At 67.0% G+C, this 81,358-nt stretch carries 72 protein-coding genes, 2 tRNA genes, 1 pseudogene and 1 riboswitch; of the genes and pseudogenes, 17 read left to right on the plus strand and 58 right to left on the minus strand.

Annotation, left to right across the window (positions count from 1 at the left end):
* The 6 genes from ACTHQX_RS00005 to fabF all read left to right on the plus strand — a co-directional run.
* Positions 1-246, plus strand: a 246-nt coding sequence (locus ACTHQX_RS00005; protein ID WP_440155036.1) for a hypothetical protein, incomplete at its 5' end; no start/stop codon positions are given.
* Between the two features lie 249 nt (positions 247-495).
* Positions 496-1,740 carry a PucR family transcriptional regulator gene (locus ACTHQX_RS00010; protein ID WP_272912716.1) on the plus strand — a complete coding sequence of 415 codons (1,245 nt, stop codon included), beginning with the start codon at positions 496-498 and terminating at the stop codon, positions 1,738-1,740.
* Between the two features lie 88 nt (positions 1,741-1,828).
* A complete protein-coding gene (locus ACTHQX_RS00015; RefSeq protein ID WP_440155038.1) occupies positions 1,829-2,758 on the plus strand; it encodes an ACP S-malonyltransferase in 930 nt (309 codons plus the stop codon).
* On the plus strand, positions 2,755-3,816 hold the full coding sequence (locus ACTHQX_RS00020) for a beta-ketoacyl-ACP synthase III (protein WP_236803748.1): 1,062 nt from the start codon (positions 2,755-2,757) through the stop codon (positions 3,814-3,816). The genes ACTHQX_RS00015 and ACTHQX_RS00020 overlap by 4 nt, the downstream gene beginning before the upstream one ends.
* An 82-nt stretch (positions 3,817-3,898) precedes the next feature.
* Positions 3,899-4,144, plus strand: a complete 246-nt coding sequence (locus tag ACTHQX_RS00025; protein ID WP_190602322.1) for an acyl carrier protein — start codon at positions 3,899-3,901, stop codon at positions 4,142-4,144.
* Between the two features lie 206 nt (positions 4,145-4,350).
* Positions 4,351-5,586 carry a beta-ketoacyl-ACP synthase II gene (gene fabF / locus ACTHQX_RS00030; protein ID WP_236803750.1) on the plus strand — a complete coding sequence of 412 codons (1,236 nt, stop codon included), beginning with the start codon at positions 4,351-4,353 and terminating at the stop codon, positions 5,584-5,586.
* Between the two features lie 122 nt (positions 5,587-5,708).
* Here the strand turns inward: fabF and ACTHQX_RS00035 are convergent, their stop codons facing one another.
* From ACTHQX_RS00035 to ACTHQX_RS00115, 17 genes are all read right to left on the minus strand, one after another.
* The gene (locus ACTHQX_RS00035) at positions 5,709-6,212 is read right to left on the minus strand and encodes a DUF3145 domain-containing protein (protein ID WP_003806074.1); all 504 of its coding nucleotides are present in this window, start codon (positions 6,210-6,212) and stop codon (positions 5,709-5,711) included.
* Between the two features lie 256 nt (positions 6,213-6,468).
* Positions 6,469-7,395, minus strand: coding sequence for a tyrosine recombinase XerC (locus tag ACTHQX_RS00040; protein WP_440155040.1), 927 nt, complete (start codon positions 7,393-7,395; stop codon positions 6,469-6,471).
* A 117-nt stretch (positions 7,396-7,512) separates the two neighbouring features.
* The gene (dprA, locus tag ACTHQX_RS00045; RefSeq protein ID WP_440155042.1) at positions 7,513-8,697 is read right to left on the minus strand and encodes a DNA-processing protein DprA; all 1,185 of its coding nucleotides are present in this window, start codon (positions 8,695-8,697) and stop codon (positions 7,513-7,515) included.
* A gap of 12 nt (positions 8,698-8,709) precedes the next feature.
* A complete protein-coding gene (locus ACTHQX_RS00050) occupies positions 8,710-10,254 on the minus strand; it encodes a YifB family Mg chelatase-like AAA ATPase (protein WP_440155044.1) in 1,545 nt (514 codons plus the stop codon).
* Complete coding sequence (locus ACTHQX_RS00055) at positions 10,254-10,610, minus strand: YraN family protein (protein ID WP_236803756.1); 357 nt, start codon at positions 10,608-10,610, stop codon at positions 10,254-10,256. Before ACTHQX_RS00055 ends, ACTHQX_RS00050 begins: the two co-directional genes overlap by 1 nt.
* Before the next feature lie 179 nt (positions 10,611-10,789).
* Positions 10,790-11,116, minus strand: a complete 327-nt coding sequence (locus ACTHQX_RS00060) for a DUF2469 domain-containing protein (protein ID WP_003806068.1) — start codon at positions 11,114-11,116, stop codon at positions 10,790-10,792.
* Positions 11,117-11,177: 61 nt separating this feature from the next.
* Entirely contained in the window at positions 11,178-11,849 is a 672-nt protein-coding gene (locus ACTHQX_RS00065; RefSeq protein WP_440155045.1) for a ribonuclease HII, read from the minus strand.
* A gap of 2 nt (positions 11,850-11,851) precedes the next feature.
* On the minus strand, positions 11,852-12,682 hold the full coding sequence (gene lepB / locus ACTHQX_RS00070; protein WP_236803759.1) for a signal peptidase I: 831 nt from the start codon (positions 12,680-12,682) through the stop codon (positions 11,852-11,854).
* Entirely contained in the window at positions 12,683-13,363 is a 681-nt protein-coding gene (gene lepB, locus ACTHQX_RS00075) for a signal peptidase I (RefSeq protein ID WP_440155047.1), read from the minus strand. It abuts the gene before it with no gap.
* Positions 13,364-13,447: 84 nt separating this feature from the next.
* The gene (rplS, locus tag ACTHQX_RS00080; protein ID WP_111905994.1) at positions 13,448-13,807 is read right to left on the minus strand and encodes a 50S ribosomal protein L19; all 360 of its coding nucleotides are present in this window, start codon (positions 13,805-13,807) and stop codon (positions 13,448-13,450) included.
* A gap of 267 nt (positions 13,808-14,074) precedes the next feature.
* Positions 14,075-14,869 carry a tRNA (guanosine(37)-N1)-methyltransferase TrmD gene (trmD, locus tag ACTHQX_RS00085; RefSeq protein WP_440155048.1) on the minus strand — a complete coding sequence of 265 codons (795 nt, stop codon included), beginning with the start codon at positions 14,867-14,869 and terminating at the stop codon, positions 14,075-14,077.
* Positions 14,870-15,475, minus strand: a complete 606-nt coding sequence (rimM, locus tag ACTHQX_RS00090) for a ribosome maturation factor RimM (RefSeq protein WP_440155050.1) — start codon at positions 15,473-15,475, stop codon at positions 14,870-14,872.
* Between the two features lie 138 nt (positions 15,476-15,613).
* Positions 15,614-15,856: an RNA-binding protein gene (locus ACTHQX_RS00095; RefSeq protein WP_076802241.1), complete on the minus strand. Its 243-nt coding sequence runs from the start codon at positions 15,854-15,856 to the stop codon at positions 15,614-15,616.
* Position 15,857: 1 nt separating this feature from the next.
* The gene (gene rpsP, locus ACTHQX_RS00100; protein ID WP_102972220.1) at positions 15,858-16,271 is read right to left on the minus strand and encodes a 30S ribosomal protein S16; all 414 of its coding nucleotides are present in this window, start codon (positions 16,269-16,271) and stop codon (positions 15,858-15,860) included.
* 193 nt (positions 16,272-16,464) lie between these two features.
* Entirely contained in the window at positions 16,465-16,899 is a 435-nt protein-coding gene (locus ACTHQX_RS00105) for a hypothetical protein (RefSeq protein ID WP_440155052.1), read from the minus strand.
* A gap of 97 nt (positions 16,900-16,996) precedes the next feature.
* The gene (locus ACTHQX_RS00110) at positions 16,997-17,872 is read right to left on the minus strand and encodes a VOC family protein (RefSeq protein WP_440155053.1); all 876 of its coding nucleotides are present in this window, start codon (positions 17,870-17,872) and stop codon (positions 16,997-16,999) included.
* A gap of 78 nt (positions 17,873-17,950) precedes the next feature.
* Positions 17,951-19,033 (minus strand): amidohydrolase family protein, encoded by a 1,083-nt coding sequence (locus tag ACTHQX_RS00115; RefSeq protein ID WP_440155055.1) that lies wholly within the window; start codon positions 19,031-19,033, stop codon positions 17,951-17,953.
* A gap of 35 nt (positions 19,034-19,068) precedes the next feature.
* A riboswitch (TPP riboswitch) is annotated at positions 19,069-19,176 on the plus strand.
* On the opposite strand from ACTHQX_RS00115, the gene thiC reads away from it, so the two are divergent.
* On the plus strand, positions 19,172-20,971 hold the full coding sequence (gene thiC / locus ACTHQX_RS00120) for a phosphomethylpyrimidine synthase ThiC (RefSeq protein WP_440155057.1): 1,800 nt from the start codon (positions 19,172-19,174) through the stop codon (positions 20,969-20,971). Its footprint overlaps the riboswitch before it by 5 nt.
* An 81-nt stretch (positions 20,972-21,052) precedes the next feature.
* Here thiC and ACTHQX_RS00125 read toward each other — a convergent pair whose 3' ends face one another.
* Together ACTHQX_RS00125 and ffh are read right to left on the minus strand one after the other, a co-directional pair.
* On the minus strand, positions 21,053-21,787 hold the full coding sequence (locus ACTHQX_RS00125; protein ID WP_236803771.1) for an alpha/beta fold hydrolase: 735 nt from the start codon (positions 21,785-21,787) through the stop codon (positions 21,053-21,055).
* Between the two features lie 56 nt (positions 21,788-21,843).
* Positions 21,844-23,427: a signal recognition particle protein gene (gene ffh, locus ACTHQX_RS00130; RefSeq protein ID WP_440155058.1), complete on the minus strand. Its 1,584-nt coding sequence runs from the start codon at positions 23,425-23,427 to the stop codon at positions 21,844-21,846.
* A gap of 84 nt (positions 23,428-23,511) precedes the next feature.
* Between ffh and ACTHQX_RS00135 the strand changes: the two genes are divergently transcribed.
* Positions 23,512-24,900, plus strand: coding sequence for a glucose-6-phosphate dehydrogenase (locus ACTHQX_RS00135; protein WP_440155059.1), 1,389 nt, complete (start codon positions 23,512-23,514; stop codon positions 24,898-24,900).
* Positions 24,901-24,997: 97 nt separating this feature from the next.
* Here the strand turns inward: ACTHQX_RS00135 and ACTHQX_RS00140 are convergent, their stop codons facing one another.
* Together ACTHQX_RS00140 and ACTHQX_RS00145 are read right to left on the minus strand one after the other, a co-directional pair.
* A complete protein-coding gene (locus tag ACTHQX_RS00140) occupies positions 24,998-25,336 on the minus strand; it encodes a P-II family nitrogen regulator (protein ID WP_003806050.1) in 339 nt (112 codons plus the stop codon).
* Entirely contained in the window at positions 25,333-26,691 is a 1,359-nt protein-coding gene (locus tag ACTHQX_RS00145) for an ammonium transporter (protein ID WP_236803777.1), read from the minus strand. The genes ACTHQX_RS00140 and ACTHQX_RS00145 overlap by 4 nt, the downstream gene beginning before the upstream one ends.
* Positions 26,692-26,918: 227 nt before the next feature.
* Between ACTHQX_RS00145 and ACTHQX_RS00150 the strand changes: the two genes are divergently transcribed.
* Positions 26,919-28,169 carry an MFS transporter gene (locus ACTHQX_RS00150; RefSeq protein ID WP_440155060.1) on the plus strand — a complete coding sequence of 417 codons (1,251 nt, stop codon included), beginning with the start codon at positions 26,919-26,921 and terminating at the stop codon, positions 28,167-28,169.
* A 74-nt stretch (positions 28,170-28,243) separates the two neighbouring features.
* Here the strand turns inward: ACTHQX_RS00150 and ftsY are convergent, their stop codons facing one another.
* The 7 genes from ftsY to coaD form a co-directional block, all read right to left on the minus strand.
* On the minus strand, positions 28,244-29,452 hold the full coding sequence (gene ftsY / locus ACTHQX_RS00155) for a signal recognition particle-docking protein FtsY (protein WP_440155062.1): 1,209 nt from the start codon (positions 29,450-29,452) through the stop codon (positions 28,244-28,246).
* A gap of 29 nt (positions 29,453-29,481) precedes the next feature.
* Complete coding sequence (gene smc, locus ACTHQX_RS00160) at positions 29,482-33,090, minus strand: chromosome segregation protein SMC (protein WP_440155063.1); 3,609 nt, start codon at positions 33,088-33,090, stop codon at positions 29,482-29,484.
* 121 nt (positions 33,091-33,211) lie between these two features.
* On the minus strand, positions 33,212-34,183 hold the full coding sequence (mutM, locus tag ACTHQX_RS00165; protein ID WP_440155065.1) for a bifunctional DNA-formamidopyrimidine glycosylase/DNA-(apurinic or apyrimidinic site) lyase: 972 nt from the start codon (positions 34,181-34,183) through the stop codon (positions 33,212-33,214).
* A 6-nt stretch (positions 34,184-34,189) separates the two neighbouring features.
* The gene (rnc, locus tag ACTHQX_RS00170; protein WP_440155066.1) at positions 34,190-34,945 is read right to left on the minus strand and encodes a ribonuclease III; all 756 of its coding nucleotides are present in this window, start codon (positions 34,943-34,945) and stop codon (positions 34,190-34,192) included.
* Between the two features lie 21 nt (positions 34,946-34,966).
* Positions 34,967-35,170 (minus strand): 50S ribosomal protein L32, encoded by a 204-nt coding sequence (gene rpmF, locus ACTHQX_RS00175; protein WP_009356569.1) that lies wholly within the window; start codon positions 35,168-35,170, stop codon positions 34,967-34,969.
* Positions 35,171-35,206: 36 nt separating this feature from the next.
* Positions 35,207-35,731 carry a YceD family protein gene (locus tag ACTHQX_RS00180; RefSeq protein ID WP_236803788.1) on the minus strand — a complete coding sequence of 175 codons (525 nt, stop codon included), beginning with the start codon at positions 35,729-35,731 and terminating at the stop codon, positions 35,207-35,209.
* Between the two features lie 168 nt (positions 35,732-35,899).
* The gene (gene coaD, locus ACTHQX_RS00185) at positions 35,900-36,379 is read right to left on the minus strand and encodes a pantetheine-phosphate adenylyltransferase (RefSeq protein WP_236803789.1); all 480 of its coding nucleotides are present in this window, start codon (positions 36,377-36,379) and stop codon (positions 35,900-35,902) included.
* A gap of 103 nt (positions 36,380-36,482) precedes the next feature.
* On the opposite strand from coaD, the gene ACTHQX_RS00190 reads away from it, so the two are divergent.
* Positions 36,483-37,691, plus strand: a complete 1,209-nt coding sequence (locus ACTHQX_RS00190; RefSeq protein ID WP_236803791.1) for an aminotransferase class I/II-fold pyridoxal phosphate-dependent enzyme — start codon at positions 36,483-36,485, stop codon at positions 37,689-37,691.
* A gap of 2 nt (positions 37,692-37,693) precedes the next feature.
* Positions 37,694-38,476, plus strand: a complete 783-nt coding sequence (locus ACTHQX_RS00195; protein WP_236803793.1) for a spermidine synthase — start codon at positions 37,694-37,696, stop codon at positions 38,474-38,476.
* Between the two features lie 3 nt (positions 38,477-38,479).
* On the opposite strand, the gene rsmD is transcribed toward ACTHQX_RS00195, so the two are convergent.
* From rsmD to thiL, 4 genes are read right to left on the minus strand one after another with little or no spacing between them, the layout of a single operon-like run.
* A complete protein-coding gene (gene rsmD, locus ACTHQX_RS00200) occupies positions 38,480-39,085 on the minus strand; it encodes a 16S rRNA (guanine(966)-N(2))-methyltransferase RsmD (RefSeq protein WP_236803795.1) in 606 nt (201 codons plus the stop codon).
* Between the two features lie 57 nt (positions 39,086-39,142).
* Positions 39,143-41,362, minus strand: coding sequence for an ATP-dependent DNA helicase RecG (locus ACTHQX_RS00205; protein WP_236803797.1), 2,220 nt, complete (start codon positions 41,360-41,362; stop codon positions 39,143-39,145).
* Complete coding sequence (locus ACTHQX_RS00210; RefSeq protein ID WP_236803799.1) at positions 41,359-42,390, minus strand: DAK2 domain-containing protein; 1,032 nt, start codon at positions 42,388-42,390, stop codon at positions 41,359-41,361. The genes ACTHQX_RS00205 and ACTHQX_RS00210 overlap by 4 nt, the downstream gene beginning before the upstream one ends.
* Positions 42,391-42,412: 22 nt before the next feature.
* Positions 42,413-43,438, minus strand: a complete 1,026-nt coding sequence (gene thiL / locus ACTHQX_RS00215) for a thiamine-phosphate kinase (protein ID WP_236803800.1) — start codon at positions 43,436-43,438, stop codon at positions 42,413-42,415.
* Between the two features lie 124 nt (positions 43,439-43,562).
* Between thiL and ACTHQX_RS00220 the strand changes: the two genes are divergently transcribed.
* On the plus strand, positions 43,563-44,078 hold the full coding sequence (locus tag ACTHQX_RS00220) for a DUF3515 family protein (RefSeq protein ID WP_236803802.1): 516 nt from the start codon (positions 43,563-43,565) through the stop codon (positions 44,076-44,078).
* A gap of 18 nt (positions 44,079-44,096) precedes the next feature.
* Here ACTHQX_RS00220 and ACTHQX_RS00225 read toward each other — a convergent pair whose 3' ends face one another.
* The 6 genes from ACTHQX_RS00225 to leuC form a co-directional block, all read right to left on the minus strand.
* Positions 44,097-45,254, minus strand: coding sequence for a D-alanine--D-alanine ligase family protein (locus tag ACTHQX_RS00225; protein WP_440155478.1), 1,158 nt, complete (start codon positions 45,252-45,254; stop codon positions 44,097-44,099).
* A 17-nt stretch (positions 45,255-45,271) separates the two neighbouring features.
* Positions 45,272-46,324 carry an NAD(P)H-dependent glycerol-3-phosphate dehydrogenase gene (locus tag ACTHQX_RS00230; RefSeq protein WP_236803804.1) on the minus strand — a complete coding sequence of 351 codons (1,053 nt, stop codon included), beginning with the start codon at positions 46,322-46,324 and terminating at the stop codon, positions 45,272-45,274.
* The gene (locus ACTHQX_RS00235) at positions 46,321-47,067 is read right to left on the minus strand and encodes a lysophospholipid acyltransferase family protein (RefSeq protein ID WP_236803806.1); all 747 of its coding nucleotides are present in this window, start codon (positions 47,065-47,067) and stop codon (positions 46,321-46,323) included. The genes ACTHQX_RS00230 and ACTHQX_RS00235 overlap by 4 nt, the downstream gene beginning before the upstream one ends.
* A 10-nt stretch (positions 47,068-47,077) precedes the next feature.
* Positions 47,078-48,403: a UDP-N-acetylglucosamine 1-carboxyvinyltransferase gene (murA, locus tag ACTHQX_RS00240; protein ID WP_236803808.1), complete on the minus strand. Its 1,326-nt coding sequence runs from the start codon at positions 48,401-48,403 to the stop codon at positions 47,078-47,080.
* A 183-nt stretch (positions 48,404-48,586) separates the two neighbouring features.
* Positions 48,587-49,189 (minus strand): 3-isopropylmalate dehydratase small subunit, encoded by a 603-nt coding sequence (leuD, locus tag ACTHQX_RS00245; RefSeq protein WP_236803810.1) that lies wholly within the window; start codon positions 49,187-49,189, stop codon positions 48,587-48,589.
* A gap of 9 nt (positions 49,190-49,198) precedes the next feature.
* The gene (gene leuC / locus ACTHQX_RS00250) at positions 49,199-50,653 is read right to left on the minus strand and encodes a 3-isopropylmalate dehydratase large subunit (RefSeq protein ID WP_440155071.1); all 1,455 of its coding nucleotides are present in this window, start codon (positions 50,651-50,653) and stop codon (positions 49,199-49,201) included.
* A 111-nt stretch (positions 50,654-50,764) separates the two neighbouring features.
* Here leuC and ACTHQX_RS00255 point away from each other — a divergent pair, with 111 nt between their 5' ends.
* From ACTHQX_RS00255 to ACTHQX_RS00265, 3 genes and pseudogenes are all read left to right on the plus strand, one after another.
* Positions 50,765-51,484 carry an IclR family transcriptional regulator gene (locus ACTHQX_RS00255; RefSeq protein WP_043420062.1) on the plus strand — a complete coding sequence of 240 codons (720 nt, stop codon included), beginning with the start codon at positions 50,765-50,767 and terminating at the stop codon, positions 51,482-51,484.
* A gap of 345 nt (positions 51,485-51,829) precedes the next feature.
* Positions 51,830-53,137 (plus strand): annotated as a pseudogene (locus ACTHQX_RS00260) (HNH endonuclease).
* Positions 53,138-53,156: 19 nt separating this feature from the next.
* On the plus strand, positions 53,157-53,708 hold the full coding sequence (locus tag ACTHQX_RS00265; protein WP_440155072.1) for a DUF1697 domain-containing protein: 552 nt from the start codon (positions 53,157-53,159) through the stop codon (positions 53,706-53,708).
* Between the two features lie 6 nt (positions 53,709-53,714).
* Here ACTHQX_RS00265 and ACTHQX_RS00270 read toward each other — a convergent pair whose 3' ends face one another.
* The 20 genes from ACTHQX_RS00270 to ilvD all read right to left on the minus strand — a co-directional run bounded on the left by ACTHQX_RS00270 (position 53,715) and on the right by ilvD (position 78,709).
* The gene (locus tag ACTHQX_RS00270; protein WP_440155074.1) at positions 53,715-55,328 is read right to left on the minus strand and encodes a GTPase; all 1,614 of its coding nucleotides are present in this window, start codon (positions 55,326-55,328) and stop codon (positions 53,715-53,717) included.
* Positions 55,325-57,082 carry a dynamin family protein gene (locus ACTHQX_RS00275; RefSeq protein ID WP_440155479.1) on the minus strand — a complete coding sequence of 586 codons (1,758 nt, stop codon included), beginning with the start codon at positions 57,080-57,082 and terminating at the stop codon, positions 55,325-55,327. Before ACTHQX_RS00275 ends, ACTHQX_RS00270 begins: the two co-directional genes overlap by 4 nt.
* Positions 57,083-57,255: 173 nt before the next feature.
* Positions 57,256-57,328: transfer RNA gene (locus ACTHQX_RS00280), tRNA-Glu, on the minus strand.
* A gap of 130 nt (positions 57,329-57,458) precedes the next feature.
* Positions 57,459-57,530 (minus strand) — tRNA-Gln (locus tag ACTHQX_RS00285).
* A gap of 162 nt (positions 57,531-57,692) precedes the next feature.
* Positions 57,693-58,436, minus strand: a complete 744-nt coding sequence (locus tag ACTHQX_RS00290; protein ID WP_440155076.1) for an HAD family hydrolase — start codon at positions 58,434-58,436, stop codon at positions 57,693-57,695.
* On the minus strand, positions 58,436-59,947 hold the full coding sequence (gltX, locus tag ACTHQX_RS00295) for a glutamate--tRNA ligase (protein WP_236803824.1): 1,512 nt from the start codon (positions 59,945-59,947) through the stop codon (positions 58,436-58,438). The genes ACTHQX_RS00290 and gltX overlap by 1 nt, the downstream gene beginning before the upstream one ends.
* An 81-nt stretch (positions 59,948-60,028) precedes the next feature.
* Positions 60,029-60,805 (minus strand): fumarylacetoacetate hydrolase family protein, encoded by a 777-nt coding sequence (locus tag ACTHQX_RS00300; RefSeq protein ID WP_236803826.1) that lies wholly within the window; start codon positions 60,803-60,805, stop codon positions 60,029-60,031.
* Positions 60,806-60,823: 18 nt separating this feature from the next.
* Positions 60,824-61,630 carry an MBL fold metallo-hydrolase gene (locus ACTHQX_RS00305; RefSeq protein WP_440155078.1) on the minus strand — a complete coding sequence of 269 codons (807 nt, stop codon included), beginning with the start codon at positions 61,628-61,630 and terminating at the stop codon, positions 60,824-60,826.
* A gap of 141 nt (positions 61,631-61,771) precedes the next feature.
* The gene (locus ACTHQX_RS00310) at positions 61,772-62,884 is read right to left on the minus strand and encodes a branched-chain amino acid aminotransferase (protein ID WP_440155079.1); all 1,113 of its coding nucleotides are present in this window, start codon (positions 62,882-62,884) and stop codon (positions 61,772-61,774) included.
* Positions 62,885-62,984: 100 nt separating this feature from the next.
* Complete coding sequence (locus ACTHQX_RS00315; protein ID WP_236803832.1) at positions 62,985-64,037, minus strand: 3-isopropylmalate dehydrogenase; 1,053 nt, start codon at positions 64,035-64,037, stop codon at positions 62,985-62,987.
* Positions 64,038-64,106: 69 nt separating this feature from the next.
* Positions 64,107-64,898, minus strand: coding sequence for a class F sortase (locus ACTHQX_RS00320; RefSeq protein WP_440155082.1), 792 nt, complete (start codon positions 64,896-64,898; stop codon positions 64,107-64,109).
* A gap of 104 nt (positions 64,899-65,002) precedes the next feature.
* Positions 65,003-65,560 carry a hypothetical protein gene (locus tag ACTHQX_RS00325; RefSeq protein ID WP_440155083.1) on the minus strand — a complete coding sequence of 186 codons (558 nt, stop codon included), beginning with the start codon at positions 65,558-65,560 and terminating at the stop codon, positions 65,003-65,005.
* A 398-nt stretch (positions 65,561-65,958) separates the two neighbouring features.
* Entirely contained in the window at positions 65,959-67,518 is a 1,560-nt protein-coding gene (gene metG / locus ACTHQX_RS00330) for a methionine--tRNA ligase (protein WP_440155084.1), read from the minus strand.
* Positions 67,519-67,552: 34 nt separating this feature from the next.
* A complete protein-coding gene (locus ACTHQX_RS00335; RefSeq protein ID WP_111905958.1) occupies positions 67,553-68,308 on the minus strand; it encodes an ABC transporter ATP-binding protein in 756 nt (251 codons plus the stop codon).
* The gene (locus tag ACTHQX_RS00340) at positions 68,305-71,100 is read right to left on the minus strand and encodes an ABC transporter permease (RefSeq protein WP_440155086.1); all 2,796 of its coding nucleotides are present in this window, start codon (positions 71,098-71,100) and stop codon (positions 68,305-68,307) included. Before ACTHQX_RS00340 ends, ACTHQX_RS00335 begins: the two co-directional genes overlap by 4 nt.
* 232 nt (positions 71,101-71,332) lie before the next feature.
* Positions 71,333-72,922, minus strand: coding sequence for a phosphoglycerate dehydrogenase (serA, locus tag ACTHQX_RS00345; protein WP_236803841.1), 1,590 nt, complete (start codon positions 72,920-72,922; stop codon positions 71,333-71,335).
* A gap of 117 nt (positions 72,923-73,039) precedes the next feature.
* Entirely contained in the window at positions 73,040-74,065 is a 1,026-nt protein-coding gene (ilvC, locus tag ACTHQX_RS00350) for a ketol-acid reductoisomerase (protein ID WP_236803844.1), read from the minus strand.
* A 111-nt stretch (positions 74,066-74,176) separates the two neighbouring features.
* Positions 74,177-74,689 (minus strand): acetolactate synthase small subunit, encoded by a 513-nt coding sequence (gene ilvN, locus ACTHQX_RS00355; protein ID WP_050054685.1) that lies wholly within the window; start codon positions 74,687-74,689, stop codon positions 74,177-74,179.
* Positions 74,690-74,691: 2 nt separating this feature from the next.
* Entirely contained in the window at positions 74,692-76,593 is a 1,902-nt protein-coding gene (locus tag ACTHQX_RS00360; protein WP_236803846.1) for an acetolactate synthase large subunit, read from the minus strand.
* Between the two features lie 394 nt (positions 76,594-76,987).
* The gene (gene ilvD / locus ACTHQX_RS00365) at positions 76,988-78,709 is read right to left on the minus strand and encodes a dihydroxy-acid dehydratase (protein ID WP_440155090.1); all 1,722 of its coding nucleotides are present in this window, start codon (positions 78,707-78,709) and stop codon (positions 76,988-76,990) included.
* A 225-nt stretch (positions 78,710-78,934) separates the two neighbouring features.
* Between ilvD and ACTHQX_RS00370 the strand changes: the two genes are divergently transcribed.
* Both ACTHQX_RS00370 and ACTHQX_RS00375 read left to right on the plus strand, forming a co-directional pair.
* Positions 78,935-79,990 carry a sunset domain-containing protein gene (locus ACTHQX_RS00370; RefSeq protein ID WP_440155091.1) on the plus strand — a complete coding sequence of 352 codons (1,056 nt, stop codon included), beginning with the start codon at positions 78,935-78,937 and terminating at the stop codon, positions 79,988-79,990.
* A gap of 39 nt (positions 79,991-80,029) precedes the next feature.
* Entirely contained in the window at positions 80,030-81,244 is a 1,215-nt protein-coding gene (locus ACTHQX_RS00375; RefSeq protein ID WP_440155093.1) for a PQQ-dependent sugar dehydrogenase, read from the plus strand.
* Positions 81,245-81,358 lie beyond the last annotated feature (114 nt).

Raw genomic sequence — 81,358 nt, forward strand, 5'->3', positions numbered from 1 at the left:
CAGATCCGGCAGTTCATCCCGAACGAGTTCGCCACCCTCGGCGCCGACGGCTTCGGCTTCTCCGACACCCGCGCCGCAGCCCGCCGCTTCTTCAAGAACGACATCCACTCCGTCGTTGTAAAGACCCTGCAGCTGCTCGCAGCCAGGGGCGAGGTTGACGGACAGGCACCCGCGCAGGCAATCGAGAAGTACCGCCTGCTCAACGTGAATGCGGGCACCACGGGCAACGCCGGAGGCGAATCCTAATCCCCACCGCGCGGGAGTTTTTGTCCAGATAATCCCCACCCGCACCCTCGCCTCGCAAGCTCGGCCAGGGAACCCTGCGGGCGTGGCCCCAGCCTAAAATGAACGACGGCGGTCCCCACCCACGGTGGGGGCCGCCGTCGTCCGTTTGGGGTGCTTCCCCAGCGCCGGAGGGGTTGTGATGCAGCACAAGCGAAGTTGTAGCCTTTGCACAAAATGGAGCTTGTCCCGCAGGCACCGTATGCTCGGATTATGCCCGAGCCGTCCCCTGCCCCTGCACCGCGCAAACCGTCCTCCCGCACCATGTCTCCGGAGAAGACGGAGACCCTGAAAAAGCTCAGGGCCAGCGTCGGCCAGTTGTCCACCACCACCATGCGCCAGCTGGAGAAATCGCTGCCGTGGTACAGCCGGCTCAGTTCGGACGAGCGCTCCGCGCTGGGACTCGTGGCGCAGAACGGCATCGCCGCATTCGTCACTTGGTACGAGCGCCCCAGTTCCCCGTCCTGGATTCTTTCCGACGTTTTCGGTACTGCCCCGACGGAACTGACCCGGTCCATCAGCCTGCAGAAGGCGCTTCAGCTCATCCGGATCGTCGTGGAAGTGGTGGAGGACCAGGTCCCGGTAATCGCTCCCGAAGCGGACCAGCCCTCCCTTCGCGAAGCAGTCCTCCGGTACTCGCGCGAAGTGGCATTTGCCGCCGCCGACGTGTACGCCCGGGCCGCGGAATCCAGGGGATCCTGGGACACGCGGCTCGAAGCCCTGATCGTGGACGCCATCCTGCGCGGCGAAAACACCGACGCGCTGCGTTCCAGGATCGCCGCGCTCGGCTGGAAAGCACAGGAACGCTTCACCGTGATGGTGGGAAACTCGCCGTCGGAACCCAGCGCCAGCTACGTGAGCGAACTGCGGCGCATGGCGGGCCGGTACGCGGAGGATGCCCTCGTGGGGATCCAGGGCGACCGCCTCATCCTGATCCTGGGCGGCGTGCACGACCGGGAGACCGCGTATGTGAAGCTCAGCGAGATGTTCGCGCCCGGTCCGGTGGTTTACGGCGCGGAGGCCAGCTCCCTGCTCGAAGCCAGCGGCTCTGCGCAGTCAGCCTTCGCCGGGCTCACCGCCGCCCGGGCGTGGCCTGCCGCCCCGCGGCCGGTGGCGGCCGACGATCTCCTGCCGGAACGGGTCATTTCCGGGGATGATGCTGCCCGGCGGTCGCTGGTGAAGAACATCTACCGGCCGCTCCTCGCGGCGTCGAACGGGCTGGTGGAAACGCTCGGCACCTACCTGGAGCTGGGGCATTCACTCGAGGCGACAGCGCGTGAACTCTTCGTCCACGCCAACACCGTGCGGTACCGGCTCAAGCGGGTTTGTGACGTGACAGGCTGGGATCCGCTGCTCCCCCGGGAAGCTTTCGTGCTGCAGGCGGCCCTTGTGGTGGGGCGGCTTTCCACTCCCCCGAAGCCCGCCGTCGAGCGTGTTGCCGTGCGGAACACGAACTGAACCGTTGTAGACTTCCTACAATCTGACCCCGTGAGGTTGGTGTACGCAAACACCAATGAATCACCCGGTAATTTGGAAAGCTGGATACGTGCTTGCAATCGTCTGCCCTGGACAGGGCTCACAGACCCCCGGTTTCCTGGCCCCGTGGCTGGAACTGCCTTCCGTAGCAGGCCATCTGGCCTCCCTGAGCGAAATTGCAGGCATCGACCTCACGGCGCACGGGACCACCTCTGACGAGGAAACCATCAAGGACACTGCCGTCGCGCAGCCGCTTATCGTGGCGGCCGGACTGGTGGCCGCCAAGTCGCTGTTCGACGTCGAACTCAGCACGCTGCCGGTCATCCTGGCCGGGCACTCGGTGGGCGAGATCACAGCGTCGGCGCTGGCCGGCGTGCTCACCGAGAAGGAAGCCATGACGTTTGTGCGCGAACGCGCCAACAGCATGGCCGCGGCCGCCGCCGTTACCCCCACCGGCATGAGCGCCGTGGTGGGTGGCGACCCCGCCGAGGTCCTCGCCGCCATTGAGGCCGCCGGCGCGACGCCCGCAAACGTCAACGGCGCGGGCCAGACCGTCGCCGCGGGCACCTTCGAACAGCTCAAGGCCCTGGCCGAGAATCCGCCCGCCAAGGCGCGCGTGATTCCGCTGAAGGTCGCCGGCGCATTCCACACCTCGCACATGGCTCCCGCGGTGAGCGCCCTCGAGGCGCTCCGCCCGGAACTGCAGCCGCAGGCACCTGCCGTGCCGCTGCTGTCCAACTTCGACGGCCAGGAGGTCACCGCGGGCAACGCCGCCGTCGACAGCCTGATCGCCCAGGTCTCGCGCCCGGTCCGCTGGGACCTGTGCATGGAGAACCTCGTGAACCGCGGTGTCACTGGCGTGATCGAACTCGCTCCGGCGGGCACCCTGGCCGGACTGGCAAAGCGGGGCATGCCGGGGGTCAAGACCGTTGCTGTCAAAACGCCGGACCACCTGTCCGCGGCCCTTGCACTCTTCGCAGAACTGGAAGGACAGGCATGAGCACGCCGGTACTGAAGCAGACCCCGGTCAACGAGCACACCCGGATCCTGGGCATCGGCGCGTACCGCCCCGACGTCCTGGTCACCAATGAGGACGTGTGCCAGTGGATCGATTCCTCCGATGAGTGGATCCGCCAGCGCACCGGCATCGTCACCCGCCACCGCGCACCCGCCGACGTCAGCGTGATCGACATGGCCGAGGGCGCGGCCCGTGAGGCCATGGAGAAGGCAGGGATCGAGGCATCCCAGCTTGGCGCCGTCATCGTCTCCACGGTGACCCACCCGTACGCCACGCCGTCGGCTGCCGCGAGCCTCGCCGACCGGCTGGGCGCCACGCCTGCCCCCGCCTTCGACATCTCCGCTGCCTGTGCCGGCTACTGCTACGGCATAGCACAGGGCGATGCGCTGGTCCGTTCGGGGGCCGCCAACTACGTCCTCGTAGTGGGCGCCGAAAAGCTCTCCGACGTCATCGACAACCGCGAACGCACCATCTCGTTCCTGCTGGGTGACGGCGCCGGAGCCGTTGTCATCGGCCCGTCGGACACCCCCGGCATCGCTCCCTCGGTGTGGGGTTCGGACGGCAGCAAGTGGGATGCCATCGGCATGACCCGCTCCATGCTGGACGTCCGCGACCTTGGCATGGCGGCACGCCGGTCTGACTCCACCGGTGACCTCGCGCTCCTCGAAGAGGCGCAGGAGCTCTACCCGACCCTCCGCCAGGACGGCCAGACGGTGTTCCGCTGGGCGGTCTGGGAGATGGCCAAGGTGGCCCAGCAGGCGCTGGAAGCCGCCGGCGTCCAGGCCGAGGACCTGGTGGCCTTCATTCCGCACCAGGCCAACATGCGGATCATCGATGAGATGGTAAAGAAGCTCAAGCTGCCCGAGACCGTTACGGTCGCGCGGGACATCGCCGATGCCGGCAACACCTCGGCGGCATCGATCCCCCTGGCGACGCACCGCCTGCTCCAGGAAAACCCCGCACTCAGCGGTGGACTGGCCCTGCAGATTGGCTTCGGCGCCGGACTGGTCTTCGGCGCCCAGGTAGTTGTCCTTCCGTAGCAATTCCGATAACCAAGCCGCAACCGCGGTTTGCCCCATTTCCGGCATCCCCTGCCGGCAATAACAAGAAAAGGAGCCATCAATGGCTAGCAACGAAGAAATCCTGGCCGGACTGGCTGAAATCGTCAACGAAGAGACCGGCCTGGCCCCCGAGGCTGTCGAGCTGGACAAGTCCTTCACCGAGGACCTGGACATCGACTCCATCTCCATGATGACCATCGTCGTCAACGCCGAAGAGAAGTTCGGCGTCCGCATCCCCGACGAAGAGGTCAAGAACCTCAAGACCGTCGGCGACGCCGTGGACTTCATCTCCGGCGCCCAGGCGTAAGCAGGACACGCCTTCGTTGGCGTCAGCCTCTACAGGCTCCAGCCCTCGCGGCTGAACCCGGCTGGCCGGACCGGACGCACGTATTCCGGACCGGCCAGCCGATGCACCACCCCTAAATTTTCTTGCAGAATTCCCCGCACGCCACCCACTCAGGCCTCCGGCCAGCAGCACAGGACACGGCAGGCGCACCGACAGAGAGTGATCCCATGACACGCAAAGTAGTCATTACAGGTCTGGGTGCCACCACGCCCATCGGCGGCGACGTACCCACTATGTGGCAGAACGCGCTGAAGGGGGTTTCCGGAGCCCGCACCCTCGAGGATGAGTGGGTCGCCAAGTACGAACTGCCGGTCCACTTCGCTGCCCGGTGCACCACGCCCGCCCTTGACGTCCTGTCCCGCGTTGAAGCCAAGCGCATGGACCCCTCAACGCAGTTCGGGGTCATCGCCGCCCGCGAGGCCTGGGCCGACTCCGGCATCACCGAAATCGACCCCGACCGCCTGGCCGTCGCGTTCGCCACCGGCATCGGCGGCGTCTGGACGCTCCTGGACGCGTGGGACACGCTGAAGGAGAAGGGCCCCCGCCGCGTCCTGCCCATGACGGTTCCGATGCTCATGCCCAACGGTGTGGCCGCCGCTGTCAGCCTGGACCTGGGCGCCCGCGCCGGTGCGCACACCCCTGTCTCCGCCTGCGCATCCGGTACGGAAGCCATGCACCTCGGACTGGACCTGATCCGCTCCGGCAAGGCCGACGTCGTGATGTGCGGTGGCGCCGAAGCGGCCATCCACCCGATGCCGCTGGCGGCGTTCTCCTCGATGCAGGCACTCTCCCGCCGCAACGACGATCCCGAGCACGCCTCGCGTCCGTACGACCTTGACCGTGACGGCTTCGTCATGGGCGAAGGCGCCGGCGCGCTGGTGCTTGAAGCCGAGGAGCACGCCCTCGCCCGCGGCGCACGCATCTACGGCGAACTCGCCGGCACGTCCGTGACCGCCGACGCTTACCACATCACGGCACCGGACCCCGAAGGCCTGGGCGCCACCCGCGCACTCAAGGCAGCCATGTTCGATGGCCGCATCCAGGCGGAGGACGTGGTCCACGTCAACGCCCACGCAACGTCCACGCCGGTCGGTGACAAGCCGGAGTACACGGCCCTGAAGGCAGCGCTCGGCAGCCACGTCGAGAACGTTGCCGTCTCGGCTACCAAGTCGCAGATGGGCCACCTGCTCGGAGCCTCCGGCGCCGTCGAGGCCGTCCTCACCGTCCTGGCGGTGCATGAACGCAAGGCCCCTGTCACGATCAACCTCGAGAACCAGGACCCGGAGATCCCGCTCGACGTCGTGACTTCCGTCCGCGCCCTGCCGGCCGGCGACATCGTTGCGCTCAGCAACTCCTTCGGCTTCGGCGGGCACAACGCCGTCGTTGCCATCCGCAGCGTGTGATGTGACCTGATTGGACGCTGAAGCAGCCCCCGCCAGTTAACTGGCGGGGGCTGCTTCGTTGCTATGGGGGATTGCTGCTGGCTGTCGCGTCAGCCTGCTCAGCAGTGTTAGCCGAGCTGCCCTCAGCCGACCTGGTGCAGCCAGCGCACCGGCGCGCCTTCGGCGGCGTGCCTGAAGGGTTCCAGCTCCTCGTCCCACGCCTCGCCGAGGGCAAGCGACAGCTCGTGGTAGACGGCGGAGGGATCGCCGGCGCCGGCCTCGTAGGCGTAGCGGATCCGGTCCTCGGACACCATGATGTTGCCGTGCACATCGGTCACGGCATGGAAAATGCCCAGTTCAGGTGTGTGGGACCAGCGTCCGCCGTCCACGCCCTGGCTGGGTTCTTCGGTGACCTCGAAGCGCAGATGCGCCCAGCCCCGGAGGGCAGACGCGAGCTGCGCACCTGTCCCCTGCGCGCCGGTCCAGGACAGCTCCGAGCGGAACATGCCGGGCGCGGCGGGCTGAGGGGTCCATTCCAGGTCCGTTCGCTTGTCCACGACGGATCCAATGGCCCACTCAACATGAGGGCACAGTGCGGTAGGGGCCGAGTGAATAAACAGCACACCGCGGGTCATTGCAACAGACATTCCATCCTCCATAGCTGTAGGTACGTCTTCCCCAACGACCTGCATGGACGGGATACTTGCTGCTTTGGGCGCCGCGTGGTGCCGGTGATTCCTGCCAATCTATGAAATTACCTGCCGGGCTGACAAGAGGCGCTTGGAGACAAGTGCTTCAAGCACAACTTGAAAGTTGCCGAACTTGGATCTTATTGTGCCGTACACCGTCTAATTACGCCAGTGCAATTCGGCGTGGTGTAGAAGACGCGCCGGTGTAAAGCGCCTAGGCGCGCGGATGGGCCTGCTGATAGCTCTTGCGCAGCCGGTCCACCGACACGTGGGTGTAGATCTGGGTGGTGGCAAGGCTGCTGTGACCGAGGATTTCCTGGACCGCCCGGAGGTCGGCTCCGCCATCGAGCAGATGCGTGGCGGCGGCGTGCCGCAGGGCGTGCGGGCCGGTAGCCGATGTATCGCCCAGCGCCTCGAACAGTCCCTTCACCACGCTCCGGACCTGGCGCTGGTCCACGCGGCGGCCGCGCATCCCGAGGAACAGGGCCGGGCCGCTGTCCGGGACTGCTAGGTTTCCCCGCCCGCGGCGGAGCCAGTCGTCGACGGCGAGCGCAGCCGGGAGCCCGTACGGCACCGTCCGTTCCTTGTTGCCTTTGCCGAGCACACGGAGGGTTCTGCGGTCGGGGTCGAGGTCATCGACGTCCAGACCCGCCAGCTCACCGACCCGGACACCCGTGGCGTAGAGCAGCTCGACCATGGCCCGGTTGCGGAGGGCCACGGGATCACCGTCTTTCGCTGCTTCATTGAGGTCGTCCAGCAGCCGGGCGAGCTGCTGCTGCTGCAATACCCCCGGCAGTGAGCCGTCGCGCTTGGGGGCCTGCAGGCGCAGGGCAGGATCAGTTTGGATAAGTTCTTCCCGCAACGCCCAAGCGGTGAAGCTCCGCGCCGTCGCGGCGCGGCGCGCAAGGGTGGAACGTGACGCTCCAGCCTCGCTCTGGCTGCCCAGCCAGCGCCGCAGGGTTCCCAGCTCGAGCCCCGCGGGATCTGTGACGCCTTCGCCTGCCGCATAGCCCAGCAGACTGGAGACATCGGACAGGTACGCACGCACCGTGTGCTCGGACCGGGCCCGCTCACCCGTCAGGTACCGTCCGAACCCCGTGACGGCCTGGGCGAGGGCCGCCGGCAGTTCTTGTTTCTCCACTCCCTTACTGTCCCAGCATTTGGCATGGAACCAAGGAACGGCACGCCAATCATGAAACCGCAGCATTCATGTAACGGCGCACCGCCCGGCGAGGGGGACGTCGCCGGGCGGCAGGCGCTATGTTGATTGCTTGGTGCGCTTCCAGCCTCCCTTCTCGGATTTGGCCAGCCCCAGCAGCGACAGCCTGCCAAGGCCCGCGCGCACCGATTCAGCACCCAGTCCGGCCACACTGCAGAGTTTTTCGACGGAGCTGGCGGACCGCAGCGGGAGCGCGTCCAGCAAGATCAGGTCCTCGAGCGTCAGGCCGTCGTGATCGGCGGACTGCCCGCTCTTCTCATCAGGCAGGGACTGGCCGCTGGGCGCCGCAAGCTCGGCGATCTCCCCCGCATCGGTGACACAGACAGCGCCGCCCTCGCGCAGGATCCGGTGGCAGCCGGCCGAGTTGGCGCTGTGGACAGATCCGGGGACAGCTCCGACCGCACGGCCCAGGGTTTCCGCGTGATGGGCGGTATTCAGGGCCCCGGACCGCCACCTGGCCTCCACCACAACCGTGACGGACGCAAGGGCAGCGATCAGCCGGTTCCGCTGAAGAAACCGGTAGCGGGTGGGGGCGGAGCCGGGCGGAACTTCGGCGAGCACGGCGCCCTGGTTGGCTACAGCACGCAGCAGATCCTCGTTGCCGGAGGGATAGAACCGGTCCACACCCCCAGCCATCACGGCTATGGTCGGCATGGCATCCGAGCCCCCTGCCAGTGCTGCCCGGTGCGCGTGGGCGTCAATTCCGTATGCGCCGCCGGACACCACAGTGAAGCCACGCTGCGCCAGCGAGTAGGCAAGGTCACCGGTGACTGACGCGCCGTAGCTGGTACTGTCGCGCGAGCCAACCAGGGCCACCGCCTTGGCTGCCGGGGGAAGTTCGAGCTCCACGCCCCGCCACCACAGGCAGATCGGCTGGTGCAGGCCAAGGTCGTCAAGTTGCCGCGGCCAGAGCCCGTCGGCCGGGATGATCATTCGGCCGCCCAGTCGCTGCATGGTTGCCAGGTCGCGCTCCGGGGCGAGGTCAGGAATTCTCGGCGCCCAGCGTTTCAGCGCCGCACCGAGGCCTGCCCATGAATTCACGGAACTGTGCTCTGCCAGCAACCCGGTGATGTCCTGTTCCAGCCCGGGCCCGTAGCTGACCTGGCCGGTGGCGATCCGCAGGGCGTCCTCGGCCCCGGCGACATGCACCAGGGCCAAACCCGCCACGTCCTGCGGCTCCATCAGCCTGGACAGCGCTGCCCGGGCAAGTCTCTCGTTGTGCATGTGGCTTTCCTTTCACGCCGCCGCTGAGGCGGTCTGGCGGAGGCTGAGGGCCTGTCCGATGTCGTTCCCGTCCGGCTGCTCCCGGCCGGCGAGGTCAGCCAAAGTCCATGCGAGCCGGAGGACACGGTCGTAGCCCCTGGCTGTGAGGACGCCCCGTTCCAATGCATGGTCGAGGATCCGGGTTGTGGCGGCCGGGAGTCGCAGCTCGCCACGCAGGATGCGTCCGGGCACCTGGGAGTTGGTTTCCATGCCCCAGGGCTGAAGCCGCTGCAGCTGGCTTGCCCGGGCAGTCAGGACGCGGGCACCGACAGTTGCGCTGTCCTCCGCTCCCCCGGACTGGCCAAAGTCCGCCAGTGACACCCGGTCCACCTGCAGCTGGATGTCCACGCGGTCCAGGAGCGGGCCGGACATGCGCGACATGTACCGGCGCCGCGTGAAGGGGGTGCAGGTGCATTCAATGCCCTTCCCCGAGGCCTTGCCGCACGGGCACGGATTGGCTGCCAGCACCAGCTGGAACCGCGCCGGGTAGGCCGCTGCTCCCGCCGAGCGGTGGATGACGAGCTCGCCGCTCTCCAGAGGCTGCCTGAGTGCATCGAGGACCCTGCGTTCGTACTCTGGCGCCTCGTCCAGGAACAGGATTCCGCGGTGCGCCCGCGACGCCGCGCCGGGGCGGGGAAGCCCCGACCCGCCGCCGATGATCGCCGCCGCTGTGGCCGAGTGGTGGGGATTCTCGAACGGCGGCCGCCGGACCAGCTGCACCCCGGCTGAGGGGAGCTGGCACAGGGAATGGATCGCCGTCACCTCCATCGCCTCGGTATCGCGCAGATCGGGCAGAAGCCCGGGAAGCCGCTCGGCCAGCATGGTCTTGCCAGCTCCGGGCGGGCCGGTCAGCAGCAGGTGGTGCGCACCGGCGGCGGCTACCTCAAGGGCACGCCGCGCCTCTGCCTGGCCGGACACGTCACACATGTCCGGGACATGCGCATCCACGGACACCGGCTCAGTCCCGGCTGGTTCATCCTCGGGTGCAAAGTCGAGGACAAGTTCCTGTGGGTCAGCCCCGAAATCGAACACCAGCCGCGCCAGGGTCCGGTAGCCGCGGACCCTGGCACCCGGGACGAGTTCGGCCTCGGCTGCGTTCGCATGAGCCACCACGATGTCATGGAACCCGGCCTGCACCGCGGACATCACGGCCGGCAGTATGCCGCGGACAGGCCTGAGGCGTCCGTCCAGTCCCAACTCGGCGATGAAGACGGTGCGCCCGGTGGGCCTGATGTCCTCCGCGGCACGCAGCACAGACATCGCGATGGCAAGGTCGAAGCCGGAACCGCGCTTGGGCAGGGACGCCGGAATGAGGTTGGCGGTGATCTTGCGCCGGCTCAGCGGAATACCGGAGTTCTGCGCCGCCGAGCGGATGCGGTCACGGGCTTCGTTGAGGGAAGCGTCCGGCAGGCCGAGGAGCACAAAGGCCGGCAGTGTCTGGCCGATGTCAGCCTCGACCTCCACGATGTAGCCGTTCAGGCCGACGAGGGCCACCGAATAGGCTCGCCCCAGCGCCATCACAGCACCTCCCTGAGGTGCTCAACCGTGGGTTTGCCCACGCCGTCGTCCAGCACGGCAATGACGTCCACCCGGCGCAGCGGCAACCGCAGTCCATGGTCCCGGCACCAGGCGGAACCCAGGCGGTGCAGCCGGGCGAGCTTGTCTGCACCGACTGCTTCAAAGGGGTGACCGTAGGCGAGCGAACGCCGCGTCTTCACCTCGGCAATGACAAGGGCATCGCCGTCCAGGGCGACGATGTCGATTTCGCCGTCCGGGCAGCGCCAGTTGCGCTCCACGATCAGCATCCCCACCGATTCCAGATACTCCGCCGCGAGCTCTTCCCCGCGCCGGCCCAGCAGATCCTTGGCTTTCATATCCACCTCCGCATCAAGACTGCGGGGGCGGGATCACACGGAACAGGGCAGGGTCACGCTATGTGGGAAAGGTCGCGGGGATCATGGGAAAGGCGGCCGGAATGCCGGAGAAACACCGGCTGTGGAGGAGCAGTGCCCCCCGGGCAGTGACCCGGGGAAGCCCAGGAGGGTCAGGAACCTCAGTTGCCGAGGTCGACGTCCTTGGGCAGCGCGAGCTCCTCGTTGCGGGGCAGTTCCTCGACGTTGACATCCTTGAACGTGATGACCCGGACACTCTTCACAAACCGCGCTGAACGGTAGACGTCCCAGACCCAGGCGTCCTGGAGCGTGAGGTCGAAGTAGACCTCGCCGTCGGCGCTGCGGGCCTGCAGGTCCACGTGGTTGGCGAGGTAGAAGCGCCGCTCGGTCTCGACCACATAGCTGAACAGACCCACGACGTCGCGGTACTCACGGTAGAGCTGGAGCTCCATGTCGGTCTCATAGTTCTCAAGGTCTTCGGCACTCATGGTTCCATCTTGCACTATGCAGCGGGAACCCGCGCACCGCGCTGCCCGCAGAGCAGGTTCGCTACTCGGACAGCAGGTTCCAGCTGACCCGGTGGTAGGGGCTCGGGCCGCGGGCGCGGATCGCTTCCCGGTGCAGCGCGGTGCCGTAGCCCTTGTTGACGTCCCAGCCGAAGTCCGGGTACTCGAGGTGGAGCTGCTGCATGTGCTGGTCGCGCTCGACCTTGGCCAGGACACTCGCAGCAGCAACGCTGAGGCATTGCATGTCCGCCTTGACGAGGGTGTGGACGGGCGCGTCGCAGCCGGGGTCAGTGATGACTTCGTCGAACAGCGAGGGCTGGACGGCGGGTGAGAGCCAGTTGTGGCTGCCGTCCAGCAGGACGACGTCGGGCGTGATGCCGGCTCCGAGGATCTCGAACCAGGCCCTGTTTCCGGCGGCCCGCAGGGCGCCCATGATGCCGAGGTCGTCGATTTCGCGGGCAGTGGCATGTCCGACGGCGGAGGCGACGCTCCAGGCCCGCACCAGCGGATCGAGCCGTTCGCGGTCTGCCGCCTTGAGCAGCTTGCTGTCCCGGACATCGGCCAGCAGTTCCATGTGCTGCAGGTCCACGACGGCGATTCCCACGCTTACCGGCCCGGCGAGGGCGCCGCGGCCTACTTCGTCGACGCCGGCCAGGAACCGCGCCCCGCGGGGAAGGAAGCGCTTCTCGTAGTCAAGGGTGGGTGCAACGGACATGGCTAACCTGCCGACGGCACATTCTTGAAGACGTCAGGATAGTTGTTCAGGGCGGCCCAGCGGTTCATCGGCCAGGCGATGACCGCTGCCTTGCCTTCGATGTCGGCGATGTCCACGAAGCCCCCGTTGGTGTCGGTGTGGGCACGGGAGTCCGCCGAGTGGTTGCGGTTGTCCCCCATCACCCAGACTTTGCCCTGCGGCACCACGACGTCGAAGGTGCGCACTGCGGGAACTTCGGCTGGATTGACGTACGCCTCGTCCAGCCCGGCGCCGTTGACGGTGATCTTCCCTCCGGCGTTACAGCAGACGACGTGGTCGCCAGGCAGCCCGATAACCCGCTTCACCAGATGCTGCTCGGAGTTGTCCGGCAGCAGGCCAACGAAGGTCAGCCCGTCCTCAACAACGCTGAACGGCCCGTCCGCCTTCTGCGGTGTGGGCGGCAGCCAGCCCTTGGTGTCCCTGAAGACAACGACGTCGCCGCGCTCGAGGGCAAACGGTTCCGGCACGAGGAGGTTCACGAAGATGCGGTCGTTGATGTCCAGCGTGTTCACCATCGACTCGGACGGTATGTAGAAGGCCCGGAACAGGAAGGTTTTGATGAGGAAGGACAGCACGACGGCGATCACCACCACCGTGGCGATTTCCTTCAGCCACAGCAGGAAGGGGTTGCGGGGACTGCCCTTTTCCTGACGGCGGGCACCCGCGGGAGCGGGTGACCCGGGTCCGGTTCCGCCGGGAGCGGGTACATCCGAAACAGGCTCGTGGGCGGCATGCCGTCCCGGCCCCGCAGAAGTCTGCTGCGGCTCGGAGCTCCCGGGATCGATTTCCGGCATCTACTGTCCGTCCTTTGTTGTTGTTATGGCCGCCACCGGCGGCCGCGCCACTGACGCAAATCTATCAAGCGGCCAGAGAATCTGTACCGGCCTGCCGATCACCCTGTCCAGCCGCACCATGCCGCCGCCCGGCGCCCCCAGGAGGCTGCGGGAGTCCGCGGACACCGACCGGTGGTCCCCGAGCAGCCACAGCCGGCCCTCGGGAACAACGACGTCGAACTTCTGGCTGCTCGCCGCATCACCGTCATAGAGGTAGGGTTCCACGAGCGGCTGACCGTTGACTGTGAGGCGCTTGCCGGCGTCGCAGCACGCCACGTGGTCGCCGGGAAGCCCGATGACCCGCTTTACGTATGTGGTATCACTGCCGGACAGACCCAGCCAGTGTCCTGCCGCGGCGGCCGCTTCCTGCAGCGGACCGGCCCCGCTGTTGAGCGGGGCGAACGAGCCCCGGCCGTCGAACACGACGACGTCGCCGCGGCGGATCGGTTCCGACTGGAAGGCCGTGCGGGACACCAGGATCCTGTCACCCGCGCCGAACAGCGGCTCCATCGAGGCGGACGGAATGTAATAAACATCCAGCCACAGGGAGCGGATCAGCCCGCTGACCAGGACGGCAGCCAGCACTGCCAGCAACGCAAAACGCCAGCCCGGTTTCCCTGGCTGGCGTTTTGTCTGGTCCATGATCCGTATCCTGTGGCGCTGTTGCGGATGACTCCGGCGTTGGCCGGACACGGGTCGGGGACCCGCCGTGAAAGTCCGTTGGACTTACTTGGCGGTGCTGAAGTCGCGCTTTTCCTTGATCTTCGCAGCCTTACCGCGCAGTGCACGCATGTAGTAAAGCTTGGCGCGGCGGACGTCACCCTTGGTGACAACCTCGATCTTTTCGATGATCGGGGAGTGCACCGGGAAGGTACGCTCAACGCCGACACCGAAGGAAACCTTGCGGACGGTGAAGGTCTCGCGAATGCCGTCGCCCTGGCGGCCCAGGACGAAGCCCTGGAATACCTGGACACGGGAGTTCTTGCCTTCGATGATGTTCACGTGAACCTTGAGGGTGTCACCCGCGCGGAACTCGGGAACGTCAGTGCGCAGCGAGGCTGCATCTACAGAATCGAGGATATGCATTGATCCACTCCTGGTGAACGCCACAGGTCATCCACTTTGGGTCACGGCGGCCAAGCCCGGATATTTCCGGGAATCGCTGCCGAAGTGTTGAGGTCCGGTCCCGCCACCCTTTGGCGGTACCGGGGTGTCTTGCTGTTGGTTACGCTCCCCCTGTGGCAGGCGCGGACCCAGCAGACACAAGGACTAATTTTGCCACATATGGCACGAATTGGTTAATTATGGAACGTTCCGCGCTGTACGGCTCCGCGGCTGGGCAGCGGGAGCAGCTCAGGCTTCCGGCCGGAGCCTGAGGTGACCGTCGACGACGTCGTACCCCAGGTCCGCGAGGGCGGTGCGGTCCGCGCGGGGCAGGGTGCCGGCGTCGAACGTCTGCAGCAGGTCAGGACGGCGTTCCGCCGTCCTGCGGTACTGCTCGTGACGGCGCCACTGCGCGATCTTGCCGTGGTTGCCGCTGAGCAGGACGGCCGGGACCTCCCGGTCGCGCCAGACCGACGGCTTGGTGTAAACCGGGTACTCAAGCAGGCCGTCCGAATGCGACTCTTCAACGAGCGACTCGGGGTTTCCCACCACGCCGGGGAGCAGCCGGCCGATGGCTTCCACCATGGCCAGTACAGCCACTTCGCCGCCGTTGAGGACGTAGTCGCCGAGGCTGACCGGGCGGACAATGAAGTGCTCCTCGGCCCACTCGATGACGCGCTCGTCAATGCCCTCGTACCGCCCACAGGCGAACACCAGCTGCTCCTCTTCGGCAAGCTCGTAGGCCAGCGCCTGGTTGAAGCGCTCCCCCGCCGGCGACGGGACGATCAGCACGGGTTTGGCCGCACCGGCCGGCCGGGCAGCGGCCACGGATTCGAGCGCCTGGGCCCACGGCTCGGCCTTCATCACCATGCCGGCGCCGCCGCCGTACGGGGTGTCGTCGACGGTGCGGTGGCGGTCGGTGGTGAAGGTGCGGAGGTCGTGCACGTTCAGGTCCAGCAGCCCGTCCTGGCGGGCCTTGCCGATGAGCGACAGTTCCAGCGGTGCCAGGTACTCGGGGAAGATACTGACGACGTCGATTCTCATCTAGGCTTTGGCCTCCGGCTCAGCCTCTTCCCCGGCGGAGTCCTCGGCAGAGTCCTCGGCGGAGTCCGAGCCACTGGTCTCCGGGTCCTCAGCGCTCTCCTCGTTGACCTCGAACAGGCCCGCCGGCGGAGTGAGCAGGACGTAGCCCTCCTCGGTGTTTACCTCGGGGACGATCTGTTCCACGAACGGGATGAGGATTTCCTTGCCGTCGGCCGTTTCGATGACGAGCAGGTCCTGCACCGGCATGGTGTTGAGGGCGGTGACTTTACCCACAGCCTGGGAACCGACGCGGGCCTCGAGGCCCACGAGCTCGTGCTCGTACCAGCCCTCGTCGTCGTCCTCGTCGAGCTCTTCGGTCTCGATGAACAGCTTGGCGCCGCGCAGGGTCTCGGCGCGGTTCCGGTCGGCCACCTCGTCAAAGCCGAGCAGGAGGATGTCCTTGTTCCAGCGGGCACTGCGCAGGGTGAGCGGCCCGGCTGAGGCGGGTTCCACCACAAACTCGGTGCCGGGGACGAACCGGTCCTCGGGCGCGTCGGTGAGCACCTGTACTGTCACCTCGCCGCGGATTCCGTGGGGCTTGCCGATACGGGCCACCTGAAGCTGCATGTGTTCCTCTGTTTTGGGCTGCGTGTTGATGTACGACTTTTGGCGGGCGTCCTGAAGACGTTCAGGGCGCAAAGCAGTCCGGCCCCTCCACCGTTACTGGTGGAGGGGCCGGACGTTAAGGCAAGTGTTGCAGGCGCGTTACCGGCGGCGGTCGGTGTCGACGACGTCGACCCTGACCTGCTCGCCATCTGCCAGCGCCGCCACGACCGTGCGCAGTGCACGCGCGGTGCGGCCCTGGCGTCCGATTACCCGTCCCAGGTCTTCCTGGTGGACGCGCACCTCGAGGGTATCCCCGCGGCGGTTGTTCTTGGCACTGACTTTGACATCCTCAGGGGAGTCGACAATGCCGCGGACAAGGTGTTCGAGCGCTTCTGCCAGCAACTTACTCAGCCTCGGTGGTCTCTGCTTCAGCCTCGGCGGGGGCTTCCGATGCCTTGGCCTTCTTGGTGATGGCTTCCGGGATGATCACGGAACCCTTTTCCGGAGCAACGAATGCTTCCTTGTCGGCCTTGGTCTTCAGGGTGCCTTCCTGGCCCGGCAGACCCTTGAACTTCTGCCAGTCACCGGTGATCTTCAGGATCGCGGCGACCTGCTCCGACGGCTGGGCGCCGACGGAGAGCCAGTACTGTGCACGCTCGGAGTTGACCTCGATGTATGAGGGCTCTTCGGTGGGGTGGTACTTGCCGATCTCTTCGATGGCACGGCCATCACGCTTGGTGCGTGAATCGGCGACAACGATGCGGTAGTACGGTGCGCGCATCTTGCCGAAGCGCTTAAGGCGAATCTTTACGGCCACTTTTGTGGTCACTCCTGTTTCTGAAACGGGGTTGAACCCGCGTTCTGCACCCGTGGGGCGGGCCGTACTGGGGGGTTCGAAAAGGACAGGATCCGGACGCGGAGAGAGGGGCCACGCGGATCGAGTACCTGTTTATTGTGCCAGATCGTCCGCGTTATTTCGACTTGACATGCGGACGGGGTCTTTTTGCGTGCTAGGAAGACCAGACATAGAGGCCGGTCCGGCTGCCTTCGTCCACGGTGCCGGCGAGTTCTGCCAGCTGCTGGACGTAGTTCCTGGCTTCCCCGGCACCAAAGGGCATGTCATCCTCGGCGGCCCAGCGCTCGGCCACCTCATCCAAAACGTTGCCCTCACCCTCGGATTCGTAAGTGAGGAGCTCGGCCAGCGCCCGGACCATCGCCGCCGGTACGCCCAGAAGCGAATCGCTGGCCACGTCAACCATGGCCAGCTCGTAGTCCGCGCCCGCGGCGTGCACCGCGGCACCCGCAAAGTCGCCGAGCTGTTCGATCTCAAAATCACTGATGCCGGCAATCCGGATGCCGTCTCCGGCGGCGGCACCGCCCTCCAGCGCCTCTGCACGCTTGAGGGCGTCATTGTGGGTGGCGACAAACACTTCGGTGAAGCCCATGGATGCGTCCTCATTCCGTCGGCGGTGCATGCCCCGGCAGCGGCAGTACCGGCCGGGGCTCTTCGAAATCAGCCTAACCCAACTGCGTTCACACGACTTAGCGCACGGCGACGCGGAGGCGGTTGCGCCACGGATCCTCAAACCGGAGCTCGGCGCCGGTGTGGTGCGATTCGACTCCGGCGACCCTGAGGCGGTCGGCGAGGGCGCCGACGTCGTCACCGGACGGCACCTCGATGAGCACCTCACCCAGGCCCAGCGTGTCCCGGCGCGGGCCGGCACCCCGGCTGTTCCAGACGTTCATGGCCATGTGGTGGTGGTAGCCGCCGGCCGACACAAAGAGGGCCTGGCCGTGCCAGCCCGCCGTTTTTTCGAATCCCAGGGTGCCGACGTAGAAGTCGTGGGCCGACTGGACGTCACCCACCTGCAGGTGGACGTGCCCCACCTCCGCGTCGGTGCCGCGCTGGCCTTCCATGGACTGCTGCGTGAGGTGGTCCTGCAGGTACTTCTGCGGCGGCAGCGCCAGGCTGTCCATGACCACGTTCCCGCCGTCCCAGGACCATGCCTCGCGCGGGCGGTCCCAGTAGAGTTCGATCCCGTTTCCTTCCGGATCGGTGAAGTAGAACGCCTCGCTCACGAGGTGGTCCGCGCTGCCCGCGAAAGACTGCGGCTCGTACTGGGCCGCGCTGGCAATGGTGGCGGCCAGCGAGGACTGGTCTTCGAACAGAAGCGCCGTGTGGAAGAGGCCGGCCTCACCGCGGCCGGGGATGTTGAGGCCCGGAGCGGGAGCGAGGTGCACCAGCGGCGTCTTGAGCCGGCCGAGGTAGAGGCCGCCGTCCTGCTCGGCGACGACGTCGAGGCCGAGGGCGCGCTGGTAGTAGTCGGTCATGAGCTTCATGTCGCCCACCTTGAGCATGACGGTGCCCATGGTGAGGTCGGCAGGAAGCAAGTCCTGGCTGCTGTCTGCTGCTGTCATTGAATACTCCCGGATGTCCGGGCCACCGGATTTCGGCGACCTCTACATCTCTAAATTACTTGAAGCTTCAATTTATTCCTAATGCACGATTGTGCCCCGGAGCACCACATTCGTGAGGCTCCGGATGGTCTCCGGCACGGCTCGCGGGTCTTCCCGGCACAGCACCACGTCAGCGTCCGCGCCTTCCGCCAGGCCCTCGGCCCCCAGCCAGCGGCGGGCACGCCAGCAGGCCGCGTCCAGCGCCGCACGTGCCGGAAGCCCGGTGGCGTGGAGTTCGAGGATTTCGTCCGCGACGCGGCCGTGGCGGATCACGCTGCCGGCATCCGTTCCCGCATAGATTTCGACGCCGGCCTCGTAGGCTTCCAGGACACGCTCGCGACGGCGGGCCCACAGTGCGCGCATGTGCTCCGCATACCGCGGGAACTTCTCCTCAGCCTGGCTGGCGATGTCCGGGAAGGTGGCGATGTTGATGAGTGTCGGCACGATCGGCACCTGCTGCTCAACGAACCGGGGGATGTGCCTGGGCAGCAGGCCCGTGGCGTGCTCGATGCAGTCGATGCCGGCGTCCAGCATGTCGTCCAGGGTGTCCTCGCCGAAGCAGTGCGCCGTGACCCTGGCCCCCTCGTCGTGGGCGGCCCGGACGGCGTCCCGCACGGCAGCGGCCGGGAACGACGGCGCGAGGTCGCCCGCGGTCCGGTCGATCCAGTCCCCCACCAGCTTGACCCAGCCGTCCCCCTCCCTCGCCTGCTTGCGCACCGCTTCCACGAGGCCCTCCGGCTCGACTTCCACCGCAAAGTTCCTCAGGTACCGGCGGGACCGGGCCACATGCCGGCCGGCCCTGATGATCCGCGGCGTGTCGGCCCGCTGCTGCAGCCATCTGGTGTCGCTGGCCGCTCCCGCGTCCCGGACCAGCAGCGTGCCGGCGTTGCGGTCCGTCATGGCCTGGTCATACGCCACGTCGTCGTCCACGGCACCGCCCGGACCCAGCCCGATGTGGCAGTGGGCGTCGACGAAGCCGGGCAGGACCCAGCCGTCCAGCACGGCGTCCGGGCGCTGGCCGGGAGCATTGAACGTCAGCTTCCCGTCCACCGCCCAGAGCCCGCGGCGTTCCTCATCCGCCGCAGTGAGCACGGGTCCGCTGAATTCGATGATGTGCGCCATGACCCTAGCCTAAGGCGCAGCTGTGGTAGCTTCGTCTACGACCACACGGGTGCCCCTGCAGGGGCTGAGATCAGGCTGGTGCAGCCTGCGACCGTTGAACCTGTCCGGGTAATGCCGGCGAAGGAAGTGAGCAGTAAATTGAGCACCCAGAAATCACAGCAGACCCCTGCCCAAAATGGTTCCGCCGCCGTAACGCAGTCGCTGAAATCCCATTCACTGGCTTATCTGGAGGGGGACGGCCTGCGGGTTCCGGTAACGGAAATCGCGCTGGAGCCTTCACCGAACGGTGAGCAGAACGAGCCGCTGCGCGTTTACCGCACGGCGGGTCCGGGCAGCGACCCGGTGGTGGGCCTTGCGCCGTTCCGCGCGGAATGGATTGCGGCACGGGCGGACACGGAGCCGTACGACGGCCGTGGACGGAACCTGCTCGACGACGGCAGATCAGCCGTGCGCCGCGGCGCGGCTTCTGCCGAATGGAAAGGCGCCCGGCCGGTGCCCCGCCGTGCGGCGGACGGGAAGACTGTGACGCAGATGCACTATGCGCGGCAGGGAACCATCACCCCCGAGATGCGCTTCGTGGCCCTCCGCGAGAACTGCGATGTGGAACTGGTCCGCAGCGAACTCGCCGCCGGACGGGCCATCATCCCCACCAACATCAACCACCCGGAATCCGAGCCGATGATTATCGGCAAGGCGTTCCTTGTGAAGATCAACGCCAACATCGGCAACTCGGCGGTCACCAGCTCCATCGCCGAGGAGGTAGACAAGCTGCAGTGGGCCACCCAGTGGGGCGCGGACACGGTGATGGACCTGTCCACGGGCGATGACATCCACACCACCCGTGAGTGGCTCATCCGCAACTCCCCCGTCCCCATCGGCACGGTCCCGATCTACCAGGCCCTGGAAAAGGTCAACGGCGAGGCGAACGCCCTGACCTGGGAAATCTTCCGCGACACCGTCATCGAGCAGTGCGAACAGGGTGTGGACTACATGACCATCCACGCCGGCGTGCTGCTGCGGTACGTCCCGCTCACGGCGAACCGTGTCACCGGCATCGTCTCCCGCGGCGGCTCGATCATGGCCGGCTGGTGCCTGGCCCATCACCAGGAAAACTTCCTGTACACCCACTTCGACGAGCTGTGCGAGATCTTCGCGAAGTACGATGTCGCCTTCTCATTGGGCGACGGCCTCCGGCCGGGCGCGACGGCGGACGCCAACGACGCCGCGCAGTTCGCCGAACTGGACACCCTGGCTGAGCTGACCCAGCGGGCCTGGGAGTACGACGTGCAGGTGATGGTGGAAGGGCCCGGGCACATCCCGTTCCACCTGGTGCGTGAGAACGTTGAGCGCCAGCAGGAGCTCTGCAAGGGTGCGCCCTTCTACACATTGGGCCCGCTGGTCACGGACGTGGCCCCCGGCTACGACCACATCACCTCGGCCATCGGCGCCACCGAAATCGCCCGGTACGGCACGGCCATGCTGTGCTACGTCACGCCCAAGGAACACCTGGGCCTGCCGAACAAGGACGATGTGAAGACCGGCGTCATTACCTACAAGATCGCCGCCCACGCGGCCGACCTTGCGAAGGGTCACCCCGGCGCGAACGAGCGGGACGATGCGCTGTCCAAGGCCCGGTTCGAGTTCCGCTGGCGCGACCAGTTCGCGCTGTCCCTGGACCCGGTGACGGCCGAGTCCTTCCATGACGAGACACTGCCTGCCGAGCCCGCCAAGACGGCGCACTTCTGCTCCATGTGCGGTCCCAAGTTCTGCTCCATGCGGATCAGCCAGGACATCCGGAACGAGTACGGCTCCGCCGAGGCGCAGGCCGCCCTCGCGGAGATGGCGGAGGGCATGCGCGAGAAGAGCCAGGAGTTCCTGGCTGCAGGCGGAAAGGTATATCTGCCGGAGCTGCGGCTTCCGGAGTCCGCGAGCAACTAGCCGGCGGTCGTGACCACGTCCGGCTGGCATTGGGGGCCGGCCGGATGTGGGCGCCGGAACGTTGCCCAGGAGGCCGGGCCTTTAGGAGGCTTGGGGCTGCTCCCGGCGGCTGACCGCGGCGATGAATGACCGAATGTAGCGGTCACCCTCGGGTGAATCGTGGGGCCGGTGCCCTCCGGCAGCGATGCGGTGCAGGGCACCGGTCTCGCGCAGGTAGCCGGCGATTTCCTCGTACAGCGGCTCCCAGCCGCCGGTGAGGACCAGGGTGGGAACACCAGGCACGATCTGCAGCGGCGCCTGCCACGGCGGTGCCTGCAGCCGCAGTCTCCTGGCCGCGCGCCTAGCCTCGGGGGTACTGGGCTCCGGCGTGTCCGCGGCGAAGGCCCGCCGCAGGAACTCACGCTCGTAGTCGTCGTCGCCAAGCTGGTGCCGGACTTCGAACAGCGGCTCCATCAGGGCACGGTGCGCGGCGGTGGCCGGCAATTCAGCGGTAAGCGACAGGCATGCCGGCTCGACGAGCGTCAGCGAGAAGACAAGGTCAGGGCGTTCGACGGCGGCCATCATCGCTGCGATGGCCCCCTGCGAATGCGCCACCACGTGGCCCCCGGCGGCCCCGCGGCCGTCGTCAGCCAGGGACCGCAGCACGATGCGGGCGTCCTCGGCGAAGTCGGTTTCCAGCGGCTCTGCCTCGGCGTCAAAGCCGTGGCGCCGCAGAAACAGGGCGTCATACTGCAGGGCCATGCCGTGCTGGCGCGGCCACGCTACGGAGCCGAAGTTACCGGCACCGTGGACGAACACTACCCGCTGCTTAAACATGACCCAACCTTATGGCAGCAGTCTGACATCGGCGCCGGCCGACATGACCGTGCTCCCTATTTGCCGCCCATGAACTTGTCGAAGCCCTTGGGGAGGTTCAGCTGGGACGGATCAAAGTCGCCCGACTGCTGGCCGAAGGCGGCTCCGGTGGGCACCGCCTTGGCCCCGGCGGCCCGCCTGGCCTCGGCCTCGCGAAGCTCCTGCGCCGCCTTGGCCGGGTTGCCGGAACGCGCCTTCTTCTTGGGCGCGTTCTTGCCGCCGCCCTTCCGGGCGCCGCCTGCCCCCATCCCGGGCATCCCGGGCATTCCCGGCATGCCGCCGCCCTGGGCCATCTTCTTCATCATCTTCTGGGCCTGGGCGAAGCGCTCCAGCAGCCCGTTGACCTCGGATACGTGCACGCCGGAGCCCCGGGCGATGCGGGCCCTGCGCGATCCGTTGATGATCTTGGGGGCCACACGCTCGTGCGGGGTCATGGAGCGGACAATGGCCTCCACCCGGTCGATTTCGCGCTCGTCGAACTGCTCCAGCTGCTGCCGGATGTTCTGCGCACCGGGCATCATCATGAGCATCTTCTTCATGGAGCCCATTTTGCGGATCTGCTGCATCTGGGCGAGGAAGTCGTCGAGGGTGAAGTCCTCCTGGTCGGCGAACTTCTTCGCCATCCGGGCGGCTTCGTCCTTGTCCCAGGACTTTTCAGCCTGCTCAATGAGGGACAGGACGTCACCCATGTCCAGGATGCGCGAGGCCATCCGGTCCGGGTGGAACAGTTCGAAGTCGTCCAGGCTTTCACCGGTCGAGGCGAACATCACGGGCTTGCCGGTGACCGACGAAACGGACAGCGCGGCACCGCCGCGGGCGTCGCCGTCGAGCTTTGACAGCACGATGCCGGTGAAGTTCACGCCTTCGTCGAAGGCGGTCGCCGTGTTAACGGCGTCCTGGCCGATCATGGAGTCGATCACGAAGAGGACTTCGTTGGGCACAATGGCGCGGCGGATCTGGCGCGCCTGCTCCATCATGTCGGCGTCGACGCCGAGACGGCCGGCGGTGTCCACGATGACGACGTCGTGCAGCTTCTGGCGTGCTTCCTCGACGCCGGCCCGTGCCACGGCGACGGGATCGCCGGCCGGGTGCGCCAGTTCGGAGGTGGCGCCCGGGTGCGGAGCGAAGACGGGAGCTCCCGCGCGCTTGCCCACTACCTGCAGCTGCGTGACGGCATTGGGGCGCTGGAGGTCACAGGCGACGAGCAGGGGGCTGTGGCCCTGCGCCTTCATCCACTTGGCGAGCTTTCCGGCCAGGGTGGTCTTGCCGGCACCCTGGAGGCCGGCGAGCATGATGATGGTGGGGCCGGTCTTGGCCATCCGGATGCGCCGCGTCTCGCCGCCGAGGATCTCAACAAGTTCCTCGTTGACGATCTTCACGATCTGCTGGCTGGGATTCAGTGCCCCGGAGACCTCGGCGCCAAGCGCGCGTTCACGGACCTGCCCGGTGAACTCGCGGACCACGGGCACGGCAACATCCGCGTCCAGCAGGGCGCGCCGGATCTCGCGGACTGTGGCGTCGACATCTGCCTCGGTGAGGCGGCCCTTGCCGCGAAGGTTCTTGAAGGTTGCTGTCAACCGGTCAGAGAGTGAATTGAACACGCGCCGTGCACTTCTTTCAGTGGATGTACGAGACTCGACTATCTAGGGTATCAAGACACGCCTGCAAGGTGGCATGCTGGCAGGGTGACGAGCCAAACGACTGTGAAAACCCTGCTCATCCTCGGTGCCTCCGGCGATCTCACCGGACGGCTCCTCCTTCCCGGCCTGGCCAGGCTGGTGGCCACAGGACGTGCCGCCGGCCTGTTGCTCGTGGGGGCCGGCTCGGACCCGTGGTCACCTGAACAGTGGCAGGAACGTGTGCACACCGCCTTTGACGCTGCCGCCGAAACGGCGACGGACGCCGGCAGGGACGCGCTGGCGGCCATGGCAAAGTCCACGCAATACCACCAGGCCGACGTCACCGCGGACGGCCCGCTCGCAGAACTCCTGGCAGGCCTTGAGGGGCCCATTGCCGTCTACTTCGCCTTGCCGCCGCAGGTGAGCCAGAAGGCCTGCGAAATCCTGCGCCCGGAACAGGTCCCCGCCGGAACCCGTCTGGTCATGGAGAAGCCCTTCGGCGCCGGGGAGGAGTCGGCCCGCGAACTCAACCGGACACTCCTGTCCCTTGTCCCGGAGGACCACATCCACCGGGTGGACCATTTCCTGGGCAAGGCCACTGTCCTGAACATCCTTGGCCTGCGGTTCGCCAACAATTTCCTGGAGCCGGTCTGGAGCCGCGACCACATCGCCAAAGTGGAAATCATCTTCGACGAGGACCTGGCCCTGGAGGGCCGTGCGCGCTATTACGACGGTGCGGGCGCGCTGCGCGACATGATCCAGAGCCACCTGCTGCAGATCATGGCGCTGCTGGCCATCGAGCCGCCGGCCACCATCGGCGAGCGCGACCTCCGCGACGCCGTCGCCGCCGTCCTGCGGGCCAGCAGCATCAAGCCGCCCTACACGGACAGCACCCGGCGGGCGCGCTACCTGGCGGGACGCCTCGGCGGCAAGGACGTCCCCGATTACGCAGGGGAAGAGGGCGTGGACCCGGACCGGAACACCGAGACCCTGGCGGAGGTGCACGTGCACATCGACAACTGGCGCTGGAAGGACGTGCCTTTCATCCTTCGTTCCGGCAAGGCCCTCGGGACCAAGCGCAAGGAGGCTGTGGTCACCTTCCGGCCGGTTCCGCACCTGCCCGCCGGATTCACCGGCAGGGACACGCCCAACACGCTCCGGATCGGCTTCGGCCCGGACACCTTGGAGCTCGACGTCGACGTCAACGGCCCCGGGGACATTTTCAGCCTGGACCGCGCCGCACTCGTGGCCGAGCTCAACGCCTCCGAGCTGCTCCCGTACGGCGAAGTGCTGGAAGGCGTCCTGACCGGCGATCCCCTGCTGTCCGTCAGGGGCGACACCGCCGAGGAATGCTGGCGGATCGTGGAGCCGGTACTGGCTGCCTGGGCAGCAGGCAAGGTGCCGCTGGAGGAATACCGGGCCGGCTCAGGCGGGCCCGCGCCCAAACAGGCTTAAGCGCCCAAACAGCCTAAGCGCCCCAAGGCTTAACGCGGAGAGGGCCGGTCACCGTTGTGGTGACCGGCCCTCTCGCTGCGTTGGGCTGCTGCCGGTGCTAGATGGCGGCTACGCCGCGTTCACCCGTCCGCACCCGCACTGCTTCGAACACGTCGACCGTCCAGACCTTGCCGTCGCCGGCCCGGCCCGTGTTGGAGCTGGCGATGATGACATCCAGGATGTCGTCAGCCTGTTCGTCCGTGGCGAGCACCTCCACGCGGATCTTGGGCAGCAGGTCCACGTTGTACTCGGCGCCGCGGTAGACCTCGGTGTAGCCGCGCTGCCGGCCGTAGCCGCTGGCCGCACTGACCGTCAGGCCCTGGACCCCGTAGGCCTCCAGGCCTTCGCGGATCGATTCGAGCTTCTCCGGACGAACGATTGCTGTGATCAGTTTCATGCCCCCACGCTTTCCTTACCTGTTGCTGCTGCTGTGTTCTTGCCGTCGCTGCCTGCGGGAACAGCGTCGGTGCCGCTGGTCTGCCCGCCGGTGATCAGCTCGTGCAGGGGCTGGAAGCTGCCGCCGTGGCCGCCGACGCCGAACTCGTAGGCGGTTTCTGCGTGCAGGCTGAGGTCCACGCCCACGGCTTCCTGCTCCTGGGAGACCCGGAAGCCCATCGTCTTGTGGATGGCCACTGCGATAATCGCGGTCAGGACAGCCGAGTAGGCGATGGCGATGCCGGCTGCGGCCAGCTGGGCCCAGAGCTGGGCGAAGCCGCCGCCATAGAAGAGGCCGCCGCCGACGCCGTCGGCCGGAAGGGCGATGAAGCCGAGGGCAACGGTGCCGATGATGCCGGAGACGAGGTGGACGCCGACGACGTCCAGTGAGTCATCGAAGCCCCAGCGGAACTTGAGGCCGACAGCGAGGGCCGAGGCCACACCGGCGACAACGCCGAGTCCAAGGGCACCGACCGGGCTGACGTTTGCGCAGGCCGGGGTGATGGCGACCAGACCGGCGACCACACCGGAGGCAGCACCCAGCGAGGTGGGGTGGCCATCACGGACGCGTTCGGTGACCAGCCAGCCGAGCATGGCCGCAGCCGGAGCAGCCAGGGTGTTGACCCAGATCAGGCCGCCCTGTTCCGCGGTGGTGGCGGCGCCGCCGTTGAAGCCAAACCAGCCGAACCACAGAATGGCCGCGCCGAGCATGACGAAGGGGATGTTGTGCGGGCGGTGGTTCGGGTCCTTGCCGAAGCCCTTGCGGTTGCCGATGATGAGGACCAGGATCAGCGCGGCCACACCGGCGTTGATGTGTACCACGGTGCCGCCGGCGAAGTCGATCGCGGGGCCGAGAGCCTTGCCGATGGCGCCCTCGGGTCCGAAGAGGCCGCCGCCCCAGACCATGTAGGCGAGGGGGCAGTACACCAGCGTGACCCAGACGGGCACGAAGACGCTCCAGGCGCCGAACTTGGCGCGGTCCGCGATGGCGCCGCTGATGAGGGCGACAGTGATGATTGCGAAGGTGGCCGCGTAGCCGACCTTGATGAGGCCGTCAGGGGTGGTGATGCCCTCGAGGCCGAACGTGGCGAACGGGTTCCCGACAATCTGCAGGAATCCCTCGCCGGAGCTCATCGATGCGCCCCAGAGTACCCACACCACGCCGACCATGCCGATGGAGATGAAGCTCATCATCATCATGTTCAGTGCTGCCTTGGCGCGCGTCATGCCGCCGTAGAAAAATGCCAGACCTGGTGTCATGAACAGCACGAGTGCCGCCGCCACCATGAGCCATACGTGACCTGCGGTAAGTTCCATGGTGCACGTCCTCTCTTGATCGAATGCTGCGGAGTGATCCGCCTGCCCAACGCCTTTTGCGTCCTGGATCAAGTTTTGCCCCGGTGTGTTTCGCTGGCGGAGGATTTAGATTGCCGGTCTGTTACAACAACCTCCCTGACGTAAATGGTGCATATCCTGCTTGTTACGGTTATGTTTCATCGCCCCCAAACGTCCGCCGTGCCTGTTCAGCAAGGATTCGCCGCTTCATGAGCCCACTCCCCCGTAATGCCGCGGGCAAACTTCGTTTCACCGCGGTCCGCCGCGCCGACGGCGCTCCGCTGCCCCGTGACATCAAGGTGATGCTTGTCGCAGCCTTCCTGATTGCGCTGGGCTTTGGCCTGGTGGCGCCGGTGCTGCCGCAATTCGCCACCACGTTCGACGTCGGCGCGACAGCCGCCGCTGTCATCGTCAGTATCTTTGCGCTCATGCGGCTGCTGTTCGCGCCCGCCGGCGGCGCCCTTATCGGCAGGCTCGGCGAGCGTCCGGTCTACGTCGCTGGACTGCTCATCGTGGCGGCGTCCACGGCGGCCTGCGCCTTCGCCCAGAGCTACTGGCAGCTGCTGGTGTTCCGCGGGCTGGGCGGTGCCGGATCGGTCATGTTCACGGTGGCATCGATGGCGCTGGTCATCAGGCTGGCCCCGCCGGAGAGCCGCGGCCGGGTGTCCGGCGCGTACGCGTCGGCGTTCCTGATCGGCAACGTCTGCGGGCCTATCGTCGGCGGCCTGCTCGCCGGCTTCGGCCTGCGCATCCCGTTCCTGGCGTACGCCGGCGCGCTCGTCCTGGCTGCCCTGGTGGTGCAGACGCAGCTCAGCCATGTTCCCGGCTCTGCCCGCGGCCAGGCAGCGGCTTCGCCGGCCATGAAACTCGGCGAGGCCTTCGGCGACAGCGCCTACCGGGCCGCCATGCTCTCCAGCTTCGCCAACGGCTGGGCTACTTTTGGTGTCCGCATGGCCACGGTGCCGCTGTTTGCCGTTACGGCCCTGAACTCCGGGCCCGGGGCGGCGGGCTGGGCGCTGGCAGTCTTCGCCGCCGGGAATGCCCTCGCCCTGACCGTGTCGGGCCGGCTTGCCGACAGCCTGGGCAGGAAGCCGATGATGGTGGCGGGGCTCGTGGTCACGGGCGCGGCGACGGCCGGGATTGGCCTGACGCAGGGGCTGGGGTGGTTCCTGGCCGCCTCGATGCTGGCGGGAGTGGGAGCGGGAATGCTCAATCCCGCGCAACAGGCGGCGGTTGCCGATGTGATTGGCCGCGAACGTTCCGGCGGACCTGTACTGGCGGCCTACCAGATGACCTCGGACATCGGTGCCATCCTTGGGCCGGTGCTCGTCGGTTTGCTGGCCGACCGGCTGGGTTACAGCTGGGCCTTCGCAGCCACGGGCGCGGTGCTCCTGGTCGCCGCGGCAGGCTGGCTGGCCGCGCGGGAGACGGTGCACCGCGAGCCTGCAGACGCCCCTTAAACGCATGTAGGTAGCAGCAGGGGGCGTTCCCAAGACTGGGAACGCCCCCTGCTGCTACCCAGTTGGGAGAGCGACTAGTTCAGGAGGGCGTCGACGAAACCCTCGGTCTCGAACGGTGCGAGGTCATCCGCGCCCTCGCCGAGGCCGATGAGCTTCACGGGTACTCCGAGGCTCTTCTGGATGGCGACGACGATGCCGCCCTTCGCGGTTCCGTCCAGCTTGGTCAGCACGATGCCGGTGATGTTGACCACATCGGCGAAGACCCGTGCCTGGTTGAGCCCGTTCTGGCCGGTGGTGGCGTCCAGCACCAGGAGGACCTCGTCCACCTCGGCCAGCTTCTCCACGACGCGCTTGACCTTTCCGAGCTCGTCCATCAGGCCGACCTTGTTCTGCAGGCGGCCGGCGGTGTCGATCATGACGACGTCGACTTCCTGGTCGATGCCGGCCTTGACGGCCTCGTACGCCACGGACGCCGGGTCCGCGCCGTCGATATCGGATTTCACGGTGGGAACGCCCACACGCTGTCCCCAGGTGGCCAGCTGTTCTGCCGCGGCCGCGCGGAAGGTGTCCGCCGCGCCGAGGATGACGTCCTTGTCCTCCGCCACGAGCACCCGGGCCAGCTTGCCCACCGTGGTGGTCTTGCCGACGCCGTTGACGCCCACCACCATCATGACGGCCGGCCTGTCCGCGTGCCGGTCCACCCGCAGGCTCCGGTCCATGGACGGGTCCACGATCTTGATGAGCTCTTCGCGCAGCAGCGCCTTAACGTGCTCGGGGTCGCGCGTGCCCAGGACCTTCACGCGTTCGCGGAGCGCATCCACAAGCTGCATGGTCGGTTCGGTGCCAAGGTCGGCCAGGAGCAGGGTTTCCTCCACCTCATCCCAGACGTTCTCGTCGATCTTGTCGCTGGAGAGCAGCGCCAGCAGGCCCTTGCCGAGCACGTTGTTGGACTTGACCAGGCGCTCCCGGAGGCGGTTGAGCCGCCCCGCCACGGGCAGCGGCGTCTCCACGGGAATGGTTTCCAGGCCGGCCGCGTCATCCGGGACCTCGGTTTCCAGGCCTTCCAGGTCGACGGCGTCCGGCGCCTGACGGTCAGCAGGTGCAGCCGGGCGGTCCTCCAGGAGCGTTCCTCCGCCGCCGAGCGGCTCAACGGGGTCGTTGGCGTCCCGGGTGCCGAGGTATTGCGTGCGGGATTTCCGGGCCTTCATCAGCACCGGGACCAGCCCGCCGATAACTACCAGGGCAGCCAGAATGGGCAGAAGAATGGGGATAATGTCATTCACACCCCTAGCTTCTCACAAGCCACAGGTCCCTAAACGTCCGCTCCCAGCCGCTGGCTGATGACCGTGGACACGCCGTCGCCCCGCATGGTCACACCGTAGAGGGCGTCGGCCACTTCCATGGTCCGCTTCTGGTGGGTGATCACGATCAGCTGGCTGGATTCGCGGAGTTCTTCGAAGATCGTAATGAGCCGGCCCAGGTTGGTGTCATCCAGCGCCGCTTCGACCTCGTCCATGACGTAGAACGGCGAGGGCCGGGCTTTGAAGATAGCCACAAGCAGCGCCACCGCGGTGAGCGACCTTTCGCCGCCGGAGAGCAGCGACAGCCGCTTGATTTTCTTGCCCGCGGGCCTGGCTTCGACCTCGATGCCGGTGGTGAGCATGTCCGTGGGGTCGGTCAGGACCAGCTTTCCCTCCCCGCCCGGGAAGAGCCGGCCGAAGACCCGCACGAACTGGGCCGAGGTGTCCGCAAATGCCTCAGAGAAGACCTTCTGCACGCGGTCATCGACTTCCTTAATGATGTCCAGCAGGTCCTTGCGGCTGGCTTTGAGGTCCTCCAGCTGGGTGCTGAGGAACTGGTGGCGTTCCTCCAGTGCTGCGAACTCCTCCAGCGCCAGGGGGTTGACCTTGCCCAGGGATGACAGGTCACGTTCCGCCTTGCGGAGCCGCTTTTCCTGCTCCTCACGGACGAACGGCACGCCCTCCACCACGGGCTGGCCCTCGGTATCGACCGGCGCCCGCAGCGCCGCCCACTTGTCCGTGGATGCGGCGGCGGGCAGGGGCACGGGCTGGTCCGGCCCGTAGTCCGCCACGAGCTGGTCCGTCGTCAGCCCCAGTTCCTCCACCGACTTCGTTTCCAGCGCCTCGATCCGGAGCCGCTGCTGGGCACGCGCCAGCTCGTCGCGGTGCACCGAGTCGGTCAGTTCCGCCAGTTCGCGGGCCAGCGCGTCGTTGGCCGTGCGGATAGCGGAGAGTTCCCGGTCCCGCTGCTCCCGGACCTGCTCGGCAAGGTCGCGCTCCCGGCCGGCCAGCTCAACGGAAACGTCGCTGAATCGGATCAGGTGCTCCGCCGCAGCCGAGACGGCCGCCGCCCGCTTGGCCTGGATCCTTCGGCGGCGGGCCCGTTCGGCGGCCTGTTCACGCGCCCGGCGTTCCGAGGCCGCCGCGCGTTCCAGCGAGGCGGCCCGGTTGCTGATGGCCGTGAGCTGCTCCTCCCGGCTGCGCAGGGACAGCCGGGCTTCCATTTCGGCCGACCGTGCCTGGGATGCGGCCAGGGCCAGCGCGTCCCTGTGTTCCGTGGATGGTTCCTCCTCGGCGGGCGCGTCCTGGGCGGCCGCCAGCCGGGCTGTCACCGCCGTCAGCGCCTCCTGCTCGGCCACGATGTTTGCCTCCGCACGGGCCAGCGACGCTGCCAGCCGTTCGCTTTCACCGACGGCGCTGCGCAGGACCGAGTTGAGGTGGCCCAGCCGTTCGGCCACCGCTGCCAGCCGGGCATCCGATTCATGCAGGCGCTCCAGCGCGGCGTCCGCGCGTTCCTGCGCCTCGGCGCGCCTTGCCTCGGCGGCAGCCAGGGCAAAGCGGCCCTGTTCCAGCCCGGCGGTGACCGCCGTCAGGCGGGACGCGGCGTCGTCGACGGCGGCCTGCACCTCAAGCAGCGAGGGCGCCTTCGCGGAACCGCCGGTGACGGTCCAAGCGGTGAAGACGTCGCCGGCGAGCGTCACGGCGGTAAGGTCGGGACGCCCGGCGACCAGCTCGGCCGCCGTGTCATGGTCGTCGACGACGGCGGTGGCAGCGAGCAGCGTACGCACGGCCGCCGCCGTGGTTCCCGAGGCCGTTACCAGGTCCGCCGCCGGGCGGGCCCCGGCTGGCAGGGCACCGCTTCCTTTAGCGGTTTTTCCCGCGGCAGCGGGCGCTCCTGCCGGAGGTGCTGCGGCCTCGAGCAGCAGCGTGGCACGGCCGGCGTCGTCCTCCCTGAGCAGGCGCACCAGTTCTGCTGCCGTTCCGGCGTCCCGCACCACGATGGCGTCCGAAGCGCTGCCCAGTGCTGCAGCCACGGCGGCCTCATAGCCCGGTTCAACGGTCAGTGCAGTCGCCAGCGGGCCGACGGTGCCGGCCACCCCGGCATTGAGGACATGCTCAGAGCCGTCCTTGCGGTTGAGGCCCAGCTGGAGGGCCTCGTGCCGTGCCTTCAGCGCGTCCCGTTCGCGGACGGCGTCCCGCTCGGTGCTTTTCAGCGAATCAATTTCCGCCAGGATGCCGTCAAGGGCGGCGCTGGCGTCCTCGTATTCGGCATCAAGGGTTTCCTCGCCGTCCTCGACCCCCGCTACCTGCGATTCCAGCGCGGTGAACTCGGATTGGGCATGCCGGCGGCGCTCATCGCCTGCTGCCAGAGATTCGCGCAGCCTGCCCACTTCAGCCTGGGCAGATTCCACCTTTGACCGCGCCGCGCCCACCTGGCCGGCGAGCCGCGCCAAGCCCTCACGCCGGTCTGCGGCTGCGCGCAGCGCGGCAGTTAGCCGCTTCTCCTCGGCCGCGGCTGCATCCTCAGCCGCTGATTTGGCGGCGGTGGCAGCCTCCAGCGCGGCGCGCCCGGCAAGGATGTCCTGCTCCAGCTCCGCCTGCTCGCCGCGGACGCGCGCCGCCTGCCGCTCCAGCTGGTCCGGGTCCCGGCCGGGCTCCGGCGCTGGATCCGCGGATCCCAGCAGGCGGCAGCGTTCCTGGGCCAAAGATGCGAGGGAGCGCAGCCGCTCGCGTCCTGCGGACAGCTGATACCACGTGTCACGGGCGGCGTTCAGCTGCGGGGTCGCCTCCGCCGCAAGCTGTTCCAGGGAGGCCTGCCGCCGGCGGCCCCCCTCAAGTTCGGTTTCGACGACGGCGCGCCGTGCCTTGAGCGCGGACTCGTCGGCGATGTCCTGCGCAAGGGTGTTCTGGAGCTGGACCAGGTCATCTGCCAGCAGCCTGGCGCGGGCATCGCGGACCTCGAACTGGACAGTCTGCGCACGCCGTGCCACCGCTGCCTGCTTGCCGAGCGGTGTAAGTTGCCGGCGGATTTCCCCGGTCAGGTCGCTGAGCCGCTGCAGGTTGGCCTGCATCGCCTCCAGCTTGCGGACGGTCTTCTCCTTGCGCCGCCGGTGTTTGAGGATGCCGGCGGCTTCTTCGATGAAGCCCCTGCGGTCCTCGGGAGTGGCGTGCAGGACGCGGTCCAGCTGCCCCTGCCCCACGATGACGTGCATTTCGCGGCCGAGCCCGGAGTCGGAGAGCAGTTCCTGGATGTCCAGGAGCCGGCACGCCGAGCCGTTGATGGCGTACTCCGAACCGCCGGTGCGGAAGAGCGTGCGCGAGATGGTGACTTCGCTGTACTCGATCGGCAGGGCGCCGTCGGCGTTGTCGATGGTGAGCGCGACGTGCGCGCGGCCCAGGGGCGGGCGGCCGGACGTGCCGGCAAAGATGACGTCCTCCATCTTGCCGCCGCGGAGGGTTTTGGCGCCCTGCTCCCCCATGACCCACGCCAGGGCGTCCACGACGTTGGACTTGCCCGAGCCGTTGGGCCCGACGACTGCCGTGACGCCAGGCTCGAAGTCGAACGTCGTGGCCGACGCAAACGACTTGAAGCCCCGGACGGTCAGACTTTTGAGGTGCAAGGTTTTCAGATCTCCATAGGTGGCTGCAGCGGGTGCTGGTCCTCCACCAAATCTAGTGGCTAACGGGCAGGAATCCCCGGATTTGCGGCGTTCCGGGCCTTCCCAACCAAGGTGTCCATGGTCACCAGCGGCCGTTGCGGGGCCGCGGCTGGCATAAGGGGCAAGTGTAGGAGGAACGGTTCATGAACTGCTCGCGCCTCATGATGCTGACGATCCCGGCGGCAGCACAGCGCCGGCATTCCTGCCCCTCCCTGCCGTAGGCATTGAGGGACCGCTCAAAGTAACCGGACGCGCCGTTGACGTTGACGTACAAGGAATCGAAGCTCGTACCGCCGGCAGCCAGGGCATCGGCCATCACGTCGCGGGCAGCGGCGAGGAGGCGTTCGGCTTCAGCCCGACGGAGAGTGTCGGTGGGCCGCGCATAATGCAGTTTTGCCCGCCACAGGGCCTCGTCAGCGTAGATGTTGCCGATCCCGGACACGAGCCCCTGGTCCAGCAGCGCGCGTTTCAGCCCGGTCTTCCGCTTCCGGAGGCGCCGGTAGAAGGTGTCAAAGGAAAAATGCGGGTCCAGGGGGTCACGCGCGATGTGCGAGGCTTCCTCCGCAATGACCGGCACCGGGTCCTCCGCAGTCCCGCCGGGTCCGCCGTCGTCCGTGGGAACAAGGGCGGTGATGAACAGGCCGCCGAAGATCCGCTGGTCCACGAACCGCAACTGCTCGGGCATGGCTTCCTCCGGACTCAGCCGCAGGCGGACCTTCAGGTGTTTCTCGTCCGGAACGGAGCTGTCCTGCATCAGGAGCTGGCCGCTCATGCCGAGGTGGGCCATCAGCGCGACGCCGGGCAGCCCCGAACCGCCGCTACCGGTGCTGCCACGGGACACACCGTCTTCCTGCAGCGGCATCCAGAGGAACTTGCCCCGGCGGACGACATCGAGGATTTTGGCTCCCTCAAGGTTTCCCGCGAAATCCTCGGGCCCCAGCGCGTGCCGGCGCACGGATCTCGGGTCCACAACGTCGACGCCGGTGACGGTCCGGCCGCGGACCCAGTTGACCAGGCCGCGCCGGACCACCTCCACTTCGGGAAGTTCAGGCACCGGCGCTTAGCTGCCCGCGGCGGTATCCGACGGAGCCGCCGCTGCGTCTGCCGGTGCAGGCTCCGCGTCGGCGACCTTGACTGCCGCGCCCGAAAGCTTCCGCCAGGCGTCCGCGGCAGCTTCCTGCTCGGCTTCCTTCTTGGAGTGGCCGGAGCCTGTGCCGTAGGCGGTTCCGCCGATCTGAAGTTGGGCGACGAAGGTGCGCGCGTGGTCCGGGCCGGAGCCCTCAACGGCGTAGTAGATGCTGCCCAGCTGACGGCCCGCGGCCAGCTCCTGGATGCTGGTTTTCCAGTCCGTGCCGGCACCGAGCGCCGCGGCGTCCTTCAGGAGCGGACCAATGAGGCGCATCACCAGCTGGCGGGCGGTCTCGATGTCGTTGGACACGTAGGTAGCGCCAATGAGGGCTTCCATGGTGTCAGCCAGAATCGAGGCCTTGTTCTTGCCTTCGGTGAGCTTCTCCCCCTGGCCAAGGTAGATGTAGTCCCCGATGCCCAGGCTGCGGCCGATGCCGGCGAGGGCCCGGGTGCTCACCACGGCCGACCGGCGCTTGGCCAGGTCGCCCTCGGGGAGCGTCGGGTTGTCGCGGTACAGCGCATCGGTGACGGAGAAGCCCAGGATGGAGTCACCCAGGAACTCAAGGCGCTCGTTGGTGGGTATGCCGCCGTTTTCGTAGGCGTACGAACGGTGTGTCAGAGCAAGACGAAGCGTCCCGGCGTCAATGAAGACACCGAGACGCTTCAGAAGCTCTTCAGTTGAAGACATCCTGATCGACTTGTAGGCCGATTAGACGTCCGCGACCTTGCGGCCCTTGTACTCAAGGAACAGCGCAGTGCCAGCCGAGTCGGTGACGACCTTTGCCTGGTGCGGCAGGCTGTAGGTGACCTGGCCGTTCTCGACGGTCTTCACCAGGTGGGGGGCAGTTGCCTTCCACTGGGAACGACGGGCGCGGGTATTCGAGCGAGACATTTTCCGCTTGGGAACAGCCACGGCTAACTCATTTCTCTCTAGAAAAACACTTACAAATCAATTTTGCCGGTCAGGCTTAGCCAGATCAGCTAGGGCAGCCCAGCGAGGATCTACGACCTCGTGGTGGTGCCCCGGCTCGTCTTCCAGGCGCGCTCCGCATTCGGAACACAGACCCTGGCAGTCTTCCCGGCACACCGGCTGGAACGGCAGCGCGGTCACGACTGCGTCCCGCAACACCGGCTCAAGATCGATCAGATCGTGCTCGACTCGACGTTGCTCTTCATCGTCTTCCCCGTCGGAAAGCAGTACGCCTTCGTAGAGGAAAAGTTCTTGCACATTGACCTCAAGGTCATACGCAAGGGGATCCAGGCATCGGCCGCACTCACCGTTTACTTCGGTAAGGGCGGTTCCTGATACCAGAATTCCTTCGTGTACGGCCTCAAGCTTCAGGTCGAGCTCGATATCCGAGCCTTCCTGAACGCCAATGAGCGCCACGCCGAGATCTTTCGGCGCGGGTAGATGTTCCGTCAGTGTACGCATGCTCCCCGGGCTGCGCCCGAGGTCCTTGACATCTAACATCAAGGGCGAACTTGCATCTCGCTTAATGAGAACTCCTGTTGAACATATGACCGACGTACCATCTTAGCCTGAACTCCCTGACGGACTCAAACCGGATGCCACGCCGGGGCACGCGGCCGGCGTGCACCGGAAACGTACCGGACAAGCCTACCCCCTTCAGGGCTGGCGGGCCTAAGGCGCGCCGCCAGCCAGAAGCCGTTTCAGCACGGACCTGGGAACGTACTCGGAGACGCTGCCGCCCAGGCTGGCAACTTCCTTGATCAGGGTTGATGACAGGTGAAGGTAGTGCGCCTCTGCCGGAAGGAACACGGTCTCCACCCCGCTCAGCTGGCGGTTCATCGTCGCCATGGGAAGCTCGTAGTCAAAGTCCGACGACGACCGCAGCCCCTTCACGATGGCGGACACCCCGCGCTGCCGGCAGTACTCCGCCAGGAGTCCCTCCCCGACGGGTTCCACGACGATGCCGCGCAGGGAGGCCAGTGTCTCCCTGGCCATCTCAATCCGTTCCTCCAGCGGAAACCGGTACTTCTTGGCGTAGTTGGTGGACACGGCGACTATCACTTCATCAAACAGGCTCGCGGCTCTGGCGATGACCTCGAGGTGTCCATTGTGGATGGGGTCGAAGGAGCCTGGGCATACGGCGCGTCTCATGCTCCGAACCTACCGTATCCGCAGGCCGGGATACCATGACTGGGGCACGGCCGCGAACGCGCCCGCGGCTGAAAAGAGTGCCGAACAGACAGGCAGGAAACCAATGACAGAAACCCTTCCGGCTCCCTGGCAGCGTGCGGCCACCGGAGCGAACCTGCTGGCGGGGAACGGCACTTTGGGTGTGACCATCTTCGAGGAGATGACCACGCTCGCCATGCAGACCGGTGCCATCAACCTGGGGCAGGGATTTCCTGACGAGGACGGCCCCGCGGAGATCAAGGCGGCCGCCCAGGCCGCGATTGCCGAGGGCTCCAACCAGTACGCGCCCGGCAAGGGGGTCCCCCAGCTCCGGAAGGCCGTGTCCGCACACCAGAAGAGGTTCTACGGGCTGGAGCCGGACCCGGACACTGAAATTATCGTCACCACCGGAGCCACCGAGGCAATTGCCGCGTCACTGCTGGCCTTCGTCGGCCCCGGCGATGAGGTCCTGACCTTCGAGCCGTTTTACGACTCCTACGGTGCGATCATCGGGCTCTCCGGCGCCACGCATGTCACGGCCCCGCTGCTGGCCCCCGATTTCCTGCCCGACTCCGCAGCCCTGGAGGCGGCGTTCACCGACCGCACCAAAGTCGTGCTGCTGAACAACCCGCACAACCCGACCGGTGCGGTCTTCCCGCGCGAGGTGCTTCAGCGCGTCGTCGACCTAGCCCGGAAGCATGACGCGATCATCATCACGGACGAGGTTTACGAGCACCTCACGTTCGGCGTCACCCACATTCCGGTGGCCACGCTGCCGGGGGCCGCCGACAGGACGGTCACCATTTCCTCGGCAGGCAAGACGTTCTCGTTTACGGGCTGGAAGGTCGGGTGGCTGAGCGGCCCTGAGCACCTCGTAGCGGCGGTCCGTACCGTGAAGCAGTTCCTCACCTACAGTTCCGGCACCCCGTTCCAGAGTGCCATCGCCACCGGCCTGGCCCTGCCCGACGAATTCTACCAGGGCATCTCCGCCACGCTGCGGAAAAAGCGCGACATCCTGAGTGAGGGGCTGCGCGCGGCCGGACTGGAGGTGTTCACCCCCGACGGCACCTACTTCGTCAACGTGGACACCTCCCCGCTGGGCATCCGCGACTCGGTGGACCTGGCCCGCCGCCTGCCCGCGCTAGTGGGAGTGGCGGCCATTCCGGTGCCCGTGTTCTGCCACCCCGAGGGCGCGGAGCGGACGCGCAGCCTGCTGCGGTTCGCGTTCTGCAAGCGCGACGAAGTCCTCGAGGAGGCCGCCGCGCGGCTGGCGACCCTCCGGGACAGGCTCTGACCATGCCCGGCGGAGCCCGGGCATCGCGCTTTCTGCGCGCCACCGGCCAGCACGCCGTCATCGAACCGGATACCTACACTGACGGGGGTTTCGTGCTCAGCATCGGCGGCGCCGAGCAGTCCCACGTGGACCTGGCCGACCCCGAGGACATCTTCTACGAATACCTGCGCCGTGTCGGGCACGTCGTGGACCTCGCCGCTCCGTGGGGTGAACCCATCCGTGCCCTGCATCTGGGGGCCGGGGCGCTGACCCTGGCACGGTACATCCAGGCGACCCGCCCCGGCTCCGTCCAATACGCCGTGGAACTGGAACGGGAGCTGCTGGACTTCGTGCTGGAGCGGCTGCCGCTGCCGGACGGAACCGACCTCCACACGGTCATCGGCGACGCCCGCGCCGCCCTGGCCGAGCTGCCGCCGGACCTGCGTTTCGACGTTGTCATCCTGGACATCTTCTCCGGGCCGGAGGCACCGGAACACATCGCCTGCACCGGGTTCTACCAGGAGGCCGCGGCCCTTCTCTCGGAGCGGGGCGTGTTGATTGTGAATGTGGGCGACGAGCCGGGCCTGACGCTCGTCCGGAGCCAGGTGGCTGCGCTGCGCAGGGCCATGACCGACGTCGCAGCCTGCGCCGAGGCGGGCATGTTCGCGGGCAAGTATCCCGGGAACATCATCCTTGCCGGCACCCGCAGGCCGTGGCCGCCCGAGTGGACCGCCGCCCTGACAGCCCGCGGCCCCCATCCGGCCAAAGTCCTGGCCGGTGTGGAACTGGACGGGTTGTCCGACTAGGAGCTAGTCCTCGGCCTCCAGCGCGAGGTCCACATCCTGGCCGCTGGACGGTTCGGCGTACCACAGCCGTGTCTCGCCGTACTTCTTCTCGGCAAAGCGCTCCAGGCCTCCGGGCCACCCCGGTTCGGTAGAGCGCGACGACCGTTCGACCACTACCACCGCCCCGTCGCTGAGGTGCGGGGCAAGCTTTTGCAGGACGGACGCCAGCGCGGGCTCGTCGAGGGGGTAAGGCGGGTCCAGGAACGCGACGTCCCATGCGGTGTCCGCGGCCGTCCGCTCGAGGAAGGATTCCACTTTGGAGCGGTGCACCGTGACGGCCTTGCGGCCCAGGACTCCGTTGATGAGGTCCGCGTTCCGCTGGCACACGGCGCTGGCCTTCGCGTCGAACTCCACGAGATCGACCGTTTCCGCCCCTCTGCTGGCGCTCTCGACCCCCAGCGCACCGGATCCCGCGTAGAGGTCCAGGACGCGGGCGCCGCCGAGCACGTTAAACGCGTCCAGCCGGGAAAACAGCGCCTCCTTGACCCGGTCCGTGGTGGGCCGCGTCATTGAACCTGGCACGTTGGCCAGCGGGGTTCCGCCCGCGGCGCCGGCAACGATCCTGCTCATGCGCCGGCCCCCGCGCTGTCCCCTGCCTGCGGCAGTGCGGGTGGCAGGGTCATCGTGCTAGCCGCGTTCAAGGAACGCCTCCTTCTCGGGGTTCAGGTACTCGTCAATGGCCTCTGCAAGTGCCGCCTGGCCGGCCAGCGCAGGGTCTGTGCCCACAATCTTCTGGGCGTCCTGCCGGGCCCGGGCAATGATGTCCTCGTGCTCCAGGACACGGAGCAACTTCAGCGTGGACCGGCCCCCGGACTGCGAGGCGCCGAGGATGTCGCCCTCGCGGCGCAGCTTCAGGTCCTCCTGGGAAAGCTCGAAGCCGTCGGTGGTGGCGGCGACGGCGTCCAGCCGGCGCCGGCTCGGGTGCCCCGGTTCGAGGGTGGTCACGAGCAGGCACGTGCCCGGCAGCCCTCCCCGGCCCACGCGCCCGCGGAGCTGGTGAAGCTGGGAGATGCCGAAGCGGTCCGCGTCCAGGATGACCATCAGGGTGGCGTTATGCACGTCCACGCCCACCTCGATGACGGTGGTGGATACCAGCAGCTTGGTCTTGTTGGCCGTGAAGGAGGCCATGGTCTCCGACTTCAGCACCGGGTCCTGGCGCCCGTGGAGTGGCGCCAGCGCCACTCCGGCCAAGGCCGGTTCCTCCCTGAGGTGTTCGACGACGGCGGTCACGGAGGCCAGTTCGCGCGCGGCTCCGTCTCCCTCCAGTTCCCCGGGGTCGGGTTCCGCTTCACCGGGAGTGAAGTCGCCGTCGTCGTCCGCCCCGATCTTGGGGCACACGACGTAGACCTGGTGGCCCGACTCGATCTCTTCGCGGGAGCGGGACCAGATGCGGCCGGCCCAGGCGGGGTTTTCCGCGAGGCCGACGACGTGCGTGGTGATGGGTGCCCGGCCGGCGGGCAGTTCGTCAAGCACGGATGTTTCAAGGTCGCCGAACACCGTCATGGCCACGGTCCTGGGGATCGGGGTGGCGGTCATGACCAGCAGGTGCGGCGGCTTGCTGGCCTTGGCACGCAGGGCATCGCGCTGTTCCACGCCGAAACGGTGCTGCTCATCCACCACGATGAGGCCCAGGTCAAAGAAGGTGACGTTGTCGCTCAACAGCGCGTGGGTGCCGATGACGATCCCGGCAGTGCCGGACGCGGCGTCGAGCAGCGCCTGCTTGCGCGCGGCAGTCGGCATGGAGCCGGTAAGCAGGCTGACCTGCACCGAATGGTCGCCCAGCCCGCCCAGGAGCCCGTCGCGGGACAGCTCGCCAAGTGTCCGCCGGATGGAATCGAAGTGCTGTGCCGCCAACACTTCCGTGGGCGCCAGCAGCGCTGCCTGTCCCCCGGCGTCGACCACCTGGAGCATGGCCCGCAGCGCCACGATGGTTTTTCCGGAGCCTACCTCGCCCTGCAGCAGCCTGTTCATGGGCCAGTCCTGCGACAGCTCCTCCGAGAGGGTCTTGCCGACGGCGGACTGGCCCGCGGTCAGGGTGAACGGCAGCTGGCGGTCGAAGGCCGCGAGCAGCCCCTCCGGCACGGGACGCCGGGCGGTGGCCTCCTCGGAAGCGAGCTGGGCCCGGCGCCGGGCCAGAGCCGACTGGAGGACCAGGGCTTCCTGATAGCGGAACCGGTCCCTGGCATTGCGCCAGTCCTGCGCGGTCTCCGGGGCGTGGATGAGCCGGTAAGCCTCCGGCACCGGAAGGAATTTTTCCCGCGCTGATATGGCCGCCGGCAACGGGTCCGGCAAGGCGTCCAGGTCCGCGGTTTCCAGCAGGGCTTTCACGACCTTCTGGATGGACCAGCTGGTAAGGCCTGCGGTGGCCGGGTAGATCGGGATGGGCATGGCCGCGAGCTTTTCAGGGTCCATGTCCGGGACATCCGGGTCCTTGTCCAGCAGTTGGTAGTTCGGGTTGGTCAGCCCCAGTGAACCCTGGTAGCGCGTCACCTTCCCGGAGAACATGGCCCGCCGGCCGGGATGCAGCTCGGCCCTGGCGAGACGGCCGTTGAAGAAACTGATTTTCAGTGTGCCCGTGCCGGCGTCATCGGTAACGACGACGTCGGTGATGGAGCCTTTCCGCGCGCGCATCTGCCGGGTGCTGTTGGAGACGACGCGGGCGATCAGTGTCGCTTCCTCATCGAACGGAAGTTCGCTGATGCGCGTCAGCTCACCGCGGTTGAGGTAGCGGCGCGGGAAGTGGTTCAGCAGGCCGCCGACGGTGGTGATGCCAAGGTGCTTCTCGATGGCCGCCGCGGAGCGCTTGCCGACCCGGCGCTCCAGGCCGAGTTCCAGTTCGGCGTTCATCGTCCTTCGGCGCCCACTTCTCCCGACGGGTCCCGGGGCAGGGCGAGCTCGCTGACGGAGACGTCCGCCGGATTGCCCAGCGACCTGATCACGCCAAGGGCCGGAGCGGGGTCAGGGACGTGCACGTGGACACGCCACCGGTACCGGCCCTCGGCATCGGCGGAAGGGCCAGCCTGGCTCATGATGACGGAGTCGCCGAGTTCATCCAGGCGCTGCCTGAGGGTGGCGGCGTCCAGCGGGGACAGGCTGATGGTGCACATGACCTCCACGCCGTCGTCGTCCGGCATGCCGGTGTGGATGTGGGGGTCCTGGAGGTCGTACCCGTGCAGGCCGTCCAAAAGCTCGCTGCGGAGTTCCTCGCCGAGCACCGCCGAGCGGAGGCAATCCAAGATCAACAGCATTCCCACGCCGCCGGCGTCCACCACGTGCGCGGCCTGCAGGGCATCAAGCTGCCCCTCCGTGCGGACCACGGCCTCGAGGGCAGCCGCCACGGCCGCATCCAGGACCAGGCCCAGGGCATGGTTGCTGTCGTTGCCGTTCTGGCCGGCGTCGACGGCGGCCGCGGCCCGCCCCGCCGCCTCCATCACGGACAGCATGGTGCCGGGAACGGGGTCGCTGAGCGCTGACCAGGCCCTGATCTGCGCCCGGTTGAGGGCAGCTGCGAGGAGCGAGGAGGTGAGCCTGGCGTGTCCGGCCAGCGGTTCGGCCGCTGCGCAGAGGAAGACGGAGAACAGCGTGCCTGAGTTCCCCTTGGCCTGCTCCATGGCCGCCTGCCCGGCATGCGCCAGAACGGCGCCCACGTCATTGAGCTGTGCCGGGTGCCCGGCCTGCTCCGGCACCTGCATCTGCATCTGCATGGGGCCTGCGTCTGCGGGGACGGCGTCCTGGAGCGCCCGGTGGGCGGCGCGGACCGTGAGGTAGAGGTTGGTACCGGTATCGCCGTCGGCTACCGGGAAGATATTGATGGCGTTCAGGCGGTCGCTGTGGTTGCCCAGTGCGGTTTCGGCCTTGCCCAACCACCGCTTCATCGCTTGCGCGTTCGCGGCAACCTTAGTCTGCAAAGTGATCCCATCCCACGGAGTCAGCGGGCCGTCCCGCGATCGTCACGCCGGGCGCCTTGTCGGCGCCGCAGGCTTGTACTGAGCCTATCCCAGTAAAGCCGGGCGGCACCTGCATGCCCGCCGGGAATGTGGCCAGGAGCCCGTGGTCTTCCCCGCCGCCGAGTACCCACGCGCGCGGGTCGGCACCCAGGAGGGTGGCCGCGGGGCGGAGGGGCTCGGCGAGCTGGCCAAGGTGCCCGGGATCCAAGTCCAGCACAGCGTGGCTGGCCACCGCCATCCTGGTTCCGTCCCGCACCAGGCCGTCGGAAATGTCCATCATCGCTGTGGCTCCGGACATGCGTGCCAGCGGCCCGGCCTCCAGGGGCGGCTCCGGCCGGCACTGAAGCTCAAGGAAGGACAGCAGGCCCGGTGAAAGGGAACCCACCTGATGGGCGGACTCCAGCAGTGCCAGCCCGGCGGCAGCCCAGCCTGCCCGCCCGGCGATGGCCACGGTATCGCCTGCCTGGGCGCCGGACCGGAGTACCGGCTTGCCACCGTCGAGCGTGCCGAGGACCGCGACGGTGACGGACAGTTCGCGGCCGCGGCCAAGGTCGCCGCCCGCGACAGAACAGGCACGCGCGCCCAGCTTGCTGATGGCGGCCGTGAGGCCGTCCGCCAGGTCCTCCACCCATCCGACCGGCGTGCGAGGCGGCAGGGTCAGGCTCACCACCATGGACGTTGCCGAGGCACCCATGGCGTTGATGTCGCTCAGGTTCTGCGCCGCGGCCTTCCACCCGACGTCATATCCGGTGGTCCGGTAGCCGTTGCGCCACTCAAGCCGAAAATCCTGGTCCTGGACCTGGGTGTCGATGCTGATGACCGTTCTGCCGTCCGGAACAGCAATAATGGCGGCGTCATCGCCCGGTCCAAGGAGCACGGCGGCACTGTGCAAGGCATTGAGTTCCAGGCGCGGGAAGATCCGTACCAGAAGCTCCGCTTCGGACAGCTGGGCGACAGTCAATGGTGTTTGGGGCACGCCACTACGCTACCGCCACGGACGGACATTCTTTGGCTGGCCGGGTTTCCGGGCCCGGCCAGCACGAAGTGCGGGCGTCATTCGGCGGTCAGTCCGGCTCTGCGCGGAACGATAGGCTTGAAGGATGCAATACCCGCCTGCCGAGAACCCTGTCCAGAAACCCATCCGCAGGCTGACAGTGGCCGTGGGCACCGCGCTGACTGGACTGGTGCTGGGCGGCTGTTCACCCGCCGTCGATGTTGCCCCCGCCGCCGACGCAGCCAATCCGGCCTGCGCCCCGATGATGGTGGCCCTTCCGGATGCGATCGGCGAGGCCCGCCTGCGGAAGACGAACAGTCAGGCCACCGCCGCCTGGGGCGACCCCTCGCAGGTGGTCCTGCGGTGCGGCGTCAACGTCCCCGGACCCACCACGGACCGCTGCGTCAGCGTCAACGACGTCGACTGGGTCATCAAGGAGGGCAGCCCCGTGTGGACGCTGACCACCTACGGCCGGGAACCCGCCACGGAAATCCTGATGGATCCGGACAAGATCAGCTCGGCCACCGTCCTGGCTGACCTGTCCGCCGCAGCCGCAAAGATCAAGGCCAGCCGCAACTGCGTGGGCCAGGAGGATCTGCAGGACCTGCCCACCAGCAAGTAGCGGGCCAGGTCCCACATGTCAGCGCAGGCCGGTCTTGCGGGTCAGCGCCAGGTAGATCAGCTCGTCGATCAGTTCCGGATAGCTCAGTCCGGTGGCCGCCCACATTTGCGGGTACATGCTCTTCGGCGTGAATCCGGGCATCGTGTTGATCTCGTTGATGATCAGGTCGCCGTCCGGAGTGTAGAAGAAGTCGACCCGGCTCAGGCCCTCCGCTCCCACAGAGTCGAACGCCGCTGCAGCGAGCTCGCGGACGCGGGCAATCGCTTCCTCGGGCATGTCCGCGGGGCAGCTCAGGGCGGCCGCGTCATCCACGTACTTGGCCTGGAAGTCGTAGAACTCGTGCCCGCCGCCGGCCACGGAGATCTCGCCGGGCAGGGACGTGCGCGGCGCATCGCCACCGCGGCCCTCGAGCACGGCGCATTCGATTTCCCGGCCCACGATGCCGGCCTCGATCACCAGCTTCGGATCATGTTCGCGGGCCGCCTCTATCGCGGCGTCCAGGCCGTCAAGCGAGTCAACTTTGGAGATCCCCATCGAGGATCCGGCGCGGGCGGGCTTGACGAACACCGGGAAGCCCAGCAGGTCAACCTGCTTGCGGACAGACTCGGGGTCGTTGCGCCACTGCCTGTCGGTCACGGCGATGTACGGGCCCACCTTCAGGCCGGCGGCCTCGAAGACCACCTTCATGAAATGCTTGTCCATGCCCACCGCCGAGGCGAGCACGCCGGCACCGACGTAGCGGGTGTCGGAGAGTTCCAGAAGCCCCTGGATGGTGCCGTCCTCGCCGAACGGCCCATGCAGCAGCGGGAACACCACATCCACGGATCCAAGTTCCTGCGGCACCTCGTTGGGAGCCGTCACGATGAGCTGGTGCTCCCCCCCGATCTCCGTGATGCTCACTGTCCTAGCCGACGGGGCGACCTCCGGAAGCGAGGTTGCGGACAGCGACCACTGTGCCGTGTCCCCCGGCGGGAGGACCCACTGGCCGGACTTGGCAATACCGATGGGAACGACGTCGTACTTGTTCCGGTCGATGGCCCCCAGCACTCCGGCAGCAGTTACGCAACTGACGGCGTGCTCGCTGGAGCGGCCGCCAAAGAGGACGGCCACCCGCGGCTTGGGCTGGCTACCGCCGTGGGCGGCCTTGGTCTGGCTGGTGTTGTCCGCTGCGGTCAAGTTTTCTTCCGACACTGTCAGTAATCGCCTTCGGCTTTAAGTTCCCGGGACAGCAGCAGCGGCCCGAGTTGGTCAACGGACAATTTTCCGGCGAGGACCGCGACGACGGCCGCCGTGATGGGCATCTCGACGCCGAGCTTGCCGGCCAGTTCGTGGACGGCCTGGCCGGATTTGATGCCTTCGGCGGTCTGGGTCATTTTCTGCGCGACCTCGTCCAGCGTCAGGCCCTGTCCCAGCAGGCGGCCGGCAGTGTGGTTCCGGGACAGCGGTGACGAGCACGTGGCCACCAGGTCCCCAAGCCCGGCCAGGCCCGCCATGGTGTGGGCCTTCCCGCCGAGCGCCAGGGCCAGCCGGGAGGTTTCGGCCAGGCCGCGGGTAATGACGGACGCCTTGGTGTTGTCCCCCATCTGCTTTCCCTCGCAGATGCCCACGGCCAGTGCGATGACGTTCTTGACGATGCCGCCGATCTCCACACCCACGATGTCCGAGGTGGTGTAGGGGCGGAAGTATGGCGCCGTGCAGCTTCTCGCGATCCAGCCGGCGACGGCCGAGTCGGGACAGGCGACCACCGAGGCTGTGGGCTCCTCCCGGGCGATCTCCATCGCCAGGTTGGGGCCGGAGACGACGGCGATTCGGTCGGCCGGGATGTCCAGTTCCTCAGCGATCACCTCGCTCATCCGGACGTCGGTGCCCAACTCAAGGCCTTTCATCAGGGACACCACGAGGGCGTCGGGCCCGATCAGGGGCTTCCACTTGCGCAGCTGGAGGCGAAGGGACTGCGCCGGTACGGCAAGGACAACCAGGTCGGCTCCGGACAGCGCGTCCGCCACGTCGGTGGAGGCGGAGATGCTCGGCGGCAGGTCAATGTCTGCCAGGTACTGGGGGTTGCGGTGGTTGCCGTTGATCTCGGCGACGACTTCCTCGCGGCGCCCCCAGAGCCGGATGCTGCGCTCCACGCCGGAGGCGGTGGCTGCGTCGGCCAGGATTTTCGCGAACGTGGTGCCCCACGAGCCGGCGCCCAGGACTGCCACGGATACCGCGGAGCCGGGCCGGGCGTGAACAGGCGTCACTTCCCGCCCCGCTCGACGTCGCGGCCGTGCTTCGTCTGGTTGTGGGCGGTGGGGTCCCAGCGCCGGGCCGGCGGCTGCTCCCCACGGAGTTCGGCCAGGAGACCGGTGACGGCATCCATGATGACATCCGTGGCTTCGGCCAGGGTGGCCTTGTCGCGGGACCGGCCCGCGAAGCGCGAGAGGTCGACGGGGTCGCCGATCCGGATCCTGGACGTCTTCCGCGGAAACAGGTGGAACCGCTTGGCGTAGCGGGGAAAGAGCTCGTGCGCGCCCCAGTGCGCCATCGGCACCACGGGGATGCCCGTTTCGAGAGCCAGGCGGGCGGCGCCGGTGTGGCCCTTCATCGGCCACAGATCGGGGTCGCGGGTCAGCGTACCCTCCGGGTAGATGATGATCGCTCCGCCCTCCGCCACAATCTCCTGGGCGAGCTGCAGCGAGCGGTTAGCCCCCGCCGTCGAGCGTTCCACCGGAATCTGCTTGGTGGCATGCAGTACGGCGCCCACCACCGGGACCTTGAAGAGGCCCGACTTCGCCAGGAAGTGCGGGGCGCGCTTGTTGCTGTACAGCATGTGCCCGATCACGAGGGGGTCGATCTCGGTGCAGTGGTTGGGCACGGCGATGAAGCCGCCGGCGGGAAGCTTGTCCGTGCCCTCCCATTTTTTGCTCATGATCAGGTTCAGGACCGGCCGGACAATGCCGGCGATGATCACGAACGTTGTATGGCTTTTGGCCGATTCTTTCACCGGGCCCCCGCTACTTCGCCGGTGAAATGTCGAAGTCGGCGCCGAGCCCGGCCAGCTTCTCGGTGAACCGCTCGTAGCCGCGGTTGATGATGTCGATTCCGGTCACGCGGGAAGTTCCCGTGGCGGCCAGGGCGGCGATCAGGTGGCTGAAGCCGCCGCGGAGGTCAGGTACGTCGATGTCGGTTCCCTTGAGCTGGGTGGGGCCGGAGATGACGGCGGAATGCAGGAAGTTCCGCTGTCCGAAGCGGCACGGCACGCTGCCCAGGCATTCCCGGTGCACCTGGATGCTGGCGCCCATGCGGATGAGTGCCTCGGTGAAGCCGAAGCGGTTCTCGTAGACGGTCTCGTGCACGATGGACACGCCTTCGGCCTGGGTCAGGGCTACGACGAGGGGCTGCTGCCAGTCGGTCATGAATCCGGGGTGGACGTCCGTTTCGAGGACGAGGGGACTGAGCTTGCCGCCGCGGTGGTAGAAGCGGATGCCGTCCTCGCCGATGTCCATGCCGCCGCCCACCTTGCGGAAGGTGTTCAGGAAGGTCATCATGTCCCGCTGGGAGGCGCCTTCAACGAAGATGTCGCCGCGCGTCACCAGCGCCGCGGACGCCCAGGAGGCCGACTCGTTGCGGTCCGACAGCGCGCGGTGGTTGTAGCCGCCCAACTCGCGGACACCCTCGATCCGGATGGTGCGGTCCGTCTGGACGCTGATGATGGCGCCCATCTTCTGCAGCACGGCGATGAGGTCAACAATTTCCGGCTCGGTGGCGGCACCGGAGAGTTCGGTGATGCCTTCGGCGCGCGTGGCACTCAGGAGAACCTGCTCCGTGGCGCCGACGGAGGGGTACGGCAGGGAAATCTTGGCCCCGCGCAGGCCCTTGGGCGCCGAAATGTGTATGCCGCCCGGACGCTTTTCGACGACGGCGCCAAACTGCCGCAGCACGTTCAGGTGGTAGTCGATGGGCCGGTCCCCGATCTTGCAGCCGCCCAGGTCCGGGATGAAGGCCTCGCCGACCGCGTGGATCAGGGGACCGCACAGCAGGATGGGGATCCGGGAGTCGCCGGCGTGGGCGTCTATGGCCGTGCTCGGCGCAGTCTTGGCACCCTTGGGATCCAGGGTCAGGTCACCGGTGACGGGATCCTTGTCGACGGTCACGCCGTGGAGCTGGAGCAGGCTGGTGACTACCTCGACGTCCTTGATTTCCGGAACGTTCCGCAGCACGGAAGGCTCGTTGCCCAGCAGCGCGGCCACCATGGCCTTGGGCACAAGGTTCTTGGCACCGCGGACGGTGACACGGCCAGTTAGCGGGACGCCTCCGCGGATTGTCAGAACACTACTCATTTACCGGTTTCCTCACGACTACTCGCCCCCAAATCCTTACAAAGGCACCAGCTAAGCATATGAGCTCGCGTTACCGAACCGAAATACTGACGCGGGCGCGTGGGCTCCCAGGGCCGCACCGGGGGCAGCGGAAAGGCCCGCCGCGGCTATGCACGGCGGGCCTTTTTGGCGATGTTTATGCGGTCAGGAAGTCCTGGCCGGGAGTGTAAGCGGCTTGAAGGACGGCCGGGTGGCTTCGTAGGCCGTAATGTCCTCCTCGTGCTGCAGGGTCAGTCCGATGTCGTCGAGGCCCTCGAGCAGGCGCCAGCGCGTGTAGTCGTCGATCTCGAACGGCGCAACCACGCTGCCGCAGGTGACGGTCTTGGAGGCGAGGTCAACGGTCACCTCGGTTCCCGGTGCGTTCTCGAGGGTCTTCCAGATGAGCTCGATGTCATCCTGGGCAACCTGGGCGGCGAGGAGTCCCTGCTTGCCGGAGTTGCCGCGGAAGATGTCCGCGAAGCGCGAGGACAGCACAGCTTTGAAGCCATAGTCCTTGAGCGCCCAGACGGCGTGCTCCCGGGAGGACCCGGTGCCGAAGTCCGGCCCGGCCACCAGCACGGAGCCGGCGTTGAACGGTTCCTGGTTCAGGATGAACGCCGGGTCCTTGCGCCAGGCCGCGAACAGCGCATCCTCGAAGCCGGTGCGGGTGATGCGCTTGAGGTAGACGGCGGGGATGATCTGGTCCGTGTCGACGTTGCTCTGGCGCAGCGGGACGCCGATACCGGTGTGGGTGGTGAACTTTTCCATGGCGTCTTCCTAGGCGGCGTCGGTGGTGAGGGCTGCGGATGCCGGTGCCGGATCGAGGTCCGACGGCGAACTCAGCGTTCCGCGGACGGCCGTGGCGGCTGCAACCACAGGAGAAACAAGGTGCGTGCGGCCTCCCTTGCCCTGCCGGCCCTCGAAGTTGCGGTTGGAGGTGGAGGCGCACCGCTCCCCCGGCTCCAGCTGGTCCGGGTTCATGCCCAGGCACATGGAGCAGCCGGCAAAACGCCACTCGGCGCCGAAGTCCTTGAAGACCTTGTCCAGGCCCTCGGCCTCGGCTTCGAGGCGCACCCGGGCAGAGCCGGGGACCACCAGCATCCGGACTTTCGGGTCCTTCTCGCGGCCGCGGACGATGTCCGCCGCGGCCCGCAGGTCCTCGATGCGGGAGTTGGTGCAGGAGCCCAGGAAGACGGTGTCCACGCGGATGTCCTTCATGGGCGTTCCGGCCGCCAGGCCCATGTACTGCAGGGCGCGTTCCGCGGCGGCCTTGGCGTTCTCGTCGCCGAAGTCCTCCGGGGACGGTACCTTTGCCGACAGCGAGACGCCCTGGCCGGGGTTCGTGCCCCAGGTCACGAACGGCTCAAGGGTGTTGGCGTCCAGGTCAACCTGGACGTCGAAGACGGCGTCGTCGTCCGTGCGCAGCGTGTTCCAGTATTCGACGGCGGCGTCCCACTCGGCGCCCTGCGGCGCGTGCGGGCGCCCGCTCATGTAGGCGTAAGTCGTCTCATCCGGAGCCACCATGCCGGCGCGCGCGCCTGCTTCGATGGACATGTTGCAGATGGTCATCCGCGCGTCCATGGACAGCGCGCGGATGGCCGAGCCACGGTATTCCAGGACATAGCCCTGGCCGCCGCCGGTGCCGATCTTGGCGATGACGGCCAGGATAATGTCCTTGGCGGTCACGCCGGGGCGCAGCGTGCCCTCGACATTGATGGCCATGGTCTTGAAGGGCTTGAGGGACAGCGTCTGGGTGGCCATGACGTGCTCCACCTCGGAGGTGCCGATGCCCATGGCCAGCGCGCCGAACGCGCCGTGGGTGGACGTGTGCGAGTCACCGCACACCACGGTCATGCCGGGCTGGGTCAGTCCAAGCTGCGGACCTACAACGTGCACGATGCCCTGCTCGGCGTCACCGAGGGAGTGCAGGCGGACACCGAACTCCCCGCAGTTGTTGCGGAGGGTCTGGATCTGGGTCCGGCTGGTGAGGTCGGCAATCGGCTTGTCGATGTCCAGCGTCGGGGTGTTGTGGTCCTCGGTGGCGATGGTGAGGTCCGGGCGGCGCAGCTTGCGGCCGGCCAGGCGGAGACCCTCGAAGGCCTGCGGGGAGGTCACCTCATGGACGAGGTGGAGGTCGATGTACAGAAGGTCCGGCTGGGCGTTGGCGCCTTCGCCGTTGCCTTTGCGCACCACGTGCGCATCCCAGACTTTCTCGGCCAATGTTTTGGCCATGGCCATCTCCCTTCGATGCTGTTTGCTGTTAGGTCCACTGAAACAGCAGACCCCTGTAATAAGCCAGTCAAATGATTTGCATCTCAGATAATGAGACGGCAATATCAATACATGGACAATTCTAGTGGAGTCGGCGTCATTGATAAAGCAGCGCAGGTGCTCGACGCGCTTGAGGCCGGGCCCACCACTCTTGCGCAGCTGGTCGCTGCCACCGGACTGGCGCGGCCCACCGTGCACAGGCTCGCGCTGGCACTGGTCCACCACCGCCTCGTCAGCCGGGACATCCAAGGCCGGTTTGTCCTCGGCAGCCGCCTCGTCGAGCTTGCCTCCGCCGCCGGCGAGGACAGGCTGATTGCCTCCGCGGGGCCGGTTCTCATGCAGCTTCGTGACGCCACCGGCGAAAGCGCCCAGATTTTCCGCCGCCAGGGCGACTGGCGGGTCTGCGTCGCCTCCGCCGAACGGCCCATCGGCCTGCGCGACACGATCCCCGTCGGAACCCAGCTGTCCATGAAGGCCGGTTCGGCCGCCCAGGTCCTACTCGCCTGGGAGGACCACGACCGCCTGCTGGAGGGCCTGCAGTCCGCGCGTTTCACGCCCACCGTTCTGGCGGGAGTACGACGGCGGGGCTGGGGCCAGAGCCTTGGCGAGCGGGAGCCCGGGGTCGCCTCCGTCTCGGCACCCGTGCGGGGACCGTCCGGCAGGGTGATCGCCGCCGTCTCCATCTCCGGCCCGATCGAGCGCCTCACCCGGCAGCCCGGCCGGCTGCACGCGGAGGTCGTCTGCAACGCCGCCCGCGTCCTGACCGAAGCGCTCCGCAAGAACAACGACTAGCCCCACGTTCCCCAACTAGGTAGCAGCTCGGGGCGTTCTCAGGGCTGAGAACGCCCCGAGCTGCTACCCAGTTTCGCTCCTGGACGCCGTCCTGAAAAGTTTCCTGATCCTGTCCGGATCTGAGCTCGAGCGGCCTTAATATTCCGCGTACGTGACGCCACTGGTCTCGACGTCGATCCGTACTTCCGATTGCCGTACGACGATGATCTCGACGCCGCGTATCTGTCAGTGCTTCCGAAGGACCCGTTTCCCGAGGCCCTGTTCGCAGACCGTCCTTTTGACGAGGACTTCCTTTTTGACGACGGACCGTACTCAGACGCCGATACTTCCTGCCACGCTGCTGCCGTGGCCTCTACAACAGCGTCGGGCTGGGTTCTCCCGGCAGCCGATCTCACCGCCGACGGTCCCGGGCTGATCAACCAGATCCGCGGCTACGAGAACGTCAAGTGCTGGGCCGCCGGGCAACAGGCCAGGCTTGCCGTCGAGTTCGAGGCGAGACAGCGTCAGGAACAAGCTGCACTTGCAGGGCAGGCCGAGCGCAGCACCCTGTCGGCCGAGGACCTGGGAAAGAAGCGCCCCAAAGAAAACACTTCGGGCGTGTCTGAGCAGATCGCGCTGGCCCGCGGAGAGTCCCCACACCGCGGAGGCCGGCTGCTCGGCATGGCCAAGGCTCTGGTCACCGAGATGCCGCACGCCTTGGGAGCCTTGGATACCGGCCAACTGAATGAAGAGCGCGCCATGTTTTTCGTGAAAGAAACAGCCTGTCTGACCGTCAAAGACCGGACTGCCGTCGATGAAGAGTTGGGTGCGGATACGGGGACCTTCACCGGTGTCGGGACCCGCGGCGTCACCGCCGCGGTAAAGGCCGCCGCCACCCGCAGAGACCCGCGATCCGTCACCCAGCGGGCCAGCCACGCCGCCTCGGAACGGTCCGTGAGCCTGCGCCCGGCCCCGGACTGCATGACCTATTTCACCGCCCTGCTGCCGGCCCACCAGGGCGTCGCCGTCTACACGGCACTGACCCGGCAGGCCGAAACCCTCAAGTCCGCCGGCGACCCGCGCGCACTAAATTAGATCAAGGCCGACGAGCTCGTCGAATGCACCACCGGCTCCCCCGGCGGGATCACCGGGATAGACCTCAACCTCGTCATGACCGACCGCGCCCTCTTCCAAGCGGACAGTGAACCCGCCCGTCTCACCGGTACGGCATCGTCCCCGCCACTTGGGCCCGGGAACTCCTCAACCGAGAAGAAGCCCCGGAACGCGCGCCAGAACACCCACGGACGCAGGGAAGTAACCCTCGCGTTGGCAGCTCAAACGCATCCGACTCGCTTCATCCAACTCCGCGACGACACCTGCCGGACCCCCTACTGCGACGCCCCGATCCGCCACCTTGACCACATCATCCCCTGGCACGACGACGGCCCAACATCCCTCGCCAATAGTGCCGGGCTCTGCGAAGCGTGCAACCACACGAAGGAACTCCCCGGCTGGAAAGCAAAACCGAGGCCCGGGCCACGGCACACCTTCGAAATCACCACCCCAATCGGGCACACCTACCGGTCAATGGCGCCACCGCTGCCGGGAACCCAATTAACGGAGAATGGAGCCCGCGAGGCGCCTCAATCGGAGCAGAGCGGCCCGGCGCCGTAACGGGCAGTAGTCTGGGCGCATGACCAGCTACGCAGTGTTCCTCCGCGGCATTAACGTGGGCGGCATCAACATCAAGATGGCGGACCTCAAAGAAGCTCTGAAGGCTGGACCGTTCACCGGGGTAAAGACCCTGCTGGCCAGCGGCAATGTAGTGTTGGCCAGCGAACTCGATCCTGCCGCCGTCAAAAAGGAATTCGAGACAACCCTGCGGATGGCCTTCGGCTACGACGCCTGGGTGGTGGTGCTGACCTCGGACCGCGTGTCGGAGCTCGTTGCCGCATGCCGCTATCCGGCCGACGACAAAAGCACGCACACCTACCTCACGCTGGCCTCCGACGCGGCCGCACTGGACGAGCTGTTCACCGCGGGGGAAGCATTGGATGGCGCCGAGCAGGAGCGGCTGGGTCCCGAGGCCATGGCCTGGCTGGCGCCCGCCGGCGGCACGCTCGAAAGCCCGTTCAGCAAACTTTCGGCCAAGCCGAAGTACAAGGCCTCCACCACCACCCGAAACCTCCGCACCATGATCAAGGTCCGGGACGCTGCGGCAGCCCTGGAGACGGCAGCCGGCTGAGTAGAACTAGCCGGCTGCAGCCCGCAGCGCCGCGTTGAATGCCTCCAGCCGACGGACCTCCGCCTCCACGGGTTCCACCACAAGCCGGCCAGCTACCTCTGCCACGGCGGCGTTGAGCCGCTTCCTGGCCCTCGCGCCGCGGCGCCGCGCGACCCCGGCAGAGATGAATCTGGCCGTGACGGCAAGCAGTATCCCCAGTGCAGCTCCGCCGGCAATCAGCAGGGTGGGGACCGGCCAGCCTTCCACCCTGGGCACCTCCGGAACAGGCAGCTGCAGGTAGCCTAGCCCCGCCAGTACGCCCAGCCAGCCCAGCCCCGCCACGGCCGCGACCAGCGCGAGCCACTGAATCACGTTAAACGCCCCCCACCACCAGGACTTCCGTCCCGCAGCGAGGTCTGCCCCGGCGATCGCCTGGTCAAGGGCATCAGGCAGCCGGTCCCTTCCCGCCCGGGCCGCCGCGCGGATGGACGCCCGCCAGGGGCCAGGGGCACCGTCACTGGCGGCGTCGGCAAACTCGCGGACCGCAGCATCGGTCCGCGCGCGCTCGGGAGCCCCGGCGGGCGGCAGGGACGTCCGGTTTACCTCCGCGCTGGCGTTGCGGCGCAGGTTGAGCCGGCGGAGGGGGTCAGGCCTGAAACGCACAAGCCACCGCGTCACCGGCCAGCCCGTGCGCCGGGTGGACTCTATCCGGTAGGACGCGGACACTGCAGCGGCCACCAGGGGTACGTTGGCCGCCGTCGCCAGTTCGTCACCAAGCCGCGCGACGGTCCCGCCCCTCACCCCGGCGGCGTCGCCGCGGCCCGCTGCTTCCTCCAGCTGCGCCGCCGCCTTGGTCACATCCGCGGAAAGCCGCAGTGACAGCGCTTCCCGCTGCGAGACCACGCGGCGGATGGCGGCTCTGACGCCGTCTACGCCCGCTCCGGTCAGCGCGGAGGCCGCCAGGACCTGGACCTTGCCCAGCCCGTCGCGCGCCAGGAGTCCCCGCAGCGACTCGAGCACGGGCGCTACATCCCCTGCCGGAAGCCTGTCCACCTGGTTGAGGACCACCAGCGTTACGGCGCCGTGTGACGCCAGCGGCGCGAGGAAGCCGTTGTGGACGGCGTCGTCGGCGTACTTCTGCGGGTCCAGCACCCAGACCAGGACGTCCACCATCCCCACCAGGCGCTGCACAATCTCCCGGTTCGCGGTGCGCGTCGAGTCGAAGTCGGGCAAGTCCAGCAGAATCAGCCCGGCGTCCTCGTCGGCGAACCCGTCCACGGCATCTGCATGGTGGCGGGCCCGGACATCCAGCCAGTCCAGCAGCGGCTCGCTGCCGTCGGCGCCCCACACACTTGCCAAGGGTTCGGAGGTGGTGGGCCGCCGCGCCGCCGCCGTCGCGATTTCAGCGCCGTTCACGGCGTTGAACAGGGTGGATTTTCCGCTTCCGGTCGCTCCGAAGAAGCCCACCACTGTGTGGTCGGCGGAGAGCGCCCGCCGCGACCTGGCACGTTCCAGCACACCGACGACGTCCTCCAGGGCGGCGCCGGGAAGCACGCCTTCGGCCAGCTCCCGGGCCCTGCCCAAAGCCTCCAGGCGGCCCTGCAGCCGCGTCTCTTCCTTGGCCCTCCCCCGGCGGTTCACGTGGCATCCGCCAACCGTGTGAGCGCCCGTGCGTGTTCGGTGAGCCCGACGGCGGCCTGCCCGGCTTCTGGGGCAAGCCGGTCCAGGAAGCGCTCCTGCTCCGCCGCCAGCAGGTTTCGGCACCTGCTGCTCAAATCGTCACGGGCGGTACGTGCAAGCCTTCGGACGGCGTCCTCACCGAAGACGGCTTCGAGCAGTTTCTGGCCCACGACGGCGGTACCTCCGGCGACGCCGATCTCAAGGCCGGTCAGCCCGGCAGTCATGGAGAACACCACGATCATCAGGGCCGCACCGAGGCCGTTGATACCGAAAGAGAGCCAGCGCGCCTGGGTCCGCTTGTCCTGCCCTTCGGTCCTGATAAGTTCCATGAGGCCGGCCTGCCAGTCGCGTATTTCCGCAGCCACGAGGTCCGCAAAGCCGGGGCTCGTGCCCGAGAGGTCGTCCGTGCCTAAAAGCTGCCGGCCTGCGGGGTCCGAGCGCCAGCGCTGGTCCGCGTCCTCCGCCGCCTTGGCGGCCTCATCCACTATGACGGCGTGGAGCCCCGTTTCAATGGCGGTTTCCACTTTCGCTGCGGGCGCGGGCTCGCCGCGGAAGAACGCCCCAAGCCGATCGCGGAACCGTCCCACGTTCTGCTCCAGGCTACGGAAGAACTCACCCGTTCCCACAAAGTCCTGCCAGCGGGCCAGGACCTCGCCACGCAGGAGCGCCCCGTCCTTGGTGGCGTCGATGATCCGGGTTCCAGCGTCCTGGTAGGCCGCCCGTACGTCGTCGCCCAGCAGCGTGGCCGCGCGGCCCTGTTCCGTGGCGGCGTCGGCGATGCGGCCGACGCGTTGGCCAAGCTCCCGGACGGCGCCGTGGAGCGTCCGCCGTGCGATGTCAGCGCGGGCTGCGGCGTCGTCGGCAAGGCCGCGGAGCCAGGCTTTCAGGGGCTGCACGGTTTCCGGCGGCAGCATGCCGGAGCTGCCGAGGGCGACTTCCGGGATGACGAACAGGCGGGCGGCACCAAGGCCTTCCCGCGCCAGCATGCTGCGCAGGTCCTCGCTCACTTCGGCTTCCGCCGCGGGCGGCACGCGGTCGAGGACCACCGCCACCGTGATGTCCCTCGACGCCGCGTTCAGCAGCAGCTTCCACGGAACCGCGTCAGCGTAGCGGTTGGCGGTGGTCACGAAGATCCACAGGTCGGCGGCCGCCAGCAGCTGCCCGGCAAGCCTGCGGTTCTCGTCGGAGACGGAGTCCACGTCCGGAGCATCGAGCAGTGCGATGCCCTCGGGCACGGCAGCCTCTCCCACCAGGACCAACGACGTGACGGGCGCGGTGTCCGTTGCCGGTCCGGCAGGGCCGGCTGGTGCAGCAGTGGCGGCAGGCGTCGCGGCGGCCGGGATCACGGTTCCGCGGATCCGGCTAAGGCCGGGCAGGACCCGCTGGTCCTCGAACCAGTCGGCTTCCGAGGGATGGTGCAGGAGGATGGGCTGGCGGGTGGTGGGCCGGATGGCGCCGGCCCGTGTGACCGGATGGCCCACGAGCGCGTTCACGAGTGTCGACTTGCCGGCTCCGGTCGAACCGCCGACGACGGCCAGCAGCGGAGCGTCAAGGCTGCGGTAGCGGGGCAGGACGTAGTCATCGAGCTGGGCCACGGAGTTCCGGATCTCCAGCCGCGCCTGTTCGGCCGTCGGCAGGGCCAGCGGCAACGAGACGGCTGCCAGATCGCGGCGGACGTCCTCCAGGAGCCGCACGCCGGCAGGCTGCGTTTCCATGTCCTGGCCCTGGGCTGGCGGGATCCGGTCGGAGGTCACAGCCTCATCATGCCAGTTCAGCCCGGGTTTAGGTCGGACCCGCGCACAGCGGCCGCTAAACACCCAGGCGGGCCCACGGAATTTTCCGGCAAAACAAAACCGGCCCCGGGCTGCTGCCCGGAGCCGGTTACTTGTGACCCCAGCGGGATTCGAACCCGCGTTACCGCCGTGAGAGGGCGGCGTACTAGGCCGCTATACGATGGGGCCGTGTACTTTCCGATCAGCGTCTCCGCCGATCAAGCCAAGTTAGTGTTTCACACATTTGGCTTCGTTCCAAATCGATGATTTCCGATTCGCAACACCTGAAATTCTGCGGAAAATCCGAAGAGATTCAGAGCTGGGATACCAGGACTCGAACCTAGAATGACGGTACCAGAAACCGTAGTGTTGCCAATTACACCATATCCCATTGGCACTTTCGGGCCGGTCGAAAGTCTTTATCTTTCGCTCCGTGCCCCTCAGCACGAGTAATTACTCTACCCGAGAGTTTTGCCCCGCACAAATCGGCGGGCCGTTACCTGCGCCACACTCTGCGTAGGCGGCAATGGGCGCAGGCAACGGACTTGGCCGACTAGCTGGACCCGGCCAGCAGTTCCAGCAGCGAGGCAATCTCCTGCCCTTGGAAACCCGGAGCCTGCTCCCCGCTGCGGTTCAGCCAGATGCCCAGCAGTCCTGCCGCCGTCGAGCCCTCTGCGTCCAGGAGCCGGTTGTCCCCGATGTAGAGCGTCGTGGCGGGTGTGCTGCCGATCAGCCGGACGCCCTCGAGGTAGATGGCAGGGTCCGGCTTGGGGACGCCGACGGTATCGGTGCCCACGAGGAACCGGATGCGTTCCAGGCCGGCGCTGTCCAGCTTCACCCGCTGGTAGTCGTGCACGTTGTTGCTCACGGCCCCGTACGGGATGCCGGCCTGGTCCAGGGCGTCGAGGAACGGCAGGACGTCCTCGTAGGCCCGAACGTAGCTGGGCTGCAGCCGCGAGTAGGTGCTGAGCCAGTTGTGAGACTCCTCCCCCTCGCCCATTTCGACGCCGAAGTGGCCCAGGGCGGCGCGGCCCCGGAGCAGTCGCTGCTCATTGAAGGTCAGCTCACCGGCGAGGTAGCGGTCGTAGTAGTGGGTGGTCTCGTGGGTGAAGATCCGCCCCACCTTCTCCCACCCGGCCTCGTCCAGGCCGGGAAGGAGGTGTTCGCTCGCGTCCCGCAGCGCCGTGGTCATGGCGTAGGCAAGGTCCACAAGGGTGTCGTCAATGTCGAACAGGACACCGCTGACCGCCCCGAGGCTGCGGGACAGGACGGTGGTTTCCACTGCAGGCTGCGACATCAGCCGCGGAAAGCCCGCAGGCGGGCCAGGGACGATTCCTTGCCCAGGATGACCATGGACTCGAACAGCGGCGGCGAGATCCGGCGGCCGGAGATGGCGGTGCGTACGGGACCGAACGCGAGCCGGGGCTTGATGCCCAGGTCCTCCACCAGCGCCTGCTTCAGCGCGGACTGGATGTTTTCAGCATTCCAGTCGCCGATCGGCTCGAGCGCGGCCAGCGCAGCGTCAAGAACCTCCGTGACGTTCTCCGGCAGGCCCTTGCGGGCGTCGGCGGCGACGTCGATCGCGTCGTCGGATTTGAACAGGAACGCCAGCATCTCCGGGGCTTCGCCGAGGAGGGTGATGCGCTCCTGGACCAGCGGCGCGGACTCCGTCAGGATTTCCTCCTGGCGGTCGGTGAGGGTCTCCCCCACCAGGCCGGCGTGACGGAGGTACGGGACCAGCCGCTCGCGGAACACCGCAGGGTCCAGCAGCCGGACGTGTGTTCCGTTGATCGCTTCGGCCTTCTTGAGGTCGAAGCGGGCCGGGTTGGCCAGAACATCGTGGATGTCGAAGTTCTTCACCAACTCTTCCACCGTGAAGATATCCTCGTCGGCGCTCAGGGACCAGCCGAGCAGGGACAGGTAGTTCAGCAGCCCCTCGGGGATGAAGCCGCGCTCCCTGTGCAGGAAGAGGCTTGATTCCGGGTCACGCTTGGAAAGCTTCTTGTTGCCCTGGCCCATGACGTAGGGCAGGTGACCGAACTCGGGCATGTATTCTGCGACGCCAACCGCATACAGCGCCCGGTACAGTGCGATCTGCCGCGGCGTGGAGCTAAGCAGGTCCTCGCCGCGGAGAACATGCGTGATCCCCATGAGGGCGTCGTCCACGGGGTTGACCAGCGTGTACAGCGGTGCACCGTTGGCGCGCACCACGGCGAAGTCGGGGACAGAGCCCGCCTTGAAGGTAATCTCGCCACGGACCAGGTCGGTGAACGTGATGTCCTCGTCCGGCATCCGCAGGCGCAGCACGGCTTCCCGGCCCTCGGCCTTGAACGCCGCGACCTGTTCGTCGCTGAGGTCACGGTCAAAGCCGTCGTAGCCCAGTTTCGGGTCCTGACCGGCGGCGCGGTGGCGCGCTTCGATCTCATCCGGCGTCGAGTAGGACTCGTAGATGTGGCCGCCCGCCCTGAGTTTGGCGATGACGTCCTGGTACAGCTCGCTCCGCTGCGACTGGCGGTACGGCGTGTGGGGCCCGCCCACCTCGACGCCCTCGTCCCAGTCGATGCCGAGCCACTTCAGGGCATCCAGCAGCTGGTGGTAGCTTTCCTCACTGTCGCGCGCCGAGTCCGTGTCCTCGATGCGGAAGATCATCTTGCCGCCGGTGTGGCGGGCGTAGGCCCAGTTGAACAGCGCTGTGCGGATCAGCCCGACGTGCGGGGTGCCCGTGGGTGACGGGCAGAAGCGGACGCGGACGGGTGTTTCGGCGGTGACGGCAGGAATGGCAGCAGGAGCGGCGGAGGGGGTAGTCATAGTGATACCAACTTTACCAACCGGGCACCGCCGCCCCGTCCCCGGCTGCGCTGCCCGCGGGCAGCGCGGCCGGGTGCGCAGCTAGCGGCGGACGACGGGGTTCGACAGACGGCCTATGCCCTCGATCTCCACTTCGTACCGGTCGCCGGCCTGGACGAGGCCCACGCCTGCCGGGGTGCCGGTCATGATGACATCCCCGGGCAGCAGGGTGAACGCGCTGGAGACGATGGACACCAGCTCGCGGACGCCGCGGATCATCTGGGTGGTGCTGCCGTCCTGGCGGAGTTCGCCGTTGAGCCGGCCCTTGATGGACAGGTCCTCGGGATCAAGTTCGGTTTCGATCCACGGTCCAAGCGGCGCGGACGTATCGAAGCCCTTGGCCCGCGCCCATTGCAGGTCTGTTTTTTGGATGTCGCGGGCGGTGAGGTCGTTGCCGCAGGTGTACCCGAAGATCACATCGTCGGCACGTTCTTCGGGGACGTCCTTGCAGATGCGGCCGATGACGACGCACAGCTCCGCCTCGAAGGAAACCTCCTCGGAGAACTCCGGCAGGACAACGGGATCATTCGGGCCCACCACGGAGGTATTGGGCTTCAGGAACAGCAGCGGCTGCTGGGGCACTTCATTGCCGAGTTCGTGGGCGTGCTCCACAAAGTTCCGTCCGACGCCGATCACCTTGCTGCGCGGAATGATGGGCGCCAGCAGGCGGACATCCTCCAGCTTGTGCCGCACGGAGGTGCGTTCCACGCCGTTGAAGAACGGGTCGCCGTTGATGACAGTGATTTCCTCACTGCCGGGCTGGCCTTCAACAACGCCGTAAAGGGGATCAGAATCGACTACAAACCGGGCAATACGCATGGCCCCAAGCCTACAGTCTCAGTCCCTCTCCCTCAGGAGGCGCAGGTATTCCAGCTGTGCCGCCACGGAATTCTCGGCGGCGCGCCGGACGGAGGGGTCGACGTCGGCATAGACAACGCTGGTCACGTCACCTACGGCGGCGTCTGGGCCGAGGCCGGCGAGGGCCGTCCGGATCTGGGCCAGCCGGTCCAAGCGGTGGTCCCGGTAGGCGCGGACCACCGAGTCGAGTGCGGGCAGGACGGGGCCGTGGGCAGGCAGGACGGTGGCCGGCCCCAAGCGCTCCAGCCGGTCGAGGGAAGCGAGGTAGTCCGCCAGTGTGCCGTCCGGATGGTCCAGCACTGTGGTCCCCCGGCCCAGGATGGTGTCGCCGGTCAGCACGGAGCCGGCAGGCCCGTCAAGGGGCAGGTGGAAGCAGACGGAGTCGGACGTGTGCCCCGGCGTGGCAACCACCCGGATCTCGGTCCCGCCGGCAGCGATCGTTTCCCCGGACTGCAGCACGGCTCCCCCATGGCAATGCGCGGCAGCGGCGGCCCGGACGGGCGCGCCGGTGATTTCCGCGAGACGGGCCGAACCGGCGGTGTGGTCCGCGTGCCGGTGTGTGACCAGGATGAGCTCCACGGGTCCGGCCGCAGCCAGCGCCTGAAGGTGGGCCTCATCAAGCGGACCCGGATCAACCACCACTGTTGCCGCGTGACCCGGCTCCCCGACGATGTAGGAGTTGGTCCCCTCCAGGCTCATCGGCCCCGGATTGGGCGCGAGGCGGAAACGCGTCAGCGGGCTGCTGCTGGTGAAGGCGCTGGTGGTGTCCTGGTTCACGTGTTTCATTCTGTCATCCCTGAAAGGCGACCGGCAGCAGCACAACGACAGGAGCAAAAAGACAGCAGAACGACGACGGGCGGCCGGTGAGCTGCCGAAACAGCCCAGCCGGCCACCCGCCGTCGTTCTAAAAAGAATCAGCCGAAACGGCTAGGCGAGCCGGGTCAGCCAGCCGTGGGTGTCCTCGACGGTGCCCGTCTGGATGCCAAGCAGCTGGGCGCGGATGGCCATGGTGGTCTCCCCGGCTTTTGCGTCCTCGGAGCCGATGTACTCTGTGGCGTCCTTGAGGACGCCGATGGGCGTGATGACCGCGGCGGTGCCGCAGGCGAAGACCTCGGCGATGTCGCCGGAGGCAACGCCGTCGCGCCACTCGTCCAGGGTGATCTTCCGCTCGGTCACCTCGCGGCCCATGTCCTTGGCAACCTGCATGATCGAGGAGCGGGTCACGCCCTCGAGGATGGTGCCGCTCAGCGCGGGCGTCACCAGCGAGCCGTCCTTCATGACGAAGAAGACGTTCATTCCGCCCAGTTCCTCAACGGCGTTGTCGTTGAACTGGTCCAGGAACAGCACCTGCTTGCAGCCGTTCGCTTCGGCCTCCTGCTGCGCGATGAGCGACGCGGCGTAGTTGCCGCCGCACTTTGCAGCGCCCGTGCCGCCCCGGCCTGCCCGGGCGTACTCGCGGGAGATCCAGATCGATATCGGCTTGAGCTCGCCGCCGAAGTAGTTCCCGGCCGGCGAGGCAATGACGCGGAAAGACACCTCACGCGCTGCCCGCACGCCCAGGAATGCCTCGGTTGCGATCATGAATGGGCGCAAGTACAGGGCCTCGCCGTCGCCGGAAGGAACCCATTCCTTGTCCGCCGCCACAAGCTCGCGGATGGCGCCCAGGAAGTATTCGGCCGGAATCTCCGGAAGCGCCAGCCGGCGGGCCGACTTGTTCATCCGCGCGGCGTTGGCCTCGGGCCGAAAGCTCCAGATGGAGCCGTCCGCGTGACGGTATGCCTTCAGTCCCTCGAAGATTTCCTGCCCGTAGTGCAGCACAGCGGCCGACGGGTCCAGCATGATCGGCCCGTAGGCCTCGATCCGAGCATCATGCCATCCGCCCTGGCCGCTGGCGTCGACCGTGTAGTCAACAATCGCAGTGTGGTCGGTGAAGTGGTCGCCAAAGCCTGGGTTCGCCAGGATGGCTGCACGCTCCTCAGCAGACTTCGGGGTGGCCGAAGGCTGCTGGGTGAATTCGACGCCATGGGCAGTCTGAGTCATGGTTCCTCCACGGTCGGCTGCCTGGCATCTGAACGTGGTTCAGCATCGGACCACGGCAGCGATTGGTAATTCAGGTCAAGCTTACGCCTGCTGGCGGAGGCTAAACGGCCGCCGCAATGGCGTCACCGATGGCGCTTGTGCTGCGCACTTCGCCGTTGCGGCTTTCGACGTCGGCCACCACCGCGGACTCAATCTTCCGGGCCGCATCGGGGTAGCCCAAGTGCTCCAGGAGGAGGGCCGCGGACAGGATCGCAGCGGTGGGGTCCGCCTTCTGCTGGCCGGCGATGTCGGGCGCGGAACCATGGACCGGTTCGAACATGGACGGCGCCGTGCGGTCCATGTTGATGTTGCCCGAGGCGGCCAGTCCGATTCCGCCGGTGATAGCGGCAGCAAGGTCGGTAATGATGTCGCCGAAGAGGTTGTCGGTGACGATGACGTCGAAGCGGGCGGGATCGGTGACCATGAAGATGGTCGCGGCATCGATGTGCAGGTAGTCGTGGGTGACCTCGGGGAATTCCTTGGCCACGGCCTCGACGGTGCGCTTCCACAGGTGGCCGGCAAAGACCAGCACGTTGTGCTTGTGGACCAGGGTCAGCTTCTTGCGCGGGCGCTCGTTGGCGCGCCGGAACGCGTCCCGAACCACGCGCTCCACGCCGTGGGCAGTGTTCAGGGAAACCTCAGTGGCCACCTCGTGTGGTGTGCCGCCGCGCAGGGTGCCGCCGTTGCCCACGTAAGGACCCTCGGTTCCTTCACGGACAACAATGAAATCGATGTTGCCCGGTTCAGCCAGCGGGCTGCCCACCGTGCCGTAGAGCCGCGAGGGGCGCAGGTTGACGTAGTGGTCAAGGCTGAAGCGCAGCTTGAGGAGCAGTTCGCGTTCAATCAGTCCGGACGGGATGCGGGTGTCCCCCGGCGCTGCGCCGATGGCACCGAAGAGGATGGCATCCCGCGACTTCAGGTCCTCGAGGACAGCCTCCGGAAGGGTCTCGCCGGTCTCAAGCCAGTGCTGGGCACCGAGCTTGTAGTGGGTCTGGTCGAGGGTGACGCCCTCGGCGGCCACCACCTTTTCGAGAACCTTCAGGGCTTCGGCGGTGACCTCCGGGCCAATGCCGTCGCCCGGGATGACAGCGAGATTGATGGTAGATGCGCTCATCTTTTCAGGGTAGCCAAGCCATCCACATTCTGGTCAAGCCGTCTCAGCATCCGAACAGCGGTCCCGCGCTCACGCTCCTGCTGGTGACGCCACCACAGCCACGTTCCTGCCCCAAAGGTCCTCCGTATAGCAACTGATCAGGACCAGGCGGTTGGGGACGACGTCCCAGATCGGGCTGTCCTTCAGGGTTGACTTGGTGTAGGTGGTCACTGAGTCAACCCTGTACTTGAGTTGCCCTGCCGCCGTGTGCACGGTGAACACGTCTCCGCGCCCGGCGCGCGTGCTGAGCCGGTTGAATGGAGCGTCAAGGCCTTCCCAGCTGTGGCCGACGACGTAGGTGGTGTTCCGGGAACCGGAACCGGGCATCCCGTACGGGGTGAGCCAATAGCCGTCCAGGGTCACCGGAGGGACGATTGACTGCGATTCCACGTCGCTGCTGCTGGGTTTCAACGGGTGCACCGGGACGTCCATGCCGATGTCCGGATAGACAATGCGTTGTGGAGCAGATCCGGGACGGCCCGGCACCCCTGCTGTGGATGTCTTGCCCGCCGCGGCCGTGGACCGGGCGGCCGGACTGGCGTTGCCCGCAGGACTGGGTGCCGGCGGTTCGGGCGACCCCGTAGCCGGTGCCGCCGCTGCGTGCAAGGCGGGAACCTGACCGGCCGGCGGGTGCGCCGTTGTGCCGGCGTACAGCAGCCACGATCCCAACAGCCCCACAAGACAAAACGCCAGCACTGCCAGCTCTACGCGGCCGAATGCCAGCATGCGCCTGCCAACCCAAATCCGGAGACGGCTGCGGCGCCGCCGGGCGGGTTCCACTCCGGGCAGGCGTTCTTCCCGCTGCCGGCGATGGGTTGCCATGAAACTCCTCGGGCTAAGAGGCGCTGTTCCTGTGGTGAAGGACCGGTCCTCGGGGTGGTCCTGTGCGGGTGCCCGTGGGCTCAAGGCACCCGCACGACTGCTTGTTATGCCTTATGTTTCCTGGCACGGACCCCGCTCTTGACGAGCACCCCGGCGGTCAGCGCGGTGAACAGCCCCGTCATCGCTGCCAGCCAGGCCGGAATGCCGGCATCCGGTTGGGAGCCCGCGGCGGCGGCGGTCTGCACGTTGAAGCCGGCGTTGGGCGCGGGCGGGACAACAGCAGCCACCGCGGGAGCCGGCTGCGCCGGGGCGGCCACGACAGGCTTGACCGCCTGCGGCTTCACCACAGGTTTGACGACAGGCGTAACTGCTGGCGGCTTCACCACAGGCTGCTGCTCAGCAGGTGGCTGCTCAGCAGGTGGCTGCTCGACCGGCGGCTGCTCAGCAGGTGGCTGCTCAACGGGCGGTTCCTCGTACGGGGGTTCCTCGTACGGCGGCTCCTCGTGGCCTCCGCCCGGTCCCTCATTGCCGCCCGTCCCTTGGTTGTCGCCCGGTCCCTGATTGTCGTCCGGTCCTTCATTGCCGCAGTCGTCGTCGCTACCGCCCGAGGAGCGCTGGATACTGACAGTCAGCGCGGAGAAGTCGTCATCGGAGCCGGACACCTGGCAGTTCTGGCCTGAACCCCCGCTGTCATCGCCAGATTGCGCAAGCGCAGCAGGAAGTGAGGTGCCGAGGAGTCCCACCCCCACAAGAGCAGCCGTTGCTAAAACTCGTTTCATTTTCTGTCCCCTCCAGGTCCGTTTTAAACTGGCCAGTCGGGGGAAGAGACCGTTCCTGATTCGCTCGGCACCTGGTGGTTGGGACCACGGCGACCACTAGCGGTGTGGAACCGGAACCCCCGAATGAGATGCCAGTTTGCTTGTTCCTTCAGGGTAGGTTTGCCGTTTTATCCGCGTCCCGAGTAGCCGGTACCTGTTTGTACAGCCCGTCCCACTTGCTTCACTGGTAACACCACTCACATGCGCATCAAGGTACCGGGGCTACATGGCGAAGCGGGCTGTCAGGCGTCCGCGGGTTCCTCGTACTTCGGGAACACCGGCGCGGGGGCGGGCAGGCCGGTGCCGGCGGCGATCGGCGTCGCGATGGCGGAGAACTCCCGGGCCGCCCCTTCCGGCTGGCCGAGGTACCCGAGCAGCGCGGCGGTGGCAGTGGGCATGACCGGCTGGGCGAGGATCGAGACGATGCGCAGCACCTCGAGGGTCACGTACAGCACCGTCTGCATGCGTTCGACGTCGGTCTTCCGCAGCACCCAGGGTGCCTGGTCCGCGAAGTACGCGTTGGTGTCCCCCAGCACCGTCCAGATCGCCTCGAGGGCACGGCTGAACTCCTGCTTTTCGAAGGCCGCACGTGCCTGCTCCAGCAACGCGTTCGCCTGGCCCAGGATGGCAGTGTCCGCGTCGCTGAACGCGCCCGGCACGGGTACCCGGCCCTCGCAGTTCTTGGCCACCATGGACAGTGAGCGCTGCGCCAGGTTTCCGAAGTTGTTCGCCAGGTCCGAGTTCATCCGGCCGACGATGGCCTCGTGGTTGTAGCTGCCGTCCGCGCCGAACGGAACCTCGCGCAGGAAGAAGAACCGGACCTGGTCCAGGCCGTACTGGGCCACGAAGTCCGCCGGGGCAACGACGTTGCCGAGGGACTTGGACATCTTGACGCCGTTGTTGTGCAGGAAGCCGTGGATCATGACCCGCTTGGGCAGTTCGAGGCCAGCGCTCATGAGGAAGGCGGGCCAGTAGATGGCGTGGAAGCGCGAGATGTCCTTGCCGATGATGTGGACATCGGCGGGCCAAAACTTCTTGAACGACTCTGATTCGACGTCCGGGTAGCCGGCGCCGGTGAGGTAGTTGGTCAGGGCGTCCACCCACACGTACATGACGTGCTTTTCATCGCCGGGGACGGGCACTCCCCAGTCGAAGGTGGTCCGGCTGATGGACAGGTCCTCCAGGCCGCGCTTGACGAAGCTGATGACCTCGTTGAACCGGGACTGCGGCGCGCCGAACTCCGGCTGTGCTTCGTACAGGGCCAGCAGCTTGTCCTGGTAGGCGGACAGCCGGAAGAAGTAGCTTTCCTCGGCGGTCCAGGTCACCGGGGTGTCCGTCTCCTTGGTGTACCGGGCGCCGTCCTCCTTCACCACGGTGTCGTCCTCACCGTAGTAGGCCTCGTCCCGCACGGAGTACCAGCCCTCGTACTTGGACAGGTAGATGTCCCCGTTGGCTTCCATCTTCTTCCAGATGGCCTGCGAGGCGGTGTAGTGGTCCGCGTCCGTGGTGCGGATGAACCGGTCGTAGCTGATGCCGAGGGCGGCGTGCGCGGCTTTGTAGATTTCCGCGTTCCGGTCCACCAGTTCCTTGGGCGAGACACCTTCCTTCTCCGCGGTCTGCGCGATCTTCAGCCCGTGCTCGTCCGTGCCGGTCAGGAACTTCACGTCGTAGCCGTCGAGCCGCTTGAACCGGGCCATCGCATCCGTGGCGATGTACTCGTAGGCGTGGCCGATGTGGGGCACGCCGTTCGGGTAGGTGATGGCCGTAGTGATGTAGAAGGGGCTCTTGTCTGAGGAAGTCACGGGCGGAACGTTACCTTTATGCGGAGGGATGGAGCTAGATCAGTTCGGTCAGCGTATCGCTGAGCCGGACCAGTTCGTGGTCATGTGACGCCACGAGGACTGCAATGCCGTCAGAGGTTGTGTCCTTGAGGATGCTGATGATGCGGTTGGCGGAGGCCCGGTCCAGGCTGGCCGTGGGCTCGTCCACCACCAGGACGCGGGTGCCCAGGATCAGGGCGCGGGCGATGGCCACGCGCTGGCGTTCACCGCCGGAGAGCTGCTCGGGACGGTGCCGCATGCGGCGGCCGAGGCCCACGAGGTCCAGCAGGTCCTTGGCCATCTCACGCCGCTGCTCCACCTCGCCGTCCGGAACCGCCGGCAGGAGCACATTTTCAAGCGCACTCATGCCGTCGATCAGGGCACCGCCCTGATCCACATAACCGATCAGAGCACGGCGGCGGTCGGCGATTTCGTCGTCGCTCATGGTTTCGAGCGAATCACCCTCCCACAGCACCCGGCCCGACGTCGGCAGGGTCAGGCCCGCTCCGACGGTCAGGATGCTGGTCTTGCCCGAGCCGCTGCGGCCTGCCACGCAGTGCATCTCCCCCGCGTTCAGGGTGAGGTCAAAGCCCTCCACGACGCTGACCGCGTCGGAGCCGTTCTTGCCCCCGCCGTAGCGGATGGTGATGTTGCTCAGCTCCAGCGGGGTGGCGTGGTCGGCTTCCTTGACGATGGTGTTGGCCCGGGTCTGGACCGGGGTTACAGCCTCATTGTTCCCGCGCACGCGGCGAAGGTTCAGGTCGTTAGTCATTTGACCACTTTCGTTGCAATCGGAATCCAGCAGAGAACAGCCACGAGCCCGGCCACGGCGGCCCACAGCGCGGCGTAGGGGGCAAGAACAAGGCCGATGCCCAGGGCGCCGAGGATACCCAGCGGGACGGCAACCGCGCCTACCAGGGCGTTTTCGAAGAAGCGGACCTGGCCAAGCATGTCGGGGTTCCAGCCCATCGCCTGCAGCGTGCCGAGGTACCGCCGCTTGGCCTTCAGCTCGAAGCGCCCGGTGACCAATGTGAGCAGGAGCCCCACCGCCACGCCGGACAGGCCAAGGATGATGCTCGGCAGGGCCACGCTGGCGGCGGCCAGGCCACTGAGCGCACTGGCACCGGCGGCACGCGGGATGTCGATCAGCAAGGCGATCAGGCCGCCGACTGCCGAGCCGAACACGCCAACGGCAACGGCCAGCGAGATGGCGTTGAAGCGGTGCGTGCCCAGCTGCCGGTTCGCGAAGGTCAACGGCGAATCGACGGCGATGAGCTTTTCGTCGTGCTGGGGCTCCTGGTCGACCACCTCGCGGTGGCGCAGCTGCTGGGCGGCGAAGAAGGCCGCGCCCAGGTACAGGGCCAGCACGGACGCCGAGACGATGGCGGTGGCGATGTTCCAGCTCAAAAGGCTGAGCACAATGCCTGCCACGGCCAGCAGTCCGGCGCCGACGGCAAACTCCTCCAGCACCCAGGACCGGATCCGTCGCTGGGTCCAACCCATGGCGCGCAGGGTGCCGGCTTCGCTGCGGCGCAGCCGCACGTAGCTGACCGTCGAGGCGCCAGTCAGCAGCGCGGCACCGCAGAGCGTGAGGAACAGCAGCGTCAGGTTCGTCGTCGTCAGCGAGCCGGCCACGGCGTCGGCCGCGTTCTGCCTGACCCACGACTGCTGGACGGTTCCCAGGGCGGACTCCTTGCCGGCGTCGTCCTTGGAGTAGCCGGGAACGAAGATGTTGGCGTCCTCGCGGGCAGAACCGGCCACAACGGTGGCTTCAAGACCCATGTCCCGGATTTCGGTGGCGAGCTTGTCCACCTCGGGCTGGACCTGCTTCCAGCTGCCGGCGGCGCTGGCCCGCACGCGGACGGCGTCGATAACGGAGGCGTTCTTCTCGTAGCCGCGGGCAGCAGCCAGGCCGTAATAGTCGGTGATGGCGCCGGCTGACTGGCTGACGAGTCCGGTGGCGCTCAGGGAAGGCTTGAGCGCGGTGTCCGTAACGTCCTTGCCCTGCGCGTCCTTGGTCAGCGTCATGGGCGTGGGATCGTAGCCGCCGAGCGGAAGCCGGTTGACGTCCCCGGCCGCTTCCTGGACGGCAGCGGGATCGAAGGTGCCGTAGACCATGGCGAGCGGGGTGGCCAGCTTCTTACCCGTTTCCAGGTTCTCCCGGTAAGAACGCTCGTCAACGGGATTGCGCTGTGTCTGGTCCACAGCCTCGCCGTTGGCGCTCTTCTCCGGCAGGCGATTCACGGTGACCCACTCGCCCGGGGTGGCGGTCTTGTCCTCGGCACCGTTGCCTGCGGTGGAGCCGTCCGTGTACTTGGGGGCGGAGGCGAAGTTGGTGCTCCAGGTGGCGGGGCTGTAGAGGCCGCGGCTGAAGTTGGCCGAGTTGCCGAGCAGCTTGGAGTAGTCCGTGGACCCGGGCCAGGACAGGGCGAAAGGCGACTTGGAGACGAACGGCAGGTAGTCCTTGTCCAGGGAGCGCTCAGCGGTGCCTACCTCCTTGACCACGTTTCCGGAATCGTCGATCTCCTCGATTTTCACGGAGTACTTCAGGTCGACCGACGTGCCGGAACGGACGATCAGCGGGATGGCCTGGGAATCTTCGGTGAGCTGCCCGTTGCGCTTGGCCTGCTGGTACTGGGTCATGATGGGCGCCCAGTACTTGAGCTTGACGCCAAGGAAGTCAGGGCCTTCCTCGAGTTCCTTCATGCCGATGCCCGTGGTGAAGAGGCTCTCCAGGTGCTGGCCCACCGCCTCGGCGCTGCGGGCGTCGGCCGGCGGTGCCTTCTCCAGCGGCGCCAGGAAATCACCCGAGGTGCCCAGCAGGGCACGCTCGGAAACGGGGTCGACGGCGACCACGGACTCCGTGACCTCCGGCGCCATGGGCAGGGCAACAGTGAGGTTGAACAGGTTGTGCTCGGATCCGCCGGCCGGGGCCGGGAACTTGATCCCGGTCTCGCCTTCGGGACCAGCGATCTGGATGCTATTGCCTCCCTCGACCTGCTGCTCCACGAGCTTGGCCTTGCCGAGGGCACCCTCGGCAGTGGACTTGAAAAGGGTGTGCTGGGAGGACCCGTCGGAGCTAGTGGCGCTGGCCGTCAGGCGGTACTTCTTGGGGGTGTCGCTGAGCACGGACTGGGCTTCGGGCCATTTGCTGGGATCGGTGCCGCCGGGCTGCCCCGCGGTCGCGGTGCCGACGAGTCCGGCGTTGAAGCCCAGGTAGTCCATGGCCTCCAGGCGCGGCGTCTCGAGGTTTTGCGTCACGCGCGAGACCAGGCTGATGGGCGCGGCAACGGAGGTGCCGGACAGATCCCGGATCTTCTGGAGCTGGTCGAAGCTGATGCCGCCCTGCCCCGTGGCAATCTCGGGCTGCATGAGCGAACCGTCGGTGCCCGCCTTGGCCTGGACCAGGATGTCGTAGAGCCCGCGCGAGTTCTGGTCCACGGTCCGGTTCAGCGCTGCCTGCGACTGGGTCTGGACGAGGACTGACAGGCACATGGCGAAGATCAGAATTGCAGCGGTCAGCAAAAGCACTTTGCTTCTGATGAACCTCTGGACGGCGTTCATTGGGCTCCCTGAAACCTGGATTGCGTGCGCACGCCACGATGACCGCAGAAATGTGTGGGTGTCCCTTGCGGGCGTGCAAAAAGTATTGGCCGGCCTGCCGGCTGGATCCTTAAATTCGAACCTAGCTATTGTAAGCAGACCGGCCAATCATACTTGGCCGGGGAGAACTCCAAGGGACAAGGAGTTCACCCCGCGTTGGGGACCTGGCCGTGGCCGGCCAGGGTTCGTCGGACTAGTCCTCGAGGTCCACTTCGCGCACCATTTCGGCACCGATGCCGGCCTTGATGGCGTCCAGCACCTGCTGCGGGACGGAGCTGTCGATGGTGAGCAGGGCCAGGACCTGGCCGCCCTCCGCGCTCCGTGCCACCTGCATGCCGCCGATGTTGATGTTGTTCATGCCCAGGATGTGGCCGATGGTGCCGATGACGCCGGGACGGTCGGCGTAGGAGACCACCACGAGGTGCTCGCTGATCGGGATCTCGACGTCGTAGCCGTTGACGCCGACGAGCTTCTGTACCTGCTTGGGTCCGGTCAGGGTGCCGGACACGGAGATCTGTGCACCGTCGCTCAGGGCGCCGCGCAGCGTCAGCACGTTGCGGTAGTCCTCGGCTTCAGGGGTGGTGATGAGCCGGACGTTGATGCCGCGCTGCTCGGCGATCACGGGGGCGTTGACGTAGGACACCTGCTCGGTGACGACGTCGGCGAAGATCCCCTTGAGGGCGGCGAGCTCCAGGACCTTGACGTCAAGCGCGGCGATTTCGCCGGCAACCTCGACGTCGATCTGGGTCACCGAAGCGTGGGTCAGCGCCGTGAAGATGCGGCCCAGCTTCTCGATCAGCGGGATCCCCGGGCGGACGTCGGGGGCGATCAGGCCGCCGGCAACGTTCACGGCGTCCGGAACCAGTTCCCCTGCGAGGGCAAGGCGGACGGACTTCGCGACGGAGACGCCGGCCTTTTCCTGTGCCTCGTCGGTTGACGCGCCCAGGTGCGGGGTGACCACAACATTGTCCAGCTTGAAGAACGGCAGGTCGGTGCTGGGCTCCTGGACGAAGACGTCCACGGCAGCACCGGCAATCTGGCCGTCCTGCAGTGCGGTGTAGAGGGCTTCCTCGTCCACGAGGCCGCCGCGGGCCACGTTGACCACGTAAGCGGTGCTCTTCATTTTCTTGAAGGCTTCGGCGCCGAGCATGCCGACCGTTTCCGGCGTCTTGGGCATGTGGATGGTGATGAAGTCAGACTGCGCGAGCAGCTCGTCCAGGGTGACGAGCTTCACGCCGAGCTGGGCGGCGCGGGCAGAGGTGATGTAGGGGTCGAACGCGAGGATCTCGGTATCGAAGCCCTGGAGGCGGGCGGCGACCAGGGCGCCGATGCGGCCCAGGCCGATGATGCCGATCTTCTTCTCGAAGAGTTCGATGCCGGTGTACTTGGAGCGCTTCCACTCGCCGTCCTTCAGGGCGGCGCTGGCCTGCGGGATGTGGCGGGCCAGGCTCAGGATGTGGCCAACGGTGAGTTCCGCAGCGGAAACGATGTTCGACGTCGGGGCGTTGACCACCATGACACCGGCCTGGGTGGCCGCCTTGATGTCCACGTTGTCCAGGCCGACGCCGGCGCGGGCGATGACCTTCAGGTTCTTCGCGGCGGCAATGGCCTCGGCGTCCACCTTCGTGGCGGAGCGGACCAGGATGGCGTCAACGTCCTCGATGGCAGAGAGCAGCTGGGAACGATCGGCGCCGTCGGTCTGGCGGATTTCAAAGTCCGGGCCAAGGGCCTCGATGGTGGCGGGCGAAAGTTCTTCGGCAAGCAATACTACGGGTTTTGACACAGCTGATCCTCTGCGTTGAAGTCCTGGGGGTACATAAAGTCTAGGCGTACGGAAAGGCCGGGCTCACATTGTTAAGTGTGAACCCGGCCTCACCGCCGTGCTTTGAAGGGCTCAGCCTTAGCGGGCTGCGGAGCCTTCCACGTAGTCCTCGTCCTGCTGCTGCCAGGAGAACAGGGAGCGCAGTTCGCGGCCAACTTCCTCGATCGGGTGCTGCTCGGCCTTGGCACGCAGCTCCTTGAACTCGGCGCCGCCGTTGTCCTGGTCGTCAATGAAGCGCTTGGCGAAGGCACCGTTCTGGATGTCGGCGAGGACAGCCTTCATGTTTTCCTTCACCTCGGGGGTGATGACGCGCGGGCCGGAAACGTAGTCGCCGTACTCTGCGGTGTCGGAAACGCTCCAGCGCTGCTTGGCGATGCCGCCTTCCCACATGAGGTCAACGATGAGCTTGAGCTCGTGCAGCACCTCGAAGTAGGCGATCTGCGGCTGGTAGCCAGCCTCGGTCAGGGTCTCGAAGCCGTACTGGACCAGCTGGGAAACGCCGCCGCACAGGACGGACTGCTCGCCGAAGAGGTCCGTTTCGGTCTCTTCGGTGAAGGTGGTCTTGATGACGCCGGCGCGGGTGCCGCCGATGGCCTTGGCGTAGGACTTGGCCAGCTCCCAGGCGGAGCCCGAAGCGTCCTGCTCAACGGCAATGATGTCCGGGATGCCGCGGCCGGCTTCGAACTCGCGGCGCACGGTGTGGCCGGGAGCCTTCGGGGCGACCAGGATGACGTCGACGCCTTCCGGGGCCTCGATGTAGCCGAAGCGGATGTTGAAGCCGTGGGCGAAGGCCAGGGCCTTGCCGGGGGTCAGCTTGTCTTTGATGGAGTCTGTGAAGATCGCGCGCTGGTGCTGGTCCGGCGCCAGGATCATAATGACGTCGGCCCATTCGGCGGCGTCGGCAACGTTCTTGACCGTGAAGCCTGCGTCCTCGGCCTTGGCGATGGACTTGGAGCCTTCCTTGAGCGCGATGACAACCTCGACGCCGGAATCGCGCAGGTTCTGCGCGTGGGCGTGGCCCTGGGAGCCATAGCCGACAATGGCTACCTTGCGGCCCTGGATGATCGACAGGTCTGCGTCGTCGTCGTAAAACATTTCAGTCACTTGCGTAACTCCTCTTGAGTGGATTTTTTGTAGATGTATAGCTTCGGTGCTGCGTTTGCGGGCGAAGCGCGCCGCCTGGGCTGAGCTCTAGGCTGAGCCCTGAGCTGTGCCTTAGGCGCTGCGCAGGGCCCGATCACTCATGGAGCGGGATCCCCGTCCAACGGCCAAGGTGCCGGACTGCACAATTTCGCGGATACCGAAGGGCTCCAGCACCGAGAGCAGTGCCGTGAGCTTTTCGGGATGGCCAGTTGCTTCAATGACCACCGAGTCTGTGGAGACGTCGACCACTGAAGCACGGAACAGGTCTGCAGCCTGGGTCACCTGCAGACGAGTTGCGGCATCCGCACGTACCTTGACCAGGATGTGGTCGCGCTGTACGGAAGATTCGGAAGTCAGTTCAACAATCTTGATCACATTGATCAGCTTGTTCAACTGCTTGGTGACCTGTTCGATCAGGTCACCGTCGGCGTCGACGACGACGGTCATCCGGGAGATGCCCGGAACTTCCGTCGGGCCGACGGCCAGGGAGTTGATGTTGAAGGCGCGGCGGGCGAAAAGGCTGGCCACGCGGGTCAGCACACCGGGCTTGTCTTCGACCAGAACGGACAGTGTGTGGCGGCTCATGATCAGTCCTCCTCTTCCCATTCCGGGGTCATGTTGCGGGCAACCTGGATCTGGTCGTTGCTGACCCCGGCGGGCACCATCGGCCACACCATGGAGTCGGGGCTGACCACGAAGTCGATGACCACGGGGCGGTCATTGATCTCCAGCGCCTTCTGAATTGTTGCGTCGATGTCCTCGGCCCGCTCGCACCGGAAGGATGCGCAGCCGTAGGCCTCGCCGAGCTTGACGAAGTCCGGGATGCGGATGGTCTCGTGGCCGGTGTTCAGGTCCGTGTTGGAGTAGCGTCCCTCGTAGAAGAGGGTCTGCCACTGCCGCACCATGCCCAGCGAGGAGTTGTTGATGACGGCAACCTTGATGGGGATGTTGTTGATGGCGCAGGTGGCCAGTTCCTGGTTGGTCATCTGGAAGCAGCCGTCGCCGTCGATGGCCCAGACCACACGGTCCGGCTCGCCCACCTTGGCGCCCATGGCGGCCGGAACGGCGTAGCCCATGGTGCCGGCACCGCCGGAGTTCAGCCAGGCATGCGGGCGCTCGTACTTGATGAACTGCGCGGCCCACATCTGGTGCTGTCCCACACCGGCGACGTAGATGCCCTCGGGGCCGGTCAGGGCACCGATGCGCTCGATGACCCGCTGCGGTGCAGTGAGGCCGTCCTCCGGTTCGGTCCAGCCCAGCGGGTAGGTGTCCTTCAGGTTGTTCAGGAAGGCCCACCAGCTGGCCAGGTCCGGAGTCCCGGAGGCGCCGAACTGGGTCCGGACAGCTTCCGTCAGTTCCGGAATGATCTCCTTCACGGAGCCCACGATGGGAACGTCGGCCGTGCGGTTCTTGGAGATTTCCGCGGGGTCGATGTCGGCGTGGATGACCTTGGCGTTGGGCGCGAAGGTCTTCAGGACACCGGTGACGCGGTCATCGAAGCGCGCACCCAGGGTTACCAGCAGATCCGCCTGCTGCAGCGCGGTAACAGCCGAGACCGTGCCGTGCATGCCGGGCATGCCCACGTGCTGCGGGTGCGAGTCCGGGAAGACACCGCGGGCCATGAGTGTGGTGACCACCGGTGCACCGGTAAGTTCGGCCAGCTCGCGCAGTTCAGCCGCCGCATGGGCCTTGGACACACCGCCGCCGACGTACAGGACGGGCTTGCTGGCCGCGGAGATCAGCTTTGCTGCCTCGCGGACCTGCTTGTTGTGGCCACGGACCACCGGGCGGTAGCCCGGCAGGTCGATCTTGGGCGGCCAGGAGAAGGTCATCTGCCCCTGCTGGGCGTCCTTGGCGACGTCAACAAGGACCGGGCCCGGACGTCCGGTCGAGGCGAGGTGGAAGGCCTCGGCCATGACGTGCGGAATGTCGTTGGGGTCCGTCACCAGGAACGAGTGCTTGGTGATGGGCATGGTGATGCCCACGATGTCGGCTTCCTGGAAGGCATCGGTGCCGATTACTCCGCTGGAGACCTGGCCGGTGATGGCCACGAGCGGAACGGAGTCCATGTGGGCATCCATGATGGCGGTGACGAGGTTGGTGGCACCCGGGCCCGAGGTGGCGATGCAGACGCCCACCCGCCCGGTGACCATGGCGTAGCCTTGCGCGGCGTGGCCGGCTCCCTGTTCGTGACGGACCAGAACGTGGTTCATTTTGGAGGCCATCAAGGGGTCGTAGGTGGGCAGGATCGCGCCACCGGGCAAACCGAAAATATCGTCGACGCCGAGTTCTTCGAGCGCACGGACAATTGCTTCTGAGCCGGTCATCACCGTCGGGGGTACGACGTTGTTCGGCCCAAGGACAGGAGAGGCGGCTGCAGCAATGTCGACCCCGGCCTCAGCCGGCTTGTCGACGCGTTCCGGAGCCTTGGCGGCTCCAGCGGACTTTGAAGCCATCAGCGAGGGGCTGATGGGCGATCCTTTGCTCATCGAACTCTTCCTTAGTGGATCTTGAATTGGTGTGGTGCTAGGGAAAACTGAACGTTCCGTCCCGCCCGGAAAATAAAAAAACCCCTCAGCCTGGTGGCTTTTCGAGGGGTTGCGCGTGACAGTTCGTTACCAGTCGGGCTATGGAGCCACGCGCTGAGTAAGTACGACGACGGTGCCGACGGTAACGAAGATCATGCGTTCAGTTTTCCCTCTGGTGGATAGCGTGTCAACGAAGCGGCCCGCGATCTCACCATGTGGACATCAGTGTCCACGAATTGATCCTTCCCTAAGGGATCGAACAGCACCTGACCGCTGTAGGCGGCAGGGCTTAATAAGGGTGATGCCGAGGGGCCCCTTGCGGGAGGCGCTCAGCGCCGCCCGTAAGGGGAAGGCATCACCCGCAGTAGGCGCCCGTGGAGGCGCTGTGCACCAGCTTGGCGTACTTGGCCAGGACACCCTTGGTGAACTTGGCCGGCAGCGGCGCCCAGCCGTCCTTGCGGGCTTCGAGTTCTGCGCCGTCTACGAGCAGGTCGAAGCTGCGGGCGGCGATGTCCACGCGGATCCGGTCGCCGTCCTTGACGAAGGCGATGGGGCCGCCGTCGACCGCTTCGGGGGCGACGTGGCCGATGCAGAGGCCGGTGGTGCCGCCGGAGAAGCGGCCGTCGGTGAGCAGCAGGACATCCTTGCCCAGGCCTGCACCCTTGATGGCGCCGGTAATGGCGAGCATCTCGCGCATGCCCGGACCGCCCTTGGGGCCTTCGTAGCGGATCACGACGACGTCGCCCTTCTGGATCTCGCCGTTGTCCAGCGCGTCCAGCGCTCCCTGCTCGCGCTCGAACACGCGCGCAGTGCCCTCGAAGACCTCGGCGTCGAAGCCTGCGGTCTTCACGACGGCGCCTTCCGGAGCCATGGAACCGTGCAGGATGGTGATGCCGCCGGTCTTGTGGATCGGGTTGTCCAGCGCGCGCAGGATCTTGCCGTCGACGTCCGGCGGGTTGATGGCCTCGAGGTTTTCCGCGACCGTCTTGCCCGTGACAGTGAGGCAGTCGCCGTGCAGCAGGCCGGCGTCGAGCAGTGCCTTCATGATCACCGGCACGCCGCCGATCTTGTCCACGTCGGTCATGACGTAGCGGCCGAAGGGCTTCAGGTCACCCAGGTGCGGGATCTTGTCGCCGATGCGGTTGAAGTCGTCCAGGGTCAGTTCGACCTCTGCCTCGCGGGCGATTGCCAGCAGGTGCAGGACGGCGTTGGTGGATCCGCCGAAGGCCATGGTGACGGCGATGGCGTTTTCGAAGGCCTTCTTGGTCATGATGTCGCGGGCGGTAATGCCGTGGCGGAGCAGGTTGACCACGGCTTCGCCTGACTTGCGGGCGAATTCGTCACGACGGCGGTCTGCCGAGGGCGGGGCTGCCGAGCCGGGCAGGGACATGCCCAGGGCCTCACCGATGCAGGCCATGGTGTTCGCGGTGTACATGCCGCCACAGGCGCCTTCGCCGGGGCAGATGGCCTTCTCGATGCGGGTGAGATCTTCCAGGCTCATCTTGCCCGCGGCGCATGCACCCACGGCTTCGAAGGCGTCGATCAGGGTGACTTCCTTTTCGGAGCCGTCCTCGAGCTTGACCCAGCCCGGCATGATGGAGCCGGCGTAGAGGAATACGCTGGCGAGGTCCAGGCGCGCAGCGGCCATGAGCATGCCCGGGAGCGACTTGTCGCAGCCGGCCAGCAGCACGGAGCCGTCGATGCGCTCTGCCTGCATGACGGTCTCCACCGAGTCGGCGATGACTTCGCGGGATACCAGGGAGAAGTGCATGCCCTCGTGGCCCATGGAGATGCCGTCGGACACGGAGATGGTGCCGAACTGCATCGGGAAGCCGCCGCCTGCGTGGACGCCTTCCTTGGCGCCCTGGGCCAGCCGGTTCAGGGACAGATTGCAGGGAGTGATTTCGTTCCAGGAGCTCGCGACGCCGATCTGGGGTTTGGCGAAGTCGTCGTCGCCCATGCCCACGGCCCGGAACATTCCACGGGCCGGAGCTGCGTGAATGCCGTCGGTGACAATCCGGCTCCGGGGCTTGATGTCAGGCTTGTTATCGGTTGCGATCTGGGTGTCCTCACTCATGGGTCAAAGTCTATGACTCCTGAAAGGCCGCCAACGACCGGAAGTGGCCCCTTTGGCCCAATTTCCAGAAAATTTCGATCAAATAGTGGACTCACGTCTCACATTTTGAGACGGATGGCCTGTGCACCTACTCCCCCACTGGCGTTGACAAGCCTAGACAGCCCTATTGACAGCGACGTACCGTCAAGCAACGGCAACCTCGTGTGACGGATGAAAGGCTTTGCTATGGAGTGGATTATCTGGGTCATTGTCATTGTTTTGATCATTGCCATTGTCTGGTGGCTGCTGAACCGGAACTCGCGGGGAGCGGCAGCCGACGCGGCACGGACCGAACAGGCGACGCCCCGTGCCGGAGCCTCTCCCGCAGCGTCAACCGGAACGCAAGAGACGCCGTCGGCCGTTTCTGCCGCAGCAGCGGCGGCGGGACCTCCGTCAGCCACCACCCGGACCGTCCCGGAAACTGGCCGCCTGGCAGAGCCTGAAACAGGGCCGGACGCCGGGCCGGCGGCCGCGGAAGCCGCGCCGCTGGTGGGCCAGCCCACCCCTGCGGCCACGCGCCCGGACCCCGAGGACGTGGAACCGGACATCGAATCCTGGGAAGCCGCCACCGCCCGCCCTTCCTCGGCGCGGCCCGCCGGAGGAGATGTTGACGACTGGGACGACGACCAAGATAAGGCCGAATGGGATGCCCAGTGGTCGGATGCCGGCAGTGCAGAAACAGCCAGTGCAGAAACAGGCAGTGCCGCTGCAGGCAGTTCCACTCAACCGGCAGCCCAAGAGCGTGCCGCACAGCCTGCCCCGCCGACGCATCACGCGGAGTACACGGAGCCCCATGCCCCTACCCTTCCGGGCGCGGAATCCGCAGCCGCCGAATCGATGGACGCTGAGGCCGAAACCCGGCAGCGGATCCAGTCCTCCGCCGCCACGGAAGCCGGAGCCAGCCACGAGGCCCAGCCCCACCACCGCGAACTCCAGCCGCATCATCTGGAACAGGGCTTCGGCGCGGAACGTGGTTTCGGCGAACAGCCCATCCATCGTGAACGGGTCGCCGATGTGAGCGAAGCAGCCGCAGGGGATCAGCCGTATGGCGAGGGATCGGCCGCGCCCGCAGCGGACGGCAGCGCCCCGGACGGATTCGCCGTCAAGGGCGACGTCAGCGCCATGACCTATTACGACGAAGACAGCGCCGGCTACGAGGACGCCCGGGCGGAGGTCTGGTTCCAGTCCCCGGCACACGCCGAGGCTGCAGGGTTCCGGGCGCCGCGGCGGTCCCGGCGCTAACGCCCAGCGGCGGCGGCAGCTTGCGGACGGAGTAGGCGGATGACACGCAACCGCGCCGGGAAACGCGCAACGGCTGCAGCCGCGTATTCCGCCTTCGCGTTGTCCCTGGCCCTGGCGTTGCCCCTGTCCGGCTGCACCGGTGACGGCGCTCAGCCTGGTCCGGGCAGCACGGGCTCCGCGGCCACCGGGGTTCCCGCGCCATCCGCCCCCGGCTCCGGCACACCGGGAACGCGTACCCCCGGCACGAGTGCACCGGCTACTTCCAGTGCGGCTCCGACACCGCCGCGGGCACCGGAAGTACGGAGCAGGATCGAGGGGCTGCAGGTTCCCTGGTCCACGGTGTTCCTGCCGGACGGCACGGCCGTCATCTCCGAACGCGATACCGCCCTGCTCAGATCTGTCCGGGACGGCAAGGTCAGCACCATCGGGTCCGTCCCCGGCGTCGTTCCTGGCGGTGAGGGCGGATTACTGGGCCTGGCACTGTCACCCGGCTTTGCCTCGGACCGCTATCTCTACGCCTACTTCACTGCCGCCGATGACAACCGGATTGCCCGCATGCGCCTGGACGGCAGTGGGGCAGCTGGTGGTGCGGGCTTCCGCCTGGGTGAGCCGGAGGTGATCTTCTCCGGCATGTCCAAGGCCTCCACCCACAATGGCGGCAGGATCCGGTTCGGCCCGGACGGGTTCCTCTACGTCGGCACGGGAGACTCGCAGCGCCGGGAGCAGCCCCAGGACCGGAACGCCCTGGGCGGCAAGATCCTGCGGCTCACCAAGGACGGTGCCCCCGCGCCCGGCAATCCCTTCCCGAACAATCCCGTCTACAGCCTTGGCCACCGGAACGTGCAGGGCCTGGCGTGGGACACCCAGGGCCGGCTCTGGGCCAGCGAGTTCGGACCCGACGTCAATGACGAACTCAACCTGATCCAGCCCGGAGGAAACTACGGCTGGCCGGAAGTCACGGGAGCACCCCACCGCGACGGATTCATCGACGCCAAGATTGTCTGGCCGTCCACCGCAGACTCCTCCCCCAGCGGGCTCGAGATCGTCGGCAGCACGGCCTACCTTGGCGCGCTGAGGGGCCAGCGCCTGTGGGCTGTTCCGCTCGACGGCGAAAACGCCGGCAACCCTGTGGGCTATTTCACGCAGCAGTTCGGGCGGATCAGGAACGTTACAGTGGCCCCGAACGGGGACTTGTGGGCTCTGAGCAACAACCAAAACCCTGATTTTGCGCTGATTTTGCGGATTCCACGCTAAGCGGCTCCATCCGCCCACTTCGATTTCACACCAGCCAAAACTTCGTGTAGAGTTTCATGTCGTTGCGGAGGTCAACGAGGGAAATAAAAGCCCTCGGACGAACTAAACAACAGA

Origin of the sequence: Arthrobacter sp. SAFR-023 (assembly GCF_051965295.1) — a bacterium.
Taxonomy (GTDB): domain Bacteria; phylum Actinomycetota; class Actinomycetes; order Actinomycetales; family Micrococcaceae; genus Arthrobacter.

Bases quoted from the DNA above. Each gene is read 5' to 3' on its own strand.
- ACTHQX_RS00010 (WP_272912716.1), top strand. From the start codon at position 496: ATGCCCGAGCCGTCCCCTGCCCCTGCACCGCGCAAACCGTCCTCCCGC.
- ACTHQX_RS00115 (WP_440155055.1), bottom strand. From the start codon at position 19,033: ATGGCGCACATCATCGAATTCAGCGGACCCGTGCTCACTGCGGCGGAT.
- ACTHQX_RS00275 (WP_440155479.1), bottom strand. From the start codon at position 57,082: ATGGAAACGCAGCCTGCCGGCGTGCGGCTCCTGGAGGACGTCCGCCGC.
- ACTHQX_RS00060 (WP_003806068.1), bottom strand. From the start codon at position 11,116: ATGAGTGCCGAAGACCTTGAGAACTATGAGACCGACATGGAGCTCCAG.
- ACTHQX_RS00125 (WP_236803771.1), bottom strand. From the start codon at position 21,787: ATGTTTAAGCAGCGGGTAGTGTTCGTCCACGGTGCCGGTAACTTCGGC.
- ACTHQX_RS00140 (WP_003806050.1), bottom strand. From the start codon at position 25,336: ATGAAACTGATCACAGCAATCGTTCGTCCGGAGAAGCTCGAATCGATC.
- ACTHQX_RS00315 (WP_236803832.1), bottom strand. From the start codon at position 64,037: ATGAGCGCATCTACCATCAATCTCGCTGTCATCCCGGGCGACGGCATT.
- ACTHQX_RS00035 (WP_003806074.1), bottom strand. From the start codon at position 6,212: ATGTCTGTTGCAATGACCCGCGGTGTGCTGTTTATTCACTCGGCCCCT.
- lepB (WP_236803759.1), bottom strand. From the start codon at position 12,682: ATGCCGGAAATCGATCCCGGGAGCTCCGAGCCGCAGCAGACTTCTGCG.
- ACTHQX_RS00065 (WP_440155045.1), bottom strand. From the start codon at position 11,849: ATGTCCGTTGCACCCACCCTTGACTACGAGAAGCGCTTCCTTCCCCGC.
- ACTHQX_RS00310 (WP_440155079.1), bottom strand. From the start codon at position 62,884: ATGACTCAGACTGCCCATGGCGTCGAATTCACCCAGCAGCCTTCGGCC.
- ACTHQX_RS00020 (WP_236803748.1), top strand. From the start codon at position 2,755: ATGAGCACGCCGGTACTGAAGCAGACCCCGGTCAACGAGCACACCCGG.
- ilvN (WP_050054685.1), bottom strand. From the start codon at position 74,689: ATGAGCCGCCACACACTGTCCGTTCTGGTCGAAGACAAGCCCGGTGTG.
- ACTHQX_RS00340 (WP_440155086.1), bottom strand. From the start codon at position 71,100: ATGAACGCCGTCCAGAGGTTCATCAGAAGCAAAGTGCTTTTGCTGACC.
- ACTHQX_RS00335 (WP_111905958.1), bottom strand. From the start codon at position 68,308: ATGACTAACGACCTGAACCTTCGCCGCGTGCGCGGGAACAATGAGGCT.
- ilvD (WP_440155090.1), bottom strand. From the start codon at position 78,709: ATGAGTGAGGACACCCAGATCGCAACCGATAACAAGCCTGACATCAAG.
- coaD (WP_236803789.1), bottom strand. From the start codon at position 36,379: ATGAGACGCGCCGTATGCCCAGGCTCCTTCGACCCCATCCACAATGGA.
- ACTHQX_RS00305 (WP_440155078.1), bottom strand. From the start codon at position 61,630: ATGAAACACGTGAACCAGGACACCACCAGCGCCTTCACCAGCAGCAGC.
- leuC (WP_440155071.1), bottom strand. From the start codon at position 50,653: ATGGCCAAAACATTGGCCGAGAAAGTCTGGGATGCGCACGTGGTGCGC.
- ACTHQX_RS00190 (WP_236803791.1), top strand. From the start codon at position 36,483: ATGACAGAAACCCTTCCGGCTCCCTGGCAGCGTGCGGCCACCGGAGCG.
- gltX (WP_236803824.1), bottom strand. From the start codon at position 59,947: ATGACTACCCCCTCCGCCGCTCCTGCTGCCATTCCTGCCGTCACCGCC.
- fabF (WP_236803750.1), top strand. From the start codon at position 4,351: ATGACACGCAAAGTAGTCATTACAGGTCTGGGTGCCACCACGCCCATC.
- rnc (WP_440155066.1), bottom strand. From the start codon at position 34,945: ATGTCTTCAACTGAAGAGCTTCTGAAGCGTCTCGGTGTCTTCATTGAC.
- ACTHQX_RS00050 (WP_440155044.1), bottom strand. From the start codon at position 10,254: ATGGCGCTGGGGCGAGCCTATTCGGTGGCCCTCGTCGGCCTGAACGGC.
- ACTHQX_RS00210 (WP_236803799.1), bottom strand. From the start codon at position 42,390: ATGAAGCGGTGGTTGGGCAAGGCCGAAACCGCACTGGGCAACCACAGC.
- ACTHQX_RS00205 (WP_236803797.1), bottom strand. From the start codon at position 41,362: ATGAACGCCGAACTGGAACTCGGCCTGGAGCGCCGGGTCGGCAAGCGC.
- ACTHQX_RS00105 (WP_440155052.1), bottom strand. From the start codon at position 16,899: ATGGGCTTCACCGAAGTGTTTGTCGCCACCCACAATGACGCCCTCAAG.
- ACTHQX_RS00375 (WP_440155093.1), top strand. From the start codon at position 80,030: ATGACACGCAACCGCGCCGGGAAACGCGCAACGGCTGCAGCCGCGTAT.
- ACTHQX_RS00290 (WP_440155076.1), bottom strand. From the start codon at position 58,436: ATGTCGCAGCCTGCAGTGGAAACCACCGTCCTGTCCCGCAGCCTCGGG.
- rplS (WP_111905994.1), bottom strand. From the start codon at position 13,807: ATGCATATCCTCGATTCTGTAGATGCAGCCTCGCTGCGCACTGACGTT.
- trmD (WP_440155048.1), bottom strand. From the start codon at position 14,869: ATGAGAATCGACGTCGTCAGTATCTTCCCCGAGTACCTGGCACCGCTG.
- dprA (WP_440155042.1), bottom strand. From the start codon at position 8,697: ATGCACAACGAGAGACTTGCCCGGGCAGCGCTGTCCAGGCTGATGGAG.
- ACTHQX_RS00360 (WP_236803846.1), bottom strand. From the start codon at position 76,593: ATGAGCAAAGGATCGCCCATCAGCCCCTCGCTGATGGCTTCAAAGTCC.
- murA (WP_236803808.1), bottom strand. From the start codon at position 48,403: ATGAGTAGTGTTCTGACAATCCGCGGAGGCGTCCCGCTAACTGGCCGT.
- ACTHQX_RS00255 (WP_043420062.1), top strand. From the start codon at position 50,765: ATGGACAATTCTAGTGGAGTCGGCGTCATTGATAAAGCAGCGCAGGTG.
- ACTHQX_RS00025 (WP_190602322.1), top strand. From the start codon at position 3,899: ATGGCTAGCAACGAAGAAATCCTGGCCGGACTGGCTGAAATCGTCAAC.
- ACTHQX_RS00320 (WP_440155082.1), bottom strand. From the start codon at position 64,898: ATGGCAACCCATCGCCGGCAGCGGGAAGAACGCCTGCCCGGAGTGGAA.
- lepB (WP_440155047.1), bottom strand. From the start codon at position 13,363: ATGGACCAGACAAAACGCCAGCCAGGGAAACCGGGCTGGCGTTTTGCG.
- ACTHQX_RS00145 (WP_236803777.1), bottom strand. From the start codon at position 26,691: ATGGAACTTACCGCAGGTCACGTATGGCTCATGGTGGCGGCGGCACTC.
- ACTHQX_RS00195 (WP_236803793.1), top strand. From the start codon at position 37,694: ATGCCCGGCGGAGCCCGGGCATCGCGCTTTCTGCGCGCCACCGGCCAG.
- ACTHQX_RS00370 (WP_440155091.1), top strand. From the start codon at position 78,935: ATGGAGTGGATTATCTGGGTCATTGTCATTGTTTTGATCATTGCCATT.
- leuD (WP_236803810.1), bottom strand. From the start codon at position 49,189: ATGGAAAAGTTCACCACCCACACCGGTATCGGCGTCCCGCTGCGCCAG.
- rsmD (WP_236803795.1), bottom strand. From the start codon at position 39,085: ATGAGCAGGATCGTTGCCGGCGCCGCGGGCGGAACCCCGCTGGCCAAC.
- ACTHQX_RS00220 (WP_236803802.1), top strand. From the start codon at position 43,563: ATGCAATACCCGCCTGCCGAGAACCCTGTCCAGAAACCCATCCGCAGG.
- ACTHQX_RS00265 (WP_440155072.1), top strand. From the start codon at position 53,157: ATGACCAGCTACGCAGTGTTCCTCCGCGGCATTAACGTGGGCGGCATC.
- ACTHQX_RS00110 (WP_440155053.1), bottom strand. From the start codon at position 17,872: ATGACAGCAGCAGACAGCAGCCAGGACTTGCTTCCTGCCGACCTCACC.
- ACTHQX_RS00055 (WP_236803756.1), bottom strand. From the start codon at position 10,610: ATGAAAGCCAAGGATCTGCTGGGCCGGCGCGGGGAAGAGCTCGCGGCG.
- ACTHQX_RS00150 (WP_440155060.1), top strand. From the start codon at position 26,919: ATGAGCCCACTCCCCCGTAATGCCGCGGGCAAACTTCGTTTCACCGCG.
- rimM (WP_440155050.1), bottom strand. From the start codon at position 15,475: ATGCAGCTTCAGGTGGCCCGTATCGGCAAGCCCCACGGAATCCGCGGC.
- ACTHQX_RS00300 (WP_236803826.1), bottom strand. From the start codon at position 60,805: ATGCGTATTGCCCGGTTTGTAGTCGATTCTGATCCCCTTTACGGCGTT.